Source organism: Streptococcus sp. 2018WUSS126 (assembly GCF_044427425.1).
Taxonomy (GTDB): Bacteria; Bacillota; Bacilli; order Lactobacillales; family Streptococcaceae; genus Streptococcus; species Streptococcus hashimotonensis.
This window is the reverse complement of record NZ_JAOTGB010000001.1, coordinates 1-115343: the sequence shown is the minus strand read 5'-3', so window position 1 is coordinate 115343 and position 115343 is coordinate 1. Positions and strand designations below refer to the sequence as shown.

Annotated in this window: 117 protein-coding genes and 7 pseudogenes (1 of these 124 running past the window's edge); 18 read left to right on the top strand and 106 right to left on the bottom strand. The window is 40.1% G+C overall.

The genetic code is table 11. The features are described 5' to 3' along the window. The 7 genes from ODU34_RS00620 to tmk form a co-directional block, all read right to left on the bottom strand. On the bottom strand, positions 1-878 hold the 5' portion of the coding sequence (locus ODU34_RS00620) for a phosphoglycerate dehydrogenase (protein WP_014638089.1). The gene continues 304 nt to the left of window position 1, outside the view; the window shows 878 of its 1182 coding nt (coding positions 1-878); its start codon is at positions 876-878; the stop codon falls past the left edge of the window. 368 nt (positions 879-1246) lie between these two features. Then, the gene (locus ODU34_RS00615) at positions 1247-1804 is read right to left on the bottom strand and encodes a GNAT family N-acetyltransferase (RefSeq protein WP_105119664.1); all 558 of its coding nucleotides are present in this window, start codon (positions 1802-1804) and stop codon (positions 1247-1249) included. Further along, positions 1804-2895: a 3-phosphoserine/phosphohydroxythreonine transaminase gene (gene serC, locus ODU34_RS00610; protein ID WP_105179545.1), complete on the bottom strand. Its 1092-nt coding sequence runs from the start codon at positions 2893-2895 to the stop codon at positions 1804-1806. Before serC ends, ODU34_RS00615 begins: the two co-directional genes overlap by 1 nt. Before the next feature lie 467 nt (positions 2896-3362). After that, a complete protein-coding gene (gene rsmI / locus ODU34_RS00605) occupies positions 3363-4226 on the bottom strand; it encodes a 16S rRNA (cytidine(1402)-2'-O)-methyltransferase (RefSeq protein WP_105179544.1) in 864 nt (287 codons plus the stop codon). A 1-nt stretch (position 4227) separates the two neighbouring features. Next, positions 4228-4545, bottom strand: a complete 318-nt coding sequence (yabA, locus tag ODU34_RS00600; protein WP_002935361.1) for a DNA replication initiation control protein YabA — start codon at positions 4543-4545, stop codon at positions 4228-4230. Positions 4546-4564: 19 nt separating this feature from the next. Continuing rightward, positions 4565-5449 (bottom strand): DNA polymerase III subunit delta', encoded by an 885-nt coding sequence (locus tag ODU34_RS00595; protein ID WP_105139198.1) that lies wholly within the window; start codon positions 5447-5449, stop codon positions 4565-4567. Beyond that, positions 5446-6084 carry a dTMP kinase gene (gene tmk, locus ODU34_RS00590; protein WP_105119666.1) on the bottom strand — a complete coding sequence of 213 codons (639 nt, stop codon included), beginning with the start codon at positions 6082-6084 and terminating at the stop codon, positions 5446-5448. Before tmk ends, ODU34_RS00595 begins: the two co-directional genes overlap by 4 nt. Before the next feature lie 524 nt (positions 6085-6608). On the opposite strand from tmk, the gene ODU34_RS00585 reads away from it, so the two are divergent. Continuing rightward, positions 6609-7475: a YitT family protein gene (locus ODU34_RS00585; protein ID WP_002935357.1), complete on the top strand. Its 867-nt coding sequence runs from the start codon at positions 6609-6611 to the stop codon at positions 7473-7475. Between the two features lie 37 nt (positions 7476-7512). Here the strand turns inward: ODU34_RS00585 and ODU34_RS00580 are convergent, their stop codons facing one another. The 7 genes and pseudogenes from ODU34_RS00580 to ODU34_RS00550 all read right to left on the bottom strand — a co-directional run bounded on the left by ODU34_RS00580 (position 7513) and on the right by ODU34_RS00550 (position 14366). Further along, positions 7513-8784, bottom strand: a complete 1272-nt coding sequence (locus tag ODU34_RS00580) for a toxic anion resistance protein (protein WP_105179543.1) — start codon at positions 8782-8784, stop codon at positions 7513-7515. Positions 8785-8789: 5 nt separating this feature from the next. Further along, on the bottom strand, positions 8790-9617 hold the full coding sequence (locus ODU34_RS00575) for a hypothetical protein (RefSeq protein ID WP_044671605.1): 828 nt from the start codon (positions 9615-9617) through the stop codon (positions 8790-8792). Between the two features lie 93 nt (positions 9618-9710). Next, positions 9711-10367, bottom strand: coding sequence for a CBS domain-containing protein (locus ODU34_RS00570; protein ID WP_002935353.1), 657 nt, complete (start codon positions 10365-10367; stop codon positions 9711-9713). 132 nt (positions 10368-10499) lie between these two features. Further along, positions 10500-10652: pseudogene (locus ODU34_RS00565) on the bottom strand (transposase); the annotation flags it as partial. Between the two features lie 11 nt (positions 10653-10663). Continuing rightward, a complete protein-coding gene (locus tag ODU34_RS00560) occupies positions 10664-12907 on the bottom strand; it encodes a DNA internalization-related competence protein ComEC/Rec2 (RefSeq protein ID WP_105179542.1) in 2244 nt (747 codons plus the stop codon). After that, a complete protein-coding gene (locus ODU34_RS00555; RefSeq protein ID WP_105179541.1) occupies positions 12891-13553 on the bottom strand; it encodes a helix-hairpin-helix domain-containing protein in 663 nt (220 codons plus the stop codon). Before ODU34_RS00555 ends, ODU34_RS00560 begins: the two co-directional genes overlap by 17 nt. Before the next feature lie 66 nt (positions 13554-13619). Further along, positions 13620-14366, bottom strand: a complete 747-nt coding sequence (locus ODU34_RS00550) for a 1-acyl-sn-glycerol-3-phosphate acyltransferase (RefSeq protein ID WP_105151057.1) — start codon at positions 14364-14366, stop codon at positions 13620-13622. A 144-nt stretch (positions 14367-14510) separates the two neighbouring features. Between ODU34_RS00550 and ODU34_RS00545 the strand changes: the two genes are divergently transcribed. The 5 genes from ODU34_RS00545 to ODU34_RS00525 all read left to right on the top strand — a co-directional run bounded on the left by ODU34_RS00545 (position 14511) and on the right by ODU34_RS00525 (position 19873). Next, the gene (locus tag ODU34_RS00545; protein ID WP_398578273.1) at positions 14511-15956 is read left to right on the top strand and encodes a UDP-N-acetylmuramoyl-L-alanyl-D-glutamate--L-lysine ligase; all 1446 of its coding nucleotides are present in this window, start codon (positions 14511-14513) and stop codon (positions 15954-15956) included. Between the two features lie 152 nt (positions 15957-16108). After that, on the top strand, positions 16109-16894 hold the full coding sequence (locus tag ODU34_RS00540; protein WP_398578272.1) for an ABC transporter ATP-binding protein: 786 nt from the start codon (positions 16109-16111) through the stop codon (positions 16892-16894). Positions 16895-16906: 12 nt separating this feature from the next. Then, the gene (locus tag ODU34_RS00535; RefSeq protein WP_398578271.1) at positions 16907-17836 is read left to right on the top strand and encodes an ABC transporter substrate-binding protein; all 930 of its coding nucleotides are present in this window, start codon (positions 16907-16909) and stop codon (positions 17834-17836) included. 13 nt (positions 17837-17849) lie between these two features. Next, on the top strand, positions 17850-18875 hold the full coding sequence (locus tag ODU34_RS00530; RefSeq protein WP_398578270.1) for a FecCD family ABC transporter permease: 1026 nt from the start codon (positions 17850-17852) through the stop codon (positions 18873-18875). After that, the gene (locus ODU34_RS00525) at positions 18872-19873 is read left to right on the top strand and encodes an iron ABC transporter permease (RefSeq protein ID WP_105243425.1); all 1002 of its coding nucleotides are present in this window, start codon (positions 18872-18874) and stop codon (positions 19871-19873) included. Before ODU34_RS00530 ends, ODU34_RS00525 begins: the two co-directional genes overlap by 4 nt. An 18-nt stretch (positions 19874-19891) precedes the next feature. Here ODU34_RS00525 and ODU34_RS00520 read toward each other — a convergent pair whose 3' ends face one another. Together ODU34_RS00520 and ODU34_RS00515 are read right to left on the bottom strand one after the other, a co-directional pair. Further along, entirely contained in the window at positions 19892-20371 is a 480-nt protein-coding gene (locus ODU34_RS00520) for a glutathione peroxidase (protein ID WP_105095482.1), read from the bottom strand. Positions 20372-20384: 13 nt separating this feature from the next. After that, positions 20385-21101, bottom strand: a complete 717-nt coding sequence (locus tag ODU34_RS00515) for a pseudouridine synthase (protein ID WP_398578269.1) — start codon at positions 21099-21101, stop codon at positions 20385-20387. A 133-nt stretch (positions 21102-21234) separates the two neighbouring features. Between ODU34_RS00515 and ODU34_RS00510 the strand changes: the two genes are divergently transcribed. After that, entirely contained in the window at positions 21235-22197 is a 963-nt protein-coding gene (locus ODU34_RS00510; RefSeq protein WP_398578268.1) for a glutathione S-transferase family protein, read from the top strand. A 443-nt stretch (positions 22198-22640) separates the two neighbouring features. Here ODU34_RS00510 and dltD read toward each other — a convergent pair whose 3' ends face one another. The 10 genes from dltD to ODU34_RS00460 all read right to left on the bottom strand — a co-directional run bounded on the left by dltD (position 22641) and on the right by ODU34_RS00460 (position 31064). Then, positions 22641-23906, bottom strand: a complete 1266-nt coding sequence (gene dltD, locus ODU34_RS00505) for a D-alanyl-lipoteichoic acid biosynthesis protein DltD (RefSeq protein WP_398578267.1) — start codon at positions 23904-23906, stop codon at positions 22641-22643. Next, a complete protein-coding gene (dltC, locus tag ODU34_RS00500; RefSeq protein ID WP_398578292.1) occupies positions 23899-24138 on the bottom strand; it encodes a D-alanine--poly(phosphoribitol) ligase subunit DltC in 240 nt (79 codons plus the stop codon). The genes dltD and dltC overlap by 8 nt, the downstream gene beginning before the upstream one ends. Before the next feature lie 42 nt (positions 24139-24180). Then, positions 24181-25422 (bottom strand): D-alanyl-lipoteichoic acid biosynthesis protein DltB, encoded by a 1242-nt coding sequence (gene dltB / locus ODU34_RS00495; RefSeq protein WP_398578266.1) that lies wholly within the window; start codon positions 25420-25422, stop codon positions 24181-24183. Further along, positions 25419-26954 carry a D-alanine--poly(phosphoribitol) ligase subunit DltA gene (gene dltA, locus ODU34_RS00490; protein ID WP_024382733.1) on the bottom strand — a complete coding sequence of 512 codons (1536 nt, stop codon included), beginning with the start codon at positions 26952-26954 and terminating at the stop codon, positions 25419-25421. The genes dltB and dltA overlap by 4 nt, the downstream gene beginning before the upstream one ends. Before the next feature lie 16 nt (positions 26955-26970). After that, entirely contained in the window at positions 26971-27096 is a 126-nt protein-coding gene (dltX, locus tag ODU34_RS00485) for a teichoic acid D-Ala incorporation-associated protein DltX (protein ID WP_002937209.1), read from the bottom strand. 470 nt (positions 27097-27566) lie between these two features. Next, positions 27567-27914 carry a hypothetical protein gene (locus ODU34_RS00480; RefSeq protein WP_013730312.1) on the bottom strand — a complete coding sequence of 116 codons (348 nt, stop codon included), beginning with the start codon at positions 27912-27914 and terminating at the stop codon, positions 27567-27569. Positions 27915-28023: 109 nt separating this feature from the next. Further along, entirely contained in the window at positions 28024-28398 is a 375-nt protein-coding gene (locus ODU34_RS00475; RefSeq protein ID WP_024400405.1) for an SSU0592/SSU0593 family protein, read from the bottom strand. 430 nt (positions 28399-28828) lie between these two features. Next, positions 28829-29143, bottom strand: coding sequence for an SSU0592/SSU0593 family protein (locus tag ODU34_RS00470; protein ID WP_024400404.1), 315 nt, complete (start codon positions 29141-29143; stop codon positions 28829-28831). Between the two features lie 407 nt (positions 29144-29550). Then, positions 29551-29898, bottom strand: a complete 348-nt coding sequence (locus tag ODU34_RS00465) for an SSU0592/SSU0593 family protein (protein WP_105178749.1) — start codon at positions 29896-29898, stop codon at positions 29551-29553. A 461-nt stretch (positions 29899-30359) separates the two neighbouring features. Next, positions 30360-31064: a glucosamine-6-phosphate deaminase gene (locus ODU34_RS00460; protein ID WP_105178748.1), complete on the bottom strand. Its 705-nt coding sequence runs from the start codon at positions 31062-31064 to the stop codon at positions 30360-30362. A gap of 349 nt (positions 31065-31413) precedes the next feature. Here ODU34_RS00460 and queA point away from each other — a divergent pair, with 349 nt between their 5' ends. Both queA and ODU34_RS00450 read left to right on the top strand, forming a co-directional pair. Further along, on the top strand, positions 31414-32442 hold the full coding sequence (gene queA, locus ODU34_RS00455) for a tRNA preQ1(34) S-adenosylmethionine ribosyltransferase-isomerase QueA (RefSeq protein WP_024400153.1): 1029 nt from the start codon (positions 31414-31416) through the stop codon (positions 32440-32442). 48 nt (positions 32443-32490) lie between these two features. Then, on the top strand, positions 32491-32964 hold the full coding sequence (locus tag ODU34_RS00450) for an arginine repressor (RefSeq protein ID WP_002941715.1): 474 nt from the start codon (positions 32491-32493) through the stop codon (positions 32962-32964). Positions 32965-33255: 291 nt separating this feature from the next. Here the strand turns inward: ODU34_RS00450 and ODU34_RS00445 are convergent, their stop codons facing one another. The 18 genes from ODU34_RS00445 to ODU34_RS00360 form a co-directional block, all read right to left on the bottom strand. After that, positions 33256-37515: a family 16 glycosylhydrolase gene (locus tag ODU34_RS00445; protein WP_398578265.1), complete on the bottom strand. Its 4260-nt coding sequence runs from the start codon at positions 37513-37515 to the stop codon at positions 33256-33258. Positions 37516-37883: 368 nt separating this feature from the next. Continuing rightward, on the bottom strand, positions 37884-39224 hold the full coding sequence (locus ODU34_RS00440) for a dipeptidase (RefSeq protein WP_205014894.1): 1341 nt from the start codon (positions 39222-39224) through the stop codon (positions 37884-37886). 118 nt (positions 39225-39342) lie between these two features. After that, positions 39343-40845: a YfcC family protein gene (locus tag ODU34_RS00435; RefSeq protein WP_205014892.1), complete on the bottom strand. Its 1503-nt coding sequence runs from the start codon at positions 40843-40845 to the stop codon at positions 39343-39345. 342 nt (positions 40846-41187) lie between these two features. Next, on the bottom strand, positions 41188-42135 hold the full coding sequence (arcC, locus tag ODU34_RS00430) for a carbamate kinase (protein WP_024385497.1): 948 nt from the start codon (positions 42133-42135) through the stop codon (positions 41188-41190). Between the two features lie 313 nt (positions 42136-42448). Continuing rightward, positions 42449-43462 carry an ornithine carbamoyltransferase gene (gene argF / locus ODU34_RS00425; protein WP_011922164.1) on the bottom strand — a complete coding sequence of 338 codons (1014 nt, stop codon included), beginning with the start codon at positions 43460-43462 and terminating at the stop codon, positions 42449-42451. 18 nt (positions 43463-43480) lie between these two features. Then, positions 43481-43921 (bottom strand): GNAT family N-acetyltransferase, encoded by a 441-nt coding sequence (locus ODU34_RS00420; protein ID WP_202847482.1) that lies wholly within the window; start codon positions 43919-43921, stop codon positions 43481-43483. After that, positions 43921-45150 (bottom strand): arginine deiminase, encoded by a 1230-nt coding sequence (gene arcA / locus ODU34_RS00415; RefSeq protein WP_029694042.1) that lies wholly within the window; start codon positions 45148-45150, stop codon positions 43921-43923. The genes ODU34_RS00420 and arcA overlap by 1 nt, the downstream gene beginning before the upstream one ends. A gap of 260 nt (positions 45151-45410) precedes the next feature. Continuing rightward, on the bottom strand, positions 45411-46106 hold the full coding sequence (locus tag ODU34_RS00410; protein WP_205014890.1) for a Crp/Fnr family transcriptional regulator: 696 nt from the start codon (positions 46104-46106) through the stop codon (positions 45411-45413). 285 nt (positions 46107-46391) lie between these two features. Beyond that, entirely contained in the window at positions 46392-47309 is a 918-nt protein-coding gene (gene whiA, locus ODU34_RS00405; RefSeq protein WP_044753268.1) for a DNA-binding protein WhiA, read from the bottom strand. Next, positions 47306-48280: a YvcK family protein gene (locus tag ODU34_RS00400; protein WP_024400159.1), complete on the bottom strand. Its 975-nt coding sequence runs from the start codon at positions 48278-48280 to the stop codon at positions 47306-47308. Before ODU34_RS00400 ends, whiA begins: the two co-directional genes overlap by 4 nt. Further along, positions 48277-49164 carry an RNase adapter RapZ gene (gene rapZ / locus ODU34_RS00395; protein WP_024412169.1) on the bottom strand — a complete coding sequence of 296 codons (888 nt, stop codon included), beginning with the start codon at positions 49162-49164 and terminating at the stop codon, positions 48277-48279. Before rapZ ends, ODU34_RS00400 begins: the two co-directional genes overlap by 4 nt. A gap of 21 nt (positions 49165-49185) precedes the next feature. Continuing rightward, positions 49186-49563, bottom strand: coding sequence for a RidA family protein (locus ODU34_RS00390; RefSeq protein WP_029171852.1), 378 nt, complete (start codon positions 49561-49563; stop codon positions 49186-49188). A gap of 183 nt (positions 49564-49746) precedes the next feature. After that, entirely contained in the window at positions 49747-51066 is a 1320-nt protein-coding gene (locus ODU34_RS00385) for an MATE family efflux transporter (protein ID WP_105178741.1), read from the bottom strand. Positions 51067-51419: 353 nt separating this feature from the next. After that, positions 51420-51689, bottom strand: coding sequence for a type II toxin-antitoxin system RelE/ParE family toxin (locus tag ODU34_RS00380; RefSeq protein ID WP_105178740.1), 270 nt, complete (start codon positions 51687-51689; stop codon positions 51420-51422). Then, a complete protein-coding gene (gene relB, locus ODU34_RS00375) occupies positions 51679-51906 on the bottom strand; it encodes a type II toxin-antitoxin system RelB family antitoxin (protein WP_105178739.1) in 228 nt (75 codons plus the stop codon). Before relB ends, ODU34_RS00380 begins: the two co-directional genes overlap by 11 nt. A 113-nt stretch (positions 51907-52019) precedes the next feature. Continuing rightward, positions 52020-53366, bottom strand: coding sequence for an asparagine--tRNA ligase (asnS, locus tag ODU34_RS00370; protein ID WP_024400846.1), 1347 nt, complete (start codon positions 53364-53366; stop codon positions 52020-52022). 14 nt (positions 53367-53380) lie between these two features. Beyond that, positions 53381-54562 (bottom strand): pyridoxal phosphate-dependent aminotransferase, encoded by a 1182-nt coding sequence (locus ODU34_RS00365; RefSeq protein WP_105178738.1) that lies wholly within the window; start codon positions 54560-54562, stop codon positions 53381-53383. Beyond that, entirely contained in the window at positions 54559-55056 is a 498-nt protein-coding gene (locus tag ODU34_RS00360; RefSeq protein WP_105178737.1) for a DUF5590 domain-containing protein, read from the bottom strand. Before ODU34_RS00360 ends, ODU34_RS00365 begins: the two co-directional genes overlap by 4 nt. A 301-nt stretch (positions 55057-55357) precedes the next feature. On the opposite strand from ODU34_RS00360, the gene ODU34_RS00355 reads away from it, so the two are divergent. Continuing rightward, positions 55358-55807 (top strand): MarR family winged helix-turn-helix transcriptional regulator, encoded by a 450-nt coding sequence (locus ODU34_RS00355; RefSeq protein ID WP_009909619.1) that lies wholly within the window; start codon positions 55358-55360, stop codon positions 55805-55807. 62 nt (positions 55808-55869) lie between these two features. Beyond that, complete coding sequence (locus ODU34_RS00350) at positions 55870-56415, top strand: NADPH-dependent FMN reductase (protein ID WP_002941732.1); 546 nt, start codon at positions 55870-55872, stop codon at positions 56413-56415. Between the two features lie 97 nt (positions 56416-56512). On the opposite strand, the gene glf is transcribed toward ODU34_RS00350, so the two are convergent. From glf to ODU34_RS00110, 48 genes and pseudogenes are all read right to left on the bottom strand, one after another. Continuing rightward, on the bottom strand, positions 56513-57625 hold the full coding sequence (gene glf, locus ODU34_RS00345; RefSeq protein ID WP_205014887.1) for a UDP-galactopyranose mutase: 1113 nt from the start codon (positions 57623-57625) through the stop codon (positions 56513-56515). Positions 57626-58407: 782 nt separating this feature from the next. Next, entirely contained in the window at positions 58408-59025 is a 618-nt protein-coding gene (locus ODU34_RS00340) for an SAP domain-containing protein (RefSeq protein WP_105178735.1), read from the bottom strand. A 12-nt stretch (positions 59026-59037) separates the two neighbouring features. Next, positions 59038-59226 (bottom strand): annotated as a pseudogene (locus ODU34_RS00335) (hypothetical protein); the annotation flags it as partial. 190 nt (positions 59227-59416) lie between these two features. After that, a complete protein-coding gene (locus ODU34_RS00330) occupies positions 59417-60019 on the bottom strand; it encodes a hypothetical protein (protein ID WP_024411247.1) in 603 nt (200 codons plus the stop codon). Positions 60020-60244: 225 nt separating this feature from the next. Then, positions 60245-61144 carry an AraC family transcriptional regulator gene (locus tag ODU34_RS00325; RefSeq protein ID WP_024412812.1) on the bottom strand — a complete coding sequence of 300 codons (900 nt, stop codon included), beginning with the start codon at positions 61142-61144 and terminating at the stop codon, positions 60245-60247. Positions 61145-61572: 428 nt separating this feature from the next. Next, on the bottom strand, positions 61573-62067 hold the full coding sequence (gene lnu(C) / locus ODU34_RS00320; protein WP_002837187.1) for a lincosamide nucleotidyltransferase Lnu(C): 495 nt from the start codon (positions 62065-62067) through the stop codon (positions 61573-61575). A 23-nt stretch (positions 62068-62090) separates the two neighbouring features. Then, a complete protein-coding gene (locus ODU34_RS00315) occupies positions 62091-63128 on the bottom strand; it encodes an IS1595-like element ISSag10 family transposase (protein ID WP_002837184.1) in 1038 nt (345 codons plus the stop codon). 224 nt (positions 63129-63352) lie between these two features. After that, complete coding sequence (locus ODU34_RS00310; RefSeq protein WP_002779755.1) at positions 63353-63526, bottom strand: cysteine-rich KTR domain-containing protein; 174 nt, start codon at positions 63524-63526, stop codon at positions 63353-63355. A gap of 51 nt (positions 63527-63577) precedes the next feature. Next, the gene (gene tet(O), locus ODU34_RS00305) at positions 63578-65497 is read right to left on the bottom strand and encodes a tetracycline resistance ribosomal protection protein Tet(O) (protein WP_161513024.1); all 1920 of its coding nucleotides are present in this window, start codon (positions 65495-65497) and stop codon (positions 63578-63580) included. A gap of 389 nt (positions 65498-65886) precedes the next feature. Further along, positions 65887-66261, bottom strand: a complete 375-nt coding sequence (locus ODU34_RS00300) for a TnpV protein (RefSeq protein WP_029172348.1) — start codon at positions 66259-66261, stop codon at positions 65887-65889. Between the two features lie 51 nt (positions 66262-66312). Then, positions 66313-66510 carry a relaxase/mobilization nuclease domain-containing protein gene (locus ODU34_RS00295; protein WP_024407616.1) on the bottom strand — a complete coding sequence of 66 codons (198 nt, stop codon included), beginning with the start codon at positions 66508-66510 and terminating at the stop codon, positions 66313-66315. Positions 66511-66528: 18 nt separating this feature from the next. Further along, entirely contained in the window at positions 66529-67821 is a 1293-nt protein-coding gene (locus ODU34_RS00290; protein WP_024411427.1) for a recombinase family protein, read from the bottom strand. After that, positions 67784-69025 (bottom strand): recombinase family protein, encoded by a 1242-nt coding sequence (locus tag ODU34_RS00285; protein ID WP_024412678.1) that lies wholly within the window; start codon positions 69023-69025, stop codon positions 67784-67786. Before ODU34_RS00285 ends, ODU34_RS00290 begins: the two co-directional genes overlap by 38 nt. A gap of 223 nt (positions 69026-69248) precedes the next feature. Next, the gene (locus ODU34_RS00280; protein WP_024412679.1) at positions 69249-70718 is read right to left on the bottom strand and encodes a LysM peptidoglycan-binding domain-containing protein; all 1470 of its coding nucleotides are present in this window, start codon (positions 70716-70718) and stop codon (positions 69249-69251) included. Positions 70719-70724: 6 nt separating this feature from the next. Continuing rightward, positions 70725-71120 (bottom strand): holin family protein, encoded by a 396-nt coding sequence (locus ODU34_RS00275; protein WP_014636353.1) that lies wholly within the window; start codon positions 71118-71120, stop codon positions 70725-70727. Then, a complete protein-coding gene (locus ODU34_RS00270; RefSeq protein ID WP_024412680.1) occupies positions 71098-71466 on the bottom strand; it encodes a hypothetical protein in 369 nt (122 codons plus the stop codon). Before ODU34_RS00270 ends, ODU34_RS00275 begins: the two co-directional genes overlap by 23 nt. A 5-nt stretch (positions 71467-71471) precedes the next feature. Next, positions 71472-71678 carry a hypothetical protein gene (locus tag ODU34_RS00265; RefSeq protein WP_024412681.1) on the bottom strand — a complete coding sequence of 69 codons (207 nt, stop codon included), beginning with the start codon at positions 71676-71678 and terminating at the stop codon, positions 71472-71474. 12 nt (positions 71679-71690) lie between these two features. Continuing rightward, the gene (locus ODU34_RS00260; RefSeq protein ID WP_029180493.1) at positions 71691-76172 is read right to left on the bottom strand and encodes a phage tail spike protein; all 4482 of its coding nucleotides are present in this window, start codon (positions 76170-76172) and stop codon (positions 71691-71693) included. Continuing rightward, positions 76172-76894: a phage tail protein gene (locus ODU34_RS00255; RefSeq protein ID WP_029180492.1), complete on the bottom strand. Its 723-nt coding sequence runs from the start codon at positions 76892-76894 to the stop codon at positions 76172-76174. Before ODU34_RS00255 ends, ODU34_RS00260 begins: the two co-directional genes overlap by 1 nt. Continuing rightward, positions 76891-79749 carry a phage tail tape measure protein gene (locus ODU34_RS00250; protein ID WP_099809780.1) on the bottom strand — a complete coding sequence of 953 codons (2859 nt, stop codon included), beginning with the start codon at positions 79747-79749 and terminating at the stop codon, positions 76891-76893. The genes ODU34_RS00255 and ODU34_RS00250 overlap by 4 nt, the downstream gene beginning before the upstream one ends. 182 nt (positions 79750-79931) lie before the next feature. Further along, positions 79932-80351: a hypothetical protein gene (locus ODU34_RS00245; RefSeq protein ID WP_024407624.1), complete on the bottom strand. Its 420-nt coding sequence runs from the start codon at positions 80349-80351 to the stop codon at positions 79932-79934. 11 nt (positions 80352-80362) lie between these two features. After that, complete coding sequence (locus ODU34_RS00240) at positions 80363-80932, bottom strand: major tail protein (RefSeq protein WP_398578264.1); 570 nt, start codon at positions 80930-80932, stop codon at positions 80363-80365. Position 80933: 1 nt separating this feature from the next. Then, the gene (locus tag ODU34_RS00235) at positions 80934-81260 is read right to left on the bottom strand and encodes a hypothetical protein (RefSeq protein ID WP_398578263.1); all 327 of its coding nucleotides are present in this window, start codon (positions 81258-81260) and stop codon (positions 80934-80936) included. A 6-nt stretch (positions 81261-81266) separates the two neighbouring features. Further along, the gene (locus ODU34_RS00230) at positions 81267-81635 is read right to left on the bottom strand and encodes an HK97 gp10 family phage protein (protein WP_398578262.1); all 369 of its coding nucleotides are present in this window, start codon (positions 81633-81635) and stop codon (positions 81267-81269) included. After that, positions 81628-81966, bottom strand: a complete 339-nt coding sequence (locus ODU34_RS00225) for a head-tail adaptor protein (RefSeq protein ID WP_024407627.1) — start codon at positions 81964-81966, stop codon at positions 81628-81630. Before ODU34_RS00225 ends, ODU34_RS00230 begins: the two co-directional genes overlap by 8 nt. Next, the gene (locus ODU34_RS00220; RefSeq protein WP_024407628.1) at positions 81966-82223 is read right to left on the bottom strand and encodes a head-tail connector protein; all 258 of its coding nucleotides are present in this window, start codon (positions 82221-82223) and stop codon (positions 81966-81968) included. The genes ODU34_RS00225 and ODU34_RS00220 overlap by 1 nt, the downstream gene beginning before the upstream one ends. Positions 82224-82225: 2 nt before the next feature. Then, complete coding sequence (locus tag ODU34_RS00215) at positions 82226-83431, bottom strand: phage major capsid protein (RefSeq protein WP_170240176.1); 1206 nt, start codon at positions 83429-83431, stop codon at positions 82226-82228. 18 nt (positions 83432-83449) lie between these two features. Next, positions 83450-84145: a head maturation protease, ClpP-related gene (locus ODU34_RS00210; RefSeq protein WP_024407630.1), complete on the bottom strand. Its 696-nt coding sequence runs from the start codon at positions 84143-84145 to the stop codon at positions 83450-83452. Beyond that, complete coding sequence (locus tag ODU34_RS00205) at positions 84138-85421, bottom strand: phage portal protein (RefSeq protein ID WP_024407631.1); 1284 nt, start codon at positions 85419-85421, stop codon at positions 84138-84140. Before ODU34_RS00205 ends, ODU34_RS00210 begins: the two co-directional genes overlap by 8 nt. Positions 85422-85478: 57 nt before the next feature. Then, the gene (locus ODU34_RS00200; protein ID WP_014636338.1) at positions 85479-85823 is read right to left on the bottom strand and encodes a hypothetical protein; all 345 of its coding nucleotides are present in this window, start codon (positions 85821-85823) and stop codon (positions 85479-85481) included. A gap of 136 nt (positions 85824-85959) precedes the next feature. Further along, positions 85960-86298 (bottom strand): type II toxin-antitoxin system RelE/ParE family toxin, encoded by a 339-nt coding sequence (locus ODU34_RS00195; RefSeq protein ID WP_024407632.1) that lies wholly within the window; start codon positions 86296-86298, stop codon positions 85960-85962. After that, positions 86298-86600, bottom strand: a complete 303-nt coding sequence (locus ODU34_RS00190) for a type II toxin-antitoxin system RelB/DinJ family antitoxin (RefSeq protein WP_014636336.1) — start codon at positions 86598-86600, stop codon at positions 86298-86300. Before ODU34_RS00190 ends, ODU34_RS00195 begins: the two co-directional genes overlap by 1 nt. A 59-nt stretch (positions 86601-86659) precedes the next feature. Then, complete coding sequence (locus ODU34_RS00185; protein WP_024407633.1) at positions 86660-88252, bottom strand: terminase large subunit; 1593 nt, start codon at positions 88250-88252, stop codon at positions 86660-86662. Then, a complete protein-coding gene (locus ODU34_RS00180) occupies positions 88249-88722 on the bottom strand; it encodes a phage terminase small subunit P27 family (protein ID WP_398578261.1) in 474 nt (157 codons plus the stop codon). Before ODU34_RS00180 ends, ODU34_RS00185 begins: the two co-directional genes overlap by 4 nt. Positions 88723-89004: 282 nt before the next feature. Further along, entirely contained in the window at positions 89005-89217 is a 213-nt protein-coding gene (locus ODU34_RS00175) for a DUF4314 domain-containing protein (RefSeq protein WP_014638122.1), read from the bottom strand. 1 nt (position 89218) lies between these two features. Next, positions 89219-89467 carry a hypothetical protein gene (locus ODU34_RS00170; protein ID WP_014638123.1) on the bottom strand — a complete coding sequence of 83 codons (249 nt, stop codon included), beginning with the start codon at positions 89465-89467 and terminating at the stop codon, positions 89219-89221. 72 nt (positions 89468-89539) lie between these two features. Next, positions 89540-90820, bottom strand: a complete 1281-nt coding sequence (locus ODU34_RS00165) for a DNA cytosine methyltransferase (protein ID WP_398578260.1) — start codon at positions 90818-90820, stop codon at positions 89540-89542. Continuing rightward, positions 90817-91407: an HNH endonuclease gene (locus ODU34_RS00160; protein ID WP_024407638.1), complete on the bottom strand. Its 591-nt coding sequence runs from the start codon at positions 91405-91407 to the stop codon at positions 90817-90819. The genes ODU34_RS00165 and ODU34_RS00160 overlap by 4 nt, the downstream gene beginning before the upstream one ends. Then, positions 91407-92660, bottom strand: coding sequence for a site-specific DNA-methyltransferase (locus ODU34_RS00155; protein ID WP_024407639.1), 1254 nt, complete (start codon positions 92658-92660; stop codon positions 91407-91409). The genes ODU34_RS00160 and ODU34_RS00155 overlap by 1 nt, the downstream gene beginning before the upstream one ends. Beyond that, positions 92632-93093 (bottom strand): hypothetical protein, encoded by a 462-nt coding sequence (locus ODU34_RS00150; protein WP_024407640.1) that lies wholly within the window; start codon positions 93091-93093, stop codon positions 92632-92634. Before ODU34_RS00150 ends, ODU34_RS00155 begins: the two co-directional genes overlap by 29 nt. 298 nt (positions 93094-93391) lie before the next feature. Beyond that, positions 93392-93757: an HNH endonuclease gene (locus ODU34_RS00145; RefSeq protein ID WP_029180477.1), complete on the bottom strand. Its 366-nt coding sequence runs from the start codon at positions 93755-93757 to the stop codon at positions 93392-93394. A gap of 1 nt (position 93758) precedes the next feature. Then, positions 93759-94796: a methionine adenosyltransferase gene (metK, locus tag ODU34_RS00140; RefSeq protein ID WP_398578259.1), complete on the bottom strand. Its 1038-nt coding sequence runs from the start codon at positions 94794-94796 to the stop codon at positions 93759-93761. Positions 94797-94840: 44 nt separating this feature from the next. Next, positions 94841-95023, bottom strand: a complete 183-nt coding sequence (locus ODU34_RS00135) for a DUF6900 domain-containing protein (RefSeq protein ID WP_014638129.1) — start codon at positions 95021-95023, stop codon at positions 94841-94843. 88 nt (positions 95024-95111) lie between these two features. After that, positions 95112-95339, bottom strand: a complete 228-nt coding sequence (locus ODU34_RS00130; protein WP_029180475.1) for a hypothetical protein — start codon at positions 95337-95339, stop codon at positions 95112-95114. Positions 95340-95531: 192 nt separating this feature from the next. Then, entirely contained in the window at positions 95532-96008 is a 477-nt protein-coding gene (locus ODU34_RS00125) for a hypothetical protein (protein ID WP_398578258.1), read from the bottom strand. Beyond that, positions 96001-97377 (bottom strand): SNF2-related protein, encoded by a 1377-nt coding sequence (locus ODU34_RS00120; protein ID WP_398578257.1) that lies wholly within the window; start codon positions 97375-97377, stop codon positions 96001-96003. The genes ODU34_RS00125 and ODU34_RS00120 overlap by 8 nt, the downstream gene beginning before the upstream one ends. Beyond that, positions 97358-97639 carry a VRR-NUC domain-containing protein gene (locus ODU34_RS00115; RefSeq protein WP_398578256.1) on the bottom strand — a complete coding sequence of 94 codons (282 nt, stop codon included), beginning with the start codon at positions 97637-97639 and terminating at the stop codon, positions 97358-97360. Before ODU34_RS00115 ends, ODU34_RS00120 begins: the two co-directional genes overlap by 20 nt. Before the next feature lie 349 nt (positions 97640-97988). After that, a complete protein-coding gene (locus ODU34_RS00110; protein WP_024411455.1) occupies positions 97989-100271 on the bottom strand; it encodes a phage/plasmid primase, P4 family in 2283 nt (760 codons plus the stop codon). A gap of 288 nt (positions 100272-100559) precedes the next feature. Here ODU34_RS00110 and ODU34_RS00105 point away from each other — a divergent pair, with 288 nt between their 5' ends. The 5 genes from ODU34_RS00105 (at position 100560) to ODU34_RS00085 (ending at position 104849) form a co-directional block, all read left to right on the top strand. Further along, positions 100560-100694 carry a hypothetical protein gene (locus ODU34_RS00105; protein ID WP_256547040.1) on the top strand — a complete coding sequence of 45 codons (135 nt, stop codon included), beginning with the start codon at positions 100560-100562 and terminating at the stop codon, positions 100692-100694. After that, positions 100669-100992 carry a hypothetical protein gene (locus tag ODU34_RS00100; protein ID WP_024411456.1) on the top strand — a complete coding sequence of 108 codons (324 nt, stop codon included), beginning with the start codon at positions 100669-100671 and terminating at the stop codon, positions 100990-100992. Before ODU34_RS00105 ends, ODU34_RS00100 begins: the two co-directional genes overlap by 26 nt. Further along, positions 100985-102106 carry a DUF2800 domain-containing protein gene (locus ODU34_RS00095; RefSeq protein WP_398578255.1) on the top strand — a complete coding sequence of 374 codons (1122 nt, stop codon included), beginning with the start codon at positions 100985-100987 and terminating at the stop codon, positions 102104-102106. The genes ODU34_RS00100 and ODU34_RS00095 overlap by 8 nt, the downstream gene beginning before the upstream one ends. Before the next feature lie 4 nt (positions 102107-102110). Beyond that, a complete protein-coding gene (locus ODU34_RS00090) occupies positions 102111-102659 on the top strand; it encodes a DUF2815 family protein (protein ID WP_024411458.1) in 549 nt (182 codons plus the stop codon). 234 nt (positions 102660-102893) lie between these two features. Beyond that, a complete protein-coding gene (locus tag ODU34_RS00085) occupies positions 102894-104849 on the top strand; it encodes a DNA polymerase (protein WP_398578254.1) in 1956 nt (651 codons plus the stop codon). A gap of 38 nt (positions 104850-104887) precedes the next feature. On the opposite strand, the gene ODU34_RS00080 is transcribed toward ODU34_RS00085, so the two are convergent. Together ODU34_RS00080 and ODU34_RS00075 are read right to left on the bottom strand one after the other, a co-directional pair. Then, entirely contained in the window at positions 104888-105457 is a 570-nt protein-coding gene (locus tag ODU34_RS00080; protein ID WP_024376920.1) for a hypothetical protein, read from the bottom strand. A 396-nt stretch (positions 105458-105853) separates the two neighbouring features. Beyond that, positions 105854-107740, bottom strand: a complete 1887-nt coding sequence (locus ODU34_RS00075) for an XRE family transcriptional regulator (RefSeq protein WP_024376919.1) — start codon at positions 107738-107740, stop codon at positions 105854-105856. Positions 107741-107869: 129 nt separating this feature from the next. Between ODU34_RS00075 and ODU34_RS00070 the strand changes: the two genes are divergently transcribed. Then, on the top strand, positions 107870-108172 hold the full coding sequence (locus ODU34_RS00070) for a helix-turn-helix transcriptional regulator (protein WP_029743928.1): 303 nt from the start codon (positions 107870-107872) through the stop codon (positions 108170-108172). Positions 108173-108205: 33 nt separating this feature from the next. Here ODU34_RS00070 and ODU34_RS00065 read toward each other — a convergent pair whose 3' ends face one another. Beyond that, entirely contained in the window at positions 108206-108886 is a 681-nt protein-coding gene (locus ODU34_RS00065) for an IS6-like element IS1216 family transposase (protein WP_001015311.1), read from the bottom strand. Positions 108887-108960: 74 nt separating this feature from the next. On the opposite strand from ODU34_RS00065, the pseudogene ODU34_RS00060 reads away from it, so the two are divergent. Beyond that, a pseudogene (locus ODU34_RS00060) lies at positions 108961-109425 on the top strand (transposase); the annotation flags it as partial. A 129-nt stretch (positions 109426-109554) separates the two neighbouring features. Here ODU34_RS00060 and aph(2'')-Ia read toward each other — a convergent pair. The 11 genes and pseudogenes from aph(2'')-Ia to ODU34_RS00005 form a co-directional block, all read right to left on the bottom strand. Beyond that, on the bottom strand, positions 109555-110994 hold the full coding sequence (aph(2'')-Ia, locus tag ODU34_RS00055) for an aminoglycoside O-phosphotransferase APH(2'')-Ia (RefSeq protein WP_001028144.1): 1440 nt from the start codon (positions 110992-110994) through the stop codon (positions 109555-109557). Next, positions 110995-111360 carry a GNAT family N-acetyltransferase gene (locus ODU34_RS00050; RefSeq protein ID WP_002303448.1) on the bottom strand — a complete coding sequence of 122 codons (366 nt, stop codon included), beginning with the start codon at positions 111358-111360 and terminating at the stop codon, positions 110995-110997. Between the two features lies 1 nt (position 111361). Continuing rightward, positions 111362-111484, bottom strand: a pseudogene (locus ODU34_RS00045) (adenine phosphoribosyltransferase); the annotation flags it as partial. A gap of 43 nt (positions 111485-111527) precedes the next feature. Continuing rightward, positions 111528-112391, bottom strand: a complete 864-nt coding sequence (locus tag ODU34_RS00040; RefSeq protein ID WP_002294505.1) for an aminoglycoside nucleotidyltransferase ANT(6)-Ia — start codon at positions 112389-112391, stop codon at positions 111528-111530. A gap of 32 nt (positions 112392-112423) precedes the next feature. Next, positions 112424-112831, bottom strand: a pseudogene (locus ODU34_RS00035) (methyltransferase domain-containing protein); the annotation flags it as partial. Beyond that, positions 112831-113298: pseudogene (locus ODU34_RS00030) on the bottom strand (rRNA adenine N-6-methyltransferase family protein); the annotation flags it as partial. The pseudogenes ODU34_RS00030 and ODU34_RS00035, both read right to left, overlap by 1 nt. A gap of 124 nt (positions 113299-113422) precedes the next feature. Next, the gene (locus tag ODU34_RS00025; protein ID WP_001814874.1) at positions 113423-113506 is read right to left on the bottom strand and encodes a 23S rRNA methyltransferase attenuation leader peptide; all 84 of its coding nucleotides are present in this window, start codon (positions 113504-113506) and stop codon (positions 113423-113425) included. A gap of 48 nt (positions 113507-113554) precedes the next feature. Next, positions 113555-113794, bottom strand: coding sequence for a peptide-binding protein (locus ODU34_RS00020; protein ID WP_000635249.1), 240 nt, complete (start codon positions 113792-113794; stop codon positions 113555-113557). 119 nt (positions 113795-113913) lie between these two features. Continuing rightward, positions 113914-114174, bottom strand: a pseudogene (locus tag ODU34_RS00015) (topoisomerase DNA-binding C4 zinc finger domain-containing protein); the annotation flags it as partial. A 169-nt stretch (positions 114175-114343) separates the two neighbouring features. Next, positions 114344-115081 (bottom strand): 23S rRNA (adenine(2058)-N(6))-methyltransferase Erm(B), encoded by a 738-nt coding sequence (gene erm(B), locus ODU34_RS00010; protein ID WP_002321849.1) that lies wholly within the window; start codon positions 115079-115081, stop codon positions 114344-114346. 124 nt (positions 115082-115205) lie between these two features. Beyond that, the gene (locus ODU34_RS00005) at positions 115206-115289 is read right to left on the bottom strand and encodes a 23S rRNA methyltransferase attenuation leader peptide (RefSeq protein WP_001814874.1); all 84 of its coding nucleotides are present in this window, start codon (positions 115287-115289) and stop codon (positions 115206-115208) included. Positions 115290-115343: the final 54 nt, after the last annotated feature.

Below are 115343 nucleotides of genomic sequence, written 5' to 3'. Positions count from 1 at the left end.
CGACGAATGGTCTGACCAGCAGCAATGGCACAGTTGAGCTCTGCTTCCTCTGTTGACCCACCAACGTGCGGGAAGACGATAATGTTGTCCTTGTTGAGCACTTCTTCTGTCCCAAAATCCGTGATATAGTTCTTGATAACTCCTGCCTCAATTGCTTCAAACAAATCAGCATTATTAACCAATTCACCGCGGGCAAAGTTTATCAAGGTTGTTCCTTTTCTCATTTGGCCAAAGCTATCCGCATTGAAGAGTCCTCGTGTCTTATCTGTCAAAGGAACATGAACAGTAATGTAATCGGCGTTGGTGAAAATTTCCTTTAAATCATCCACACGTTTGACATGGCTTGAAATGGTCCATGCAGTTTCTACTGATACATAAGGATCGTAACCGAGAACATTCATTCCCAAACGGCGGGCATCGTTGGCAATACGCGCACCAATGGCACCAAGTCCGATAACACCAAGAGTCTTACCTGAAATTTCTGTCCCAGCAAACTGCTTCTTACCTGCTTCAACCTGCTTAGGTACATCATCTCCTGACAATGTATTTGCCCATGCCGTCGCTCCGATATAATCACGTGCTGACAAGAGGATAGAAGCAATGACTGCCTCTTTTACGGCATTGGCATTGGCACCTGGAGTGTTAAAGACCACAATACCTTTCTCTGTTGCCTCTTCGATTGGAATATTGTTAGTCCCTGCACCCGCACGGGCAATAGCTTTTAGATTTTCAGGAAAATCAAATCCATGCAAATTTTCAGATCGAATAATAAAGGCATCTGGATTTGCTGCATGATCTCCGTCAATCTGGAATTTATTACCTAATTCCTTAAGACCAATTTGATTGATATTGTTAAAAGTACGTACGCTAAATACCATTTATTTTTACCTAAAAAGGGGAGTGGGAAAGAACTCAACCACTCCTAGAAGAGTTCCCCTCATTTCCAAACAGTAGGTTCGGGCTAAAATAGTCCACTGGACTATTTTACTCCCACCCCCACACAGCTCCAACAGTCAGAGTAGTGACTGTTGGAGGTTGGAAATAAAGCGAACTCCGTTCGTATCAGCCGGTAGAGGTCAGATTTGGAGTATACACGAACTGCTGAGATTTGTTTCACAAATCTTATCTCCAACCTCTAACAATCTCCCAGATTGTTAGAGCCAATCAACCACTGCGCTGAGATGTTGACTCGAACCTTGAGAAGTGATATGAAGCTTTTGCCCGGTCCTTTTCTTTCTTTATTTCATTAATTATTTCCGAGTAACCAGCGGTCGTCTTCACTGATTTCCTGGTAAAGACTCCGCTCGCTCTTGTGCTTGATTTTTTGATAAGCTAGACGTTCTCCATCTATTGGGACTTTACCACAATAGACATAGCCTAATTTTTTTAGAATGTGCTGCATTGTCTTATTCTGCTCGTGGGTATCACAGCGGAAATCCGGTCCTTTTTGCCCTTCAATTAAACCTTGCAAAAAAGTTTGTATGATTCCTTGACCACGAAATTCGTCAGCTGCTGCAATTCTATGAAATGTTGTATATACAGGATGATTGTGCTGCCATTTTCCTTCATATATGGCCTCATATTCTGCTTCTTGACCACGATGAACGGCGGCATAAGCTGCCACCTTACCGTCCACTAGACCAACATAACCTTGGCCAGAAAGAATATCATCAAAGATATTCTCTTTATTTGGATACTCTCCCTGCCATTGATTAATACCAGAGGTTGCTAGAAATGCGCGAGCATCTTCAAGAATATTGACAATTGCCTCCATCTCATTTGGATGTGCTAATCTAATTTCCATTAGGCATTCTCCGCTGCAAATTTTTTCATGAATTCAATCAATTCAACCACACCTTGACGTGGGAAAGCATTATAGAGCGACGCCCGCATCCCTCCAACAGAGCGGTGTCCCTTGATGTTCTTAAAGCCTGCCACTGTCGCTTCTTTGACAAACTTGGCATCCAATTCCCCGCTTGGTGAAACAAAAGGAATATTGGCTACCGAACGCTCTTCTTTTTTACGAACAGGGTTTGTATAGAAATTAGACTGATCGATGTAGTCATAAAGCAAACCAGATTTTTCACGGTTGATTTTCTCCATCTCATCAACACCACCAATTTCTTTTACCCATTCAAAGACGAGTTTAGAAATATAGATAGAATAAGCTGGTGGCGTATTATAAAGAGAGTCATTTTCTGCTTGAATACGGTAGTCCAACATGCTTGAAAGCATTGGTTGATCATTGAGGAAGTCCTCACGAACAATCACCACTGTCACACCAGCAGGACCAATATTTTTCTGAGCGCCAGCATAAATCATGGCAAAATCCTCAACATTATAGCGAGCTGCTAAGATGTTTGAAGACATATCAGCAATGACTGGCACACCATTGGTGTCAGGAATATCATAAACTGCTGTTCCTTCAATAGTGTTATTGGTTGTCAAATGCACGTAAGCAGCAGTTGGATCAATATCATTTTTATCGAAGGTTGGCAATTCTGCGTAGGTAATATCTTCAGTTGATCCAAGCAAAATTGGTTCAAAGGCAATTGTTTTAGACAGCTTCACAGCCTCAGTATAGGCTTTTTTACCCCATGAGCCACCTATAAGATAGTAGGCTTTCTTGCCTTGAGCGAAGTTGAGGGGAATCATTGTGAATTCCAAAGAAGCTCCACCTTGCAAGAAAATAACCTTGTAATTATCTGGAATGGCCATCAATTCACGAAGCGTCGCTTCAGCACCTTTTATAATATCATCAAAGTCTTTGGAGCGATGGGACATCTCCAAAACACTCATTCCCGAACCATTGTAGTCCAAGAATTCAGCTTGAGCACGTTCAAGTACTGGTTTTGGCAATACTGCAGGACCTGCAGAGAAGTTGTAGATTGTCATAAAATCCCTCCATTAAGTTAGTCTGTTCATTATATCACAAATATTCAGACAATTCCATAAAATATGATTATTTTGTAAAAATATTCGGATTTCTTATATTTATTCTACTTTCTAAAGCTCTTCTTACTTTTAGCCATAAACGAGCCACTTACCTCACAGGGATTTATCAGTTTTCAATGAAAATTTTATGACCAGATTTGACTGTTTGGGAGTGTCGCCAATTGTTATCTGCATATTAATACTCAATGAAAATCAAAAGTAGCCTAGCTGGGATATAGTTGAAGGCTGGAAGTATAGAGAACTGTGTTCGCGTCATTAAGCCGACGATAGAACTTTGTTACTTTCTCATTTCAAGGTAACAGGCTGAAAAGATCCACTGGAGCTTTTCACTCATCAAGGCTCTTGACAACGGATAATTTTGATTTTCGAAGAGTATGAGCTTGCATAAACATACAAAAAACTAGGTCTTAACCTAGTCCATGATATATATCGTATACTTCTTGTTTTTTGAGTTGGTAGCGTTTGGCCACTTCTTTGATAGCCTGATTAGGTTTTATGCCACTTGCAATTTCCCTTTCTACCTCAGCCTTCAAGTCCACTTCGTCAGCAGAAGGATAGACTTCCTCACCAGCACCCTCGACAATAATCAAGCATTCTCCCTTAAGTGGATTTTCTTCCAAATACTCTAGTAATTTGGAAATGCTTCCTCTCTGGTATTCTTCGTATAACTTGGTCAATTCTCGAACAACCGTTACCTGACGATCACCATAAACTGTCAACATATTTTCTAAGGTATCTGCCACACGATATGGAGATTCATAGAAAATTTGCGTCTCAGGATAGGTCTTTTTTTCTTGGAAAAATTCTTTTTGCTGCCCCGCTTTTCTCGGTAGAAATCCATAAAAAATATGTGGCTGGGGTGCCAAACCAGATGCAATCAAGGCTGTAATTCCTGCCGATGCTCCTGGAAGTGCTACAACAGGAATATCTTCCGCAATCGCTGCCCGTACCAGGTCATGACCAGGATCCGAAATGGAAGGCAGGCCTGCATCAGAAACTTGCGCAATGGACTGACCAGATTTGAGCCAATCAATCAAAACTGGAATTTTTTCATGGGCATTGTGTTCATGAAAGGATATTTGCTTGGTTTCTACTTCAAAATGTTTGAGTAGGAGGCCTGTGTTTCTCGTATCTTCCGCTGCAATTATATCCACCTCTTTCAAGGTCTGAACAGCTCGAAATGTCATATCCTGTAAGTTTCCAATAGGCGTTGGCACCAGGTATAAAGTCCCAAAACTCGTCTGTCCCTTAAATGATTTTTGTACTTTCATCCTAATCTCGATTCAATAATTCTACACAGAACATACAAGGTTCATCATTATCCCTACGTTGACCATAAGAGAAGGTACAAATATGGAAACCATCTTCGTAAATATTCTCCAAATTCTCCTTACCAAAGTTGGAAGATTTATGGCCTGTCTTATCTTCTTTTTCCAAACGTTCGCGCAACTTGGAATTTTCCAAACGGAGGGTCGTATTTTCATCAATAACTCCCTGTAAATGCTTTTTGATAGCATCCACTTCTGCCAACGTGGTTAGAAGATTTTGCGAAAAATCATCTAGGGCATCAAAAATTTCTTTTTTATCCATTATCTCCCTTTCTTTTATTTTACAGAGTTATGTACTCTAGACTATTTTGTAGACTTACGTTTGCCTGCCACATCTTCTTAGCCTTAAGAACAGCATCCATTTTTTCACGTACGTTTGCCGAGTCCATCATTTTCTCAGATAATATCAGACTCAGAAGGTCAAACAAACGTCCCTGCTCAGCTTTTTCCACAGCTAAAGACACTAGGATTCCAACTTGCAAATAAGCACGTGTAGGCTCCACCAAGAGCAAGTCTGTAAATTTCTTTGTCTGTCCCATCAAATCTAAAAAGTTTTTATTTTCTGCTAACTTTTTCGCTTCTTCTTGACTTGAAACCAGTTGAGCTAAGAGATTCGCTTGTGTTTTTAACAAACCCTCCTCTTCTAACATTCGCTCCATGGCCGGAATATTTTTAGGAAAACCTATAATCTGTGTCCGACTCTTGATAGTAGGAAGGACAGCTTCTTCCTGATTGGTCAATAAGAAGATGTGAATGGCTGACTGAGGTTCTTCAATCACTTTTAGCAAAGAGTTGGCTGCGTTAGCATGCATTTTCTCAGCATCACGAATAATGAAAACCTGCTTATTGGATTCAAATCCAGATTGTGAAAAATTCTTAACTAATTCACGTATCGTATCTGTTTTGATAACATTTCCCTGCGGTGCAATAACAGTAAGATCTGAAAACTCATTTGCTTCAATTAGACGACAAGACCGACACTTCTGACAAGGAAGGACGCCTTCTTTCTCCTGACAAAATAACGATTGACTGAGAAAAATTGCCATATCAAAACTAGCAAAGTCACCTGAAAATAGATAGGCATGTGCCAAACGTCTCTGCTCTAAAATTGTCACAAAACGTTGAAATACACTGGGTTGTAAGTTTCTAAGTTCTTCAATCTTCATGTTCTTTCTGCAAATCGTTTCTTAATGACTGCCAGAGCATCTGCAACAACAGCCTCTAGTGGCTGACTGGCATCAATCTTTACCAACCGCTCTGGTTCCTGCTCTAAAATACTAAGATAGCCTTGACGCACCCGTCTATGCATATCTGCTTTTTCCATATCCAAGCGATCCACATCACGGTCAGCATTGCGGGCAATTCGAGCCAGCCCCTCTTCTGTATCAATATCAAAATAGAGAGTTAAATCTGGTTTTAAACCATCTGTTGCAAACTGATTGAGCCAATGAATGTCATCTATAGCCAAACCCCGTCCAAATCCTTGATAGGCAATAGAGGAATCGATAAAACGATCAATCAAGAGCAATTTCCCCTGTGCCAAGGGGGGAAGAATCTTTTCTTTCAAATGCTGACGTCGTGCTGCAATGAACAATAACAGCTCCGTCTTATCATCCATCGCTGTATTTGCAGGATTCAGAATAATATTGCGAATTTCTTCTGCAATAGCCACTCCACCTGGCTCTCTAGTTGTGACTACTTCTGGCCCCAATTCCTGCAAGGCTGGCAATAACTGTTGCAATACAGTTGTTTTTCCAGCTCCATCTGGGCCTTCAAATGTAATAAAAAAACCGTTTCTCATCTTTCCCTCGCTCTTAGAACCTGTATGCACAGTTCAGCACTTCCATCTAAGGCTAGTCTTTCAACTAGTCTTCGTTAGTTTTTTTCAAAATACAGTCAGTATTCCCTCAAAAAAACTGCCTTGATTATCAAAACTATCTCTTATAGTCGTTTAGTTTACTTTTAGTACTTGCTCCAACTATCTGAGAGATAGTTGGAGCTGTGCGGGGGTGGGAGTAAAATAGTCCAGTGGACTATTTTAGCCCGAGCCAACTGCTTGGAAGTGAGGGGAACTCTTTTTAGACCAGTCGAGTTCTTTCCCACTCCCGTTTGAACTTGAAAATAAGGAAACGACGCTTCCTCGCTCGTAGAAGTAATAAAAGAGAAACCAAATGACCATATATACAAGCACTTCACTTGTGAATACTGGTTCTTAGATATTCATTCCATTTTACCAAAATTTAGTCAAAAAATCACTTGAAAATTGACTTGTTTTTAAGGAGAAAATCTTTTAAAATTGATATATACACATATTCGGAGATGCTTATGGTTCGTTTGAAAAATATTTTACTTATTTTGCTTGGTGCAGGGCTATTTGCCTTTGGGCTAAATTATCTAATCATGCCCAACCGTCTATTCGAGGGTGGCGCAACTGGATTGACGCTGATTATTTACTACCTTTTTCATATTCAACCTTGGATAATGAACATTGTGATTAATATTCCATTGTTCATCCTCGGGTGGAAAATACTCGGAAAGAAGACTCTCTATCTCAGTATCTTAGGAACCTTTAGCGTTACCTTTTGGTTGGCCATTTTTGAAAAAATCCATTTTTCAATCAATCTACAACAAGATTTGATACTCGTTAGTATCCTTGGTGGGATTCTTATGGGACTAGGATTAGGAACCATCTTTCGTGCTGGCGGAACGACTGGGGGAAGCGATATTATTGCTCGTATCGGTCATAAATTCCTACCTTATTCCATTGGACAAATCATTCTTGCAGTCGACATCCTCATCCTAACTCTGATTGTTATTGTTTTTAAAGACCTCCGAACAGTTCTATATACTTTAATGATGGTTGCTATTGCTTCCAAGGTTATTGATTTTGTCACGGAGGGCGGATATGGTAGCAAGGGAGTTATGATTGTTTCCCAAAAATCTGACCAATTGGCTCAGGCTATTGATTGTGAAATCGAGCGTGGTGTCACCTTTATCAAAGCACAAGGTTTCTACAGCAAAGCCGATGTCAACATGATTTACTCAGTCATATATAAGAGCCAACTCCAAGAGATGAAGGAGCTTATTCATCGTATTGACCCCCACGCATTTATCACCATTACAGACGCACATGAAGTACTCGGTGAGGGATTTACTTTAGATCGAGATAAAAAACCAATAGAACGCCATTAAATAAAACCTGCAGTTTCGCTGAACTGCAGGTTTTATATTATGGCTTGGTTTCAAGTGGTTGCTCTGCCTCAGACTGTGCTTCTTTTCCTTGCTCCAGCAAAGCAGCAATGATTTTTTGATCGCGTAGCTTAACAGAATCATTGATAGTCTCTGCAGACCGTACAATAGCTGCTTCCAACTCCCGACGTTTCTGACGCCCTTCATCTATAGCTGCAATAATGCCATTATTTTGGGCAACCAAACTTTCTGCCAATTTGGTAACAGATGCTACTGAAAGGGGCGGATTCTGAGCTGTGCGTTCCATCATCGGGATGGCTTCTTTTGATGTATCCGCAAGCATTTGAAGGGCAGCATTATTAGCATTGACAATCGCATCTGCCGTCTGGCTAGACTTGATAGATTGTTGTAAGATGCCCAACTGTGCAATGGACAATTTCATTGTTGGAATAGTATTGCGACGTAACATCCCAAGGCGCTGTTTCATATCCGAAGAAACCTTGACCAGATTACGCATCTGCGGTGTCGTTGTCCACGCAACATACAAGCGACTCATATACTCAGAATGTTGTTGTTCGAGGATATTAGCAACCTCTGTTACACGTGCCAACTTCTCAGAAGCTACTTGATAATCGACTGTAGTCGGTACTAAAGTTGCGAGGTTTTCTTGTGCCAATTTTGCACGCTCTGCAGCTTCCTGACCAGTCGCTTCAATAAAGGCGATGACCCCCACCAAATTCTCGATAGACTTGGTATTATTTTCAATCAAAAGCTCTGCAGAAACAATATTGCGTGCCAACACTTCTTCCTGCTTGACCACACTGGCTGCCATGCTATCCATTTTCTTTTCAATGGTCTGCGAATCAAAATAAAATTCCTGCAAATCATTCTTGGTCTGCTTGAACAGACGTTGGAAGAAACCTGGTTTCTTTTCTAATTCAGCAGTTGTGGAAATGTCCTTATACTTAGCCACAAAGCCATTCAATTCACGGTTGGTATTGGCCAAAAGCTCATCCACCTGTGGAATTTCAATCTTCTTCTGTTCTGACAAAATGTGATTAACCGTGGCATTGACTTCTTCTACCGCTTCCTTACCAAAATCCAAGAGGGCATTTTGATTAGCTAAGAAGTTATCCACCAATTGGGGAGCCTTGGCACGAATACCTGTTTGTTGTTCCGGTGTCAACTGCGCCAAGAAAGAAACTTTTGAATTATCTCCAGTCGGAGTCGCTTGAATAAGCTCTGTTGTCTTATCTTTGGTTGATAAACTATTATTAGCAATCTGATCAATATCGAAATTAAATCCTGACATCTTCCCTATTCCTCTTCTCTTTTCATCATACGCAGACTGACTTCAAAATCTTTCATATCCGCTTCGTTAAATTGTTTGATGGTATCATCCAAATCCTTATCAAAAATTTCCATGGCTGATTTCGCCTGCACCAATCGTTCTTCTGCGTTGAAATAATCTTTCGGTGATTTTTTGATTTTCAAATAGCCCTGTAAAATATCGTTAAACCGATTCATATTGGCCTCATGGATAGCTGTCAATTCTTCCCTCTTATCTGTCGCCTTTTCCAGCTTTTCAAGAATAACAAGATTGTCTCTTTGAATATTACAATAGGTTTCTAGAATTTCAGGAGCTAAATCCGCTATCATGCCTTGTTCATCCATCACTGCATTACCACCAGTAGAAACCTGTGTGTCAGTATTTTCTTCTGTTTTAGCTTCTGGCAGTTTTAAATGATATTTTAGTTGCAAGGTATCTACAACTTCTTTACTTTCATATCCATTCAGATATTTTCCAACTTTTTGATAGAGCTGATCTAATTCAAATAATTGTCCTAACAGTCTGCTTCGCAACTGTAACACAACCTTATCCTCACCCTTTTCCACCAAGAGCTCTTGATGCTTTTCATAGCCCGAACGAATAGATAGCGCTAATACCTGCAAGCGTTTTATAGAATCTCTATTCAAAAAACGCTGGATAGCCTCTCTCTTGTAAAAATAGCCAATTAGGAGCCCAATGGGCAATAAGATATACCAGAAACTCATGACAAAACCGATTGCCAATAAAACAAGGAGGGCCACAAGTCCTGAATTATTTTTACCATATTTCTTATATTTTTTATATTTGTGCCCCATAGAGCCTCCTCATACGTGATATACTTTATTATATCACATTCCCCTAAAATACTAGAATGATAGCTAAAGAAAAAAACCGAGAAATCTCGGTTTTTAAATATTTTTAGCAACAGTCGGAACCAAGCTATCCACTTGGATACCTGCACCCTCGAAAAGAGTTCGAACTTCTTCAACATCAACTTTTCCGTCAATCTGCACTTCGATGACAACTTTTCCAGACTTGGTAGCAAGTTGCACAGTAGACACAATATTATAATCCTTATCTGCCACCAATCGAATAATTTTTTCTAACTCCCCTGCCTTATTTTCAACAAGGAACCGAGCGCGTACTCCTTCCTCTCCATAACCTGAGACATGAAGAAAAGCTGCAAAAATATCACGATCAGTAATGACCCCATACAGTTGACCGTTATCAACAACTGGAAGAATCCCCACTTTGTTTTTATACATGAGATAAGCAGCATCTTCAAGACTAGCGTAACCTGAGACTGTAATAACATTCTTAATCATCACATCCTTGACCTTAGTCTTATTCAAAAGGTAGTTCATCTCGTAAATAGATAGGCTAGTTGCTTTCGATGGACTAGCTTCTGCGATCGTTCCCTCAGTGACCAAACCAACCAACTTATCATTTTCAATAACAGGTAGACGGTGCAAATCCTGTTCACGCATAATATCTGCAGCGTGTGCAATGGTTGTATCTGGTGAAATATAAACAACTTTACGGGTCATAAAATCTTTAACAGACATAGGACTTCCTCCTTTGGTAAATCATACTTTATTATACCACAAATCCGAAAACGATTTCAATATTTAATGAAAAGAAATGAAAATCAATTTTTAAATTCAAAATATAGACTATTTGAAATACAATGGAGTGAGTAAGACTGCTACAATCACAGATTGTTGGCATCTTTCCAATAAGGCAGCAACCTCTTTGAAGTCGTTACCAGAAGCTGGCGTAGTAACATAGTGCAGAATATAGCTAGATAAGGCAGCGAGCACGTGAACTTTGAAACCATAGAACCATAAGTGCATAGGATTTATCATTTTACCTCCTTCACCGTTTCAATCCTCCACTCCTTCCAACCTCGGAAGCGAATAGCTCCTTGCTGGTCGGTGCGATAGACTTGGATATTTCGACTGTCAAAGCGGTCCAAGGTTTCTTGGTGAGGGTGCTTGTAGCGATTGTTTTCTCCTGCAGATACCAAGGCAATCCTGGCTCCGATATGGTCTAGAAATTCAGAATAGGAAGAACCTTTGGAGCCATGGTGACCAGCCTTGAGGACATCGACAGGCAGGTTGGAATAGCTTTCTATCAAGTCCAGCTCCCCTTGCTCCAAGTCCCCTGTAAAGAGAAAATTGGTTTCCAATAAGCGACCGTAAAGGACTATGGAATCGTTATTGCCACCGTCGCCTGTCCCGTCTGGATAGAGGACTTCTAGATAGGAGTCAAAAATCGGCAAGCGGTCGCCCACCGCCACCATATGAACAGGGACATTGATTTCTTTCAAGGTGGCTACAAAGTCAGGCACCGTCAGGCTTCCTGGCGACACGTAAATCCGTTCAATCTGGACCTGCTTCGCCACTTCCAGCACATCGCCCACATGGTCAGCGTCGGTATGGGTCAGGACCAAACTATCAATCCTGTCCACGCCCCGACTATGCAGATAGGGAATCAAAGTCCGCTCTGCATTTGCCTGCGAAGACCTCTCCTGCCACGCTTCCTTGGCCGCAAAATCAACCCGACCGCCCACATCAATCAGGACCGTCCGCCCCCGCATATCCCGCAAAAAGATGCTGTCCCCCTGCCCGATATCCACCACCGTCACCTCATTTTCCAGCGGGTGTTTGGTCATGAAAAATAGCAGAGCGAGGACCAGGCTCAGTCCTAGGAGCCATTTTTTCTTCCTGTGGAAATCGTAGAGCAAGAAGAGGCTGACCAGCAAAAGCAAGAGGACCAGCCCAGACGGCTTGCCCAGTATCCAAGGCCGCAATCCCAAATCTGCCACCCAGACAATGATTTTTTCCATAAAAATGAAAAATCCGTTGACCCAAGTTATCTTGATCAGAGGCGACAGAAGAAAAATGACTGACAAACCTGGCAAAAACAGGACATCAAAGACAAAAGAAAAGACAACGGTCAGGAGAATAGACAAGGGTTGAAAGGCATAGAAATAAGTCATAAGCACAGGTAGTATCCCTAGCGAAATACTGAGACTCTCCACCGCAGCCTTTTTGACCTGCCCCACATCCTCAAAGTCAAAGATAGTCAGCAAGAAAGCGTAGGTAAAAGTCATCACTCCTCCTGCTGTCAGTAAAAATCGGGGCAGCACCAGCAGACAGACAAAGACCGTCACCGCAAAATTATCCAGCTTCCGCAAGCCCATGTTGCCCAAAATTTTCTGGACCAAGGACCGCACCACTGACACTGAAAAGCCTGTCAAACCAGCATAGACAAGGGAAAAGGGAATCTGCAACTTATCTACCGTTTCCTTGGTCAAGCCCAAACGCAACAAAATCCAACGAAACTTGTCGATGAAAAAGCCCACCTGCATACCAGACAGGGCAAAGAGATGAATGATACCCAGACTGGAATAGAGGTCGCTCATCTGGTCAAACTCACTATCCAAGTCCCCAAACAAGAGCCCTGTCATGTAGTGGCTCATGGGTGCTGGAAAATTGGTTTTGATAGAGACCAAGGCCTGCCTCCGCCCGCTTGATAGCCAATCAAAAATGTTCCAAGACTGGATAGGAACAATCTTCTTAATCACTGTCAGTTTGACAGTCCGATAGATACCCTGTGTTTTCAGATAGGCCTGATAGTCAAAGCCGTTGAAATTTCGCTGACCAGCTGGCAGGCTGACCTCTGCTTCCACTTCTAGCTGGACCAAACCTGTCAGCTTTTGAAAATAAGCCTGCTCCTCCTGACTGGCTAATTTGTAGAAAACCTGATAGGTTTGTCCGTCAGCCCGACCCCGAAAGGACAGGCTGTCCCCGTTAATGTCAATGGTATCGGGAACGACCTGCACAGTTGTCACTTGCTCTGGGGCTGATTGGGCTGCCCGCTCCCATTGGACCTTCTGGCATCCGAAAAACAGACCGCACAGGGCTAGAAGCGGCAGCGTTCTGAGGAAAACTACCTTACCTTGCCGAACCCGAAAGACAGCTAGCAACAAACTCAGCAGGCCCATTGTCAAGAGGGAAAAAGAGTGGACTACAAAGTAGGCCGCCACCGCCAAGACTGCCAGGTGGATGGGCTGACAGGGGAGCTTACTCAACCGTGACATAAGGCCGGATGCTTTCCATGGTCTTGTCGCCGATGCCCGATACACTGTTGAGGTCGTCCACCGACTTGAAGCCACCGTTGGCCTCGCGATAGGCGATAATGTCCGCCGCCCGCTTGGCACCGATTCCCGAAATGGTCTGCAGGTCCGCCTCGGTCGCCGTATTCAAATTGACTAGACTGGTGCTTTTTTCTTCTGGGGAAATAGCAGAGCTGGCAGTCGTGCTGGTCACCACCGAGATATTTTCATCCTTGCTGGCCACATAGACCACCGCTTCGTCACTGAGCTTCTGAGCCAGATTGATAGACTTAGGTTCTGCCTGACTGGTCAAGCCGCCAGCTGCCTCAACTGCGTCATTGACCCTGCTACCCTCTTCTAAAGTGTAGAGCCCTGGCTTTGCTACCGCTCCTTTGACATCAACGACCAGCTGGCTGGCCTCCTCACTTACTTCTGTACTGGTTTCCTCGACCAACTCAGAGCTGCTAGAAGTTTGCTCGGTCTGTGGAAAGTCTGTCAGTCCTGTCTGATCAGATTTGGCTGGTTGGCTGAATATTAAGAATGTGGTCAGAAGTAAACCTGCAGCTGCTGGCAGAGCAATCTGCCACTTGTATTCTTTAAGCATTTCTATATAAGTTTTGATCGTATCCATAAATTACCTCCACCTATATAGTTCGCAAAAAATACAAAAAACCCGCAAGCTGCGAGTTTCATTTACTTATTTTTTATCCAACTGAGTACTTGGTTGCCAGAAGAAGCTGGCGATATAGCTAAAGGCATAGGTCAGTCCCAAGATAAGAGCAACCAGCAAAAGAACTGGGATACGATAGATATAAGTCAAGATATTTGGCTTTTTCTTGGTTTGGAAGGATGCCGCATGGTCATCTAAGCGTTTGAACTCAGTCTCAATTCGGCTAGTTACTTCTGCTGTACCTGCATCATCCATACGCTTGATGTCCGAAACATCGATAGGATTTCCAAAAGCCACATCGATTCGCTCACCAGCTAAGAGCCCCTTGATGGTCATGGGACCCACATAGGTAGCTGGCATGAGTTTGACCTTGGCTGACTTGGCAATGACCGCCACACCACCTTTGAGCTCAGATGAATGACGACTTCCAGAAGGAAACATGACCAGCGAACGGTCACTTTTTTTCAACATGTTAACTGGATACTTGATGGCTGCCATACCAGGATTTTCACGGTCAATGGGAAAGGCTCCACATTTTGAAATCCACCAGCCAAAACCACGGTCCTTGAAAAGTTCTTTTTTAGCCATAAAGATGAACTGCTTAGGAGCAGCTGCGTAGCCAAGAAAGACTGGATCCCAAAAGGTTTTGTGCGGAGCGATAAGAATATAATTTTCCTCCTGTGGCAAAATCTTCTCTCTATCATGATAGTGAATATTGCCATTGATGGCCCACAACAAGAATGTTAATAGTGTTCGTAGATAAGAATAAAACATAAACTTCTCCTTTTTCAATCTCTCCTATTATAGCACAAATTGCTTCAGGAAGAAATGTCACATGTAATCATTTTAACAATCAAAAAGCCTTTATTTACAAAGTCCCGACTTGTAAAAACCACTAGATAGGTTTACAATAGAAACATGATAAAAATTGAACGTGTAGTAGACATCTTAGAAGCGGATGACAACTTCCGCCATATCAAACAGAATAACCAGACTGACAGCACTTGGACGGATGTCCAGTTTGATGCCCTCAGCTATGACAGCCGAACTGTTAGCCCAACGACTCTCTTTTTTGCCAAGGGTTTGGCCTTTAAGAAGGAATTTCTGGAAAAGGCTATCGAGGCTGGGCTGGCTTTTTACGTGTCTGAAATCGACTATGAGGTTGGCATTCCTGCTATCATCGTCCACGACATCAAGCAGGCTATGAGCCTGATTGCTATGGAATTTCATGGTCATCCCCAGAAACAGCTCAAGCTTCTGGCTTTCACCGGTACCAAAGGTAAGACAACGGCGGCTTATTTTGCTTTTAACATCCTTAAACAGAGCAAGAAACCTGCCATGCTTTCGACCATGAACACCACGCTGGACGGCAAAACCTTCTTCAAGTCCACCTTAACCACGCCTGAGAGCCTGGACCTCTTTGCCATGATGGCGGAGGCGGTCAAGAACGGCATGACCCACTTGATTATGGAGGTGTCTAGCCAGGCTTACTTGGTAAAGCGGGTTTACGGGCTGACCTTTGATGTCGGCGTCTTCCTCAACATCAGCCCTGACCACATTGGTCCCATTGAGCACCCGACTTTTGAGGACTATTTCTACCACAAGCGACTTTTGATGGACAATAGCAGAGCGGTTATTGTCAATGCTGGAATGGACCATTTTGAGGTGGTGAAAAACCAAGTCAGCTCTAAAGACCATGACTTTTATGGGCCGACTTCTGAAAACCAGATTCGTCAGTCAGCAGGTTTTGATTTCACAGCGACCGGCAAATTAGCTGGCCACTACGATATCCAGCTGATCGGTGGCTTCAACCAAGAAAATGCCATCGCAGCAGGGCTGGCCTGTCTTCGCTTGGGAGCAAGTCTGGAAGATATTCACACAGGGATTGCCCAAACCAATGTCCCTGGTCGCATGGAAGTCCTGACCCAGCAAAACGGTGCCAAGGTATTCGTGGACTACGCCCATAACGGCGATAGTGTCAAGAAGCTGATTGACGTCGTCTTGGAACACCAGACAGGTAAGGTAATTTTGATTTTGGGAGCTCCTGGTAACAAGGGAGAAAGTCGCCGCAAGGACTTCGGTCTTCTGCTCAATGACTATCCTCAAATAGATGTTATCCTGACAGCTGATGACCCCAACCGTGAAGATCCAGCTGCTATTGCTGAACAAATCCGTGCTCACATGACCCGTCCAAGCGACTTTATCTTGGACCGGGAAGAAGCCATTCGTACAGCCATGAGCCTGACAAACTCTCCGAAAGATGCCGTCATCATCGCAGGCAAGGGGGCTGACGCCTACCAGATTGTCAATGGCGAAAAGGCCGCCTACGACGGTGATTTGGAAGTAGCAAAACAATATTTGTAACATACGGTCCTTGTTCACAGACAAGGACTTTTTTTATAACGATTCTCGTTAAATTAAAATTTTCAGAAAACTCTTTGTTTTGGTAAATTTTTTTGATATAATACTGGTCGGAACAAATTATTAATGAATCATATTCTGGAAAGGAGGAGTTTGTGTCTTCTATTCAAGCGGAAAATATCCAAGTCTCTTACGACAATCGGATTATTATTGATGAATTATCAACAAGTATTCCAAAAGGAAATATAACGACGATCATTGGTGCCAATGGCTGTGGAAAATCGACCTTGCTTAAGGCATTGACAAGGATTATCCCAGTTCAAGAAGGGACTATCTATTTAGATGGACAAGCCATTTCACAACTGCCAACCAAGGAAGTCGCAAAAAAATTGGCCCTGCTCCCTCAGGTCTTAGAAGCGACAGAAGGGATTTCCGTCTATGAACTAGTCTCCTATGGTCGCTTTCCGCATCAAAATGGGCTGGGGCATCTCACAGATCAGGATAGAGAGAAAATCAACTGGGCCTTGGAGGTCACTCAGACCGCTCCCTACGCTAGGTTACCAGTTGATGATTTATCAGGTGGTCAGAGGCAACGTGTTTGGATTGCGATGGCACTTGCCCAAGATACGGATACCATTTTCTTAGATGAACCAACAACCTATCTTGATCTCAATCATCAATTGGAAGTCTTAGAACTTTTAAAAGAACTGAATCAAAGCCGACAGAAAACCATTGTGATGGTCCTTCACGATGTCAATTTATCAGCTCGATTTTCAGATTATATGATTGCCATGAAAGAGGGAGATATTCGCTACCATGGGTCTGTGTCCAATATTATGACAACTGAGATACTGAGGGACATTTTTAGCATTGAACCTCAATTGATGCAGGTTACTGGTCAAGATTACCCTATTTTGCTAACTTACGATTTAAAAAAATAATAAGGAGAAAAAATGAAAAAGTTTTTAGCTATTTTTAGTTTATTTGTTGGGCTGGTTTTCTTAACAGCTTGTTCTACCTCTTCCTCTTCAACAGACGTAGAATTGTCTAGCATGCCAAAAATTGAAGGAATTACTTACCACGGTGACATTCCAAAAAATCCTAAAAAAGTTGTCAACTTTGCTTACTCTTACACAGGCTATCTCTTACAATTAGGAATTGATGTATCTAGCTATAGTCTAGATTTAGAAAAAAATAGTCCTGTATTTGGAGACAAACTAAAGGATGTTCCACAATTGACAACGGCAGATACAGAAGCAATTGCCGCACAAAAACCAGATGTCATTCTAGTATTTGCTGGTGATGATAACTTAGAAACACTGAAAGAAATTGCTCCAGTTATTGAAATCACTTATGGAAAGAGTGACTACCTGAAAATGCTGACAGATGTTGGTCAGATTTTTGGAAAAGAAAAGGAAGCACAAGCCTGGTTAGATCAATGGGATAAGAAAGTTGCTACTGCGAAAGAGGAATTGAAAGGATTGATTGATACAAGTTCAACATTTACTGTCATGGACTTCTTCGATAAAAACATCTTCCTTTACGGTAACAACTTTGGTCGTGGTGGAGAATTAGTCTATCGCGCTCTCGGTTTTGCTGCTCCTGCAAAGGTTCAAGAAGACATTATCAGTAAAGAAGGCTGGTTTGGGGTGTCTCAGGAAGCTCTTCCAGAATACGTTGGCGACTATGTGCTTGTTAACGTCAATGATAAAACAAAAGAAGCAGCTGCATCTCTCAAAGAAAGTGATATTTGGAAAAATCTACCTGCTGTAAAGAATGGTCACGTCATCGAGGTAGACTACAACCTCTTCTACTTCTCCGACCCGATGTCTTTAGATTTACAAATTGACGCCTTTGTCTCAGCAATTCAAAAACTTCAGTAAAAGGACTGGATATATGAACAAACTAGTGAGTTATCATTATCCCAAAACAAAGCCAAAGAATATTTGGCTTGTTTTTTTCATCATCTGTCTTTCTTTCATAGCTGGAGGCTATCTTAGTTTACGCTTTGGAGCTATTTCTTATAGCCACCAACAACTGATAGAAACCCTAAGGCATCCACTGACAGATTCTTCCGCTCAGGATGTTATCATCGATTTGCGTTTGCCTAGAATGGTAGCCGCCATCTTGGTGGGAGCTGCTATGGCTCAAGCTGGGGCAATGATGCAAGGAATTACACGCAATCCGATTGCCGATCCTGGCTTATTAGGAATCAATGCTGGCGCAGGACTTGCTCTCATTGTTGCCTATGCTCTATTCGGTGGTTTGCACTACAGTCAAATTTTATTAATATGTTTACTGGGCTCCTGTCTGGCAGCCGGTCTAGTCTTTGGTCTAGCTTATCAGGTACAAAAAGGCTACAATCAACTACGGTTAATTTTATCTGGTGCCATGGTAGCAAGTCTATTTTCTGCTATTGGTCAGGCTATTACTATCTACTTTGATTTATCAACTGCAGTGATTGGCTGGCAAGCAGGGGGATTGGTACAGGTAAACTGGAAGATGCTGGCCATCATCGCTCCTCTTATCATCATTGGCCTCATCCTTGCTCAACTCTTTTCACATCAGCTGACCATCCTGAGTCTCAACGAAACCGTTGCTAAAAATCTAGGGCAACGAACCTTACTGATGACCTTGATTTTGTTGGGAATTGTCCTTCTACTCTCAGCTTCTGCGGTAGCTCTTGTGGGCTCACTTTCTTTTGTCGGGCTCATTATTCCTCACTTTATCCGCATGTTTACAGGGAAAAATTACAAGCTACTCTTGCCATTAACTGCCTTTGCAGGGGCTAGTTTCCTCATCTGGGTAGATTTGGTTTGCCGTTCTATCAATCCACCTGTTGAAACTCCCATTAGCGCAGTCATCAGTATCATTGGTCTCCCTTGCTTCCTATGGTTGATTAGAAAGGAGAAACACTTTTGATAAGACATCACAACTCTCTAAAAATATTCACATTCCTGCTAATCCTTTTATTTGTCATTTTCCTACTTTCCTTATCTATCGGCTATAGCAATTCATCCTTTTCGGATCTCATTGACATCATGAGTGGGCGTGCCAGTTCATCGACTCTACTTATCATTGGGCGAATTCGCTTACCTAGAATAATCGCCTCCATTATCGGAGGGGCTTCTCTGGCTTTGGCGGGTTTGTTGCTACAAACTTTGACCCGCAATCCTCTGGCAGATTCTGGAATATTAGGAATCAACGCAGGAGCTGGTCTTGTTGTGGCACTATTTGTCGGTCTCTCTTCAAAAATCAGCCCTGTCTTATTGAGTCTCATGCCTCTATTTGCTATGATGGGCGGTGGATTAACCATTTTTCTAGTTTACTGGATTGCACGTAAGAAGCTGTACGGCATCCAGCCGGCACGCTTAATTATCACGGGAGTTGGAATTTCGAGCATGCTGTCTGGTATCATGGTCAGCATCATCAGCCAATTAGATGACTTTAAGATGGAATACATTGTCCAGTGGCTCAGTGGTCGAGTAAATGGTGGAGATTGGAAAACTATCGCAATCTATACTCCTCTTCTTCTCTTGGTATGGATGGCAACGTTTAGTCGAAGTCGCTCACTCAATATTATGAATCTAAACGACCAGACAGCCATGGCTTTGGGACTCCACTTACAGCGTGAAAGGCGGATTACCTTGGTATTGGCTACCGCCCTAGCCTCTCTTAGTGTCATTTTAGTTGGTAATATCACCTTCGTTGGTCTCATTGCTGGTCACATTGTGCGCAAATGGTTAGGAAATGACCATCGTGTCATCATTCCAGCTACTATGATAATAGGAAGCTTCATTCTACTTCTAGCGGATACCATAGGACGAGTACTACTTGTCGGAACAGGCATCCCAACCGGCATCATCGTCTCCCTTATCGGCGCTCCCTATTTTCTGTGGTTACTAAAACAAGAAGGCTAGATGACTCCAGCCTTCTTATTATTTTTCTAGGTAAAGTTCAATATCCTCTTTAAGTTTTAATGGACTAGTTGTTGGTAAATATCGTTTGACCACACGCCCTTGTCTATCCACCAAAAACTTGGTAAAATTCCACTCGATTCGACCTCCTAATAAGGTCGATTTTTCTTTTTTGAGATAGCGATATAGCGGACTAGCTCCTGCACCGTTCACTTCAATTTTTGCAAAGCGAGGAAAGGTTGTTCCATAAGTCAAACTACAGGTCTGATTGATTTCTTCAGCAGAACCGGGAGCCTGATTTAAAAATTGATTGCAAGGAAAATCTAGTACGACAAAACCTTTGTCTTTATAAGTATCATAAAGTTCTTGCAATTCCTTGTATTGAGGTGCCAACCCACAACCTGGCGCCGTATTGACAATCAAAAGCACCTGTCCTTGATAATCAGCCATGGCCTGGTCTGTGCCATCTTGTTTTTGTACTGTAAAATTATAAATGCTCATTATATATCCTCCTCTAGTCAAAATAAGTGAATAAATGTTCCATTTCATTTGGAGTGAGTTGTCTGTATGCACCTCGTTCCAAATCCCCCAGCTCAAAACCACCAAAGGAGATTCGCTTGAGATAAGTGACCTTGACACCATAGGCTAAAAACATCTTTTTGACCTGATGAAACTTACCTTCTGCTAGCTTGATGGTCGCTCTGCTATGGTCCAAAGAAGCCTCCAAGACAGTCAAATCTGCGGGTTGGCAACGAGTGCCGCCCAAAAAGGTAACACCTGAAGCAAAAAATGTCGGGGCATCCAGACCCAAGGGGCCGTTGACCTCCACATAGTAGACCTTGTCCACATGGTGGCTGGGATAGAGCATACGATAACCGAGCGGACCATTGTTGGTAATGAGGACTAGGCCTTCGGTATCCCTGTCCAGGCGACCGACGGGGTAGAGACCTTCCCTACTGTCTTGCGAAGAAATCAAGTCAATGACTGTCTGATGCTCTTGGTCTGTCACAGCAGAAACAACCCCTGCAGGTTTGTTGAGTAAATAGTAGACCGAGCCTTTTAGCTCGATTTTTCGCCCTGCCACCTGAATCTCTTGGAGTTCAGGATCGACGATTTGACTGAGACTTTGAGCTGCTTGTCCGTTAATCTTGATTTGCTGGGCTTTGAAAAGTTTTTTAACTTGCTTACGCGAGCCAACCTTGGCTTTCTCTAAACATTTGTCCAATCTCATATCTCTATTCTAGCATAAAACCGAGGTCTTGACTTTGATTGAAAAAAGACTATAATACTAATTAGTGATATATATATGCAGATGAAATCCAGTTTGCTTGGATTTCCTACTTTTTATAATAAAGGAGAACTTTATGGGACTTTTACAAGATGGCAAATGGGTGGATCAATGGTATGACACCAAGTCAACAGGCGGTAAATTTGTCCGTACCGTAACACAATTTCGCAACTGGATTACACCCGATGGACAAGCAGGACCGACAGGTGAGGGTGGTTTTAAGGCTGAATCAGGACGTTACCATCTCTACATTTCTTTGGCCTGTCCTTGGGCCAGTCGGACCTTAATCATGCGAAAATTGAAGGGTCTGGAAGACCATATTTCTCTGTCAATCGTACATCCGCTCATGTTGGAAAATGGTTGGACTTTTGCGGACGGACCTGGTGTTATCAAGGATTCCCTCTTTAACAGCGACTATCTTTATCAAGTTTACTTGAAAGCAGACCCAAATTACACTGGCCGTGTAACCGTTCCTGTCCTTTGGGATAAGGAAACAAATACCATCGTCAGCAATGAATCTGCTGAAATCATGCGCATGTTTAACTCTGCTTTTAATGATATTACTGGAAATTACGATGACTACTATCCAGCAAACCTGCAAGCCGAGATTGATGCCATGAATGACTTTGTCTATCCAAACATCAACAATGGCGTCTACAAGGCAGTTTTTTCAACCAGTCAGGCAGTCTATGAAAAAGAGGTCAAGAACCTTTTTTCCGCCTTGGATAAATTGGAAAAGCATTTGGCAGACAAGGACTATCTGGTGGGCAATCAGCTGACAGAGGCTGATATTCGACTCTTTACCACTTTGGTACGATTCGATCCTGTTTACTTTGGGCATTTTAAATGTAATATAAAGGCCTTGGTTGACTATCCAAATCTGTGGAATTACACTAAGCGACTCTACAATCATGCCGGTATTGCAGAAACGGTGGACTTCGACCATATCAAGCAGCACTACTACGGTAGCCATAAGACCATCAACCCAACGGGCATTGTTCCAGTCGGCCCTGACTTGGACTGGACACTTGAAAACTAAAGGCAAGTAGGTTTTACTAAATTCCTCAAACTTTAGCCTCCGATTCCACTTAATTCCTAGAAGTCTATTTAACTCCTGCAAATCTGGACTCTCTTGTAACCTATAGTAATTATCTTGTAGACGTGTCGCCTTCGTACGTTTTAATACTCAATAAAAATCAAAAATAGCAAGTCTAAGCTACTTATAACATGTGAAACTTTAATTTATAAGTTTAAGTTGAGGATTGTGGATTTCAAGTAGCTGTTTTCTTCTAAAAAAATAACAAAATCGAAACGCTCCATATCCACTTGGAGTGGTAGGTGGCTATTTTTGATTTTAAATGAGTATAAGCCTCTTTCACTTCTCTCTGGACTAAAAACAAGTTTTTCTCGGGATTCGTACAAAAAAAGCAAGGAGACTTCCTAATTCAAAGCCTTCTTGCTTTTTATTATAACTGTATCTAACTATTTCAAAAATAGGTTAAAATCTCCCTTATATGTAGCCCATTCGGAAGTTAGAAATTCTTTTTTTAACTGATAATGAACAGGTGCTTGTTGTTCTGTCAAGAATGGGCGGATATACTTATCAAGCTCCAGCCAGCCTTGCCAACCGATGTGGATCGTATCTTGCATAAAATAATCTATCCCCCCCTGCTCCGACAAATCAGCAATATGATTGAAACCTTGGCTGGTCAACTGGTACTTAATCTTTGCTACTGTTGCCCGATACATATCTTTATTGAGACCAGTGTAGTTCATCCAGCGTTCATTAACCGGGGGAATTACAAATAGCACATCGGTCTGATGTTTAGCAAATTCATTCAAAACCAGCTGAAAATCATTGTACTCCGGTGATTGCAGATAAGATATTTTTGTCTGGGATTGTTTGAGTTTTTTGATTTTTGACTGAAGGCGATTTCTATAAAACCTATCATCAATTTGGAAATCATTTGATTGAGTAGAACGACTCCCGTCCTCATTAGCCACTTTACTCAAGCGGTCATAGGAAAAAGTCTCTGGAAGTTTCATCGCTTCCGTTTCTACCAATCCTAAATTACTACCAGAATCAGCAAAGCGACTAAATAAGGCATCTTGCTTTTCTAATAAATAGGCTTGCCAGATCAACTGTTCTCTATCCCATTTCGACAATTCCTTACCACTAGCTACTTTTTGAAACATTCCTGTCAAACTATAGTCTGATTTAAGCTCTAAGAAACGCTTTGCTGCATATCTATCATAGTCATCCCCAGCACTTGTTTGCAGAAAATGAGTGGCTTGATCACTACTAAAATATTGTTCAAATGCCTTAGATGATGCCCCTTTTGGTGAAAACCATTGAGGAGAAACAACATAGATAGCCTGACTATTTTTTAAATGTTCCCCAATCTGTTGCATGCCAAAATATTGTGTCAGCGAAGCTGCACCACGTTGTCCTAACAAATAGGGAGTATACTCTCTCTGATAGGCATCTGCCAACACTGATGGATGCATACTATCAAAACGTGACCACTCACTTGACCCAAAGAAAGGAACAAAACGATGATTTTTGTCTCCCAGAGCCCTATTTTTCTTATATTTGCTCTTAAAACTAATATAAGACAATGCTACTGCATCTTGTTTTTCTTCTTTGAAATTTGACCGAGAAGAACTCGGGAAAAACAACAACGTGAGAATAACTAAAAACGTTGCACAAATCACAGGTCCAAAAATCTGCCACAATTGCTTACGCATGCATCAACTCCACAACACCAGAAATGATTTTGTTAGCTGTATTCCAATCTTCACGACCAAACTCTGAAACTGGAACTGTAATATTAAAACGACTTTCTAACTCCACAATAAGTTCTACAGTCCCCATACTATCTAAAACACCCGCATCAAATAGGTCTTCATCCATCATTTCAGATACATCTTCCATAAATAATTCTTCGATAATATTCAATATTGTTTCTTTTACATTCATTTTATATTCCTTTCTACGATTCATACAATCGTTACCTATTGTCTACTTGAACCACAATTTATCTAAAAATCCTGAAAATATCAAGAAAGAGAACATGACCGTATGGAAGGTCACAAACATACCAGCGAAACTCGTCCAACGATTATCCGGCAGTGGTTCTTTCCCAGCTTTTTTTCGAGCTAAATTAATTGATTTCTTCTTACGAATCCAAGCATCATTGATGATCAACCCCAAAGCATGAAAGAGACCATATGCAATATAATACCATGTTGCACCATGCCACAAGCCCATCAAGAGCATATTTAGCAGATAGGCAACATTAGATACCGTATTTCGATTTTTGAAAACCTTATGTTTCAACAAAGTCTTAACCAGACGCATGAAGACGAAATCACGGAACCAAAAAGATAAGCTGATATGCCATCGATTCCAAAATTCCTTAAGATCACGCGATTTAAACGGTTGATCAAAGTTAATTGGGCAGCGAATACCCATAAGATTGGAAATACCTATGGCAAACATGGAATAGCCTGCAAAGTCAAAGAATAATTCAAAACCATAAAGATACATAACTCCAATAGTAGGTAAGTTAAACCATCCACCTTGATCCAAGGCTACTGCCTTTAAAGGCTCCAGTAAAGTATGCCCGACAAAATAGGCTAGAATAAACTTATATAAGAAGCCCATCATAATATAATGCACAGACTGATCGAGCATATTTAATAACTCAGTTCGCTCTGGAATTTGTTTGTAATCTTCCGTAAACCGTCTATAACGATCAATAGGACCACTCGAAATAGTTGGCATAAATAGCAAAAATCGCAAAAAACTTCCCAAACTAAATTCCGTTAGTAAACCGTCCCGCATTTCAATCACCATTCCGACCGACCGAAACGTTAAATAAGAAATACCTAAAAAACCGAAAATTGCCCCATGCTGACTAAAAGTCGGTGCCAACTTTACCCAAGTCAACGGAAAAACAGCTAAACACACGATTAGATAGAAGACCCAGCTTTGATTTGCCCGTTGACGATAATGCTTGTAGAAAAAAATCAATATTGTCTGCCAAATAATATAGGCCAATAAAGACAGCAACTGCATTGTCTTTGTACCTGTAAACATCAAGACAATGAAGGCTAAACTAACACCTGTTTCATACAAGGGGAAACGTTTTTTAAAAAAGAGTCCTATAAAAATTGGTACTAGCGCCAAGACTAGATAGAAAAAGTACAATGGATTTCCATAAGGCTCTAACTGAGGTAGCTGTTTGAAAAACTCCATCATTGAGCATTCACCTCAGCGATCAACCCCTTAATATCAATCTTCCCATTTGCAGTCAAAGGAAGACTGTCTCGATAAATAAACTTCGAAGGCATCATATAATCCATCATCCGTTCTTTTAACTCCTGCTTGATAACCTTGGTTAACTCCAACTCTCGATCGAACTGCTCCATAATCCCTGCTTTAGGAACAACATAAGCTAACAGATTTTGCACTTTATGGTCAGCATTATAACGTGGAACAGCCACCGCAGCCTCAATGTAGGTTGATTTATTTAAGTGTTGGGCAACTTCTTCCAACTCGATACGATAACCATTATATTTAATTTGGAAATCCATACGTCCGCCATAGAGTAACAGACCTTCATCTGTCATTACACCCAAATCCCCAGTATGATAGGCCTGTAAGCCGTCAAACTGGAAAAATGCCGCCTCGGTTCTCTCAGGATTATTCAAATAGCCTTTAGAGACAGCAGGACCTGATACAACAATTTCTCCCTGTTGACCATTCGGTACTACTTGACCATCCTCATCCAAAATAAAAGTTGGCGAGTCTGGTTTGGTATAACCAATCGGCAAACGTTTATAATTCACCAGCATCTCATCAGTGATGGCAACTGCTGATAAGGCGACTGTAGCTTCGGTCGGTCCATAAGCGTTAACAATCACAGCTTTTGGAAAACGTTCGCGGAGCTTCTGAGCTGTTTTTACAGTTAACTCCTCTCCGTCAAAATAGAAATGCGTCAAATCTGGTAAATGTTCCCCATCGAACTCACGAGATAGCAAAGCCATATCTACAAATGATGGTGTCGAAGTCCAAATCTTAAATGGCAAAGTTTGAATAGCTGCAAATAAGGTCTTAAAATCCAAAGTCAACTCTTTCGGTAGGGCAAATAAGGTCCCACCAAGGGCAAGCGTCGGAGCCCAATACATAACCGACAAGTCAAACGAATAGGAAGGTTGAGCCAACATTTGCGGTCGCTCTGGTAGCGCAAACTCCTTATCCCTTATCATCCAGTTAGTGAAGCTGAGCAAATTGTCATGCGAAATTTGCACTCCTTTTGGTTTACCCGTTGTCCCAGAAGTGAAGATAATATAGTAGGTATCATCTCCACTTACAGGATGCATCAACTGATAAGTCGACTTCTTCTCAAAAATGGCTTCAACTTCAGACAAACCAAGCACTGGCAAACTTGTCTCTAGCGGAAAGTCTGCTACCGCAAACACCAAACTCGGCTCTGCTATTTCCAGAATAGCTTCAATCCTATCCAAAGCAGAATGACTATCTACAGGGATATACGGATGGCCAGCCTTGGTTAAGGCAACAAAGATTGCCAACATCTGGTACTCCTGTCCGCCAAAAACAAGAACAGGAGAGTTTGCTGGTAAATCCAAACTATCAATATGGGCTGCTAAAGAATCTGAATCTGCCTTTAAATCCCCATAACTATACAACTGTTCTAGATAATGGTAAACAGGGTAGTCAGGATTTTCTGTCGCAAAATGCTCTACCCGCTCTAACATACTGCTAATCATTTTTATACTCTCCTCTTTAAAACTCATTATAGATAAATCCTCCCTGTCCAATGTCTAAATAACTATACAGATACAAAAGTAGTAACAATATAAAAAAATAGAACAGGGTTCTACAGATAAATCGTACAACTGGATGTTGCATGTTCTATCTCCTTCCATCTCTTATTCCTGCGAATTGCTTTAAATACAATGTCTAGTCAATCTTGACTTACTTCGAACTCATTCCATTCATTAGATGATTAATTTTAAATCAACCTATATTTTACCATAATTTTGTCAATTTATTTCTTTTTTCACTAAAAAATACAAGAATATACCTGTTACACAAAGACTGTGTTTTTTATCGATGCAATATAAAAAGTTTAGAACAATTACATCCTAAACTTTTCACTCTTTAATTTATCTAAGAAAAATTACAACCGAGACTCAAGAAATATGGAATTCGTGTCAACATCTCATTCGCAAAAAATGTGAGGCTATTACATAATTTCTTGCACAATCTCTAGTTTAGATACCTAGATCTCTCCAATATTTCATACGCTTTTCATTTGAATAAAAGCTCACATGAACCACTCTTCTCTATCCATATGAAGTCAACGAAAAATAGAAATCTTAGCTAAAAATACCTTTGACAAAAGTTGTAAAACGAGTCCAAAGGTTCCAAAACCATGAAGAGTTTTCAGAAGATTTAGATGGAATTTCAACTTTTCCGGTAATACTTATTCCTTGACTTTTGAGATTGGTATTTTCTGGTAGCTTAGCACGTATTGTATAGTTCTGTGGGTTACTATTTCCAAGTGCTTTTCTCAGTGACTCGTCATCTATTGGTTTAAAACCGCGTGACACTGCTTGGTCAGCTTTTTCTTGAACATCAGCATGCACCGTTGTCCCAATCACAGAGGTAACCGCAAGAGTTGTAATGAGTGTTAAAGCTGCTAGTTTTGAATTAGCTCGTTTCATGAAATGTCTCCTTTTACAAAGTATTAGTTTTTTTAATATGAAGGTTTATAAATTAATTGCGCTAAATATTACAAGATTATGAACATTTGAATAACACTTTAATTATTGACTATTTAAATCCAAATAATCTTTGTATACCGAAACCACGACGTACCCCATTTTCAATAAATGATTGGAAAACTGTTTTGAATTTCTTCCATAAGTTCCAAAACCAAGAATCAGATGAATTAGCTGAATCAGCATTCTGACTATGAATAGGTCTCAACCCACTGACCCCATTATTCTCAATAGGAGTATCCTTAGGAAAAGCTGAGTATTCCATTTTCATAAACGTTCCATTTCCAATTGGCTTAAGAGCACCTGATGATTCGACATGATAGTCTTGTGCACCAGCAGTTACGCCACCTGCAGTGCTCATCAGAAGAGCAAGAGCCATAGCACATAGACCAACTTTATAACTACGTTTTGTTACAATACGTTTCATTTTTGAAATGTCTCCTTTATACAATATTCGCCCTTTTTTAGACAATGTAGTGCCAGTATAGCACAAAAAAATAACGTAAATCCCAACTTTAGAGAAAGATTAGATAAAAAACCATTAAATTCCAAAAAATAAAAATATTAATATAAAAATCCGAAATAGGATACGATCCGTTCAAGAGAAGCTTGTCTCGAATAAGCGAAGCAATAAAAAAAGAATATCTCTAAAAAATTTAAAACCCTCTATTTTCACAGAGGGCATACTATTTTGAGTTATATTATTAAAGTTATGAATGTATAGATGAAAAAGATTTTTAAGAGGGTAATATATAGAAAATTAAAAATTTAAGAAAGATTAATGAAGGTATGAAGGATTTGCAAATTTAATTGACTAAATATTACAAGAATATAACTCTAAATAGTAAACATTCTACTTAACACCATCCAACTCCACGACAGAATGCTTCCCAGAATGTTTTTACACTACTCCAAAAAGAATCAAACCATGATTTGGTTTCAGATGGTTTAGTTGTAGAATTATTCACAGGTTTCAAAAATACGACCCCCTGTGCAAAAGACTCCGTTGGAGCTTCCAACAACCTGTATACTTTAGCATCACCTCGAGTTTCAACACTATAGGTACCCTTACTTGCATGTGCAGTGGCACCACCTGCAGTGGTCATTAGCAAGACCAAAGCCATGGCACTCAAACCAATTTTATAACTACGTTTTGTTACAAGTTGCTTCATTGTTGAAATATCTCCTTTATACGATATTCGTCTCTACAAATGATAGTATAGCACAAACAGACAACTCAAATTCCAACTTTAGAAAAAGGTTAGATAAAAAACTATAAAACTCCAAGATATGGAAATATTAATATAAAGATAAAAAATATACATGCAATGTTTGTGGTTCAAAAAACTTGTCTCGAATAATTGTGATAATAAAGAAAAAATATCTCTAAAATGTTTAAAACCCTCTATTTTCATAGAGGGCATACTAATTCGAGTTATATTATTAAAGTTATGAATGTATAGATGAAAAAGATTTCTAAGAGGGTAATATATAGAAAATTAAATAATTTAAGAAAGTTAGTGAAGTATGAAGGATTTGCAAATTAATTGACTAAATATTACAAGATTATAACTCTATGTTACTTACTAACTTTGAGCCCAGTTAGTCCCACAGAACAACATAATGCATTCCAGAATGTTTTTACACCACCCCAAAATGAACCAAACCATGATGATTTTTGTACAGAAGGGGCTACTTGAGGCATAGGTGAGTTGATAGACTCTAAATTTCCAACCCCTCCTTCATTGAAAGTCTGATTTGATTCTTTCAATTTTAGAAGTACATCACCACGCTGTTCGAAGCCAGCTGATGACTCAAGGCGCTGATCTGCATTTACAACTGCACCACCTGCAGTAGTCATCAGCAATGCAAGTGCCATAGCGCATGCACCAACTTTATAATTACGTTTTGTTACAATATGTTTCATGATGAAACATCTCCTTTGTATAGATATTTGCTTCCTCCTATCGGAAACGTAGTAACAGTATAGCACAAAAAAATAACTCAAAAACCAACTTTAGAAAAAGATTATATAAAAACCAGAAAACTACCTGAAAAAAATGAAAACGTTATACAAAACGTAGAGAAAATGATACTGTTTCGCTCATTTCACTTGTCCTTATCAATTTTCAACATGATAAAGGATAGCAATACCTCTTGTTGAAAGTTTCTCTCACATCCAACTTTATGTTATAATCCATTCAATATATAACAACTGATATGGATTATCAGAATAGCAAAAGGCATGCCCTTAAAAATATAAGTTACATGCCTTTTCACAATTTTTGTCAAATTCATAATGGAAAAAGAACCTAGATTCATTCAGAAATTATACTTATTGTACTGTTGCAACCAACTTTATGTCTAAGAATAATCGTTTACAACATACTACACTAATTTACTCGCTGCTGCTTGGTCGAGGATAAGAACGACATCGTCATGGTTTTGGAGGACACTTGCTGGAACTTCCTCTGTCACTGCCCCTTCCACAGTCGCCTTAATGGCGTCAGCTTTTTCCTGACCATAAGCCATGAGGACAATGGTCTTGGCTGCCATAATGTTGGCGATGCCCATGGAAATAGCCTGCTTGGGCACTTCCTCTGGATCAGCAAAGAAGCGTGCATTGGCTTCGATGGTTGATGGCGCCAATTCAACCAGATGGGTCTGACCATCAAATGGAGCACCTGGTTCGTTGAAACCGATATGGCCGTTGCGACCGATACCCAAAATTTGGAAATCAACTGGATGTTCAGCTAAAATTTTATTGTAACGTTCTGTTTCAGCAACTACATCTGTCGCCAAACCATTCGGTAAAAAAGATTGTTTAAACGGTTTGGCATTGAAAAGATTTTCCTTCATAAAATGAATATAGGATTGGTCACTCTCCTCACCTAAACCGACATACTCATCCAAGTTTACAGATGTCACATCCGAAAAGTCTAAATCCGACTCACGAATCAATCTGTAAAATTCTAACGGACTGGAGCCTGTTGCCAAACCTAATACCTTGGCACCTCCGTTCAACTTTTCTCTCAAAATGTCCAATGCTACAGTTGCTCCTTCAACTTGATTGTTTACTACATGAATTTTCATAACACACCTCTTTGGTCTATACCATTTCTAGTTTTTTTCTTTATTATATGGTATAGACCAATTTTTGTCAAGAATTTATTCCTATAGAGTATTAAATCAACACAAATAATTTTAAATCTCTTCTCATCCATCAAGACTTAAGTGTCTAACTATGATATAATACATTTATGACAGATGTGCTTTTTTACTTATTTTTTATTGGTGTTCTGTTCTGCCTTACTGGCTATTTTATTTCTAAATCAAAGGTCCTAAAGTTTATTTTCTACCTGATCGGTAGTCTATTGGTGGCTTTGCCATTTGCCCTATTGATTTATTTTACCTATATTTTATTTTAGTCTAAGGAGTGAATATGAATACTGCAGATTTTGATTTTGATTTACCCGAAGAGCTTATCGCTCAAGTTCCCCTTGAAAAGCGCGACAGCTCTAAACTATTGATCCTCGACCGCGAAAAACGGAGCATGGTTGACAGTCACTTTGACCATATCATCGACCAGCTGAATCCCGGTGATGCTCTGGTCATGAACAATACGCGTGTTCTACCTGCCCGTCTCTATGGCTACAAGCCTGAAACTATGGGACATGTTGAGCTTTTACTTTTGAAAAATACCCAAGGTGATCAATGGGAAGTTCTTGCCAAACCAGCAAAACGTCTGAAAGTCGGTACCACAGTCGCTTTTGGTGACGGACGATTAACTGCTACTATCGTAGAAGAATTAGAACACGGTGGAAGAATTGTTGAATTCTCCTATGAAGGTATCTTCCTTGAAGTCTTGGAAAGCCTAGGCGAAATGCCACTTCCACCTTACATTCATGAAAAATTAGAAGACCGTGAACGCTATCAAACAGTTTATGCCAAGGAAAACGGTTCTGCCGCAGCCCCAACTGCTGGACTACATTTCACCCAAGAGTTACTTGAAAAAATCGAAGCTAAAGGAGTGAAACTAGTCTATTTGACTCTTCACGTTGGGCTTGGGACCTTCCGACCAGTCTCTGTTGATAACGTTGATGAGCATGAAATGCACTCGGAATTCTATAACCTATCAGCTGAAGCTGCTCAAACCCTCAATCAGGTCAAAGATAGCGGTGGTCGTATCGTCGCAGTCGGCACGACATCCATCCGCACCCTCGAAACCATCGGTAATAAATTTGATGGCCGTTTGGAAGCTGATTCTGGTTGGACAAATATCTTCATCAAACCTGGCTACACCTTCCGAATCGTTGATGCCTTCTCAACCAATTTCCACCTGCCAAAATCTACTTTGGTTATGCTAGTTTCTGCCTTTGCAGGTAGAGAATTTACGTTAGATGCTTATAAACATGCTGTTGAAGAACGCTACCGCTTCTTTAGTTTTGGGGATGCAATGTTCATTCAATAGGCTGTTATCACCAAATTATTCTGAATTCTGATTTTATTGGAGGGCCCTATGAACAAGATTGAAAGCCGCCATCAGCTGATCCTGTCTCTAATCATGGAGAAGAAAATACATACCCAGCAGGAATTGCAAGAATTACTAGAGGTCAACGGAGTCTCCGTCACCCAATCTACCCTCTCTCGTGACATCAAGATGCTCAATCTTGTCAAAGTCAACGAAGATGATTCTTCTCACTATGTCATCAACCCCATTGCTCCTACTCGCTGGGAAAAACGACTGCGACTCTATATGGAAGATGCTTTGGTCATGCTAAAACCTATCCAACATCAAGTGGTTCTCAAGACACTACCTGGATTGGCTAACTCATTCGGTTCTATTTTGGATGCCATGGAGATTCCTCAAATTGTAGCAACCGTCTGCGGTGACGATGTCTGTCTCATCATTTGTGAAGATGTCGAGGGGGCACAAGCTTGCTTCGAGCACTTGAAACAGTTTACTCCACCATTTTTCTTTAGTAAATTATAAAAATTTATGTTCACAAACAACATATTTAATTTTAAAGATAATTTTTCAAATAAATATCAATAACTTCCCTTTATGCTCATAAACGAAAATCTCCCGTAATAAGATTTATTACGGGGGATTTTTAGTAGTTGCCAAAAAATTATACTGTTATTCAATAGCCTTCTAGTTTACTTTTTGTACAAGGCAATGAGCTGCAGGCTGTACTGAAGTACGGCAAAGCAAGTGAAAGAAAAACTAGATGACTATATCATTACAATTAGAAAGCCCTGAACATTCACTCAAATGGCTATATTACTCCTCCTTCCGCCGGCGACTAGCAAATGCCAGACCAAGCATCCCAAGGAGAGAGAATCCAAGACCATCTACTGCGCCTGTATTTGGCAATTCTTTCTTCTGAGAAGCTACTTGATTGGAACTTGACTGCTCTCCGCTAGTTTTTGAAGCAAGTGATAAAGGTGTGACAGATGGTCCATAGTTTGATGTCAGGTATCCCTTAAAGGCAGGGCGTGGTTCTGCTTGGACACTTTTTCCTTTAGCAGTAATCAGAGGTAGCTTGCCTTCTGGTAAGGGCTCCGCTTTGACGCTGTCTCCTTTTGCTGTCACAGGAACTAACGCTTCACGCGCTGCTTTTACTTCTGCCAAGTAACCATCAACAAACGCTTGGTTATTTCTACTTAGTTTCCAATCAATCTTGTTCAAGACCTCTTTTAAAGTCGCCACGCTCTCTGGTGTATAGGAATCTAAATCAGTAGGAATCATCCCAACTTCTTCTCGCAAATCTCGGTACTCTGCCAAAAAATAATCAGAATTGTTTTCCGTAAAACTGTGCAAAAGTTTTTTAATTGAGTCATAGCTGTAAGGCTTGCTTGGGTCATCTGCCCATACCGCAACCATACTACCGATAATAGGTACCTTAGTATTCTCAGATTTCGGTACTTGATCAAACCTTGTAGATTTAGTTCCTCGAAGGCCTTGATCAAGGTTATACCATCCCAAACCTTCTGCTTCACGTCCAATAACATAGTACCAAGCATCATTTGTATTAAGAATTTTATGCCCTTTTTCATGAAGGAATTTTGAGGAAGCAACATCATATCCTCCCCAACCTCCTGTCCAGAAAGAAGCAATAATGTCTTTATCAAAAGTACCTGAACTAGTATCGTGGTTATAATAGATACCATCATTGAAAGCCATTGGCTCTAAACCATGCTTCTTGACGATAGCTGCTAAATCATTGGCATATTGAATAAACTTACCATAATCACCTTGTGTCTGAAGAATGTGCCATCCAGAAGCATTTGTAGCATCGTTAGCATACTCATCTAAGCCAATATTAAAAATTTTAGATTTGCCTGCAAAGTAACTAGCATATTTATCAATTAAGGCTTTAGTAAAAGCAACTGCTTGGTCATTTTTTAAATCAACTGTACGTGCAGATGTTTTGCCATTATAACTAAATTTTGGCGATTTTATCCCCAATTCTTCCATTGCTTCTACAATCGCATCCATATGCCCTGGACTATTGATAGTTGGAATAATGGAAATATTTTTTTCCTTAGCATAAGCAAGGATATCATCCATCTCACTCTGGCTTAAGGTTGTACCGTTTGGATCGTCATAATAATGCTTATTACCATTTATTATTGCTTTTCTAACTGCTTCACTGTCATACACCTTATCTCCAACGGTCAAATTCATATCATCTAATAAAAATCTCAGACCATCATTTCCCAATAAGAGGTTCATATCCGTGTAACCATAAGAAGAAATTAAATCAATAATCTCCTTTATCTGATTTACAGAGAAATACTTGCGACCGGCATCGAGTGAAAAGACTTTAGACAAAGCTAGTTTTTCTTGATCAACAATAGGTTTTTCTGGTTCTGCTTCAGGATGAGTAGCTACAAAAGTTACTTTTGCTAACTGAACATCACTGGCTTGCAGGCCTTTCTCTGTTCCATCTTCCAACTTATAGGAAATACCTTTGACCGTTGGAAAGACGATCTTCACAAATTTAGTACCTTTTCGAATGTTGCGAATATCAAATGTAGTGCGTGCATAAGCTGGGGTTGCTTCTACAAAATTATCCACTACAGTAACATTCTCTTTATTCCAGCTTTTGCCATCAACAGATGAATACACAGTGAAGTCAATTTCACCGTCTTTTGCATTTATCAAATGTTTGCGAACAGATTTTCCTTCATTAGCCCCTGCTTCTTTATTATAGACAGAATAGTCTTCAAGTGTTTTGTAATAAGTCGTTAAGTGCAAAGCCTCTGGATTAGCAATCTTGTAAACTAGTGCATTTTCGCCATCACCATCAGCATAGAGCCTGCTTGTTTCGTAACGTGGTTGACCTCCATAGTAGAAATTATTTTTGTTTTCATGAGCTGCTTTCCCGTTAGAGACTGTTACAAGGTGACCAAGTTTTTGCTGTGGCTTAATGACATAATCATTAGGCTTGGCATCATCTAGATTATCAAAACGTACCTTACTTTGATCTGCTTTTTGATAAATTCGAACCCAATCAACCAAGTACTCACTATCCTGTTTAGTCATGTTGCGTTTGTAATCAACATCACCAACCCAGCCATCACCAACTTGGGTTTCCAGTATCGGGAACATAGGGCGGGTGTGCATACCATCCCGATCCTTACCACGGTCTGTTTGAAAAACAAATTTTCCATCAATATACCATTTGATGACATCTGGGGTCCATTCGACTTCGTAGACATGGAATTCCTGACTCCAAGCTTCGTAATTCTTATAAGCTGAGCCATCAGATTTTTTATTTTTTGCCAAAATACCAAAATGGTTAGTTGTCCATGCATCCCATGGATTTTGACCAAGGTATTCCAAAACGTCAATTTCGTCATGCCCGGTCTCATCCTGTGCCAACATCCAAATAGCAGGCCAGATTCCCTTAGAGTCATTTACCTTAGCTCGAACAGCCATTCGACCAAATTGGAAAGAATACTTATCTTTAGATTCTAGGCGACCAGAAGACCATGTTACTTTATCTGGTAATTCTTTATCATCATACCGATCGTGCCCAACTGCTTCAACCAAAGCTTTTTTATCCTTATGGTTCGTGCTACGGATAGACAAATAGCTCTTGTCGCCATCTTTTTTGATAGAAACTGCTTTACGATTGTATATAGCCGCATGATTCCACATGCCATCAATAATTTGCCATTTACTTTCATCAATCTTATCGCCATTAAATTCATCAGACCAGACTAATGTATCGTATTCAGATTTTGGTGGAACGTATTCTGGAGCAGATTCGTCATAAGATTTTCCTCGTCCCATAATCTGAATTTCTGAATAGCGAAGAGGAGTATCATCTACGCGAGTACCTCTAAAGCGAACATAACGCGCTTTAGAGTTCTTCGGAGTTTTAATCGTTATAATCTGTTCCTTGTCAATGGTGAAATTTTCATTCTTATAGATTGTATTATAATTATTACCATCATTATAATCATCATCCAAATCTATCCGGAAATTACGATACTCTCCAGGAGCTAACTGAACCTTGATTTCCTCAATAGTATAGACATTTCTAAATTCGTATTGAAGATAAGCTTTATCCCCTATTGATTCTTGAGTAGTATAATTCTCGTCGAACTTTCCATCGTTAATGGCTTCTGGATTGGTTGGAGCCTTACCATAGAAATATGGTTTTTTTAATTTAGCGAGGTTGACTAGCTCGGTTTGTGGTTCTTCATTCGTACCAGCATCTGCTTCAACCTGCGCCAAGACTTCTATCTCGTTAAAGAGAACGCCATTACTATATCCCTTCCAGGAACTGTTTGTATTTTGGATATAATGCCCCCGTCCCCAAATACGAATATAACGAGCATTGATTGGTGTTGGCAATTGGATGACTTGAGGCTGTCCTTTATTCGCAACTGTTTCTTCTACATCTGCCTGTTTGAAAATGACTTCTGTGGTTTCAGGAGAAAAATCTGCACTTGTAGACAATTCCACTTTAACATCTTTAAAAGTAGACACTGCATTATCATAAGTATTACGATGAATTTTTACAGTATAGACGGGAACTTCCTTTTCAAAATCATACTGAACGTAAACATGATCCCACTTGGAGTAACCGTTATCTGATTCGCCAGTTTCTTTACCAGCAATGATTTTGGTATTGCTATTGGCATCATCGCTACTACCGTAAGCACTCCCATCTGTAGCTGCATCTGGATTTTTTATAGAAACAGAAGGGACCGTTGATAATTCAGAAACCATCTGATGCTGGCTGTTAGTTACGGGCTTTTTCCCTTCTACCACATTTTTCTCAACTACCTTTGGTTCCTCCTGTTTTTCTTCTGGAGTTGAAGGTTCTGTTTCAGTTGATGGAGTAGCTTCCACAAGTGGTTTTGCTTCAATAGCAGGTGGAGTCTCATTGTTAATTGCTACTGGTTCTCCCTGAGATACCTCCTCTGCTGCAACGGTCTGTCCTGCCCATACCAAAAAACTGGTACAGATGAGAAGCTGACCAAGGATGACTTTTTTCGTAAACTTACCTGTTTCTTTTTTCATTATTTCCTCCTATAAAGTCTGCAAGTTTATCCTACCTATAGCCAAAATAAAGCAGTTTGTAAACCTTTTTAGCCTCGTATAAGACTCAAAATTCAGTTTACTGGTTGATGTGCGATCGCATTTCTGTCACAAATATAACATGTAAGCGTTTTATTGTAGAATAGTCTAACTTGACTTATTCTATATGCAGATGGGGTCTATTTTTAAAACAGCATATAATAAGTCACACTTTCATATATTTTTGTCCACTTCTTGTAAACAGTGACACATTTCTATCTCATCTTTTTAATGTTATTCTTCATAAAAAGCCCTCAGATATTTCACTAAGAGCTTTTAAACTGTATTTTAATATTCAATGCTGATAATGGCTATTCCGCAGCTAGGCGATAGACTGCCTCAGCATAAATATCCATTGTTTTATATAAGTCTTCTAATGGCATCCGTTCATTTTCCTGATGCTCTGTTTGTTCTGTATCTGGGAAACATGCACCAAAGGCCACACAGTTTGGCATAGTACGAGCAAAGGTAGCCCCACCTGACGAGATTGGCTCGCTTGTCAAATCTCCTGTCTTATCTTGATAAACAGACATGAGCGTAGATACCAGCTGGCTGTCTAATGGCACATACAAGGAAGCAAGGTAGTCGTACTCTTCGTAGGTCAAGCCACATGATTGCGCTTTGGCTTGTAAAGTAGAAACTAGCGCTTCCTTATCCGCAGTGACAGGAATACGAATGTCCAAGCGAATTTCTGATTTTTTTGCGCTAATGGTTAGGCCTGCAATATTGAAACTGAGTGTCCCTGATGGTCCATCAGTCACATCACCAAAAAGCTTAAATCCTGTGGCATCTTCACCAACTGCATTGACGATAAAGTCCAAGGCTGGATGGCTTTCGAAATGTTCCAAGGCCTTTGCCAAACGAACGATGGCATTGACCCCCTCGGCAGCATCCTTGGCGTGCCGAGAAATACCAAGAACCGTTACTTGATCATCTTTGGTTTCATAATCAAAGCCTAATTGATCTAATTCCGCAATAACTCCCGCTAATAAATGACCAGAATAGCTTGCCTTAGCAGGTACTACGTTATAGGCAGTTCCCGCTTCGATACTCAGACAAGGGTGACCTGGACCATGCAATTTGGCCTGTAGCAATCCTTTTTCAGCATAAGTCAAAGGGAAGGAAGAATCTGGTGCAAAGCCCATAGTTGCCACTTCTTCCAACTGATTGTAGCGGTTCATACACCGCCATAAGGTCTCTTCATCTGTTCCAAAAATGAAACGAATCCGTTTGTTAAATTGGACTCCCGCATCAAGAAGTGCTTTTACTGCAAATAAGGCTGCCATCGAAGGACCTTTATCATCCTGAACCCCGCGTCCAATAATATAGTCTCCCTCTACCACAGCCTCAAAAGGCGGCGTCTGCCATTGACTAAGATCACCAGCAGGTACCACATCTAAGTGGCAAAGGATTGCTAATAATTCTTCGCCTTGCCCAATTTCAGCATAGCCATAATAGCCAGCAGGGTCTAAATAAGTTTTAAAACCCATCTTTTCCGTCAAAGCCAACGTGTGCTCCAGAACATCCTGAATCGCTTGACCAAATGGCGTATCTGCCTGATGTTCTTGCAAAACAGAAGGAAAAGCAACCAGTTCTTGGATGGCTTGAATACATGCCTCCTGATGCGATGACTGAATAAAACTTGTTCTCATTGTGTCCCCTTTCAACATAATAAGATATGATATATTTTATAGCACTATTCTATCATAAAAGGAAAAACTGAGCCAAATTTTATCTGTATTCGTGATAAAATCTGACCCAGAATTTCGATTAGAAGAATGTCGCAATGACCAAAATAGCTATGGAGGCAATCATGATGCCTACGATTAACTTACCTACAAATTTATACCAAGTACCAATTTCAACACGACCAAGTGCCAAGGCTCCCATTACAATACCTGATGTTGGAGCTACCAAGTTCAAGAGACCTGATGCAGCTTGGAAAGCTGTGATAACCAAGCTCGCTGGTACATTTACAAACTCACCAAGAGGTGCCATGATACCCATAGAAGCTCCTGCAAGACCTGATGAAGATGGAATCAAGAAGGACATTGGTAGGTAGAAGAGATAGGTCAAAATGATGAATACTTGTGAAGACAAACCTTGCAATCCTTCTTCGCCCATGTGGAGAATAGTAGCAGTAATCATACCATCGTTCATGATGACTTGAATACCACGCGCGATAGCACAAATCAAGGCTACACTGAAAATATCAGCCGCACCGAACATGAAGGATTTTACCAAACGTTCTTCACTCATACCATAAACTAAACCAACTACAATCCCTGCGATACCAAAGAGCATTGCTCCTTCTGGGAAGTACCAAGTACCAAGAGCAGCTGTTGAAGAACCAATCACTTGACCGATGAATGGAAGACCAATCAACCAATCTTTAAATTGTGTAAAGATAGTCACACCCAAACCTTCCCATGGAATAAAGCTACAAATCATGAGAACAAATGTCAGTACAAATACCCAGAGAACACGTTTTTGAGCTGGTGATAATTCTGCATTCACTTCTTGAGTTGCTGCGACATTAAAGTATTGCATATCTGCTTCACGCTGTTTGTATACCAAGGACTTAGTCGGATCGTTTTTCACTTTCTCAGCATAGTTAGCTACAAAGAGAACCCCCATCAAGAGAATAACAACGAAGAAGACAAAGCGCCAAATCATACCGTCCGCAACACTTACACCTGCTGCATCAGAGGCTACAACCGTTGCAAATGGGTTTACAGTAGAAGCCAAACAGCCGATTTGAGAACCCAGCAAGATGATGGCTACACCAGTAATACTGTCAAAACCAACCGCCATCATAACAGGAACAAGGAGTGGGAAGAAAGCCATTGTTTCTTCACCCATACCATAGGTTGAGCCGCCCAAGGCAAACAAAGGCATGAGAATGTAAATCAACATTTTTTCACGACCTTTGAAGCGTTTTACAATAGAAGCAATCCCTACATCAAGTGCACCTGTTTCGTTAACTACACCAAGAAAGGCACCAACCATGATGATGAAGAATGCTACGTTAATCGCTGCTTCAGTTGCACCGTGACCAAGCATGGCACGAACTGGAGCCATAAAAACATCGTAAATCCCTTGTGGATTTTGAGCAACCTTCTCATAGGTACCAGCCACCAAACGTCCGGCTTCATCAACCTGATACTGACCAGCTGGAATAATCCATGTCATCACTGCCATAAAGGCAATAATGAGCATCAATATTGTATAAGACGAAGGCAATTTAAAGCCTTTTTTCACTTTTTCGCTCATCGCAAAAACCTCCTATAATATTTTAAAAGTTTATCCCCTATTTAAGGGAAATTGTATCCGTAATAACCGTATCAAATATCCACCTATCTTCAAGAGATGTCTATCTCCTTCAGTCTATTATCTGAAATCATTGCTTATAGATAGATACTTGATAGGAAATGGATGAGAGGGGAGGGAGCTTAGAAGCCCAGACCTTCATGTTTCGATTAAAGGGAACCCTTGTAGGACTATCAACACTTCCACTCCCCTAACTCCATCAATAAATAACCCGTCTAGTTTAAAAACTATATTTTCATGCAGAGTACATCAACAAATAGAAGCCTCAACGATACATACAGCTACTTAGCCTTTGACAATGATAGTGCCACTATCGGATTCAATCAAAGCGCCTAAGTTTTCTAATGAGGTAATGACTGCTTTTGATTGCGGCTTATTGTTTACAAAAGCAATAGCTGCTTCAACTTTCGGTAACATGGAACCTGGTGCGAATTGATTTTGTTTGATATATTCTTCCAATTCAGCTACGGTAACAGTTTCTAATTTTTCTTGGTCTGGTTTATTGTAGTTGACAAAGACATAGTCTACGCCTGTCAAGACGATAAACAAGTCTGCATCAACCAATTCTGCCAAACATTGAGAAGCAAAGTCCTTATCAATAACTGCCTCCACACCGGTAAGAGTACCATCTGCTTCTTGGACAACTGGAATACCTCCACCACCAGCAGCTACGACAACTTCACCTGCATTGAGAAGGGTACGAATGGTACCAATTTCTTTGATTCCTACAGGTTTTGGCGAAGCAACGACTTTGCGCCAACCACGACCGGCATCTTCTTTGAAGGTTGCACCAGTCTTTTCTGCTTCTGCTTTCGCTTCTTCTTCTGTATAGAATGGCCCAATCGGCTTGGTCAAATTTTCGAAGGCTGGATCATTCTTATCCACGATAACCTGGGTCACAACAGATGCTACATCTTTTTCAATGCCTTCCTTGATCAATTCATTTTCCAAGGCATTTTGCAACCAGAAACCAATCGAACCTTCTGTCATGGCTACCAAACTGTCTAGTGGAAAAGCTGGGTTCTTTTCCGAATCAGCAGCAAGGTTTTGAAGAAGTAAGTTTCCAACCTGAGGACCATTACCATGCGTGATAATAAGGTCATCCCCATTTTTTATCAATTTTACAAGGTGCTTGGCTGTTTGTACCAAGGCCTCTTTTTGTGCTTTAGCCGATGGGTCGGACGATAAAATGGCATTGCCACCCAAGGCTACTACAATTTTACGATTTGCCATATCTCTTGCTTTTTCCTCACTTTCGCGAAATAGTAATCGCTTACACATCTATCCTCAAAATAAGGGGCTGGGTGCCAGCCCCCGGAGGTTGCGATGACTAGAGAATATACTCAATGAAAATCAAAATCAGACTTGCTCCAAAGGTTCGGGGAACCTTTGGAGGTTGGAAATAAAGCGAGCGAAGTTCGTTTCGACATATGAAGATAGAACTCCGTTCCTTTTATACTTCAAGGGAACAGGCTGAAAACCTCCACTGGAGCTTTTCAGTCATCAAATCGAGGCAACAACGTATGAGTTTGATTTTCGAAGAGTATTACACACGTGGAACAAATGGATCACCCAAAGTAGCCGCCATCACCGCTTTAATTGTGTGCATACGGTTTTCAGCTTGGTCGAAGTGACGAGCATACTTGCTACGGAATACTTCGTCTGTTACTTCCATTTCTTCTACGCCAAATTTTTCAGCGACATCTTTACCATAAACAGTGTTTGTATCATGGAAGGCAGGCAAGCAGTGCAAGAAGATGAGATTTTCATTTTCTGCTTTTTTCACCAATTCCATATTCACTTGGTATGGTTTCAAGAGGGCAACACGTTCAGCGAATTTATCTTCTTCACCCATTGATACCCAAACGTCTGTATAGAGAACATCTGCGCCTTTGACTGCTTCGTCAGCATTGTCAGTAATGAGAACACGTGCTCCACTTTCTTTGGCAAAACCTTCAGCCAAGGCAACTACTTCTTCTTCTGGGAAGAGTTCTTTTGGAGAGAAGATATGGACATTGACACCAAGGATAGCGCCCGTTACCAAAAGTGAGTTAGCAACGTTGTTACGGCCATCACCACAGTAAACCAAAGTCAAACCTTCCAACTTGCCAAAGTTTTCTTTGACAGTCAAGTAGTCAGCTAACATTTGAGTTGGGTGCCATGCATCTGTCAAACCATTCCATACTGGCACACCAGAGAATTCTGCCAATTCTTCCACCATTTTTTGACTGAAACCACGGAATTCAATACCGTCGAACATGCGTCCCAAAACTTTAGCAGTATCTTCTGTAGATTCTTTCTTACCAAGTTGGATGTCATTTGCACCAAGATATTCTGGATGAGCACCAAGGTCAATAGATGCTACTGTGAAGGCAGCACGAGTACGTGTTGATGTTTTTTCAAACAAGAGGGCAATATTTTTACCTTCCAAATAACGGTGTGGAATATTGCGTTTTTTCAAATCTTTCAAATGAGCTGAGAAATCAATCAACCATTCCAATTCTGCGCGTGTGAAATCTTTCTCTGCAAGGAAATGTCTGCCTTTAAATACGTTTGTCATTGTCTCTTCTCCTAATGTTTAAATAAATTTTGTCAATGTCTGGCACCATTCTCCATCTTCTTGATAAACTTCAGAAGTTGCTTGGTAGCCGACTGACTCATAAAAAGTCTTTGCAGTTAACTCCGAATGTATATCCAACTGATGAAAGCCTGCTTCACGTGCATAAGCTTCCAAAGAGCTGATAATCATTTTTCCATAGCCTTTTCCACGAAAATTCGGTAGAGTGGCTATTCGGGTTAGACGAGCTTGACCAGGACCGACAGGAAGAAAACGTCCCGTTGAAACAGGCTCCTCACCAATAAAGAGATTGGCGTAAACTCTTCCTTCAGTATCATTCTGGTCAAATTCATCTTCCTTTGCAATGCCACGCTCAAGAACAAATACCTTATAGCGGACATAGATAGAGGCTGCGCGTTGCCATTCTTCCGAACCGATTGTTGTTCGTTCTATACTTGGCATTAGATGTCTTCCCGTTCAAACGGCATTGACATGCAACGAGGTCCACCACGACCGCGAACCAATTCGCTTCCGCCAATCTTAATCAAACGAAGCCCTTTGGACTCGAGGATTGCATTGGTAATCGTATTGCGTTTGTAAACAACTACCACACCTGGTGCAATGGTCAATGTATTTGAACCATCATTCCATTGCTCACGACCAGCAGCAACCATATCACCGCCACCACAACGGATCAATTCTACTTTTTCAAGACCAAGGTTCGCAGCCAAAAGTTCTGCCAAGTCACCATGTTCTTCTTCAATATGAAGCGTATCATTTTCATAGGTTACAGAGAAGACGCGAAGGTCACCTTCAATTTCTGGGTGGATAGTAAACTTATCATAGTCAACCATGGTAAATACCGTATCCAAATGCATGAATTTACGGTTGTTAGCAAATTCGAATGCCAATACTTTCTTGAAGCCAACATGCTGTTCAAAGATATTTACCAATAGTTTTTCAATTGATGCAGCATCGGTACGTTGTGAAATACCTACTGCCAAAACATCTTTTGAAAGAACCAATTCGTCCCCACCCTCGATACGAGTAGTTTCTTCACGATTGTAAACCAATGGAACTTTTCCACCATATTCTGGGTGATGAGTGAAGATATATTTACCATACAAGGTTTCACGGTTCCGTGTTTCTGAATACATGTGGTTAAGAGAAACAGCATTACCAATCGTAGCAAATGGATCCCGTGTGAAGTAAAGGTTTGGCATTGGGTCTATTGCAAATGGGTAAGAGGATTCAACCAAATCTGTCAAACCTTTTTCTTCAGCAGGGATTTCTGGCAATTCTGCCTTTTGAACACCGGCCATCGTTTTCTCAACCAGTTCTTGATTATCTTCAATAGACAACAACAACTTGCGAATTGCCTTCTTAGTCGCCCGACCACGAATGTTAGCTTCTTCGAGATATTCATCAATAAATTGTTCACGAATTTCAGGTGTAACAAGTGACTCAGCAGCTAATTTTTCCAAGTAGAGCACTTCTACCCCCTCATCACGAAGAGCTTGAGCAAAAGCATCATGCTCTTTCTGTGCATCTTCTAAGAATGGAATATCATCGAAAAGTAGGCGTTCTAGGTAGTCAGGCATCAGGTTTTCAATTTCCTTACCTGGTCTGTGTAACATAACTTTTTTCAGCTTACCAATTTCTGAAAAAACATGAATTGGATGGTTTGACATAATCTGTCCTCCTTGTAGATTTATACATGATGGGAAACGAGGAGGACCGTACGCTTTCCTGCCTCTCATTTCCTCTTTACATCCATAGTTTAACAGAGTAAAAAAACAAAAACTTGAAAACGCTCACATTTATTTTGAGAAATTCTTCACATTTTTAACCTTATTTATAAATAATTATCGATTATATTGCCTAGATTCTGCATAATTCTTTCCGTTATATCATTATATGAATTTTTATTTTTTTATAAAAAACAGAAACTTCAATGAGTTTCTGTCAAATTTTCTAAGAAATAATCAACATCTAAATAAGTTAACTGTTTATGGCTATAAGCAATTTTACCATCCTGTTTCAGTTGCTTCAAAACATGGCTAACCGTTTCCCGTGTCGTAGCGGCTAAACGCGAAATCTCTTGAATATGAATTTCAAATGGCAAGGTAGCAAACTGATCGCGCTGGCACATATCCCAATAAAGAAGAGCCAAGGCTTGAACGACTCGATCTGATGCCTTGGAACGCATCGCATTTCGCAAGCGCAACTCTTGAAAACGAAGTACCTTGGATAATTTTTGACAGATATAGGCCATTTGACTAGGATTTATCTTCGACAAGGTTTCAAACAAGACCATCGGCACAATAAAATACTCTAGGTCCGTTATGGCAATAGCAGTATAATGATAAGGTTTGTCCTGAAACATATCTCCAAAAGGAAAGGCACCGCCCTGCCGAATATAGTCCAAATACGTAAAACTATCCGTCTCATCATATTGCTCAATCCGAGCATAGCCCTTATACAATACAAATAGATAATCTCTAGGATCCTCTGCGTAAAAAAAGATTTGTCCCTTAGGAATCTTTCGAAAACGAATATGCTTAGCTAATTGATCAAAGCTATCACGTGTCAAACGTTCAAAAGTTGGATGTGCCCTTAGATAATCATATTGTTCGTTGCTTATCATCAAAACTCCTTTCTAGCTAAAGTATCCTTCTATCTATTTTAACATATATTAACGTTCTATGCTAATCATTACTAAAAAATTCATAAAACAGGATCATTCCTGTGAAGAAGAATGCTATTACAGCTAATACAAAAAACTGGTCCTCTCGAACCAGTCTTAGTATCGTCGAATGAATTAACTTTCAGACAAGGAACTGAGGTGCAAGCAATACTAGAGTACGGCAAGCCGAAAGTAACAATGTATCAAAGTTAATTCAAAAGACTATAGCATTCTATGTATACCTATCTATTCAGTCAATTCATCCGCAATCTTATTGATTTTCCGCAAACGATGGTTGACACCACTTTTAGTGATCGGTACCGTTAGACTATCCGCCAATTGCTGAATGGAATAGTCTGGATGTTGAATTCGCAACTGGGCAATCTCCTGCAAGTCACCTGACAACTGATCTAGACCGATAGTATCCATAATTTTGATAATATTATTAATTGTTTTCATACTAGCATTGACCGTCTTTGCAATATTAGCAGCTTCCGCATTGGTAGCTCGATTTAGATCATTTCGAGCCTCACGAAGCAATTTAACATTCTCAAATTCTGTCTTTGCCTCTTCTGCTCCAATCACCAAAAGAAAATCCATAATGTCCTCTGCACGTTGCAGATAGGTAATGGTTCCCTTACTTCGCTCAATGACTTTGGCATCCAAAAGAAATTTCTGCATCAGATTGGCCAGGTCATTGGCATGGTCACTATAGACAGAAGCTATTTCAAGCTGGTATTTTCCTTTTTCAGGATCTTTAACAGAGCCTGCCGCTAAAAATGCTCCACGAAGATAGGCTTGACTCCATGAATCATTTTCCAAAACCAAGGGAGAAATCCCCGTCTCTAATCCAAAGAAGCTATCAGCCAAATGCAAATCGTTCAACATCTCATTCACGCCGTCTTCTATCAAAACTGCATACACACGATTCTTTTTGAGATTAGGTTTTTGATGATGGCGAATCTCAGCCTTAATCTGGTAGAAATGAAATAACAGTTCATAAATGTGACGGGCAATCTTTGCATTTTCCGTACTGATAGAAAGAGTCAAACCTGATGAAGCTAAGCCCAAACTACCTGATAATTTGATAATAGCAGATAGCTCGCTCTTATTTTGGCTAGACTGAAGCAACAATTCTTCCTTTACTTGTACTGTAAAACTCATGACCGCACCTGCAAAATCTTGAGCAACTCTTCTACCACCAAGTCACCATCATGGAAAGCTCCGCCATTTTCCAAACGAAGAAAATTCGAAGAAATCACACGATTAGCCTGTTTTTGCAAACCTGCAAAATCGTGTTTTACCTGTACCAAGTATTCATCAAACTGATTGCTATTCATATACTCTTGTGGAACTGGTTCAATATTGACCAAAACTGTATCAATAAATTGTTCAGCTAGGTGGGCATTGAGAACCGCCACATGGTCCGCATCTGAGAAAAACTCAGTCTCTCCCCGTTGGGTCATAATGTTGCACACATAGGTCACTTCAGCCTTGGTTTCTTTTAGGGCTTTGCCAATGTCAGAAATCATCAGATTCGGCAAGATTGAGGTAAAAAGAGAACCCGGTCCAAGTACAATCATGTCACTTTCCATAATCGTTTCAACTACTTGGCGACTGGCTTTCGGTTCATCATCGTTATAAGAATTTGTCACATAGACATGATCAATCATCCCATTATGCTTGGAAATCTTGCTCTCACCTGCTACCTCGGTCCCATCTGTAAAAATAGCATGAAGGGTCAAAGCCTGTTCGCTAGATGGATAAATCCGCCCTGTCGTATGGAAAAAGCGCGTCAACAACCTCATCGCATTGTAGGTTGAACCCTGCATTTCTGAAATACCAGCAATGATGAGATTGCCTAGCGGATGACCAGCCAAGGGACCATCTGAATCCGCAAAACGATACTGGAAAATTTGTTCATAAAGTTTGGGCATATCCGACATAGCCAAAAGGACATTACGCAAATCACCTGGAGGGGTCACCTGCAAAGCCTGACGAATTTCCCCCGAAGATCCTCCGTCATCAGCTACCGTCACGATAGCGGTAATCTCTACATCCTTATCCCGCAAACTCTTCAAAATGACTGGAATACCAGTCCCGCCCCCGATAACTGTAATCTTTGGTTTTCTCATGAGCGGTTGACCGTCTCCTTCCGTCTGTCCTTATCACGATGACTACGATTGACATTCCAATTTTTCTCTAAATCGTCTGCCAAACGTTTAGCAAAGGCTACGCTTCTATGCTGACCACCCGTACATCCAACGGCAATCGTTAGAACTGATTTTCCTTCCTTCTGATAACCAGGAAGAATCGGTTCTATCAAGCCGAGCAAATGACTATAAAACTCTTCCGATTCTTGATGCTCCATGACATAGTCAAAGACAGGCTGATCTAGTCCTGTAAGATTCCGTAATTCTAACTTGTAGTAGGGATTTGGTAAGAATCGAACGTCAAAAACTAGGTCTGCATCCAGAGGTAATCCATATTTGAAACCAAAGGACATCACTTCTATGCGAAACGACGGTTGATTATCTTGACTAGCAAACTGCTCCGAGATTTCCTTACGCAGATTACGAGGAGTCAGCTCTGTCGTATCAATAACATTTTGACTCATATTTTTCAAGGGAGCCAAAAGTTCACGTTCTAGCTGAATCCCGTCCAAAACACGACCATCAGCCGCCAAAGGATGGGAACGACGAGTTTCTTTATAGCGAGCAACCAATTCACTATCCGTTGCATCCAAGAATAGGACTTTAAAATCTAAATCCTCTGCCCCCTCAATCTCATCCAACACCTCTCGAATCTCCGAGAAGAAGGAGCGACTCCGCATATCTACAACAAGAGCAATCTTATTGTTATCCTGACTATGGCGAATCAACTCTAAAAACTTTGGCAAGAGAGTCGGTGGCATATTATCAATGGTAAAATAACCCAAGTCTTCAAAAGACTGAATGGCTACCGTCTTACCAGCTCCAGACATCCCTGTCACAATCACTAAATGGAGTTTGTCCGACATGACATTCCCTCCTTTTCTCTTCTAATCAATAACTGCAATAACTTCAATCTCAACCTTAACATCACGTGGCAAGCGAGCAACTTCCACCGCTGAACGGGCTGGAAAATCTGCTGAGAAAGCTGTTTTATAAACTTCATTAAAGGCTACAAAATCATTCATATCTTTTAGGAAACAAGTCGTCTTCACCACATGGTCAAAGTCTGTCCCTGCTTCTGTTAAAATTGCCGCGATATTTTTCAAGACTTGCTCAGTCTGCTCCTGAATGGTTTCACCAACCACTTCACCAGTTTCAGGTGACAAAGGAACTTGACCAGAGGCAAAGAGGAAATTTCCAACAACCTTCCCTTGAACGTATGGGCCAATTGCTGCAGGGGCCTTATCTGTGTGAATGGTTTTCATATCTCTATCTCCTTTTAATTTTTTATATCTATTATAGCACAAGTTCTGTATAAAACAGCTCACCTACTACTATCCTACACCTATTTTCTTTTATAAAAAAGGAATTGAGATAGTATCATCAACATGAAATAAGGCAATATATAATCTATTTCTAAAACTACCTGCTTATACCAAAAAACTAGCCTATTCAGCCAGTTTTCTTGTTTTCACTGTAAATCTCCAAGTCAGAAAAATCGCTCGCAGTAGCAGGTCAATCAAAATCGACAGCCAGACGCCGGCAATTCCTAAACCGAACATCTGACCTAAGACGATAGCACCTACGACGCGCAGCCCCCACATCCCTATCATTGTGGAGTAGAGTGGCGACTTGGTATCCCCCAAGCCCTGCAGAGCGCCAGCCATGATCAAAGAAACCGCAAGGCCTGGCTGGTTGAAAGAATCGATCCGTAAGGCTGTGACGACTTGTTTGACGGCTTCTAGGTCTTTGGTAAATAGCAGAGCAAAACTTGGAGCTCCGAAAAATAAGATGGTACCGAGCAGGGACATGATGGTAACACCATAGGCAGAGCTGAGAAATGCGACTCGTCTAACTGTGAGGATGTCCCCCTTTCCCAAGGCTTGACCAATCAAAACCGCTGCCGCTGTCGCAAGACCATAGGCTGGCATATAGGTAAAACTCTCGATATTGCCTGCAATCATGTGGGAAGCATAGACAGTCGTCCCCAGACCCACAATCAAACTGAAATAGACCACCTGGCCCAATCGCATGATCAAGCGTTCCAAGGCGGCAGGAATGGTCAGGTCAATCAGCTCCTTGGGACTTCCCAAGCGGAAGAGTTGTCCTAAGTCAACTGCCAGTTCTGTTCGCTGCACCTTACGATACAGCAAGGCAGTGCCAAACAGGCGGGCCAAGACTGTTCCCAAGGCCGTTCCGACAATCCCCAGACCCGACCAGGAGCCAATCCCAAATATCAAGATGTAGTCTAGGACCACGTTGAAAACGTTGGTCAGAAGGCTGATGTTCATGGGAGTTACCGTGTCGCCAGATGCCCGCAGGATTGTTCCCAAAATGGTCATCAGGGCTTGGAAAATTGTCCAGCCACCTACCCAGTAGAAAAAGGCCTGAGCACCAGCCAAACTCTCCGCATCTGCTCCCATTAAGACCAGCATCTGCCGACCAAAGATAAGCGATAAGAGACCAAAGACCAAGCCGATCCCCAGTGACAAAACCACTGCCTGACACACCTGATAGGCGACCGCTTCCTTGTCACCCGCACCAATGGACCGAGCAATCAGAGCCATTGCCCCAACACCCAGAGCCATATAGACCGCCAAATAGACATTCAAAATCGTATTGGCAAGACCAACTGCCGTCACCGCTACTAGCCCCAGCTGTGCAATCAAGAGGGTATCCACAAAACCAACTAAGGTCTGAAAGATATTTTCCACCGTCGCAGGCAAGGCCAAACGAATAATCTCTTTTCTCAAACTATTCTCTTTCATAACTACTCCGCCTCTTTATTTAGAATAATTATAAATAAAAACAGGCGAAAAAGCAAGAAAACAGGGAGTGGGGAAGAACTCGATAAGTCAAAAAGGAGTTCGTCTCCCCACTCCCCGCACAGCTCCAAAGGTTCGGGGAACCTTTGGAGGTTGGAGATAAGGCGAACTCCGTTCGCTTCAGTCGTATAAGGAAGATTTGGAGTGGAAAACACGAACAACTGAGATTTGCTATGCAAATCTTATCTCCAACCTCTAACAATCTCCCAGATTGTTAGAGCCAATCAACCACTGCGCTGAGATGTTGACACGAGCTCTGAGAAGTGCACCGATACCGAGTCTAATTTCCTAAGGCTTCACTTTTTATAGATTTCTTTCCGGTGCCCGATTTCAAGAGCTAGGATGACCATTTTGTTATCAATAATATCGCAAATCACACGGTAATTCCCCACTCTATACCGCCACAGCCCCTTATAGTCTCCTACCAAGGTCTTGCCAAACTGTCTTGGATTCTCCAAACCGTCCAAACGTTTTTTCAAATCCTTAGCAAGCATCATCCCCACATGCCTGTCCATTTTTTTCAACTGCTTCAAAGCATCATCGCTGAGAACAAGTTTATAAGCCATCTTCTAACTCCGCAAGAACATCATCAATCGAGTGTGTAACAGGATTTTCTTGGAATTTCTTCAAAGCCTTGATACCAATTTCATAGTCCAACTGGTCTTCTATCTGTTCAGCAAGTGCAGTTTTGAATAGCTCAGACAGGCTTTTTCCTGTATGAATGGCATAGCTTCTGAAGATTTCTTCTTCTGCATCGTTTAACCGCAAGGGTACAATTCCCATCATTCCACCTACTTTCTTCTTGTAATACATTGTAAAACAATTCGTTCAAAATGTCAATTGACACCAGAAAAACAGACCACATGTGTAGTCTGTTTGTATATCTATTGATTTGCTTACGGATGCAAGCGGTGCAACATTCTCGGGAACGGAATGGCTTCACGGATGTGTTTTGTACCAGCGACGAAGGTTACCATACGCTCGATACCTATACCGAAGCCACCGTGTGGTACAGAGCCGTATTTACGGAGGTCAAGGTAGAATTCGTATTCTGACTTGTCCATGCCGAGCTCGTCCATCTTGGCTACCAAGGCGTCGTAATTGTCCTCACGCATAGAACCACCAATGATTTCACCGTAGCCTTCTGGCGCCAAAAGGTCCGCACAAAGCACGCGCTCTGGATTGCCAGGAACTGGTTTCATGTAGAAGGCCTTGAAGCTTGCTGGATAGTTGACCACGAAAGTCGGTACACCAAAGTAGTTTGAAATCCAAGTTTCATGTGGTGAGCCAAAGTCATCACCATGCTCGATGTGTTCGTAGTCTGTGTCTTCATCAGCTTCATGTTCTTGCAGAAGGGTAATGGCATCATCATAAGCCACACGTTTAAATGGTTCTGCAATGTAGCGTTTGAGAGCATCCACATCACGCTCAAGAGTTTCCAAGGCTTGTGGAGCACGGTCGATAACACCTTGAATCAAGGCTTTGACATAAGCTTCTTGCAAGTCAAGTGACTCTTCATGGCTGAGGAATGAATACTCGGCATCCATCATCCAAAACTCTGTCAAGTGACGGCGAGTTTTTGATTTTTCCGCACGGAAAACAGGACCGAAGTCGAAAACACGACCAAGGGCCATAGCACCAGCTTCCAGGTAAAGCTGACCTGATTGACTGAGATAAGCTGGTTGACCAAAGTAGTCTGTTTCGAACAATTCTGTTGAATCTTCTGCCGCATTTCCAGACAAGATTGGGCTATCAAACTTGATAAAGCCATTCTTTTCAAAGAATTCATAGGTCGCATAGATAATCGCGTTACGGATTTGCTGGATAGCAACCTGCTTACGCGAACGCAACCAGAGATGGCGGTTGTCCATAAGGAAGTCTGTTCCGTGTTCTTTTGGTGTGATTGGGTAATCTTGTGACTCACCAATGACTTCAAGGTCTGTCACATCCAACTCATAGCCAAACTTAGAACGCTCGTCTTCCTTGACAATACCTGTCACATAAACAGAGGTTTCTTGGCTAAGACGTTTGGCAACTTCAAATTTTTCCGTACCAGCTTCTTCACCGAATTTCTCGATAAAGTTTGGCTTGAAAGCAACTGCTTGGAAGAAAGCTGTTCCGTCACGCAACTGTAGGAAAGCTAACTTGCCCTTGCCTGACTTGTTGGCAACCCAGGCACCAATGGTCACTTCTTGACCAACATAATCTTTCACTTGGTTAATGGTAATCAATTTTCTAGACATTATTTTTCCTCTTTTTATTTTTTCATAAATGTGTGTAGTCGGGCCACTGCTTCTTTGAGCGTGTCCATATCTGTCGCATAGCTGAGGCGGATATTTTCAGGAGCTCCAAAACCAGCACCTGTCACCATTGCAACTCCCGCTTCTTCCAAAATGGCTGTGGTAAATTCAGTCACATCTGTATAGCCCTTCATTTCCATAGCCTTTTTGACATTTGGGAAGAGATAGAAGGCACCTTCTGGCTTGATAACTTCAAAACCAGGCACTTCTGCCAGCAAGGGATAAATGGTATTAAGCCGCTCTTCAAAAGCCTGACGCATGGTTTCTACCGTATCTTGCGGACCAGTAAAGGCCTCAATGGCCGCATACTGAGCAACGGTGGATAGATTAGAAGTCGTTTGACCGACAATCTTACTCATTGCCGCAATAATCTCAGGATTGCCAACCGCAAATCCAACCCGCCAACCTGTCATGGCATAGGCCTTGGCCACCCCATTGACAACAATAGTCTGCTGACGAATGCTTTCTGAAATGCTTGAAATCGGTGTGAAGGTATTTCCATTATAGACCAAACGACCGTAAATATCGTCTGCCAAGATGAGAATATCGTGCTCTACAGCCCAGTTTCCAATAGCTTCCAATTCCTCACGATTGTAAATCATACCCGTCGGATTAGAAGGACTATTGAGTAAGAGAACCTTGGTCTTATCCGTACGAGCCGCTTCCAGCTGTGCAACCGTTACCTTGAAATTGTGCTCTTCTGTCGCAGTGACAAAGACAGGCACCCCATCATTCATCTTGATTTGATCTGCATAAGAAACCCAGTAAGGTGTCGGAATAATCACCTCATCACCAGGATTGATGACCGCCGCAAAGAAGGCATAAAGAACAAACTTAGCACCTGTCGCAAGAACGACTTGATTACGTTCGATAGAGTAGCCGTAGAAATTCTCAAAGTAGGTATTGACTGCATCCTTCAATTCTGGAAGTCCTGAAGCTACCGTATAAAAACTCGCCTTACCATCTTCGATAGACTTAATAGCAGCTTCTTGAATATTTTTCGGTGTGACGAAGTCTGGCTCACCCAAGGTCAGCTCTAAAATATCACGTCCTTCTGCCTTCAAGGCTTTTGCACGCGCACCTGCTGCCAGAGTTACACTTTCTTCCATCTCTAAGACTCGTCTTGATAACTTGCTCATAAGCCCTCCCGTTTGATAAAGTTCCCTGTGTCAAAATCAACTATGTAGTATGCTGTTCCAGACTTAACTTCCCAAATAGGTTTGCCATCCCTTAAACCTAGAATAGTTCGCTCTACTTGGCTTGCACCGTTTTTCTTGGCAATAGCTTGCGCTTCTTCTTGCGAAATTCCCTGAGCTAAAGGATAGACATATACTGTGCTAGAAGCCTCTGGAATCAAAACTGCAACCTCTTCTCCCTGACTGGTTACACCAAATACACAAAAATAGGTTTCAGTACCATTGTAGATAGAAAAATCATTGACAGTTTGCAAATCAGCATATTCTGTAGCTACTGCAACTGCATGACTACGCGCATTGTTGAAAGGGGCAACAGCAATATCCCAAATAGTAAAAATTGAAAAAGTCACAACACTGAGAAGGATAAAAGAGCCCAACACTAACTGACCAGTCTTGGAAGCCATCCACTCCAACAGTTGAAAAATCTTTTTTTCCATAGTAGTCCCATTATACTACAAATTAAAGCATATTTCCATTCTTTCCGTGATTGTAAATAAAATTTCCTTTTCCTTCGCACAAAGAAAAGGATATAAGAACCTACATTCACAGTTTTGCACTTCCATCTAAGACTATTTTTCAAATGCTCATTGCTCGTTTTTTCCAGTACAGTTAGTATTACCTCAAAAAACGAACTTGATTAACGAAAAACTATCTTTTCTATAAAAGCACTTTACCTATGAATATAGGATCTAACTTTTTTTGCTTGATAACCGAACTATTTATTGCTAAAATATTCTCATGAGAACTGTTGAACAATCTTTAAATGAGAACAAGCATGCACTTCACAGTCTAGTCGTCTTTCGCAGAGCAGCTAATACTATCGCAAAATCAGAATTAGAAACAATCAAAAAATACGGACTGACAGTTTGTCAGTTTGGAGTGATGGAGGCACTCTACAACAAAGGAAATCTGCGGATTCAAGACTTAATTGATAAATTATTAAGCACATCTGGCAACATGACTGTCGTTATAAAAAATATGATTCGAGATGGCTATATCTACAAGACTATCGATACAAATGACCGTCGTGCTTCCTTGATTGCTCTCACTCCACTTGGACGCGAAACCATTGAAAAAATCCTTCCAGAGCATTATGATCACGTTGGAGAGATTTTTTCTGTCCTTAGTTCAGAAGAACAAGACCAATTAGCCGAGATACTTAAAAAATTCAAGAATCAGCAGACCTAGAATTGCCAACAAAAGACAAATACGATATACTAAATTTATGTTTTTATGAAAAGGAGGCCATCATGGCAAACGTATTGTTTTTAGTTGGTTCACTACGTGACGGTTCTTTTAACCATCAAATGGCAAAAAAAGCCGAAGCGTTCTTGGCTGATAAGGCTCAAGTATCTTACATTGATCTTGCAAAAATTCCCCTATTCAACCAAGACATCGAGACGCCTATCCTTCCTGAAATTGCAGAGCTACGTGCACAAGTAGACGCTGCGGATGCTATCTGGATTTTCTCACCAGTATATAACTATGCAATCCCAGGCATCGTAAAAAATGCTCTCGATTGGCTCAGTCGTTCGCTCGATTTATCCAATCCAAAAGGACCATCTATCCTACAAGATAAAATCACAACTGTCTCTGCCGTCGCAAACAGTGGTCACGACCACCTATTCAAAGACTTCCAACACCTTCTTCCATTTATCCGCACTCAGATTGCTGGTGAATTTACAGGTTCAACCATCAATCCAGAAGCATGGGGAACAGGTGTATTGGAGTTATCTGACGAAACTCTAACAAAACTCGAACAACAAGCAGCTGACCTGTTGGCAGCAATTCAATAATCAAAAAAACCAGAAATTCTGGTTTTTTTTGATTAACATTTTAAGAGTATTCCGACTTCTGCCAAGAATCAATTACTACTTTGATGACTTCTCAAAATCATTCCCAAACTTCACTTCTCACACACTGCAAGGCAGCTCCGATGACTTGATGCATATCGTAGTAACGATAATGACCAAGACGTCCACCAAAAATAACGTTCTCTTGTTGTTCTGCGAGGCGTTTATAAGCAGTATAGAGTTTGTTGTTACGATCATTGTTCACTGGATAATACGGCTCATCGCCTCGTTTCCAGGTCTTCGAATACTCACGTGTAATAATGGTTTTCGTTTGTGTACCAAATTCAAAATGTTTGTGTTCGATGATGCGAGTAAATGGCGTTTCACTATCTGTGTAGTTGACAACTGCATTCCCTTGATAGTTTTCCATATCCAATACTTCTGTCTCAAATCGAAGGCTACGATATTCCAATTCACCAAGTTGGTAATCAAAGAACTCGTCAATCATTCCTGTAAAGACAATCTTCGGATAGGTAGCTAAATAGTCTTCCTTATTGGCAAAGAAATCAACATTTGTCTCAACATCAATATTCTCATGTTCCAACATTTTTTCAACAATCTGCGTGTAACCGCCGATTGGAATACCTTGGTAGCTATCGTTGAAATAGTTATTATCATAAGTCAAACGCACGGGTAAACGACGGATGATAAAGGCAGGTAACTCCGTACATGGTTTTTCCCATTGTTTCTCGGTATATGACTTGATCAATTTTTCATAGATGTCTGTACCAACTAGTGAGATGGCTTGTTCTTCCAAGTTCTCAGGCGTTTTTCCTCCCAAAACAGCTCGTTGCTCTGCAATCTTCGCTTCTGCTTCAGCAGGGGTCATCACGCCCCACAGTTTATTGAAAGTATTCATGTTGAATGGAAGGTTGTAGATTTCACCTTTGTAGTTGGCGACTGGTGTGTTTGTATAGCGATTGAACTCCGCAAACTGATTCACATAATCCCAAATTTCTTTTTCAGAAGTATGGAAAATATGTGCACCATATTCATGGACTTGAATACCTTCTACTTCTTTGGTATAGATGTTACCTGCAATGTGGTCTCGTTTTTCGATAACCTTTATTTTTTTACCCTTTTTAGCTGCCTCATGAGCAAAGACCGCTCCGAACAGACCCGCACCAACAACTAGATAATCGTATTTTTTCATGTTGTTTTTACATTTAACTTTCTAAGGAAGTCAATTCTCCAAATCTTTTACTAGACTATCGTTTATATCATATCTCATTACCAATAAAGAATGAGTTGTGATAATCTCTTCCCTAAAACCTTTCACTTAAAGCTTGCAATATCCAATATTATAACAGACAATACAACCTTCATCAAGTTTAGCAATGATAAAGAGGACTAAGATAAAATAATACCCGTGGTGCTAGTTCGTTTCAAAATAGCGTAAGTTATGAGCTAGAATAATTTGTTCAATTCGTAGCTGTAGTCCGTATCCCTCTAGCTATGTGCCTTTTGTGCCCCTCAACTTTTAATTTTTTTAGTTTCGGCAAAAATCATCCACTGGATAATTTTTCTTCTCCTCTCGCTTTACAATAGGCTTGAACACCTTTATTGTATCGCGTTTGGAGTTTTTTTGGTATAACCTTCGTCGCGCACCTTGCAGAGCGTGATGGACTGAAAGTCACATAACAAGTCTACAAAGCCTAAAATAAAAAACAATGCAGCAGCATTTTTTCTCCATATATCAGCTTCCTAATTCAAACTAATATCAAAGAATACTATTCTCTAATCTTCTTTTTTCGTCATAATTACAATAGATAAATTTATTGCAATTCCTATAATAATGATTCCTACTAAGACTATTCCTATTAAAATCATTGACATTGAATACTTACCAAAAAATTCCAACATCTATTCACTTTTTGATTTACTATTCATGTGTTAGTTTTTATCGAATTGTTAGGTTAGCAAGCTAAGAATATCCTACTTGCGATACTCTTTTATTTTAGTTGAATATTTAGTCAAAAGATTCTTTGAATAAATTTTTTCATTTTTTGTATTTCGGACTTCTTTCCAAAGAATAGAAGCTACTTTTAATTTGTTTGAGTAGTTGCAACTATTTTCGTCTGCACAGAAATCCTTCAAAAATTGATTCCATTGACAAACCGAATTGTCATACTTAGCATAATTTGATTTTCCATAATAAACTTTTAGCATATCTTGAATTGTAAAACTCAAATCCTTTTCTCTTTTTACTTTCCTCCAAGCTGTTGCCATATCAGCAGTAAATTTAAATGGTGAGATACCTGTTAAAACAGAGAAATATTCTCTGAACTTTGCATTAAAGGAAAAACCACATTCAAGTAATGGCATATCTAAGGTAATAGTTTCTACCTGTTTCTTTTCATTTATTGTTGTTGACTTTTTAATGAAATTACCCTTAAAGTATTGCTCAATAATATAATTGAATTCCTGTTTTGTACCTCTATATTCTAATCCTAATGACTTGCATATCTGTGAAAGTTCTTCACGATACCAATAATATTTATTAAACTCGTCAAACGATGTAATTTTGTCAAACTCAGGTCTACTTTCTATCAATATTTTATCTCCTCAAAACCAATTTACTTTTTCATCTCTAAACAATGGTGTTTCACTCTCTTTGTAAGGATTGTAGTTATTACAATTACAACCAAACTCTTTCAATACTTTTATCTTATTATCGGATGTCCAAACAATCAAAGTGATACCGTCAAATTCTTTAATTTTCCCCTCATTCATTTTATTTTTGAAGTGCCATTCTCTTTGGGAGTTCAAAGGTCCTGGGGACCTTTGAAGCAGCTTGCCGGAAAACAGGTAAGCAAGCTGGACAACCTAAATGCGTTTTTCTAACAAACCGACTACTTCTATATGTGCTGAGAGCTTTCTTCTATACTAATAGACGAAAGGGATTGAAAGTTATTTTAGAATGATACTGTGGAACGGAATTTATTTACTCTTCTTTATAGTAATTACAGCAGCTATCACATAAAAATGGATAGTCATAATCACTAGGTGTACCAAAATCATAGCCGCCACAACGCTCACAGCCTGTCACCTCATTTATTTCTCCACAGTTCAAACACTTTCCTCTGTCAGTAAAAGCTTCGTCAATACATATCCAATACTCTCCACACTCTTGACATGGTAAATCTAAAATTGGATAAGAACCACCGTCTTTAATAATGGAATATTCGGAACTTCCCACCAAATCCTTATAGTCTATAAAATCACTATTTATTATATCAACCATTTTACTACCTAATCTAGACAGTTCGTGCTCTGAAACACCATCCATCTGGACCGGCATATAAGTACCTTGAAACTCATCGAATTCAACCTCTCCATTAGTATAGGACACTCTTCCAATTGATTCTGAACTTGAACTTCCATCTTTTTTATACTTTAAATATAGGAAACTTTCGGATCCTTCATAGGCGTTAATATCTGTATCAGCCTCAAAACTAATTAACTGACCATCTATTTTGTTTTCAATTTCGAATACAACACTATTTGAATTAAAATTCTTTAGTTCAGTATAATCGCTGAAATTCAAATACTCACTGAATCGGAAGGATTCTTCAATCGAATCATAAAGTCGACTAATATCTTATGACCTCCAAATTGTTCTACAATTTGATTCTACCACAAAAACGCAAAAAAGGCTGTAACCACAGTGGGTTCCCACTGTCGTCACAGCCTTTCTTTACTCTATAAATCTACCTCAGTTCCTTGCAGGAAGCGAACCGCGATTTCGCCTTTAAGTCCTATCGAGATATCGTTAAAAGGTATCAGATAGATTAACTGGTATTTTTTTAGCTTTAGTTATCGGAATCCAAAGCTCCATTTTATAATCTTTACTATCCATATCACCTTCATAATAATATTCAAAGTCAGGTTTTCCTGAATGAACATAACCATGCTCAGGGAAGAAAACTTCCAACGCATATTTCCATCCGTTATGAATACAATCCGGAACAGATCCTATTAATTCTACAACAGCATACTCCGCTTCTTCCACTTCCAAAACATCTAAGCCTATGCTTCTTGCTTTATCCACATCATTAACAATATAGCCTGCCATATAGCTAATTGTATTGGATTCTAAAACATCATGATTATCAAGGTTTAATATATCGTGGCAAACCCCAACAGATTCTCCTGTCCCAAATTTTGAGATTTCTTCATGGCTAACCTTAGAAAACAATTTCCCCCATATACCTGAACATAATGATGAATTGATGCTATTTTCATTGATCCCTGCAACTGTAAATGCTTTTTTCTTTTGAATTGTAATATTCATACTTCTTCCTCCTCTTACACTGAGTGATAATTGCACTCGTGATACTAATTTGAATGGTTTCCCGTTTCTTACCTCTGAAGGAGTAAATCCATGAAAATTCTTAAAAGCTGTTCCAAACGAATCCGATGACTCATATCCGAATTTGAAGGCAACATCAATAATCTTTTCGTCCGTATCTCTTAAAATAACGGCTGCTTCCGTCAATCTTCTGCTTCTTAAATATTCTGAGAGCGTTGTTTCGGTCAGAATAGAAAACAAGCGACTAAACATCGAGTACGAATATCCGGATAGCTGTGCTACTTTCTTTTCGTCAATTTCATCATCAAGAACTGTTTCAAGATAATCAATCGTATTGTTAAACGACTTGATAATATTCACTTCGATCCCCCTTTTCATTCGGTTTATTTTAGTATAGAGGAAGATTTCTTTTCCTACCCTACAATATCCGTACAAGTTTTATAGGTTTTATCTCTTAGAAACTTATAGTTTGCTAAGTTCGATAAACTTAGATTTTTCATAGTCCTATTTCAGCGTAAATTTTCTCTATGAATGGTGCTTTATAAGCAATATAGGTGTCTTTGCTCCATGCCACCGTTTCTTCCCGGACTTCTCCAGCAAATGTCTTTCCTTTCTCCGGCACATGCAAGCCCTGTTCCCAGCTCTGCTCGTTGCACCGTTCCTTTAAGTCTTTAAGGTCGTGCTTACTCAGAGGGTAATTTAGGGTAGGCTATGTCACAACAAACAGTTGATAAATAGCCATTTTTATAGGGGAGTATCAGAACTCCCCTACAAACTGTTATTTGCAGTTATCTATACTCATTTGGAATTTCGATATGAAATGTCTCACACAATAACTTCACATCATGTGCATCATTTTCATCAAACTCGTATCCCAGATGGAACATTACTTGACTATATGGTTCAATACAGGAAACCTCTATTTCCTCAATTCTTCCTTTACCCGAAAAAGTTTCTACCGGAAAACAATCCCCATCATAAAGAATTTCACCTTCGTCCGTATATTCAAAACAATGCAAATCAATAATTCTGTTTTTCAAATCTTCCCATACAGTATGGTTCAATGTTGTATATTCCATCTTAATCTCATAAAAGCCATTAGCTTTCATTATTTCTATAAAGTTCTGATAATCGTTCTTTTCTACAAAAATGTCAATATCATTATGGGCTCTTGACTGATATCCAAGAAGAGCATCTACACCCCAGCCACCATCAAGAAAGACTTTAATCTCCGCATCTATTGCAAATTGAAGAATCTGTTTTACATCTGTTATATTGACCATCTTATCATCTCCACAAATTCTAATTAGGCGACCAGAGGAACTGCTGGTCTGTTTGATAAATCTCTGCATTTAGCAGTTTTCAATGTTGCCAAAACAAAAGTTAAGAAGATGTTCCTTTTCTCCATGTCGCTTTCTTTGGCGTAATTTACAAGGTTATTCCACACAAGATAGTTGTTCAGATACTTGGTAGAAACACCGTTAAAGCCACGCATAAACCTCTTTAGCTGGCTATGGTAGCTATTGATATGTTGGATATTATAAATGCCTTTCTTGGCTTTGCCAGTCTTTAACTGCACAAGGTCAATGCCATTGGCATTTGTAAATCTCACATAGGAGTTCATCTTGTCCGTAACAAGAGTGGAATTGGTCTTAATCCTACCATCATAAATATGATGTAAATCTCTTGTAGAAACTCTACCAGTATTCGTAATCTTGGAGATAGACAAGCCATTCCTATTAACCGCACAAGGAACACATACCTTTTCTTGGGACAAGCCTCTGATATGTGTAGAATGACCACGCTTATGAGCCTTGCGTGGCATAGCAAATGTCTTACTCTTGCTATGATTGCCCTTGTACGAGATGGCGAAAAAAGTTTCGTCAGCCTCAATAATGCCGTCAAGGGTAACATCGTCTGCCATATTCTGAAGTGCATCCAAAATCTTGTGTCTCCAAAGGAATGCGGTGTTTCTGTGAATCCCACAAGCAACAGCAGTCTTACGAATGGATAAGCCATTCATCATACAATCAATGTACTGCTCCCACACGGACAAGTCTTTTCTTGTACCAGACACAATGGAGTTCGTAGCAATCACGAAGGACTTGCCACAATCCTTACATACATATCGCTGTGTGCCATCTTTACGATGACCATTGCGAACCACATGGATACAGCCACAAAGAGGGCATACACGACCATTTGCAAAGCGTTCCTTTGCTACGAAATCTTCAATATTCAAAGACTTTACAAAGGCAGGACTTAAAAGCATTGTTTTAAGGCTTTCCTGCTCTGCGACAGTCAACTTACCGATAATATCTAATGCGTCTTTGATAGTAGGCATATCCAATTACCTCCTTCGGTGGTACTGTTTCTTACTATTATTATACGCTATTTCTCGTCATTTCTCGTCAAAAATCAACCATTTGTTGTGACAGAGCCTTAGGGTATAACAAAATAACCCACCCGAATATCGTTTTTTTTATTTGGTGAGTTTGTTCTTTCAAATACGAAACAAAAAGAGCCGATGATTCGTGAATTGTTCCACAATTTCATCGGCTCTGCGTCTTAAGCGTCTGGCTCTTTGATGACAGTTATCTTCAAGTTGTCAACTTTAATCAATCTTTCTTGTCTGCATTTTGGACAATAAAGGGGATAATTCTCCAAAACAGTGTCCTTCCTAATTTTATTACGGGTTTTGCTCCCACAAACAGGACACAATATCCATTCGCATTTCATCATAATTAGTCTCTAATCCTTTCAAATCTCATTTTATATGACTTTTGCAAGCTGTTAAGCTAACTTGTGGAACATATGCCGAACCTTATCTATACGGCTATTCGGGCGGCGGGGTTGGCAAATAAATTTACCAATAGCTGGCTGGTATCCTTTTAACTCTGTCAAGCAGACTCCCTGCCCATTTGTGAAATAAGTTAAATCGTTCCTGTATTCTTGAATACATCTAGCAGGGATTTCTCCTTTCAGAATGACCTCGTCATTCTTTATCTGAGTACTTACAATATCTGCACAATACCTTGGAGCATCATGATACGCCCGTGAGAGATATTCCTGCGGTGCATAAATTTCAAAGTGGAGATATGGCTCTAATAGTTCTGTCCCTGCTTTTTTTAAAGCCTGCTCCAATACGATAGGGGAAAGCAGCCGAAAGTCTGCGGGGGTACTTACAGGACTATAATACAATCCATATTCAAAACAGATTTTACAGTCTGTCACTTTCCATCCATACAGCCCCTGCTCGCAGCCATAAAGAACCCCCTCCATAACCGCATTTTGGAACGATTGATTTAAATATCCAAGTGAAACTCTGCTTTCATACTGCACTCCGCTTCCAATAGGGAGCGGCTCTATGGACAACCCGACAGAAGCCCAGAAAGGATTTGGCGGGACTTCTATGTGGATGGTATATTCTGCTTTTCTAAGCGGCCTTTCCATATATATAACAGTAGGCTCTTTTATTTCTGCCTCCACATGATATTTTTCCTCAAGGATGGCACAAATGACTTCCATCTGCACATTCCCCAAAAAAGAAAGTATAATCTCATGCGTTGTAGTATCCACATAATATTTTAAAAGAGGGTCGCAATCTGAAATTTCTGTAAGTGCCCCAAGCAATATTTCCCGCTGTTCAGATTTCTTTACTGCAATCGTTGTTTGGAGCATAGGGAGAGGATTTTCAATAAATTTTCTCTGCGGCAACAGTATTTCGTTCCCCAAAATACTGTTTAGCTGCAAAACATCATTTGGTAAAATTACAATATCACCAGAGCAGGCTGTATCGGATGAATATAATTCACCGTTTGTCGGAACACACATCTCTGTGATTTTTATTTTCTCTTTTTCAGATATTCTAATAACATCCCTCAAATGCAATGTTCCGCTATATATACGCACATAAACAAAACGCCGCCTTTTCTCTGAATATTCAATCTTAAAAACCTGCCCGCATAGTTCAGATTGACCTTCAGGCGTTGATGAATAAAATTTACTGGCAATCACTTCTATAAGCTGCCGAATCCCCAGATTGTTTTTAGCGCTTCCGTGATAAACGGGAAATAACGTTCCGTTTTGGAATCTCCTGTTTTCTTCCTGTTCCAGTTCTGACATTTTAAACGGTTTCCCTGACATATATTTCTCTAATAGTTCATCGTTTCCCATAATTACCGTATCCCACTGTTCCATATCGTCATTGTCTGTTACATTTATATGGGGATGCTGCCCAACCTTTTGCTTCACTATAATTTCCGAAGAAAGCTTTGCTTTCATTTCTTGATATACCATTGGCAAATCAATCCCCTCTTGGTCAATTTTATTGATGAAAAAAATTGTCGGAATCTTCATTGTCTGTAGTGCATGAAACAGTATACGGGTCTGTGCCTGTATGCCATCCTTTGCAGAAACTAATAATACTGCTCCGTCTAATACGGATAAAGAACGGTATACTTCCGCCAAAAAATCCATATGGCCTGGCGTATCTATAATGTTGACTTTTACATCCTCCCACTGAAAAGATGTCACTGCTGTCTGGATAGTGATTCCCCTTTGACGCTCCAAATTCATTGTATCTGTCCTTGTTGTGCCTTTATCTACGCTCCCTGGTTCTGCAATTGCACCACTGGTATACAATAAACTTTCCGTTAATGTTGTCTTTCCTGCGTCAACGTGAGCCAGAATGCCTAAGTTAATTATTTTCATGTGATTTTCCTCCTATCAACACCCAAAAAAGGGCATAAAAATACCCAGTGATAAATACTCCTATCACTGGGTAAATAACTCCAATAGCCCCAAAACACTTATATGTTTTCGGGCATATAAAATTACATGATAAAAGTATTCTTAAACTGGGTACAAAAAACTAAGCCCCATATTAAAAGTGAAACGGGACTGCTACTTTTTGTTCCCACTATCAAATTGACAGTTTATTTAAGAATACCTTGCCGCATATTTATTAACTCCTTGTATAATACTGAATCTAATTATATTCCTTAACCCTTTATTTGTCAAGTCCTTAACCCTTTATTTGTCAAGCTGACAAACTAAAGCAGAAAAAGCGGCAGGATTTCCCCCTGCCACTAATCATCTGTTTATGCAAAAATAATTTCCTTTTCCACAATCTCCCTCGCACAAGCCCTTATGTTATTGAGGCATCCTGTCCATTCTAAGGCGTTTTCTGCCTTTAGCTGTTCCGTTATGCCCTGTGCCTGTTTCATACCCTCTATGAGCCTTTCAAAGCGTTCCTGTGCCTGTCTGTTGATGTCGGCAAGGTAGGCGTTTAGCCTGCCGCTTGTAAGAAGATTGGTGTATGTAACTTTACGGTACTGTTTTAGATAATCTAAATGCCGTTGCCCCCAGATGCCTATTGCCTGTTCTTCTTCGGCGGGTACAGTTAAGCACGGTATTAAATAATCGCCTTGCCTTTCGTATTTGCCGCCCATTTCCTCAAAAATTGTCTTTGCCATTGTCTGTTACCTCCACATTCTTTTTTATTTTGAATGTCCGCAAAATCCGTCCTACATCCATTGGAGCTTATGACCGTTCTCATAATTTACGGAATTGACAATAAAGTGCGTGTGTATATGCCCCTTGTCTATATGCGTGGCTATCAGAACTTCATGCCCTTTCCATGCCTTTGTATGCTCTGCCAGCTCGACAGCGTTCTTGTGAGCCTGCTCCGGGGTTATTTCCTCGTCCTCATGGTAGGATTGCACATAATGCTTACGTTTGCTTTATAAATCTACCTCAGTTCCTTCCAGTAAACAAACGGTTATTTCACCATCAAGTCCTATCCTGATATGGTCTAGCACTCGGCACATATCTGAGGGGTTGAAGTCTATCTGCTCCTGCCTAAGCAGGTCACTCAATGCCATGCTGTAGTGCTTATCCAGTAGGCGATTCTCTGCTAAGATTTTCTCCCACTTGCCATCAAGCAAATCAATGTTCTCGCTTAGTAGCTCTAATGCCTTTAGAAAAATCTGCTCGAGTGTCGCCTCATCCAAATGGCTACTGTAACACCCTTCAACACCCTTTATGCGATAGCGGTTGTTACATTGCCAAACTTTACGTTTCCCTCGGCTGGTTGCCCAATTCTTCCGTCCAAAGGCTGACCCGCAGGCTCCGCAGAACACCTTGGTGGTAAATGGGTTGTCCTCACTCTGCATGATATAAGATTTGAGCTGATGCTCATCTCGGTAGGTTTTGCGTCTAGCCATTTCCAGTTGAACAGTCTCCCAAGTCTCCTCATCAATAATGGCCTCATGGCTATTTTCTACATAGTATTGGTTAACCTGACCGTCATTTTGAACTCGTTTCTTAGTCAGAAAATCAACGGTAAAAGTCTTTTGCAATAAGGCATCACCCTTGTACTTTTCATTTTGAAGCATTTTCTGTATAGCACTTGGATACCAATTTGCCTTTCCTGTCCAACCAGGTATTTCATTGTCATTCAAATACTTAGCAATGGATTCAGGACTGTACCCCTCTAAGAATTTCTCGTATATGAATTTAACAGTTTCAGCTTGCTGAGGGTTAATGATAAGCCTACCATTCTCATCCTTGTCATAACCCATGAACTTTGTGGTATTCACGCGCACCTCACCACGTTCAAACTTTTTACGAATTCCCCACGTCGCATTCTCTGAGATCGAGCGTGACTCATCCTGTGCTAAGGAAGAAAGGATTGTAAGGAGAACTTCACCTTTGGAATCTAGGCTGTCAATATTCTCCTTCTCAAAAGTCACACCAACACCAAGTTCTTTCAACTCTCGGACGTATTTTATACAATCAAGGGTGTTTCTTGCAAAGCGACTGATCGACTTTACCAAAATCCTATCCACCTTACCAGCCCTACAATCTTGTATCAAGCGGTTAAAAGCATCACGTTTTTTGGTATTAGTTGCTGAGATGCCCTCATCCGCATAGATGTCAACTAACTCATAGTCCTCGTGTTTGGAGATATAATCTCGGTAATAATTAACTTGGTTTTCATAACTTGATAGCTGTTCGTCTTGGTCGGTGGACACTCGGCAATATGCGGCTACATTGACTTTCTTTCTGACCTGATGTTGAACGCTGGTCTGCACTTTCTTGGCCGGAATAACTGTAATACTTTTCCCCATCTCTATCCCTTTCTATCACTTTTACTGGCGAGGTTACTGTCCAATTTGAGATATCTACTTCTGGCACACGCATCCCTTGACAAGCTGCTTTTCCTTCCTTAATGTATTTGGAACAGCACCAAACAATTTTTTTCTTGTAAGAAACTTGTCTCTTTAGAGTCGAACCACAATGCTGACACTTTAATAACCCCGTAAATTTATAGGTTTTGTTTCTACCTTGTTGCCATCTTCTACTGTTTAGTTTTACCTGGACTGCTTGCCAATCTTCCATTGAAATAATAGCTTCATGATTATCCTCTATCAGGTATTGTTCGAGTTCCCCCTGATTCAATTTTTTAGGACCATTCACACCATCGTGAAAATACTTCTGCAATAAGACCGAACCGTTGTATTTTTCATTGCTTAACATTTGACGGATTGTGGTGTCATGCCATTTAGCACCTGTAACCGTCGCAACTCCCTTTTCATTTAACAGTTTGGCAATACGATGAGTACCATACCCTTCAAGGTAAAGTGCAAATATTTTTCTGACTATCAAAGCTTCTTCTGGATTGATAATCAACTCACCATTCTCGTCTATATCATATCCTAAGAATCGCTTGGTGTTAATGACTAGCTCTCCTCGTTGAAACTTCTTTTGAAATGCCCAACGTTGATTGCCACTCATACTCCTCAACTCGTCCTCAGCAATACTAGCTAATACTGAAAGCATCACTTCCCCTTCACTAGAAAGGGTATGAATGTTTTGTTCCTCAAAGAAAATGTCTACTCCTATTGCCTTCAGTTCACGACTAATTTCAAGAACTGTAACCGTGTTTCTAGCAAATCGAGCAATTGACTTGGTATGAATAATATCAATCATACCTTTACGACAATTTTCAATCATGGCTTGAAAATTTGGACGATTATCCTTAGAACCAGATATACCTCTGTCATGATAAACACCTACAAAATCAATATCGTCTCTATTGGAATACAGGTTTTCAAAATAATGTTTCTGATTTTCTAACGATTCTAACTGACTTCCATTAGTCGTCGAAACTCGAATGTAGGCACAGATCCTCTGCTTGTGTTTTTGTTTATTGACTCTAATCTTTTTTACGGACATTTACTCTCCTTCCTATGTAATGGCACACTATATATCACTCTAAAGGGAAAATAAGTCAAGTTATCAGACAAACTAATTCGACCTGATAAATTTATGCCAAAGTTCATGGAATACAAATATTCCTCCTACCTTACTAGGTAGGTTTGGGAGTAATTTTTCCGCACTTATTGAAAAAAAAAGCAAAAAAATAAAGCCTGATGTTCCCACCAGGCTTAAGACTTAATTATGATATTCTAAACCAACCTACAACTTTACCGAGTTTAACTGTTCCAGTAGAATCGTAGAGTGAGCCATCCGCCATCCATTGCCGTTTCACACGACGAGTAATTCCACCGCCACCAATTTCTAATTGGTCATTGATACCGTTCTTATTATAGTCAGAATATCCATCAATATTCTGTTCCACACCATCAATACTTTTTCCGTCAGAATCTGTCACACAGACACCAATATGCCCATAGACCAAACCATCTGTCTCAATGACATAAAAATCACCTGCTTTAGGATTCACACCCCAAGCATCGTAGATTACTTGGAAACCATTTGATTTTGCTTTCTTCAAACAATCAATGGCATTTGTATAGGACATATTCTTGTCCGTAAGCTCTTGAACAATCTTATCCACCAAGGCAACACACTGTCCACCATAAGGGTTAGATGGAACGGTCACCTTTTGACCGACCTTGGATAATGCTGACGCAACCACACGACTGGCAACACTGGTTGGAATAGCGGTTGTTGTCCTTGAAGCTGTGTTAACCTTGAGTGTTTGCCCAACTTTCAGGATATCCGACTTCTTCAAACCATTCACCGCAAGTAGGGCATCTACTGTTAAACCAAACTTCCGAGCGATTCCATAATACGTATCGCCTTTCTGTGCTTGATAGGTCTGCTCACTATGGCCTTTAGTTGTTCCTTCTACATCCTGCTCAAGCACCCATGACTTGATTCCATCAAGTAGATAAGCTCTCTTACTGTTGGACTGGTGAATATTCTTCACTTGAAGGATTTTGTAGGTGCGCCCCTTGACCCAGTTGGCGATTTTCTGACCAGTCTGATAATGAGTCGCATGAGGCAACACCCTAAGACTATCACCAACAAGATAGACTGGTTTTGAAGGAGTTCCTGAACTCCCAACGGTTGAACTGGGTGTCGAGGGAACTATGGTCTTGACCTCAACTCCTGTTATTGCTGACACAAGACCTCTCGCAATATCCTCTTTCTTGTTCTCAAAAATCGCCATATCTTGTTCATTATCGATGAAAGCAATCTCCACCAAACGATAGGTGTATCCACGACTTGCTGCTTGATTGGCATTATATAGCCAATCTACCTTCTTAATGCCACGATTTTGGAAATAGTGTGAAAGGAGAGACAGGATAGCCATATCTTCCTTATCTGCTTCTAAGGAAGATTGAATCAAGACTTCTGTACCTTTAGCACTTCCATTAAAGGCATTGAAGTGCAATTCAGTAATCGAGTCGTATCCCTTACCAATACTAGTAATACTCCGATAATCATAAACATTTTGTTCGGTAATAAAATCAATTCGCTGTCCACTGTACTTAGACATTAACTTGGCTAATTCTCGAACCTTTCCTGCTTCTGTGATACCTAGTTTGGCATTCACTGCTCCAGGATCATAGCTTGTTCGCCCTTGGCCATGACCACAAATGACTAGATGTTTTCCCATATCTTCTCACCTCTCGTTGATTTGTTTTAAGATTGCTTGTAGTTTCTCAGGTATTGGTAAACCAATTCGAACGGTATTTTCTAGAATACTTAACCCCTCATTACTGAGATAAAAGAAAATGACCATGGTTCGAATTGTTCCACCCTGCTTGATGATTGCAGTATCAATCAGATGACCTAGTGAAACTAAAAATAAAATGGCTATCTTTTTAAAGATGCCACGAAAACCGATACTACTTGACAATTGTTTCTCTACAACTGCCGCAAAAATTCCTGTTAGATAGTCAATAATAATGAAGACAAGTAGGGCATATAAGATACCATCCAACTCTCCAAATAGACTACCAATCAAGCCTCCAATCATGGAAAATAAAATCTTATTAAGAGTTAACAGTTCCTTCATCGGTCACCTCACTTTCTACTGGGCCTTCCTGCACAATGGTAGGGTCTGACCAATCCGGTTGACCGTTCTCATCAAACCGCATCAGATAAAAACATTCATGAAATAAATCAGAAAGATTCAGAGTTAATGTGGTACTACCCCACTGATTAAACGCCCAAACTGTTTCTGTTGTAACCAACTGCCGCCTTCCATTTTTAATGGCAGGTCGCCTTACTTCTTCAAGATACATGTAAAAATCCTGCTCTGCTGTCTTACAACGAATGAACTCTCCATTCTTACGCATGTAAGCGAGAGCTGTCTCCAAATCAAATGGTTCTGTTACTTTGTCAATATTGAGAAGTGCCATGATAACTATTCTCCTTTCCTTTCTTCAGGTTTTGTCTGAACTTCTAATAGCTCAGTCAATTCCTGTTTTTCTTTACGCAATAGGCTAAGTTCCTCATCCCTTTCCACCAATTGGATGGCAATGAGGTTCTTAGCGGTAATCTCATCAGATAGCTTGGAGACAAGCTCCTGGATGGTTAATTTTAATGATTGGTTGATTTGTTCTAGATTCATCTGTGAACTCCTTTATTTAATCGTATCCCATGTCAAGATGACGTCACCTCGACCTGTGATGTTTACTAAGTGTTTAAAATTGTGATTGAATTGATGAAGTACGTCTTTCAAGCTGACATAGGTTGTCCCATTTCGATAGATGCGGATATCTCCGATATTCAAAATAGAACTTGGTCGGTCAGATGCTTTAAAAGCATCAATACTCAGTCGGTTAGGCAACGTTACAATCTCCCACCCATCTGGATTGGTATATGGAGCACTAGCTAAACGTACTTTATCACCTACCACATCAATTTGGTCAGTATCAGTACCGTTCCATGCTCTAATCCCTACAAAGCCACCGTCATTGGCATTCCAGTTGTTCCATCGATTGGAACCGATAATGGTTACACCACATGGCTTGCCGTTTGAGGTACCTGTTTCAAATGAAACCCACTGGTGAGGATAACCACTAACCTCACGAGAAATGGATGGAGAGTTTGTAAAGAACTTGATGTTTCCAAGTGACAGATTGATTTTCATGGCTCCGTTGATTGCTGACAAGATACCACCAGAAATGTTGTTGGCAGATAGTGTTACTGACTGCACTTGGGTTATAAAGGCTGATTTGGCAAATAATTGCTTAAGATAGGCTTCTGTTGCCATAAACTTGGTAAAGAAAGCTTGGTCAACCTTTAACTTATCCGCAGTGATTGCTTCTGCTCCAATTCGAGCTGCAGAGATAATACCTGTCGTAATCTTTCCTGCATCAAGACTGGCAATCTTACCGCTCGCAATTACTCCATCTTGGATATAGGTTGTGCCTGTAATTTGGACGAGTTTTCCATCAATCTTGACTGTGCCATCCTTATTGAGATTGAGCTGACTCAGGACTGTTCCTGCACTGGTCAGATTTCGAACCGACCACGCCCCTGCAAGTGTTGAAACCTGAGTTTGAATGGCATTAACTGCCGCCGTTGTCGCTCGACTTGTTTCTAGATTGCCCACTCGTGTCACAATCCCATTAGCCGTTTGGACAACCTGACTGATTTGATTGGTGTGATCTCCAATTGTTCGAGTATGACTACTTACAGTATCCCGCACTTCATGAAAGGCGGTTACCGTCGTAAAGTCGTCTAATGACGGTGTCCAGTAGTCTGGAAAAATATCACCAGTTGATACCATTAAGGCTCTCACATGGAACTTACCAGTTTTAACCCCATCAACTCTGACTTGAAGTTCAAATCCTTTAGAGTGTTGGTACATCTCTTGAGTGACGGTGGCGGTCAGTTTTATCAAGCGATAGTTGTTACCCGTTGTCAGATTGCTACTCCATTTATTATAGAAAGGGTGATACAAATTCCAGTTGGTCCATGTCCAGGCATTTTGACTATCCAAGATTGGACCTTGAAGTTTCATAGTACGAGACGTTACAGCGGGGTCAAAGGTAATCTCATCCGCTGAGACATGAACATATAAATGAACTTTTGATCCAACATAAATTCCACTACTATCCCCAAATTGCACTCTTCCTAAAGAGGCTATCCAGTTACTATTGGTATTTATCGTCTGATAAGCACTCCATCTGTCTGAAGTACCAGCTATTAAGTTGCGATGCGAAACTGAGGTAGGGATTCTGCTTTCCGTTTGACTGATTCGCTGGGTAAAACTATCATAGGTGGTTCTAACCAAATTCTGCACACTAGTTGTCGTCGCATAGGGCTGGAGAGAACTGCTGGTTAGATAGCCACGACCCATAATATTTGAATCGACCTGTGACTTGGTTTGGTAGCCTTTTGAGTTAATTGCAGATTCAACTTGCGTACTCGTCAGTCGTTGTTCGATTTGCCCAGCCTGTGTTCGGATAGTGGTTTCCGCACTTGCTACTCGACCGCTCAAATTATTAAAATCCGTCTTTGCGACTTTCTGTGAGATGGCATCATTGGCAATAGTTAGCTCAGACTTGGTCTGACTAATCATTGTCGCATTGCTAGTTGCTTTTGAAAGGGCTGCTTCTGCCGTAGATTTCACACCGTCCACAAAGGTCTTGTCAGCTTTAAGTAAAATGGACTGGGTCGTTTGATTAATACTTGTCGTATGATTCTCAACTGTACTCTTGAGATTGTCATAGTCCATTTTAGATACTTTACTAGCCACATCACCCAACAATTGCCTGATTTGGGTTTCAGCATTCATCATTTTATTCTCAGTATGAGTAAGCTTTGTAGACAGCTGAGTTTGGCCCTCAGCTGTCTGAGTAATTAGTGTTCTGGTTTGACTGAGATCTGTGATTAAGTCTTCAGGAGCAGGTGACCAGTCAGTAGGCATAGAAGAAAGTTCAAACTTTGGTCTTCCAGCTAAGGCATTTCCTCTGACTTGCACAAAAAGATTGAGCTTTGCTACACTAACAACCGATACACCATCAGGAATACGAACCGTTCGGTATATTCGCTCGCGAGGTTGGGTTGCTGAAACAACTTTATAGCAGTTTAGATAGAGAGGATTGCCATTGGATAAAGTCAAGCGTAGCTCGCATCCTATCCTAGACTGTCCTCTTTCATCAGGCGACAGATTTTCCCCCTTGATATCAACGCTGATCGTCACAAACTTTCCTGCCTGAGCATAGTCGATAAAGTCCGAAGCACTATCTAGAAACTTACTCCCGGATGTAATATAAGTATCACTTTTTAGTATGTAATTTCGACCACCAAAATCAACTGGAATCTTAGCTACGGTCTCTCGAATCTCAGTTGTTATCCGATTCCCCAATTGCGTAATCGTTGACTCTGCAGTTTCGATTCTCTGTTTTGCTTGGTTAAAATCGCTAGTCTTAACACGCTGGGAAATTTGGTCTGCTTGCGTTTGAATCATGGATTCTGCACTAATTACTCGACCAGTCAGACCATCCACCAGTTGCTTACTCGCAAGTAGTTTTATATCCTCCTTGGTTTGTGTGAGATTGGTAGTGACAGTTGCCAACTGTCCACCTATCAGTGATTTTGCTACATCAACCAATCGACTCGCCTCAGAGATAGCTTGTGATTTTGCTGTCGCAATTTTTAACTCTGTTTGACTACGCTCCGTCGAAGTCAAGCGGTTAGCTTCTTGAATCGCATCGAGCTTGGCTTGTTCTGCCCTTCTGAGAGCTTCAGTTGCCCCAGTTTGAGCCTGTACTGCCTTTTGTTTGGCTTCTGTGGCTAGGTTGGTATTTACCCCAGCCTTTGCCAATAAATCACGAGTTGTGCGTTGCTGTTCCTCTTCTTGTTGCAGCATCTGTTGGTGAATAGAAGAAAGCTCACTATCAATGCTAGCCTTTAATCGATCCGCATAGACCTCCCCATGACTTTGAGCCTGAAGGATTGCATTATCAATGGCTACTTGACGTTTCTCAAATTCTGCATCAAAGGCTCTGTTGGCATTCTCAATGGCAATTTCAACGGCAACATCCTCACTCCGCTTATTCCCTTCAAGGAGATTATTTGCTAGGGTAGTCAAGCTTCCGCCAGTTTTACCTGTACCGATACTTGCCTTATCATCAAACGTGATAGAGCGGTAATTCTTAGCTAGAGGATCATAATCATAAGCAAGGGCTTTCTTCCTCACATCAATGCCGTGTAGCTTGCTTTTTAAAGTCACTGTATCGCCTAGATGAACTGTTTGACCATCTAATTCAAATGCCTCAATGATGATGGCATCTTTGGGCTTATCAATACCCTCTAAGCGAAACTTGCTACTAGCCCACTCTATTAACTCTTGACGAGTTCTGACACTATTATTTGTATAGGTCACTTCATTGATGAAAGGATAAGAGTTTATCAACGGACTGTCTACAGTTACTTGAAGGACAGCTTCCCTATCCTGACCCTCTTGTTTAAAGCTTGAAGTGGCATGGATACGAGTGATAATCTGTGAACTTTCTTTCGTTCGCTGATACTTTTTCAAATTGTAGTGAGTAGAGATAACAACTCCACGGTCCTGTCCTCGCTCACTCTTAATTGATAAGGCAAGGTTATCTCGAACCAGTTCTCCCTCCCAAGTTCCAAGGATAGAGTGTTTACCATCCATCAGGCTGGAGTACAGCGTCTGTTCCTTGTCCGTTGTATAGGTTCTATTCTTGACAATGTCACTGGTAAAAGAAAAATCTCCAAGTGGAGACTTGCTTGCCATGACCATGCTTGATAGTGCTGTTGCACAAGGTACCTGTTCACACCTAAATGGAGATACCAACCTAGTCATGACGTCATCTGATATGTGATAGGCCACAACTTCAAGACTGGTGTCTCCTTCAATGACTTTCTTAATCCTAAACAACTGGTGTCCCAATACTGGAACTGGGCTACGAACGAGGTAGTCCTCTTTTAACTCTCGAAATAGTCCGCTGTCTGTGATTGGATAGGTAAAATTTAGGACAAAATCCCCATTCAAGGTTTCTTTAACGCTTGCCTTTATGGTCTCTGGGAGTGGTTTCCCATGCCATTTTGCCGTTCGAACGGTTTTGTCTAATAAAGATAGCACTAAGCCCACCCCCAATTCATTTCTATTGTTAATGATGTAATGCCAGCACCTAAGACAACTCCAACCGAGTCATTTCTGGCCGCATCAATGGAAATAAAATCGCCAGACCATTTTACAGGCTGACCTCTTTGTGTCTTAAAACTTGGCTGACTAGGATTATTATCCATAATGAGTGTTTCTTGTAATCGCTCCAAGCGGATGACATCATCCCCAATCGTAAAGCTAGTTTCACTAGTCGAGTTGCCACTTATGGTAATCTTTGGAAAAGCAATGGCTGAACCTTGACTTCTAAAAGTACCACTAGTCCTAAACACCTGCGAGGTCGTCGTTTTGAACCACTTGGTTGGGTGACAAGAAAATGTAACCTTAAACTCATACACCCCCAGCTTATCCTTTTGAACTGGAGTATGGTGTACCTTGTAACACCAAAAGCGTATGGTCTTGAAACTAGCGTTCTCAAGCCAAAATCCTTCTTTCAAAAATAGCTTCAAAAAGGATAATAACTGTTCTTCACTAGGTTTTACAAGATAGAGGGTGTAGCTCAGTTCCATGACACTTCTGCGAGGATTGGTTTGAAGAACCGCTCCTGACAGGCCTTGGTGTTCTATCAATTGCGTCTTACTTTCACTTACTGTGATTGAAGGACTATCTTCCACGATTACCTTAAAAGGAAAAGAACTCGTGGACACTCCACCAATGGTTAATGCATTATGTTTAATCATGGTTTCACTCCTCTCAATCCTTGTTGACGTTCTAATTCATACACTAGTTTTTCTCCAACCATCTCCGCTAGTCGGTGAAGGTCAGTTTCTTCTCTTATCGTATTTCCAGTAATGGTGATGTGAATGGTTGGTAAATTGCTTGTCATGGTCTTTGCGATTCCTCGACCAATTGCACCCAATGTTTGTTCATTCAAGGGCAAGACTGCTTCTTTTCCAGCCTCACCTCCAACCATTAGGCTATTGCCATTCATTCCAAATGCAGTGGGCTTGGTTAAAATTCCACCTTTGGCATACCAATCAATGGAGATTCTCGGAATACCGCCCTTCAACCAATCGAGTGGATTGGCAGAACCTGATACTCGAAAATGAGGAAGGGGAATATGTGGCCATCTGATTTGGAAGTTAAAAAGATTTTTAATGGCATTGATGGCATTACTCACGGCATCTCTTGCACCATTGATAGCACTTGAAATGGTATTTTTCACACCGTTCCAAACAGATGAAACTGTATTGGATATCCCATTCAGAATATTGGATACGGTACTACTGATACCATTCCATATGGTTGATACTGTTGAACCAATCGCAGACATAACACTGGAAATTGTCGACTGAATAGCTGACCAGATAGATGAAATGACAGAACTAATGGCAGATAGTACATTTGAGATGGTATGCTTGATACCTGTCCAAGCAGTTGAGATGTACTGGGCGATGAAATTGAGGGCTAAGGAAATAAGGGACTTGATGCCCTCCCATGCTATCGACAAGACCTGTTTGATGGTTTCCCAAGCGCCAGTCCAATCACCAGTGATAACCTGCATGACTGCCTTGATGATACCAAGTACCACATTGATAGCAGTCTCGACCACAATCTTTATCATCTCCCAAGCGGCTGTGATGATGAGTTTGATATTCTCCCAACTTGCTTGGATGAGCGGTCCAAGAATAGTCATCACCGTTTGAATAACCGTATTGATGGCATTCCATACCGTGGTTGCAGCATTTAGAATCAATTGCTGGTTTTCAGTCCACCATGTGGTTAGCGTTCCCCAGATGGACATAACAAAACTAGAAATCTGCTGGATGATCATGGACAGAAAGGCATAGATACTATTCCAGATTTCCGTCACAGCCGTTCGAAAGCCTTCGTGATTCGTCCAGAGTTCTTTTAACCCAACAATCAGTAAGGTAATGGCAGCTACAATACCAACAATAATCCCCACAATCGGCAAAAATGCCGTTATCATTCCAACAACGGTTGTCCCCATAGCGGCTGCCGCAACCTGTAAGCCCAAGAAAATAGGAAGTAACATACCTACCACGGCTAAAATACCTGTGAAGATAATGACGACTTCCTTGATGGGACTGGATAAGTTGGTAAACCAAGTCGCTAGTTGACTAATAATGTCTGCCAAACTTTGGAAGACTGGAATAAGGATCTCCAGAATCGGTTGACCGATTGCTGCTAGAGCATTAGTTCCAGACTGTCTTAAGTTACCCAGAACGTTTTCCAGTCCATCTGATTCCCTTGCAGCTTGTCCCAAGGCTCCAGAGAGTTCATTGCCGTCCTCTACCATTTGAAGGAGGGTTAACTGCTTCTGAGCTTCTGATAGTTCATTGAAGGACTTTCCATAGAGCTTGTTCGCCGCTGCATTACGAGTGGTTTCTGTCGCAGAAATACCTAGAGCTGCGTCATTTTCATAGTTTCCTTTGAGGAAGGACTGCAGGTTTTCGGTGACTTCTTCGATGGATTTGTCGTAAAATGCTGCCCCATCAGCCGCTGCTCTGGTGGCACGAGTGGTCAGATCCAAAGCCTGAGCCGTATCCATTCCAGAGGTTTTGGCAAAGGAAGCCATCTGAGTGAAGGAGCCTTGAAGACGCTCTGGAACAATGTCCATCTCTTCCCCAATCTTATTGAGGGCATCCTTAGCAGCATTCTCCATATCCCCAAATACTGTAGAGAATTGGGCATTGCTGGCTTGAAGTTGAGCTGCCGCAGACATGGACTCTGTTCCGACTTCGAAGATTTTCTGAGAGATGTCTGCTAGCTTCTCACTGGTTGCTTGAAGTGCCTCAGCCCGAATGGTGTCAGACATGGCTTTCATACCATCTTGAGCACCATCGGCAGAGGATTTGGTCTCATCCATCTCGTTGTTCAAGTTATTGAGAGCGGTCTTTGCTTGGTTCAACTCAGCCTCCATCTTATTGGCTTCAATGGAATTCTCACCATATTCACTCTTTGTCAGGGCTAGTTGCTTTTCGAGATTGGAAATTTGTTTAGAAACAATTTCTGACTGTGCTCCGATCTTTTGTTGGGCTATGGCATTGCGTTCTGCTTCGGAACTATTGGATGACAAAGCACTTTCTTGTAACTCAAATTGAGACGTGACCTTGTTCATCTCACTTGCTAACTGCCCCTGCTCCACTTGGAGTTTATCTAATTGTTGAGCCGCTGAACTACTTGCTCGACCGTGATTCTCAAGTGTTGATGACACATCAGCTAACTTAGTTTCATAGGACGTTAGCAGCCTTTGAGTAGTTTCCACCTCACGTTGAAAGGCACGGTACTGGTCTGCCCCAATATCCCCAGCCTTAAATTGAGCTTCCACCTGTGATTGGGCTTGACGGAGCGTTGCCAATTTTTCTTTGGTTGTCTCGACTTGTTTTGCCAAGACTTCCTGCTTTTGAGTAAGGAGGGTGACATTGCCTGTATCAAACTTGAGAGCCTTATCAATTTGTCTTAGTTCTTTGGTAGCTTCAGATGCTTGTTTGTTCACACCCTTTAGGGCATCTTGTAAGGGTTGGGTATCGCCACCAATTTCAATTGTAATCCCCTTTATGTTTCCAGCCATAGTCCCTCCTTTCTACCATCAGAAATTATCAAAATCAGCTTGAGTTGCCGGGCGTGTTTGAGAAGTTTCTCGAGTACGCATCTCCACATAGTCCGTTTGATAGTCAAGTGCCATTCCAATAGAGATATGTTTTAAATCGTCAATGGTCAGACCAGTCTCCTTACAACAGGAGAAATAACTCTCTACTGTGAAGATTTCTTCACTCGCTGTTTCTGTTTCATCTGCTTTTTTCTGGTTGACATCCCTTGGTTCAACATATTCATCAAGACAGGGGCTACTTCCTGAACTGGAAATTCCTCCAATTCCATGAAGAAATCCACAAAAGGTTTCACACGAGGATTGGCAGATTTGGCAAAAACCCAAAAAAGACGATGGAAAAAGGTCATATCAAAGTCAGATAAGATAGACACATCAACCTGACTTGCCTTGAGTTCTTCCCCTTCCTCCAGCTGGTCTAGCTTATCCAAGATAGCTTGACTATTGACCATAGAAAAGAGATCTTGGAAATAGTCCTTACCAAACTGCTCTTTATAAGCAATTGGTGTGTAGGCATTGGTTGCTAACTCGTAGGTGGTGCCTGCTATGGTAATACTTTCTCTCATGACCTTCTCCCTTACTTACGAGGTTCAAAAACTGCCTTGAACCAATTTTGACGAATTTCATCGCTCGTTTCCTCCGTTGTTCGTCTACGTACAACCTTATCGAGTGGGCGAGGACTGGCAGTAAAGGTCAACTCTACCTCATTAATATCCGAACCTGACTTGGTTTTTGAACCAACAGTCGGACGAGATGCGTAACAATAATACAAAACGTGTAGTGTTTCTTTTTTATCCCCTTCAAAACGGAACATCAACGCAAAATTTTTCTTTTCGCTATTTGCGATTTCTGAGATTGTATTTGTCGTCGCATCCAACTGTTCTCCGAGGACTCGAGTCAAAAATTCCTGCGTTAGAAGAGCAACTTTTAGCGTTCCTTCATAACCATCGTTTGACTCCGTTGTATAAAAATTGATATTGTCTGCCTTATAAGAACCCTTGTCTCCTGTTGGTTCAAGGGTTAATTCTGCAGCACCACGAAGTCGTTCTACATTGCCGTATGTCAACGTACCATCAGAACCTTCGCTTGTAACTTCTGCCCAATGGACATCTTGTAGTCCAAAGGTGACCTTATTCCTTTCAGCCATATTATCCTCCATGTAATGTGATGTAATAGGTTATTTGGTAGAGTTTATCTGATGAGATATAGGTCTCTACTTTTTCAAAATAAATAAGGTGGCTGTCAAATAATGACTCCACCTTTTGTTCAGTCGCCAAATCTTTCTTGGTGGTATAGAGTTCCACCTGCAGGTTATTCTGCTTATGATAGGTCCAATTGTCTGCACCATGATTTTCTGAATCAGTCACCAAATATACTAGATACGGTGGTCTTGGATGACTCCCTTCTTCAAAATGATGGTAGGCGACTGGGATCTGTAATTCTTTGAGAATGGAGTACATTTCACTCAGTAACATGTCATATCACACTCGCTTTCTCAGCTTTTCTTCTAAGGATTGTATCGCTTGTTTCTCAACGGGAGCGATATGCTTGATTCCCTCAACTCGCCCACCAGAGCTTTTGGCATGACCATTTTCTAATAGATGCGTCAGGCCTGGCGTTCGATTATGAATGGTTTTGGTTAAACCTGTACTGGTATCAATCGTTGCTTTACTCTTCCACCCTTTGGCATAAGATCCACTCTTTCTAAGTGAAACTGCTTTCAAGGTTTCAATAGATTCCTCAGTGACTTCCTCTACAACTTCACGCATCACCTCTGTGGTATCCTCTACAAACTCCGCCAGCTCATTTGCGATGGCAGATTCTAGTGCACCCAATTCAATTCTAGTCATAACTCTCCTCCTTAATGGCGACGATGTAAATCAGTTGCCTTGGCACTGTATCTCCATCAATCGACTCAATCTCATAGGTTTGACCACGAAATTGAATGCGAGTCGTTAAGGAATGAAGTCCAAGAATTGCTTTTTCATACCTGAGGGTGAACTGGACTTTCTCTTGTTCCAGTTTCGTCACCCTCCCATCCCTTTCGGTCAAGGTAAGAGGACGACAAGAGCACCACCGTTCAAATAAAGGTATCCAAGTCGAACTTTCATTGCCAATCTCATCTTGAACAATCTGTCGAACATGAAACGACAAGCGTTCCCTCAAAGGTGCAATCTTCATCAGAACACATCCTTTCGTTCAGCCAGCAACAAGTGATAGAGAGTCTCCTTCAACTCCTTATGATTTGCATCTTCTCTATGTTCATAAAGATAGGCAACCCCGTATAGGATTGCCATCTTTAGAACTTCTGAATAAATTGATTGACGCAAAATATCTTCACAGAGTTGTTGACTGGTTTCAAGCAATTGCTCAATCAGTCCATCCTCATCATCGTGTTCCACTTTGAGATACTGTTTTGCTTCTGCTAAACTAACCATAACTACTTAGCCTTTACAGTTAGAGTCTTAACAGCTTCAGGTAGAACTAACTTACCATCCACACGTTGTGAAGCAAGAAAACCAATCTGACCATTATTGGCATAGAGTTCATTCAGACGTTTGAAGGTACGACCCTGACGATCCGCAATCCAATAATAAGAGAAATCACCAAATGCAATGGCTTTGTTTCCTGCTTCAGGTAGTGGGGCAAAGGTTGATGTGTAGTATGGACGATTTAAAATCAAATCCGGTTGTCCAGCTTGTGTGGATGGCTGCCAAATGTAATTACCGTTATTGTCCTTGAGTTTACGGATAGCTTTGACAGTCGTATCATGCAAAATCCAAACGGCATTCTTACGATAGGGTGCTGGTAGAGAATGATACAGTTCAATCATGTCATCAAAGGAAATATCCTTTGTAGCAGTCGTTGGACCAGTTACATCTGCCTGAGTAAAGATACCAGTTGGTTTCTTAGAACCATCACCAATCAAGAATGCCTTTTCTTCTTCCGTTCCAATACGACGAGCAAATTCAGCTGTCATATAGGACTCAAGGTCGAAGACTGAATCGTTAAGCAACTCTTCTGAAATACGAATGGCAGTCCCAATCTTATGAGAGTCTAGTGTCACCTGACCAAAGGTTTCATCTGTTTCAGGATAAAGACCATTTTCATCCATCCATGATGCTGAACCATGTCCTGTCACAACAGGAATCTTACGCTCACCACTAGATGTTTTGATGACAGTCGCAAGGCTACGGAAGAAATTCTCTTCTTGTAATCCTTGAACCAATTTCTTCTCATACTCATCAGGAACAAGATGACCACCTTCGGTATCTTCTCCTACTCGAAGGACGTCTTTAACATCAAAGAAGTGACGCTTACGGACACTTGTCCAAAATGTCTTGGCATAGCTATCTGAAGCCACACCTTTCTTTTCCTCTTCAGAAGTCTTGTCATTCAAAACTGTAGTGGGCTGCCCAATTAGAGCCTGTGATGCTGGTTGAGAAAGTTCAAGGTCTATCTTTTCTTGTCGCTCCAATCGAGCAATCTCTTGATTGTAGAGGTTGATTTTTGCTTCCATATCATCATAGCGTTTGGAATCTTCCTCTGATACCAGTCCGTCTTCTGAGCGAACAGAGTCAAGGAAGGTTTTTGCTTGCTGCCAAGCTTGGTTACGTTTTTCTTTCAATTCAAGTAATTTAGACATCAGTTCATATTCCTTTCGTTATTTGAGCAAATTCAATCGTTTTTCCAACTGATTGATAGGGATTGTTTTCTTTGGTTGTTGGACTTCAAGTTTCGCCTGCATTTTTACAAGTAAATCTTGTTGTGCAGCATTTCGACTGAAAGAATAACTCTCAGTCTCCATTCCATGTTCCTCTTGTCTATCAAAGAGAATCTTGTCCGCAAAGCCTAGTTCAACAGCCTTTTTGGCATTGAACCAAGACTCTGAGTCCATGAGGTGTGATAGCTTAGTTCTTGAAAGTCCTGTTCTTAGTTCATAGGCATTGATGATGGATTCCTTAATTTCTCCCAACATTTCAATGACTTTCTGCATATCCTTGGCTTCACCTTGTGCTACAGTCCAAGGGTTGTGAATCATCATCATGGCAACTGGACTCATAGAAACCGTTGTACCTGCCATGGCAATGACACTAGCAGCACTTGCGGCCAATCCATCAATCACTACATGGACATCACCTTTGTAATCCATCAACATGTTATAGATTTGAGCAGCCGCAAAAACATCACCCCCTGGACTATTAATCCAGAGGGTGATGTCTCCGTTTCCTGCATGTAAATCATTTTTAAATACCTGTGGCGTGACTTCATCGCCAAACCACGTCTCATCAGCAATCTGTCCTTCGATTCGAAGAGTTCGACCGCTATCATCTTCTGTAAAATTCCAAAACTTATGCATCCATATCCTCCTCGGGTTTAGTTTCTTGTTCTGGCGGTGCTTGTTTCATAAAGCCACCTGCATCCTTCAGTTTCGTCATGTTTCCGTTTATCAAGTAGAGATTGCCTCCTTCCTCATCTGAAAGGAGGTTCAAGTCCTCAAGTTCACGTATATCATTTGTCGATAGCCAGCCATTTTGTCTCCCAATCGCATAGCCATTCATTCGACTCTGATAATCGCCACGAAGAAGACCATCCACATTGAACTTCACAAAGTAGGTTTTCTTTTCTTCAGGTAAAAAAAGAGACCTCTTGAAAGCCTGTTCGAGACGAACTACCCAAGGGTCTAAGGTATATTTAACAAATTCTAGAGATTGTTGCTCAATGTTTGAAAATGAGGATTTCTCCAAGTCGCCAACCATATGAGGTGGAATGCGGTAGAGCCTTGCAATTTCATTGATTTGGAATTTTCTAGTTTGGAGAAACTGGGCTTCTTCAGGTGGAATGCCTACTTGAGTGTATTTCATCCCTTCCTCAAGAACTGCCACTTTATGGGCATTGTTTACCCCATTGTAGACTGCATTCCATGAATCTCTCACTCGTTTAGGATCTTTGAGAATACCTGGGTGTTCCAAAACGCCACCTGGATTTGCACCATTTTTAAAGAATGATGCCCCATAGTTTTCCGTAGCTAAGGTCATACCGATAGCATTTTTTGCAAGGGCAATTGGAGAATAACCTATCAAGCCATCAAACCCTAGACCAGGTACATGGAGAACATCTTCTGCTTTCAATATAGCATCTCCCTTTTCCTTAAAGTTTGGGTTTTCTTCTGACTGACGCTTGTATTTGTAATAGAGCTTACCACTCTCATCCCGATGAACTGACATCTTATCTGGTAAAAGTGGGTAAAGACTGATAACCTGTCCACTCCTATCTCGGATAATCTGGACATAGGCATTGCCCCATATCAGTAAATGGGTCATCAAGGTTTCTCTAAAAACAAAGGATGACATCTCAGGGTTAGGTTCATCATGCAAGAGAAAATATAGGGGATGTTCCACCTTTTTCTCCTTTCCAGTTGCCGTTCTCTCATAAACATGAATGGGTAGTGAAGCTACTGCTTCAGCCAAGATGCGGACACAAGCATAAACAGCAGTCGTCTGCATAGCTTTAAACTCATCCACATTCTCCCCACTGGTCGTTCGTCCAAACAGATATGAAAAGTCCTGACCTTCATAACTATTTCGTGGCTTATCCCTAGCACGCTTACGTCCCAGTAAATCTAGTAGTCCCATACTTCCTCCTTTTGAGTACGAAAAAAGCACCTCGATTGAAGTGCTTATCGTTTGTTCTTAGATATTTTTCATCTCTCCTTCTTCAAGAAGATACCATGTTCTATCACTTTCTTGAAAAAGATAAATGTAATCTGCCAAGGTATCCTCTGCCAATTGACTGATGTCACCGATGAAACGATGTTGCTGGGCATTCCCCTGTAAGTCATCGTGTTCGATCTTATCAAGACTATCTTCAAGCTGAATGATATCACCTTTCTGAAGTAATGCACGAATTTCTTTGCTTGATTTAAAGTGTTTCTTTAGAAGTTCCCCTGTGTATTCTGGATATCCTTCATACGCTACCTCGATTGTTTGTGCTGTATGGTTTTTAGTCAATAATCCAATCCGTGCTTTTGTTGCCATCGTCTTGTTCCCCTCTTCTTTTTGTAGTCACATATTACCGTAGAAGCAAGGACTTATCAAGTCATTTTGGCGATATTATCAACTATTTTTTGAACACTTTGAATAGAAAAAGCACCTCCGCTTGGAGATGCCAATATTAGTTCACATCATTACCTTCTGCGATATCTCTCAATAATGCATCAATGTTAGAAGTACCATGTAATACTCGAAGTACAGTTACAACCTCTCCAACAAAACGATAAAATATAACATAGTTTTTAACAATAAGTTTTCGAATTACAATACCCTCACTCTCAAACCCTTCAAGAATAGGACAACGTTCTGGAAACGTTGATAAGGATTTGATGGATTGTTCAAAGAGATAGATATTTTTATCTGCTGTTAAGGGTGATTGTAGCTCTATCGCAATAAAGCGATAAATGGCAGTCAAATCGTCACTGGCTTGTTTTGTCAATCTCACGGGATATTCAATCATTAATTTACCCCTTTAATACCTTTGAAAAAATCTTCCGCCAATATCGTTTCTTCATGATCCGCTGAGTGATAGCTCTGCACCAACAGGTCTTTCAATTCACCAGCAGACAGTGGTGAGACATCCACAGAAGAAGGTGCTTGTGGTAAGGCAATATCAAACGGAATGCTTCGTGTCATAGAAACCTGCTTTAATAGTAGGGTAATCAATGTAGACATAGGCATTCCAAGCTCTTTCAAGACACTTTCTGCATTCAATTTATCATCCGAATCAACACGTACATTTAAAGTGGCTGTTTTTCCCATACTACTGCTCCTTTGAATTTTGTACTGCAATTGTAACGTATTTTGCTTTATTTTGTCAACTAAAAACTTAATATACCACGTTCATCATACACACTTCCTTCATCGGTTTGGTGACGAATACAACGATCCAGTCCCATAATGAGTGCTACAATACCGTCAATCTTCTCGACTGACTTTTCCTTATCAGGCTTGATATTACCAGCAGGGTCTTGTCTCATGACTACGTTTTGTCCCATCCATTTCAGAACTGGATGCCCGCCATGTTGAATCTTGCCTTCCATCATAAGTTTATAGAGTTCCTTTGATGGTGGACTCATATCCTTGTATCCCTGACCGAAAGGCACCATAGTCAAGCCCATTCCTTCTAGATTCTGAACCATCTGTGTCGCATTCCAACGGTCATAGGCTATCTCCTTGATATGATAGATTTCCGATAAATCTTCTATAATCTTTTCGATAAAACCATAGTGAACGACATTACCCTCTGTAGTTTTGATGTAACCCTGACGCTCCCAAATATCATACATAACATGGTCACGTCGGCATCTCAGTTCCAATGTATCCTCAGGTAGCCAAAAGAAAGGTAGAACGATATAGTTTTCCTCTTCAAATCTAGGAGGGAACACCAAGACAAAAGCTGTTATATCTGACGTACTAGAAAGATCTAAACCTGCATAACAGCTACGACCCTTGAGACTTTCATATTGGATGGGATCATTTCCCTTCGCATAAACATGTTCTGGAATCCAAGCAACACTTGAGCTTGTCCACATATTTAGACGGAGCTGCTTAAATACATTCTCTTCTGCAGGATTGTCTAGTGCCTGTTGGTAGGCTTCTCTAACTCGGTCAATCCCAATAGTATGCCCTAGTGAAGGGTTGGCTTTGAGCCAGTTGGCTTCATCATTCCAATCATCTTCATCTGATAAACCATAAACCACTGGATAGAATGACGTATCCTTCTTTCTACCATTCAGAATATCCAATGCTTTGGTATGTAACTCATAACAGATAGAGTTTCTATCCGTTCCAGCTGTCGTGATAATAAAAAAGAGGGGTTGTTCCCTTGCGTCTCCTGACCCCTTGGTCAATACATCATACAAATGACGATTAGGCTGAGCGTGGATTTCATCAAAGACCAAGCCAGATACGTTTAGTCCATGTTTTGTTCCAGTCTCTGCAGAAAGAACTTGGTAAAACCCAGCGTTAGAATAATTTACAATACGCTTGGTTGCTCCCATTATCTTTGAACGCTTTTCCAAAGGGCGACTCATCTGCACCATTTGCTTGGCTACATCAAACACGATTGACGCTTGGTTTCGGTCACAAGCCGCACCATAAACTTCTGCACTGGCTTCATTATCCGCATATAGTAGATAAAGAGCGATAGCTGCCGCTAGCTCTGACTTGCCATTCTTCTTTGGAATTTCTATGTAGGCTGTCAGGAATTGACGGTTGCCATCTTCCTTGACAATTCCAAATAGGTCACGGACAATCTGTTCCTGCCACGGCAACAAATCAAATCGCTTTCCTGCCCACTTGCCTTTGGTGTGGGAGAGGTTATTGATAAATGTTACTGCCCTATCAGCCTTTGCCTTATCATAGTGTGAGGTTGGGAGCATGAATGGACTTGGTTCATAATGATAGCTCATAAAATTCCTCCTAACAAATCTTCCATTTCATCACCAGTACCAACTTCTGAATCCATCGTTGCTAGACGGTTACGTGCTGAAGGTGTCAAACCAAATTGTTCACAGAATTTAAGCATGATTTTGAGGTTGGTCTGGCTGATAGAGACTTGAGGGACTTGTTGGAGATAGCCATTCGGAGTTTTGATAATGGAGCCATGCTTGGAAAGGAACTCTTCCGCCTCTTTCCAGCGAGCGTAAGCTTGACAATAACCTGCAAATGCAGTCATGTCCATTTCGGTTAAAATTCCCATCTGTTCGAGAATTTTTCCCATCCGTTTCCACTCCTTCTTTGCATCATCTTCAAGCCACTGTGGGCAACGTGGGGCTTTTTGTTTGGGTTTGACTTCATTCGTAGGGAGTGGTCGCTTACTAGGATTTCCCTCAAGTATTTTCATATTCGTAGGCTTTGGTTTTCGCCCCCTGATTGCCACAATCTCACCTCCTTTAGAGTAAGAAAAAAGAACTCATTTCGAGTTCATTCTTAAAGTTCATTAAAGTTATCAAGTACAGCCTGACAAACAGTTCTGTCAATGTCGTCCATGTTATCTATTTCATTCCCATATCTATATTGGTAGATATATTCACCATCACGTTTTATTGTCAGTATTCTAATCCAAGCACCGTCTATATTCCTTGGGTCTGTTGTGTCTTCACGGAGAAACTCACAAATGTAATGTCTGTCTCCAACCGTTCGAGTCATAATTTCCCACATCTCACATTACCTTTTCTACGATATCAATTCCATACAAAACATTTAGGCAACTGCCGTTTTCCCACTTAACTAAGAGTGAACCAATGTCGTCTACTCCAATAACTGTACCAAGTGTTCCTTTAGGAACTGGATGTGGGTCATCCATTCTAACTAATCTAACCTTAGTCCCAACCGGATAGATTGTCTTTAGGTTATTGAAAATTTTTGCGTCCATGTTATTCTCCAATCTTTTCAAATGCCCACTTAACGGCATGTCCAAAGTCTTCGAATGTTCCTGCTTCTTGATAAATGCGGTCAAATCTGCGTTCAAAGTTTTCAAACTCTTCAAGACTATCAGTCGTTTCGTAAATCTCAACTTCTGTTCCTTTATATCCATTCGATGCAACGATGACCCAATCTTTGTAAGGAATGATGCTTGCGGTTGCTGGGTAGATGTCGTAAAGTTTTTCAAGTGTTGTTGTCATGGTTTTGTTCTCCTCTTCCTTTGTTGTGTACATATTAACTCTAAAGGAGACATATATCCAGTCATTTCTCGATTATTTTGAAGATAGTTTCGATAATTCTTCGCTTGCTAGAATGGCACATCCAATGGCATAGACAACTGTTACCGTCACACCATTTCCAGCTTGTTTATATAGTTGGGCATCAGAGTTTACTGCTTGGGCTTTCTCGAACAAATCATCAGAAAAACCTTGTAGGCGAAAACATTCTCTAGGGGTTAAACGTCTGATTTTTACAACTCGATCATTCCAAACCACAGCACCCATTTGACCACCACAGGAGAGGTTATGGGCAATTCCCTTCCCAACTCTTGCTCGTCTCGTTGGAGAGTTTGGATAGGATAAATCCACCGAATCTCCAACCTCTGCAACTTGATAACCTTGCTTCGTACCATTTCTGACCTTGATGCCTTCAAGAACACCATGGCGGTCTTGAGAGGTCAATGTGAACATTGGCTCATCCTGTTCCTTGAGCCTACGTCCATTTTGACGTTTGTTGATTCGATTGGGTGTCAGAATGGGTTGTATTTCGAGTACTCCAGAATTCATCGCAGTCCGTTTTGTAGCTCCAGCAGTATATCGTGCAGTGATACAACGTGCCTCATCTGTCAACTTTGGTTCTGTCAAAGATTGGTCAATTAGATAAAGACCTGTTTTAGCACCTAGTCCTCCACCCTCACCAACAAGAGTTGTGGCAATTCCACTAGGGTCGTAGACACGGTAGCTTTGCATACCACCTACAAGTTGCTTAAGATGGCTACCGCTTTCTCCGCTGATAGGTAGTACTTTTCGTCGACCTCTACTTCTAAGATGTCCGAGAGTGTAGATGCGTTCTCGATTTTGGGGAACTCCGTAGTCTTTTGAATTGAACACTTGCCACTCAAGGTCGTACCCTGCTTCATCCAAGATAGAGAGATAGTCGAGATAATCTCGTCCCCCGCCACTTGATAAAAGTCCCTTAACATTTTCAAGGAGTATCCACTCGGGTTTATCTTCTTCCTCTTGGCTTTGGAGGAGGTCAACAAATGTAAAAAAGAGTCCACTTCGTTCACCGTATAGTCCTGCTCGCTTCCCTGCGATAGACACATTTTGACAAGGGCTTCCCGCAGTCCATAAATCTGCATTTGGAAGTTGTGTTGGGTCAATGCTTGTAATGTCGTCATGAAACCATTCTCCTTTCGTGTCATACATTGCTTCATAAGATTTTCGTGCAAACTTATCCTTCTCACAGTAACCGATACATTTGAAACCCGCTAGTTCCAAACCACGACGAAAACCACCCACTCCTGCAAAGAAATCAAGAAAAGTTAAGGTCATACCGTCTCCTCCCTATAATTTGTTAAAGCGAATGACTTATAATTCCTACATATTTTCTCAACTTTATTACGAATCCAGTTTGGTACTTCAGGAACTTTGTTATAACGACCGTACTCACCAAACAACAATTCAATGCCAACATTCCTAGCTTGGGTTGCCTCTAGGAATGTATCATAATAACCCAGGTGAATATCACGTTGAGAGATTTTGATTCTGGCACGATATTTTTGTCTTGGTTTATAATAACTAACCCCTGTTACTCCAGAAGTATTATTTGATTGTAGACCTTGATTTATTTGGTTTTGTTGATGCGTACAAAAACGAATATTCTCAGAACGATTATCAAAGGTATCTAGATTAATGTGGTCGATTTCATATCCATGGCGATGACCAAATAAGTAACGATGAAGATATTTGCCTTTCGCACAAATAATGTACGACTTTGCATCTTCATCGTTACTTTTATTTCGGTAGAAGTTAATATCTTCTATAAGTGAGAATCTGTCTCTATCAAACCTAAATTGAGTGCCATCTTTCAAAGTTCCTATACCAATTGAACCAATAAATGAATAGTGAACATTAGACATTACATCCCCCCTAACTGTTTCACTGCTTCTTCATAACTGATTGATTGACCTTCACGGACTACCGTCACATCTGTATTGTCCGTTGCTTCCATGTAGCGTTTCACAATGACATCCACAAACTTCTCATCAAGTTCAATCCCATAACAGATACGTCCTGTCTGGTCTGCCGCAATGAGGGTTGACCCAGACCCAAGGAAAGGATCCAATACCAAAGTCCCTCTCATGGATGAATTTTGAATAGGGTAAGCCATGAGCTGAATCGGCTTCATGGTTGGATGGTCTTTGCTGGACTTAGGACGGTCGTATTCCCAAATGGTCGTCTGTTTACGGTCACTGAACCATTGGTGTTTGCCTTTTTGACGCCACCCGTATAAGACTGGCTCATGTCGCCATTGATAAGGACTACGTCCAAGCACTAATGAGTTCTTCTTCCAAATGCAACATCCACTGAGATAAAAACCAGCATCCTTAAATGCCTTACGGAAGTTCAATCCTTCCGTATCCGCATGAAATACGTAGATTGAGGCGTCGACTTCCATGTGGTTCTCAACTTGAGTAAACATAGCTAAAAGAAACTGATAAAATTCAGAATCACCCATATTATCATTTTGAATTTTACCTGCCGTCTTTTCAACATCGCAATTATACGGCGGGTCTGTCACAACAAGATTGACTTTCTTATCACCTAAAAGTTGGTCGTAGGTTTCTGCCTTAGTTGAGTCACCACAAATCACTCGGTGTTTACCAAGTTGCCAGACGTCCCCACGTCTTGCTACTGTCGGTTTCTTCAACTCCTCGTCCACATCAAAGTCATCTTCAGATAACTCCTTGTCATGAATGTTGGAGAGAATGTCATCAATTTCTGGTGGTTCAAAACCAGTCAGGTCGAGATTGAAATCCGACTCCTGTAAATCCAAAAGCAAATCCGCCAAAAGCTGGTCGTCCCATTGACCGGTGATTTTGTTAAGGGCAATGTTTAGGGCCTTTTCATCTTCCTTGGATAAATCGACAATAACACATTTGGCAGTTTCATAGTCTAAGTCCTTCAATACAGTTAATCGTTGATGGCCACCAATAACCGTCAAATCTTTATTGACGATGATGGGGTCAACGTAGCCAAACTTGAGTAGGCTTTGCTTAATCTTTTCATATTCCTTGTCACCCTTTTTGAGTTTTTTTCGAGGATTGTAAGAGGCTGGGTGTAGTTCAGATAATCGAATCTCTCTAATTTCCATTGTTGGTTGACTTGTCATTGATTTCTCCTTTATAAAAGCGTGATTGGATGTAACACGAATGGCTACAATATTTTCTATTTGGATTAGCATAAGATAAAAATGACCTGCCACAATGTTGGCAAGTCAAATCTTCATATGCAGTTTTTGATTTGTCGTGTTCGTCAGAATGAGTTGTCCACCAAACCTTACGACATTTATCCGAACAGAACTTCTTTGGTCTACCTATTTTGTGAGTTTTAAGTACTTGATAACACTGAGGGCAACGAAGTCCATCATTCTGGTCGGCTTTTGCCATCTGCTTTGTCGCAGCACCATGTCCAAGCAATTCTGGATTTCGTTTACAGTATTTCTTAACGGAATCTCTAGATAAACCTGTAACCTTACCGATGAAACCATAGCCAAGACCTTCTGCGCGCATTTTCCAGATTTGTTTACGTTGACTTTCGTCCATTTGTTTTCCTTTCCAGCAAAAAAGGACTAAAAACAACTATTTTCACCATTGTTTCTAGCCTTTTTCACTATTTTATTACCAAAATGACATACTAGGGAACGCTACATCCCCACATTAGAAACGTGATAACGGTGGGAAGGAACGTCAAAATTGAGCAATTTTAATGTACCCGCTTGCGAATTTTGCGAAATTGCACGTTTGAGGGGGCGTCGGTCTTAGTCTCCCAAGGGTTTAGAGATTTCATCCCCCCTCCCCCAATGGGTGAAAAATGAGATACTTTTGTAACGAAACTCCAAGACTAAAATCGATACGTATACTCCACATATCGGTCAGTCGTCTTGGTCTTTCTATCATGACAAGACTTACAAAGTGCTTGCCAGTTAGTTTGATTCCAAAAGAGTTCTTGGTCACCTCGGTGGGGTGTGATATGGTCAACAACAGTTGCCTTGGTCAGTCGACCTTTGGCTTTGCATTGAACACAGAGTGGATGAACTTTTAAGTAACGAAGTCGTGCTTTGGTCCACTGGCCATTGTATCCTTTTGCTTTGGTTGACTTGGCATCCAGTTGGTGGTTTACTTTATGGTTCGCACAATATTTCTGTCCATATGGTACTAAGTTTGGACAACCATTTTGTTTACAAGGTGTGCTTGGTCTTCTTGGCATCTTACTTCTCCCAAGGAAGATAGGCTTTCGTGAAATGCCCGAAGCAAGATGTTTTGGTGTAGTCTACATTCAAGAGATGAAGTTCCTTAATGATCCCTTGTGGTGTTAAATCATACCGTTCACGAATCATTCCTTCCATTTGTTGTGTGGTGTAGCGACTGGTTCCAAAGGTTTCTACATGCACCGACACTGGTTCTACAACTCCAATGGCGTAGGCTAATTGTACTTCACATCGTTTCGCATACCCTTCACGAACAATATCCTTGGCAATCTTTCGTGCCATGTATGCTGCGGAGCGGTCAACCTTGCTTGGGTCTTTTCCAGAGAAGGCACCCCCACCATGATGTGCGAAACCACCATATGTATCTGCAACAATCTTACGTCCAGTAACTCCTGCATCCGCAAATGAACCACCAAGAACAAAACGTCCAGTTGGATTGACTAGAACGTTGAAATCTAGATTCTGATTGTAACGAAGAGCTACTGCCATCATAGCCTCAGTCACAATTCGCTTCACTTTGGCTAGGTCTACTGTATCTGCATGTTGGATGGAAACTAAGAAGGTGTCAATCCGTTTCTTCTCATAGTCGTAGGATACCTGTGCCTTAGCGTCCTTTCCAAGTAAGGGGTGACCAAGTGACATCAGTTTCTCAAGGACTCGAGTGGCTAGAACATAAGGAAGGGGGAGGTACTCAGGTGTTTCATCTGTCGCATAACCAAACATCATTCCTTGGTCACCAGCACCACCATTATCAACACCTTTGGCAATATCAGAACTTTGGAGTCCAAGTAGGTTACTTACCAGAACATTCTTCATACCAAGTGGCTCGACAACCTGACGTACAATGTTCTCGAGATTAAAGTAATGTCTAGTTGAAATTTCACCAGCTACCACAACTTGGTTATCCTTGATTAAGGTTTCAACTGCCACTCGACTTGATTTATCATACTTGAGACACTCCGTCAAAATGGCATCTGAAATCTGGTCACAGATTTTATCTGGGTGTCCAACCGACACTTGTTCACTAGAAATAATCATAATTCCTCCACGCAAAAAGCCCAACCCTTGGGCTAGGCTTTGGTTTATTTTACTGATTGTCGGCCTGCTTCGTAGGCTCTCTCCAATGCTCTTTTGATTCCCCAAACCGAAACATCGTAGAAATCAAGGTTGTCACTCCAACGTTTTTCCAAAGTTTCAACTAGTAGTTCTTCTTTAGCAATCTCTGTTAAAAGGGCATTGAGTTTTTCTTCTTGGCGTTTTGTCATTGTATTGTTCTCCTCTTCTTTTGTTGTGTACATATTAACTCTAAAAAGGAGATATATCCAGTCTTTTCTGCATTAATTTAAAGATATTTTAAACAGTTAAAACCAACAAAACCGCCTCAAGAATGGCTTCACGATTTTCTGTTTCAGGATAGATTTCCCATCCTCTGTCGTAAGAAACGATTGTTTCTTCAGCTACTTCAATATCTAATTTGAAAACACATCCAAGGTCAATTCCAACTTCTGAAGGTTGGGGACTAACCTTGGCAATGTAATCCACTTTTTGTCCTTGATAATCAATCCGTCCGTCAGTCCACATGGTTATTCTCCTTTGGTTTTTCTAGGTGTATATTACCCTATCAGCCAAAGAATATCCAGTCATTTGAGGGAGATTTTTATCTATTTTGACACTTACAATTCTACCACAAATTTTGACAAAGTGAGGTCAATGTTGGGTCACACTTAGTGCAGGGGTAGGTTACTGGTAGGTTAGGGAGAGGTCAGGGAGAGGTTACTTTTCCAAAGAAAATCCCATTTTCAGATAAACTTCCCTAACATGGTCTAAGACCTTACGTCGCCAATTTCTAACAGTACTTCGGCTAATATGAAACTCTCTCATCAAGCTATCCCAATTACTATCTGTCTTAAGCATGGATTGAGCAAAATCATATAAATCTCCCTTTAGAAATTTTAAAGCCATCTCAAAATTATCAAGGTCATTAGCCAATCGGATATACCGTTGCGATAAATCCGCCAATTGTTCCTCATTTTCCTGGATCATCTTCTCACGAAAATTCAGCGCAATCATCTCTGACCGTTGATTGGTAGGTGTACTTTTAACTCTAGGTTCATCAGATTTTTCAAAAACTAGTGATCCTATAACCTCATTTTCTGTCACTGGTTTGAAATGTTTCAAACGATACTTTAACATCTCCAAGTCACTTTTGAGTTCATTGTAATTCGTCAGTATGTGCTCTGCCTTATCCATCTGCCCCTCCTACTTGTGCTTTAACAGCTTCAATCAGCCGTTCTTGTTGTGCATCTTTGTTTTCTAGTGCCTTCAGGATTTCCTCATCAATCGTTCCTACAGTCACAATGTGTTGGATAACAACTGTCTCAGCCTCTTGACCCTGTCGCCAAAGTCGGGCATTTGTTTGTTGGTATAATTCCAACGACCACGTTAATCCAAACCAGACCAAGTGGTGACCGCCTTTTTGAAGGTTCAACCCATGACCAGCTCCAGCTGGATGAAGTAAGCCAACTGGAACATTTCCCTTGTTCCACTCACGAATATCTTCTTCTGTTTTCAGCACCCTACTCTTTACCTTGAGTTTTTCTAAACGTCCAATAATCCGAGCTAAGTCATGTTTGAACCAATAGGCCACTAAGACAGGCTCTCCATTTGCGGATTCAAGGATATCTTCAAGGGCATCTAGTTTCTGTTCATGTAATGCCACAACCGTATGATCATCAGAATATACAGCTCCATTAGATAACTGAACTAACTTGTTCGTTAGGCTTGCAGCATTGGCAGCAGTTACTTCTAATCCATCCAACTCTGACAATACATACTCTTTCTTAAACTGAATGTATTTTTCTTTTTCCTTTTCTGTCATACGCACCAGTTTCTTGGTTGAAATCAATTCAGGCATCTCCAGATAGTCTAATGCCTTCATAGAAATGGTAATATCACTAATCTTGTCTTGAATTTGACACTCCGCATAGTCCATGGGGATGTATTCATAAACAATGTTTCCGTTACGACGACCCTCTTCAAAGTAACGACTACGAAACTCACCGATGAAGTGGCCAAGACGTTCACCTCCGTCAATGACTTTAAACTCTGCAAACAAATCCATTAGCCCATTTGAGCTTGGTGTTCCAGTCAAACCAACGATACGTTTCATGTAAGGACGCATTGCCATAAAGGCTTTGAAACGCTTGGACTGCCAAGACTTGAAAGAACTCAATTCATCAATCACTACCATATCCCACTTGAAATAGGGACTACATTGTTCCACCAACCAAGGGAGATTTTCACGATTGACGATATAGACATCCGCATCTTTCTGAAGAGCTACTTTTCGTTGCTTTGGTGTTCCCACAATTTTCGAATACCGTAAGTGACGCAACTCCGCCCATTGCTCAATCTCATCACTCCATACTGTATTTGCGACTCGAAGTGGGGCAATAACCAAAACTTTTGTGACCTCAAATCGGTCAAACATCAGCTCATTTACTGCAGACAAGGTTGTAGCCGTCTTTCCCATCCCCATGTCTAAGATGACTGCTGCATAAGGGTGACCTATGATGAAGTCCTTGACGACTACCTGATAGTTATGTAATGTCAATTTCATCTAGCACCTCTCCAATCATCTCAATGCGGTCAATCACATAAACCTTAAAGCCTAACCGCTCGAACAGTTTATGTCTTGACAGTTGTAACTTCCTTGGCTTTTGGTCAGGAGCTTTTACTTCCACCAAGCCAAACTTGCCATTGGGTAAAAACACCAAGCGATCTGGCACACCAGAAAAAGATGGTGATACCCATTTAGGACAAATCCCTCCACGCTTTTTCACTTCAATTACTAACTTCTGTTCAACAATTTTTTCTCTCATAACTGATCCTTTCGTCAAAACATCGCCAAGGTAAAAGTGCAGGTCAAGGTAGTCAGTTCCTTAACTTTCCTATATATTTTTTTATTCTTTTTATTTTTTCTTATATACAAGTTATAGAAATGACCTTCTAGACCTGCACTTTGAAAATCCCCTATGGCAACTTTTGTATGTGACCTTCTAGACCTGCACTTTTGACCATTAATGCAGGTCGTGACAATCCATTTCAAAACTCTCTACAGTTTTCAAAAAGAATAAAAATAAGATTTTGAAATGAGTTTACTTTTCGCCTATCACGACCGTCACTACTATTCCTTGGGTGAGTATGACGATCTGCACCGACTGTCACGCCTTAATTAAGAAAATCATCGTCTTCTTTCAGTCGTAAACCTTGAACAATCATTCCTTTACTTGTCTTTTTCTTGGTGAAACCAGCGTTAGCTAGGGCAGTATAAAAATCTGTTGTGCTGCGCGTGTACTCATTTACCTTTAAGCAATAAGTACGGTAAGTGGAGTATAGTTCTCCCGACTTCTCCGTGAAAGTAGCGTCAACATCGCAACAATCTGACAAGAACTGCCCCATCCAATCGTTTGCTTCACGGTAGGCAGCTACCGATTCTTGAACGACCTTTGGCAAAGTAAACTTGAAGTGAGCTTTGACGGATTTTTCTGCCCCTTCAATAATCCAAGTCATGATGGCTGGTGCTGCTTCATCGTAAAGGTAGTCCGCAAAATTCTTGACATCACTACGACCAGTAATCTTGGCATTGAAAGGAATGACAATCAGACGTCGCCAAATCCCATCATCGTTCGCTCCAACTTTAGGAAGGTGGTTAGTGTAAAGCACTAGCGTATGAGATGGGACAAAATGAAACGGTGCTTTGTACTTCTTCTCAGCCAAGATTTCATCAGTAGAACAGAGCTGTTTCACCATGGAGGTATTTAACCTCATGCCCTCACTCATCTCTGATGCAATGATGAGGCGTTTGCCTTTTAGTTCAGCCATTTCTGGACTGACATTACGACGAACACTCATAGTAAGCGCATCGGCAGACAGTTTGCCTGAATAGTTCCCAAGCACTCTTGCGATAGTGTTCCAGAAGGTAGACTTACCGTTCGCACCACTGCCGTAAGCAATAATGAGATGCTCTTGATAAACCTTACCGATGGCTGCCATACCAACCACCATCTGAACGTAGTCAATCAATTCTTGATCCCCACAGAAGAAGGTGGCAAGCGTCTCCAACCACAAACCTTTTCCTTTATCACTTGGAGAGGCTGTCGCCATTTTAGTCAAATAATCTGATGACACATGGTCTTTAACACCAGCTAGTCCTTTTGACAGGTCGATTGTGGCATTAGGTGTGTTCAGCAACATTTCATTATTATCAAATTCAGAGACACTCATCCGAACCATGTGCTTGGCAGTTTTGACAATAGCTGAGAGGTTGCGATAATCTCGGTACTTCATGACAAATTTATGGAAATCAAATGCCCTCTTATACTCCTTGAAAGCAGATGATTGTACTGGAGTGTCTATCGCCTTTTCTAGTACCTTAAGCCCTTTAAAAATCAACTCCTCTGGAATCCCTGTCTGAATCAGTTTTTTGGTTTTATCTTCCAAATCACCATTCGCAACCTCTAGCTGCTCATCTAAGAATGTATGAACTTGACGCATGGCTAATTGCTCATCCTCTACCCAGTATTTTCCGTTATAGGCTAGGTAATCTGTCTCACGTGTGAAGGCAATCCTATCTCCAAACTCACGAGCTAGTAAACCCGCTTCACCAATATCAGTAAAATCATCTGGACGCATCGCTTCATTATTGAAAACATCAGGTGCCACATAGCCTTTGGAGTTCTGAATCGTATTATTGTAGAATCGAACGGCACTACCCCAGATGGTGTCTAACTCCGCCTTATCTAGAGGAGGAACACATTTTTGAGCTTGTTCATCAAAGCCATCTCTTGCTTCTTTCGTTACTCCCAAGCGTTTTAGGATCTTAGCTGCAAATACAGACATCGTTGAATTACGACTCCCTTGCTGGATTGGTCCACTTGTAGGAGTATAGAAGTCTGCATCGAAATCTTCCTCATCATCAATAGACACAGCTTGAAACAAATCTTCATCAATAGTTAGCCATGAATCATGCCATATAACCTGTGCATTGGGATTTCCAAAGAAAAACCTTGCCGCATCCTTGGCATGATCATCAAAAAACTTGTATTGATTACAGAGTTCTTCCTTCATGGCTACATAAATATCTTTATCAGTTACCTCATTGATTTGGAAATAAATATGAAATTTTGGTCTTGGAGCTTTTCCTGCCTTAGCCTGCATATGACTTCGACTAGTTACCAAGGCAAAGTTATAATCCGCAAAGATTTCTTTTAGTCTCTCTACAGCTATCCACTCTTCTGGATTTTCAGAATGGTCATTATCAATATCCATGACCAGTACATCTGACTTGATGAAATTGGCATTTGAGCGTGTATTGTTTAAAAACAGCCCCGCCACATGGTCGAATTGCACAACAGTTTGTAGCGATATTTCATCAGTAATAGCTACTTGATTGGGGTAGACAGTGGTTGTCTGAACCCCAGTCTGTCCTGAATGAGATAAGGTAAATTGCATTATGCACCCTCCATATTTTTGCAGTATTTTTAGAAATATATCTTCTTAACTTACTAAGTAAGAATCTGACAAATCTTTCCGCTCTCTCAGAAAAAATTATTCAAAAAAATAGAAGTTTCCTATTAAATTGCACAGGAAACTTTTTTGATACTCAAAATTTTTTCAAATCTAACGGAAAAACATCACTTGGTTCTACTTAGTAATGTGTAAGGGATATGGCTAAAAAAAATCTCTTACAAAGTGGAAAAATTAATCAAAACCTTACTTAGTAAGATAGGAGGACCAAATATGGTAAACGAACCATACATCAAACCTGATGAAAACGTAGCTGATACTCTCATCGCTATCAGCGTCATCTCAAAACTACTCGCTCGGAAAATTATGGAGGAAGAAAACAATGAGCAAAATGAAAGAACTGAATAGACTAATTCATGATATGGAAGAAACTGCAAAGTACTACCTTCGATTGGTGGATGAGTTCAAAAAACTCCTATCTACTGATGATGAAACAGTACCTAAATCAAATCCACCAAAAAATGAACTACAAAAGGAAATTCAATTGGAGGATGTCCGTGCAGTCCTTGCAACAAAGGCAAAAGATGGCTTTAAGAATGAGGTTCGTGCTCTTCTAAATGCATACGGTGCTTCTTCTCTATCAGCTCTTGACCCTAAACACTTTGCGGCAGTCCTTGAAGAAGCTGGAGGGATTGGTAATGACTAACCACGCCATTCTATCTGCTTCTGCATCACATCGTTGGTTGAACTGCCCACCTTCCATTCGGTTAACAGAAGATATGCCAGATGTAAACTCTGAGTTTGCCCTTGAAGGTACGGATGCTCACGAGTTATGTGCTTATCTAGTCGAGAAAGCTTTAGGTAGGAATGCGCGTGATCCAACTGAGAATTTAGCATTTTATAACGATGAAATGCAGGATTGTGCAGAAGAATACTGCAACTATGTCATGGAACAAATCGAGAAAGCTAGAGGTTACTCTCGTGACCCTACAGTTCTTGTCGAACAACGACTTGACTTTTCCAAGTGGGTTCCTGAAGGTTTTGGGACTGGGGATTGCATCATCGTGGCGGATGGACTTCTTCAGGTAATTGACTACAAGCACGGGCTTGGTGTTCTAGTTGATGCAAACTACAACCCGCAAATGATGTGTTATGCCTTAGGTAGCATTGAAATGTTTGATGGACTTTATGATTTTGATAAAGTCACCATGACCATCTTTCAACCACGAAAACATAACATTTCTACTTTTGAGATAGAAAAGACTGAGTTGCTTAAATGGGCGGAAAACGTACTCGCTCCAAAAGCTGAACTTGCATTCAAGGGTGAGGGAGAGATGCAGTCTGGTAAACACTGCCAATTCTGTAAACTCAAGAATGTCTGTCGCAAACGTGCTGAGGATAATTTGGCACTAGCCAAGATGGAGTTTGCGAATCCAGCTTCCCTTGATAACGAGAACATTGCAGAGATTTTGCCTAAACTAGATTTGTTTATTTCATGGGCAAACGACATCAAAGCTTATGCTTTAAATCAAGCCACAGACGGACATCCTATCCCAGGATACAAACTGGTTGAAGGGCGCTCTGTTCGTAAATTCTCAGATGAGTCAGCTGTGAGCCAAGCAGTGATTGAGGCAGGCTATGACCCTTATGAGAAGAAACTCCTCACTATCACTGCCATGACTAAGTTACTTGGCAAGAAAACTTTTAATGACCTGCTTGGTGGTCTTATCATAAAACCAAGTGGAAAACCAACACTTGTTCCTATTGGCGATAGCCGTCAAGAGATGAACCTAGCAAAAAATGAATTTAATGAGGAATGACTATATGACAACCAAAGTAATAACAGGACCAAACACTCGCTTCAGCTACTTAAATGCCAACGAGCCCAAGTCAATTAACGGTAGTATTCCCAAGTACAGTGCCTCACTCATCATCCCAAAAGAGGATACTGTCACCATTAACAAAATCAATGCCGCTATTGAGCAAGCATACAAAGAAGGTGAGTCAAAACTCAAGGGCAACGGTAAATCTGTACCTGCATTATCTACTCTAAAAACTCCACTTCGTGATGGTGACCTTGAACGCCCGGATGATGAAGCATACAAAAATGCTTACTTTGTGAATGCCAACTCTCCACACAAACCTGGGGTGGTTGACGGAAATCGTCAAGAAATCATTGATACATCAGAATTGTATTCAGGCATCTACGGACGTGCTTCTATTACCTTCTACGCATTTAATTCCAATGGCAATAAAGGGATTGCTTGCGGTTTGAATAACTTGCAAAAATTGCGTGATGGCGAGCCCCTCGGTGGTCGCACTCGTGCTGAAGATGATTTTGCGACAGAAGACGATGATGACTTTTTGAACTAGAAAGAGAGAATTAGATTAATGATGTATACTATTTTAACTTGTACTATTATGAGCCTCTGGGTGCTTATCGGACTATACTTCGGATATATGACCATTAGAGATGACATTCGAAATGAAATGGAACGAAAGGCAAAGCAAAATAAAGAAAAACTTAGTCAAACACCACTCAGTCGAAAAAACAAATAGAACTCAAGGTGGCAGTACTTCTGTCACCTTTTTCAGAAAGGACAAACTATGCCAATTAAAGAGATCAGTATAGACATCGAAACTTATTGTGAAATTGACTTACGAAAATCTGGTGTCTATCGCTATGCGGAAGATGACAGTTTTGAAATCCTTTTGTTTGCGGTATCTGTCGATAATGGACCAGTTACTGTATATGACTTAACTAAAGAGAAATTTCCACAAGATATCCTTGAGGCCTTGGTGAATGATAGTGTCATAAAATGGGCATTCAACGCTTCATTTGAGCGAATTTGCATATCCAACTGGCTCAAGAAATATCATCCTGAATTCTTATCAGATGGATTTCTCTCGCCTAATTCATGGCGGTGTAGCATGATTTGGTCCGCATATTTAGGACTCCCACTTTCCTTAGAAGGGGTTGGAACAGTTCTCAAACTCAAAGACAAAAAGATGAGAGAGGGGGCTGACCTCATTCGCTACTTCTGCGTACCTTGTAAGCCTACCAAAGTCAATGAGGGACGAATTCGCAACTTTCCACATCACGCGCCTGACAAGTGGGCTACCTTTATCGATTACAACAGACGTGATGTTGAGGTCGAATTGGCCATCAAGGAACGACTGAAAAACTTCCCAGTACCTGATTTTGTTTGGGATGAGTACCTCCAGGATCAGATTATCAACGACCGAGGTATTGGCATAGATGTTGATTTTGTTAAAGCAGCAATCAAAATTGATACAGAGAGCAAAGCTCAAATCCAAGAGGAACTGAAAGCTTTAACAAGTCTAGAAAATCCCAACTCTGTTCTACAGATGATTGGCTGGCTACGTGAACATGGAGTAACTACAGATTCACTCGACAAAAAAGCGGTGAAAGAACTTCTCAAAATGGTTGATCATACGACTGCTCAAGTTCTTAAACTTCGTCAGCAAGCCGCCAAATCAAGTGTATCCAAATATCAAGCCATGATGAACTGTGTTTGTAAGGACGGTCGAGCAAGGGGGATGTTTCAATTTTACGGAGCTAACCGTACAGGTCGATGGGCTGGCCGTTTGGTACAGCTTCAGAATTTACCACAGAACCATCTTCCTGACCTAGAGGAAGCTAGAGAACTTTTCAGAACAGGTGACTTAGAAGCTACTGAGCTACTCTACGACACACAAGATACCTTATCTCAACTTATCCGAACGACCTTTGTCCCTAGTAAAGGAAAGAAATTCATTGTTTGCGACTTTTCAGCTATCGAAGCTCGAATCCTGTCCCACTTGGCAGGGGAGAGATGGCGTAGTAAGGTATTTGAACTGGGAAAAGACATCTACTGTATGTCCGCTTCTCAGATGTTTGGAGTACCAGTTGAAAAACACGGACAAAATTCTGAATTGAGACAAAAAGGGAAAATTGCGGAACTTGCTTGCGGATATGGTGGTTCAGTCGGTGCACTCAAAGGCATGGGAGCAATTGATATGGGACTATCGGAGGAAGAACTCCAACCACTAGTGAACTCTTGGCGACAAGCAAATCCCAATATCGTTCTCTTATGGTGGGATGTCGATAATGCTGTAAAGACTGCTGTAAAGGAACAAATTCCAACATCTACTCACGGTATTCAATTTGAAGTAAGAAGTGGCATTCTATTCATTACACTCCCATCTGGTCGTAAATTAGCATATATTAAACCAAGAATTGGAGAGAACCAGTTCGGTGGAGAGTCCGTCACTTATGAGGGAACTGGAACTGCTAAACGTTGGGAGAGGTTAGAAAGTTATGGTCCAAAATTTGTGGAGAACATTGTACAAGCTATCAGCCGTGACATTCTTGCATACTCTTTGAAACAACTGAAAGAGTTTAAAATTGTAGGACATGTACATGATGAAGTAATAATCGAATGCCCAATGGAACAAAAACTTGATGAGATTGCATTATTAATGGGGATTGCACCAGACTGGATGTCTGATATTAACCTTCGTGCCGATGGATACGAATGCATATTCTATCAGAAAGATTAGCAAAAAATCGCCACCTCACAATTGAGATGGCGATTCTGTTATTTATTTAATTCTTTGTAAAGCTCAAACCCTTCTTTCTTAGTATTATTGACTTTTTTATAGCCTGCAGATTTCTGAACTCCTAGTTTTTCAAAGATTTCCTTATTCTCATAACCATCAAATAGCATTTCCAAAATTTCTGGTGCTTGAAAGTTTGATTCTGCAAGTTTTGATTTCAAAAACTCAAATTGATCCATGAATAGATAAAGCTCAATCCCATCATCAATAACTGGTAAATCTTGTTTCTCTGTGAATGCTTCCCAGGATGAAACTTTAGGGGCATTTTTACTCGGCTTACGAAAATCTTTGAGATAATCATTAACTGAGTTGTTATACCACCAGACCATCTGTTCATAGTCCTCTTCTGCGACTGGAACAAAGGCAGTTAGTATTGAAATACCCATGATACGACATTGACGAAACGTGCCACGTAGCAAACCTGAATGATGTGAAGTCATGTAGTAATCCTGTACAAACATAGGTGCTAGTACTTCACTTTCAGTTGGATGTACTCCAGTTGATGAAGATTGAGCTTGGCAGTAGTTGAAAAAGTTGACATTGATTGTCATGATTGATTGGCTTTCCAGTTAATACCGAAAGCACACATGACAAATCAAGGCATGCAAAAAATATTCTTGACCGCATAGTTACTTTCCTCTATGTTATCGGTCAGCCAATTTCACAAGCTGAAATAGTTTCCCACCATCTCTACATCTGAAATTATGGTCATCGTCATGACTCCGTATTGACAGAAGGTGTTCTTGATAAGTCTAGTATAGTACCATTGAACGAAATGGTACACAGCAAAAAATGAGGGGTAGAACAGCTTCCCTCATTCAATAAAATCGTTAAAATCAGTGTTTTTGAAACTTCCTTTCACATACTTAACTTGATGACCTCCACTCTCAAATACACGCATAACAAACAAAAAAACACCCCTCAAAATTTGAAGGGTGTCGTTAAAATTATTTTTCCCAAAATTCAGGAATCTTCATCTCTATCAACTTCTGGTTGCATTCATAAGCTCCCAAATGATAGTAATATCTCAGCAACATCTTATAAGCACAATGAGTCGGCATCTCATCTCTAAATGTTGTACCACTCTTTTCAATCAACTTAAAGCTAAAGTCAGGATATAGCTTCATTCCAAGAGTAATCCCCATCATCTTTTCCAGTTTCCTACTCGCATCTCTTTGAGTTTCAAAACGCTGAATAGTAGATAAACTAACACCTGATGCCTCAGCAAGATCTTCTTGAGTGATGTTTTTGCGTGTACGATGGTAGATAAGCATGGCACAAAAGCCACTCGGCATCTCATCATTGATTCTGACTACCTCTTCAAATATTCGTCCACTATCTAGAATTATTGAACCATTAACAATATTGGTGAACTCAGAGAAATCCACCTCTATTTCAACCGTCGATTTTCCACGATACATCACATACTCATTAAAGATAGTGATCGATATAGACTTATTTTTATCTGTCTTATAGAAAATATCAAACAATAGGCAACACTCATCCATATGTTTGTATGCATAGTCTGTCATTTCGTAAATACCGTACTCCACCATGTTCACATATTGAGGATCATTCAAGCAAAAATGGTTATCCACATAAACATATCGACCTGAATCCATCAACTTCCTAAACTGTTCATTCTTCCAACTCAACAGACAAGCGTTGGGAAAGGCAATAGTGAAGCTTTTGTTTTCAGTCATAGCTTTAAGTTCACAACCATAGCTTCGTAGATATTCATCTCCAACGAAATTATAAATGCCTTCAAATTCATGATAGCCCAATTGTTGTAACCGAATTTTAGCCGCTAGGCGAGAGACCTGAAAGAATTCTGCGAGGTCATCTATGATTCTTTCAAACATGGTTAATTTCTCATCACTAGCATATTTTAAGGAGTAGTCTGTAAAGAGTTGATTGACCTTTTGCCTTGTCATGGACTTAGGCATCAGAATTCTAGCAGCAATTCCATTTGCCTGCCACTCCATCCAGTCATAGTCTCTCCACTCTGATGAACTAGAGATAGTGTTATCTCTTAGACTACTACTTCGTTTATGATTCTGATCAAATAGCATTTTATACTCATTATGATGACGATGGAGCAACCAGTGAACTGATTCATGGACTATTGTATTATTATAACTCCCTTGATTACGCAAGCAGATAACTTCGGGATCTACTAAAATAGTCTTTTTCTTCACGAGTCTTGATTCTGGAGTATCCTCATCATAAAATAGAACTTCTGTATCTTTGAAGACCATCTCTCCAAAAATGGAACTATCCTCTGTTAACTTACCCTCCATCTTAGTCAATCCGATATTGGCAAGATAGCCATCAATCGGCAAAGCCATGGGAGCTTCTAGTGCTTGAGGGTAATATTGCTTCAAAATTCCTTCCGCAATCTCATCCATATCCTTAGCTTTAATGTATGGAACAAATTCTGGACTAAGACCTAATTCACTATTATCATAATCTTTTGGATCAAAGGGATTAACCTGAAGAACTGTAAAATTATGTATTCCTTCATTCAACTCATACTCAACCGTCATTCTTAACCACAGATTGGCACTATCTATTTCATAGCCATACTTCGTCTGCCCCTTAATTTCAAGAGAAGCAATGACCTGAAGTTCAGAAACAATTATTCCGTCTCTAACTTTACGAGACAAGACTTTCTTTATCGCAAAATCATCCAACTTCTTAAAGTTTGGGTCTTCAACAGTATGTGACTTGACCGATATATAGGAACGGTGGTGGTAAATATAATTATCTACTGCTTTGAAAATATCGTTATAATAGTTTGATTGAAGCAATTTTTCGAATGAATTAAACGCCATATCCTGTTCTCCTAAAACATAGTGCTATCGAGATTTGAATTACAAACATACCTACTCTTTACTCTTGCTTTATATTATACACTATGATATAATTTTGTCAATCTATAAAATGACAAAAGGGGTGAGAAAATGTTTTCTGCCAGTAAGTTAAAAGAATATCGATTAACCAATCATCTATCCCAAACAGCTATCGCAAACGAACTAGGGGTCACAAGAGCCACACTGTCTGCTTGGGAGACAGGCAAAACTGTCCCTAATAAGAAACACCTCAAAGAACTGGCTCAAGTCCTCCATATAGAAGCAAGTAACCTTCAAGAAGAACATCCCCACCTCACCCTCTACAAACAACTCAACAAGACAAACAAAAAGAAGGTCGATGAGCTAACTCACAACCTTCTCATGGAACAAAAGGGTTCTGTTGCAAAGTTTTAAATAAAGAATAAAATCCCTTACGGTATCTATGATTTAAGCTGGGATTCCCAATAATACCTTGATTTCAGTACAGACCGAAAACCCGAAGAGAGTGCCTTCTTTTCGGGTTTTCTTATATAATCCTCGGATGGCTTCCATGCCTTTAATCGTTGTAGAGGCAGTGCGTAAACTTCGATAGAATTTATTGCGTCTCTTTACTGGACGATGGTCTTGTTCAATCAAATTATTCAGGTATTTAATGGTACGATGTTCTGTCCCTTGATAAAAGCCGTATTCTTTTAGTTTCTTAAAGGCACTTGTAATAGAGGGGGCTTTATCTGTGACTACAACCTTCGGTTCATCAAACTGCTTCACTAACCGCTTAAGAAAAGCATAGGCTGCTTGTGTGTCCCGTTTTTTACGTAACCAAATATCCAAGGTTAAACCATCTGCATCGATGGCTCGATACAAATAATGCCATTTTCCTTTAATTTTGATGTACGTTTCATCCATTTTCCATGAATAAAAGGATTTTTTATTTTTCTTTTTCCAAATTTGATAGAGTAGTTTGCCATATTCTTGCACCCAACGATAAATCGTCGTATGAGAAACGTTAATGCCACGATCATATAAGATTTCTTGAACTTCACGATAGCTAAGGTTATAACGAAGATAGTAGCCCACGGCTACAATAATCACATCCTGCTGAAATTGCTTTCCTTTAAAATGATTCATCGTCATTCCTCCTGCTATCTTTTTCTATTATTCTACCTTATTTGATAGTAGATTTAAAACTTTGCAACAGAACCGGATTAGTCTCTGCCATTAGAAAATCCTTCACCAACGTAAGTTGGCAAAGATGCCAAGTTCACTTCCTAAGAAATATCTTTACCACCATTCCTAAAAAAAATTCAAAATCTTTCAGAGAAGCTGTTAAAGGAATTTTTAAGTTCACAGATATTAACTTAGCGCGTGAGGCTAAAAATCGATTGATTCATGATTATATCGATCAACCAAAATATTCAAAAGCTTGCGCATCATTGGATGATGGATTCGAAGACGCCTTTCAATATACCGTACAAGGAAATTCCCACAATCGACTAAAGAGTACCAATCTAATTGAACGACTGAATCAAGAAGTACGCAGAAGAGAAAAGATTATTCGCATCTTCCCCAATCAAACATCAGCCAATCGCTTAATTGGAGCCGTTCTTATGGACCTACATGATGAATGGATTTATTCTTCAAGAAAATACATCAATTTTGATAAGTAGAAATGGTAAAAACATTGTATAGCATTTTACACAGGAGTCTGGACTTGACTCACTTCCTTTATTATTTTTCATTTTTTTAAACTATTTAATACTAATGTCTTTTATAATAGCTTTTCATATATTATATAATCAATCTTTATAAGTCCTTTTATAAATTTCTTTTCTACCATTTTCGATAAATTCCTGTTTAATATTTTTAATTCCATAAACAATAGTTTCAATAGGATAATATTCTTCAACTATATCTTGATATTCTTTTGCTTTCTCAATATCTATATTTCCATACATTCTTAATATATCTTCTCCAAAATTTGTTCCTATTTCTTCTTCACTATCTTCAAGTAAGTATATAAAATCACAATATTCATCTATAATTCCAGAATCTCCAAAATCAATTATTCCAGTTAATCTATTATTGCCATCTAACAATAGATGATTACAACTAAAATCATTATGGCATAAACACTTTTTACCCTCAAAAACTGTTGTTGCATTTAGTCTTTCCATAAAACTTTCTATATAATCTTTTTCTATATCAGTTAAATCATTATAAATAGTTTCACGCAACAATATATACTCTTCTAATACATTTTGTTTATTATCAATAGTACATTCACTAATATCTGTATAATCTAAACCGTGCATTTGTCTTAAAAAACTGGCAATATCTCGTTTTAACAAATTTTGTTCTTCTTCTGACATAGTAGAATAAATTTCTGGTGTTAAAAAAGTTCCTTTAATTTCTTTATAACCTAGTATAGATAATTCATCACTAATATACGAATATTCAATATTAGGAATTTTTACATTAGTTTCTAAATTTGTATTTAAAAAATTATATATTGCTTTTTCTTTTGCATAACCTTTTTTCTTATTAGTACTAAATTTTGTTTTAAAAATGTATTCATTATTAACTAAATATGCCACACTATCATAACCACTACCGATTATTTCAATACTATCTACTTTGAAATTATCAAAGTAATGCTCAATTAAATATTTCATTGCCTTAACATTTGTGGCATTATCATCATATCTATATTCCATTAAATAACAATCTTCTTTTTTGCCCTCGTGTAATTCATGTTCTGGCAAATCTTCAATAATTCTAAAACCAGATTTTTGGTATGCCCTTATTGCTCTTGGATTATTTTTATGAGGGTCTAAAATAACTGCATTAGCATTTCTTTCTTTTTTCAAAAATTCAAAAATCAATTTAATATATCTTGTACCAATTCCTTTACTCCAATAATTTGGCTCTCCTATAAATTGATCCATACCATAGACTATCTCATCAGTTTTTGGATAATGATAATCAGTATATAACTCATCATACATTTTATATATTTGTCCATATCCAATAGGAACATTGTTATATTCAATAATTACTCTAAAAACTTCATCTTCCCAAGGCTCTGTATAATGTTTTTTTAATGATTCTAATGTATATTTTTTATCTCTACCACCATAAAATTCTAATACTCTTTCATCAGTTAACCATTTTAACATCAAAGGAAAATCATCATCTATTAAAGTTCTTATACATATTTCATTTTCAACTATATTCATTTATTTATCACCTTTTTCATAATCATATACATATACTATTTCATCTTTATAATCATTTTTACCACCTAATTTTTCATATACATGGCAAGCTCTAGGATTACCTTTATCAGTTATTAAAAACATTTCAGAACAACCAATCTCTTTAGAATATTCCTTAATAAAAGATAATAATTTTGAACCATAACCTTTGTCTTGATAGTTAGGTAACATTCCTATTGAGTGTAAATAAAACATTGTTTTTCCATCAGGTCTTAAAAGTGTATAGCAATATGCAAATCCTATAATTTTATTATTTTCTTTAGCTATAAACCCAAATGAACTGGTATCATTAAGAAATCCTTTTAAATTATCAATATCAAAAACCATATAGTACTTTTACAATTTTATCAAAAACGGTTTTATGTGTAAAAATAGTTAGTAAATCATATTTTCCAATTGAGTTACGAGGTAATATACCTCTAATTTCATTTATAACATCAGTACTTTCCATACATTTACACCCCTTGCTTATGGTTAATAATCTTTGCTAATCTTTAAAAATAGTCATTTTCAACATATTTTTTATACATGTCCTCGGTATATCTTGTTATGTTCTTACCATACTCTGGATAATCAAACCCCAGTAGTTCTGCTACCTCTTTGGACACTTCCCTGAACAATTGGTGGCATATAAATAATGACTTCCAAATATTTTCATAGGAATCCATGCGATATGTAGATAATAATCTATTCCATAGATCTTCATCAATGTATTTGTTAATATACTTATAATTTTTCCCAACACTTAATGAAAATTCTGTCTTTATCCCAACCTTCCACGACATCATCCTAAGTAGTTCAAACCGTAGAATCTGGTTCAGATGATCGATTGCAAACAGTATCTCTTTGCGGCACAATCCTTTAATAACATAAGGTGTTACATTCCAAAATTCATTGCAGCAATCATCATACTCCCTTGCGCTTGGCTTTCTTACATGATAATCTATATCAGTCGGAACTATGTCCCTTTTAATTCTACAATCTTTATCAATTAGAACCTTTATTAATTTATCGCCCTTTAGGTAATTATCTAACTCTTCCAAGGGCAATAAGGTAAGATCAATTTTATTGTAATCATCAAATAGCATAAGATAGGAAAATCCCTTTTCTTCAGGTGGGAATAATTCCATATCCTCCGGCTTTTGCATCATTATTATATTCCCAAATTGATTAAGCCAGTCATCATTAGATATAAACGGTTCTATATCACTTACAAAATATGTAATATCATAATCCTGAAATTCATCTTTAGGTATATTAATATTTGCGCGTGACCCCTCAAGGGTCACAATTCGAATACGTTCATCCTGTTCTGCTAAAGAAAGTACTAAATCCATCATTTCTTTTTCTGATCTCATTTACATACTCCTCGTTTATTTTTTCTATATTATTACATCTTCTTTTTTGCCGATACAATCAGCATCATTGGGCGTCGCATTTCATCCGCCATCCCCGGAATATCCATCATGTTCTCTGGCGGCTGTGGCTCCACAATCTGATTTATTATAAAACTATTTGAAAGCAGTGTATTTAGATATGTGGTCAGTGTTCTATGATATTTTGTAACCTTTTCTTCCAAAAACATAGCTGTCCGTTTGCCCTCATAATAATAATTGTCCACCGGGAAATGCAGTATTTCTCCTTTTTCGTTATAATACCAGTCTTGTGTTCCATGAGCAGTAAAAACAGGATGTTCAACTGTAAAAACTAAATTGCCACCAGCCTTCAGCATCCTATATATCTTTTTTATTAAATTCTCATAGTCTGCTACATAATGAAACGCAAGCGAACTTAGTATTTAAGCAATTGCTTAATCGAGACTTGAGTGTGCAAGAGCAACCCTAGTGTTCGGTGAATATCCAAGGTACGCTTGTAGAATCCTTCTTCAACAATCAGATAGATGTCAGACGCACGGCTTTCAAAAACCACTTTTTTAATAATTTGTGTGCTTAAATGGTAAGGAATATTCCCAACAATTTTATACCTCTGTTTGTTAGGGAATTGAAACTGTAGAATATCTTGGTGAATTAAAGTGACACGAGTATTCAGTTTTAATTTTTCTGACGATAAGTTGAATAGATGACTGTCTAATTCAATAGACGTTACCTGTTTACTTATTTTAGCCAGTTTCGTCGTTAAATGCCCTTTACCTGTTCCAATTTCGTAAACGGTATCGGTTTCTTTTAAATTCAATTGTTTTATTATTTGGTTGAGTACTTTTTCACTCGTTAAAAAGTTTTGAGAATATTTTATATTTTTGTTCATGTAATCTCTCCTGAAGTGATTACATCTATAAACAAATACAGAAGTTAAACGATTTGTTTGTAATTTTAGTTATCTGTTTAAAAAGTCATAAGATTAGTCACTGGTAGGAATTAATCTAACGTATTTATTTATCTGCGTAATCACTGTTTTTAGTCTGTTTCAAAACAGTAGATGTTTTATCTACATTACGCATTTGGAATACCAACATGACGAATCCCTCCTTCTTAATTACAAATTTTTAGCATCTAATTTAACTTCAATTCCTATTATACAAAATTTTAAGATAATGCACTATCAACACACTCTTAAGTTTGCTTCTAAGTCTTATTTCCATAACTTCTTTTACGTTTCCGCCATTCTTTGCTGTTTCGATTTTTATGATATGGTGCAAGTCAGCACGAACACGAACCGTCTTATCTCCCATTATATCTTTTTTTGCACTGATTGGTGTATCATTTCGTTTTTCTTTTTGTGCGCCTAAATTTCCCACAATCACTCACTTCTTTCTATTTCTTCTTATTCTTATTTTATCATCAACAATCACAAATCACTTGTGATTTGTGATAAGTGATTTGTGATTAATATATAAAAGCCCTCTTTAAAGGGCTTTTATGTTTATTTTGAGAAAGATATAAAATCAATATATCCCTTTTCTCCGATTTTTACAACGGCATTGTAGGACTTTCTATCTTTCGTTTTGATTCCTTTTACCAGGGTTTCTTTTCCCTCTAGTAATTCTTTTACATTTGTTTTGGTGAGTTTTTTCTTTCTAAAATGTTCAGCTAAAGTGAAGGTACATTCAGGATAATTTGAACAACCATAAAACGATTTTTTTAATACAATATTGTTGCCACACTTAGGACATTTTCCTACAAGGGGTCCCGAGCGCTTAGTGGGAATTTGTACCCCTTATCGATACAAATTCCCCGTAGGCGCTAGGGACCTCTTTAGCTCCTTGGAAGCTGTCAGTAGTATACCTAATAATTTATCTACATTCCCTTTAGTAACGTGTAACTTTCCAAATTTACAAAAGCGACTCATAGAATTATTTCCTCCCGTTAAATAATAGATAACTATTAAAAATAGACAATACTTGCTCATAAGTAACGGTACTTAAATTGTTTACTTTGGCGTGTTTCATTGCTTGATGAAACTGATTTTTAGTAAACAGTTGACGATATTCTCGATTGACCCATTTTGAAACAAAGTACGTATATAGCTTCCAATATTTATCTGGAACATCTGTGGTATGGCGGGTAAGTTTTATTAAGACACTGTTTACTTTTGGTTTAGGATGAAAGCATTCCGCTGGCAGCTTAAGCAATTGCTGAATCGAGACTTGAGTGTGCAAGAGCAACCCTAGTGTTCGGTGAATATCCAAGGTACGCTTGTAGAATCCTTCTTCAACAATCAGATAGATGTCAGACGCATGGCTTTCAAAAACCACTTTTTTAATAATTTGTGTGCTTAAATGGTAAGGAATATTCCCAACAATTTTATACCTCTGTTTGTTAGGGAATTGAAACTGTAGAATATCTTGGTGAATTAAAGTGACACGAGTATTCAGTTTTAATTTTTCTGACGATAAGTTGAATAGATGACTGTCTAATTCAATAGACGTTACCTGTTTACTTATTTTAGCCAGTTTCGTCGTTAAATGCCCTTTACCTGTTCCAATTTCGTAAACGGTATCGGTTTCTTTTAAATTCAATTGTTTTATTATTTGGTTGAGTACTTTTTCACTCGTTAAAAAGTTTTGAGAATATTTTATATTTTTGTTCATGTAATCTCTCCTGAAGTGATTACATCTATAAACAAATACAGAAGTTAAACGATTTGTTTGTAATTTTAGTTATCTGTTTAAAAAGTCATAAGATTAGTCACTGGTAGGAATTAATCTAACGTATTTATTTATCTGCGTAATCACTGTTTTTAGTCTGTTTCAAAACAGTAGATGTTTTATCTACATTACGCATTTGGAATACCAACATGACGAATCCCTCCTTCTTAATTACAAATTTTTAGCATCTAATTTAACTTCAATT

Excerpts from the sequence above, each read along its gene's own strand:
- ODU34_RS00615 (WP_105119664.1), bottom strand. The coding sequence starts at position 1,804 with ATGGAAATTAGATTAGCACATCCAAATGAGATGGAGGCAATTGTCAAT.
- serC (WP_105179545.1), bottom strand. The coding sequence starts at position 2,895 with ATGACAATCTACAACTTCTCTGCAGGTCCTGCAGTATTGCCAAAACCA.
- rsmI (WP_105179544.1), bottom strand. The coding sequence starts at position 4,226 with ATGAAAGTACAAAAATCATTTAAGGGACAGACGAGTTTTGGGACTTTA.
- yabA (WP_002935361.1), bottom strand. The coding sequence starts at position 4,545 with ATGGATAAAAAAGAAATTTTTGATGCCCTAGATGATTTTTCGCAAAAT.
- ODU34_RS00595 (WP_105139198.1), bottom strand. The coding sequence starts at position 5,449 with ATGAAGATTGAAGAACTTAGAAACTTACAACCCAGTGTATTTCAACGT.
- tmk (WP_105119666.1), bottom strand. The coding sequence starts at position 6,084 with ATGAGAAACGGTTTTTTTATTACATTTGAAGGCCCAGATGGAGCTGGA.
- ODU34_RS00585 (WP_002935357.1), top strand. The coding sequence starts at position 6,609 with ATGGTTCGTTTGAAAAATATTTTACTTATTTTGCTTGGTGCAGGGCTA.
- ODU34_RS00580 (WP_105179543.1), bottom strand. The coding sequence starts at position 8,784 with ATGTCAGGATTTAATTTCGATATTGATCAGATTGCTAATAATAGTTTA.
- ODU34_RS00575 (WP_044671605.1), bottom strand. The coding sequence starts at position 9,617 with ATGGGGCACAAATATAAAAAATATAAGAAATATGGTAAAAATAATTCA.
- ODU34_RS00570 (WP_002935353.1), bottom strand. The coding sequence starts at position 10,367 with ATGTCTGTTAAAGATTTTATGACCCGTAAAGTTGTTTATATTTCACCA.
- ODU34_RS00560 (WP_105179542.1), bottom strand. The coding sequence starts at position 12,907 with ATGTCACGGTTGAGTAAGCTCCCCTGTCAGCCCATCCACCTGGCAGTC.
- ODU34_RS00555 (WP_105179541.1), bottom strand. The coding sequence starts at position 13,553 with ATGGATACGATCAAAACTTATATAGAAATGCTTAAAGAATACAAGTGG.
- ODU34_RS00550 (WP_105151057.1), bottom strand. The coding sequence starts at position 14,366 with ATGTTTTATTCTTATCTACGAACACTATTAACATTCTTGTTGTGGGCC.
- ODU34_RS00545 (WP_398578273.1), top strand. The coding sequence starts at position 14,511 with ATGATAAAAATTGAACGTGTAGTAGACATCTTAGAAGCGGATGACAAC.
- ODU34_RS00535 (WP_398578271.1), top strand. The coding sequence starts at position 16,907 with ATGAAAAAGTTTTTAGCTATTTTTAGTTTATTTGTTGGGCTGGTTTTC.
- ODU34_RS00530 (WP_398578270.1), top strand. The coding sequence starts at position 17,850 with ATGAACAAACTAGTGAGTTATCATTATCCCAAAACAAAGCCAAAGAAT.
- ODU34_RS00520 (WP_105095482.1), bottom strand. The coding sequence starts at position 20,371 with ATGAGCATTTATAATTTTACAGTACAAAAACAAGATGGCACAGACCAG.
- ODU34_RS00515 (WP_398578269.1), bottom strand. The coding sequence starts at position 21,101 with ATGAGATTGGACAAATGTTTAGAGAAAGCCAAGGTTGGCTCGCGTAAG.
- ODU34_RS00510 (WP_398578268.1), top strand. The coding sequence starts at position 21,235 with ATGGGACTTTTACAAGATGGCAAATGGGTGGATCAATGGTATGACACC.
- dltD (WP_398578267.1), bottom strand. The coding sequence starts at position 23,906 with ATGCGTAAGCAATTGTGGCAGATTTTTGGACCTGTGATTTGTGCAACG.
- dltC (WP_398578292.1), bottom strand. The coding sequence starts at position 24,138 with ATGAATGTAAAAGAAACAATATTGAATATTATCGAAGAATTATTTATG.
- dltB (WP_398578266.1), bottom strand. The coding sequence starts at position 25,422 with ATGATGGAGTTTTTCAAACAGCTACCTCAGTTAGAGCCTTATGGAAAT.
- dltA (WP_024382733.1), bottom strand. The coding sequence starts at position 26,954 with ATGATTAGCAGTATGTTAGAGCGGGTAGAGCATTTTGCGACAGAAAAT.
- dltX (WP_002937209.1), bottom strand. The coding sequence starts at position 27,096 with ATGCAACATCCAGTTGTACGATTTATCTGTAGAACCCTGTTCTATTTT.
- ODU34_RS00480 (WP_013730312.1), bottom strand. The coding sequence starts at position 27,914 with ATGAAACGAGCTAATTCAAAACTAGCAGCTTTAACACTCATTACAACT.
- ODU34_RS00475 (WP_024400405.1), bottom strand. The coding sequence starts at position 28,398 with ATGAAACGTATTGTAACAAAACGTAGTTATAAAGTTGGTCTATGTGCT.
- ODU34_RS00470 (WP_024400404.1), bottom strand. The coding sequence starts at position 29,143 with ATGAAGCAACTTGTAACAAAACGTAGTTATAAAATTGGTTTGAGTGCC.
- ODU34_RS00465 (WP_105178749.1), bottom strand. The coding sequence starts at position 29,898 with ATGAAACATATTGTAACAAAACGTAATTATAAAGTTGGTGCATGCGCT.
- ODU34_RS00460 (WP_105178748.1), bottom strand. The coding sequence starts at position 31,064 with ATGAAAATTCATGTAGTAAACAATCAAGTTGAAGGAGCAACTGTAGCA.
- queA (WP_024400153.1), top strand. The coding sequence starts at position 31,414 with ATGAATACTGCAGATTTTGATTTTGATTTACCCGAAGAGCTTATCGCT.
- ODU34_RS00450 (WP_002941715.1), top strand. The coding sequence starts at position 32,491 with ATGAACAAGATTGAAAGCCGCCATCAGCTGATCCTGTCTCTAATCATG.
- ODU34_RS00445 (WP_398578265.1), bottom strand. The coding sequence starts at position 37,515 with ATGAAAAAAGAAACAGGTAAGTTTACGAAAAAAGTCATCCTTGGTCAG.
- ODU34_RS00440 (WP_205014894.1), bottom strand. The coding sequence starts at position 39,224 with ATGAGAACAAGTTTTATTCAGTCATCGCATCAGGAGGCATGTATTCAA.
- ODU34_RS00435 (WP_205014892.1), bottom strand. The coding sequence starts at position 40,845 with ATGAGCGAAAAAGTGAAAAAAGGCTTTAAATTGCCTTCGTCTTATACA.
- arcC (WP_024385497.1), bottom strand. The coding sequence starts at position 42,135 with ATGGCAAATCGTAAAATTGTAGTAGCCTTGGGTGGCAATGCCATTTTA.
- argF (WP_011922164.1), bottom strand. The coding sequence starts at position 43,462 with ATGACAAACGTATTTAAAGGCAGACATTTCCTTGCAGAGAAAGATTTC.
- ODU34_RS00420 (WP_202847482.1), bottom strand. The coding sequence starts at position 43,921 with ATGCCAAGTATAGAACGAACAACAATCGGTTCGGAAGAATGGCAACGC.
- arcA (WP_029694042.1), bottom strand. The coding sequence starts at position 45,150 with ATGTCAAACCATCCAATTCATGTTTTTTCAGAAATTGGTAAGCTGAAA.
- ODU34_RS00410 (WP_205014890.1), bottom strand. The coding sequence starts at position 46,106 with ATGATAAGCAACGAACAATATGATTATCTAAGGGCACATCCAACTTTT.
- whiA (WP_044753268.1), bottom strand. The coding sequence starts at position 47,309 with ATGAGTTTTACAGTACAAGTAAAGGAAGAATTGTTGCTTCAGTCTAGC.
- ODU34_RS00400 (WP_024400159.1), bottom strand. The coding sequence starts at position 48,280 with ATGAGAAAACCAAAGATTACAGTTATCGGGGGCGGGACTGGTATTCCA.
- rapZ (WP_024412169.1), bottom strand. The coding sequence starts at position 49,164 with ATGTCGGACAAACTCCATTTAGTGATTGTGACAGGGATGTCTGGAGCT.
- ODU34_RS00390 (WP_029171852.1), bottom strand. The coding sequence starts at position 49,563 with ATGAAAACCATTCACACAGATAAGGCCCCTGCAGCAATTGGCCCATAC.
- ODU34_RS00385 (WP_105178741.1), bottom strand. The coding sequence starts at position 51,066 with ATGAAAGAGAATAGTTTGAGAAAAGAGATTATTCGTTTGGCCTTGCCT.
- ODU34_RS00380 (WP_105178740.1), bottom strand. The coding sequence starts at position 51,689 with ATGGCTTATAAACTTGTTCTCAGCGATGATGCTTTGAAGCAGTTGAAA.
- relB (WP_105178739.1), bottom strand. The coding sequence starts at position 51,906 with ATGGGAATTGTACCCTTGCGGTTAAACGATGCAGAAGAAGAAATCTTC.
- asnS (WP_024400846.1), bottom strand. The coding sequence starts at position 53,366 with ATGTCTAGAAAATTGATTACCATTAACCAAGTGAAAGATTATGTTGGT.
- ODU34_RS00365 (WP_105178738.1), bottom strand. The coding sequence starts at position 54,562 with ATGAGCAAGTTATCAAGACGAGTCTTAGAGATGGAAGAAAGTGTAACT.
- ODU34_RS00360 (WP_105178737.1), bottom strand. The coding sequence starts at position 55,056 with ATGGAAAAAAAGATTTTTCAACTGTTGGAGTGGATGGCTTCCAAGACT.
- ODU34_RS00355 (WP_009909619.1), top strand. The coding sequence starts at position 55,358 with ATGAGAACTGTTGAACAATCTTTAAATGAGAACAAGCATGCACTTCAC.
- ODU34_RS00350 (WP_002941732.1), top strand. The coding sequence starts at position 55,870 with ATGGCAAACGTATTGTTTTTAGTTGGTTCACTACGTGACGGTTCTTTT.
- glf (WP_205014887.1), bottom strand. The coding sequence starts at position 57,625 with ATGAAAAAATACGATTATCTAGTTGTTGGTGCGGGTCTGTTCGGAGCG.
- ODU34_RS00315 (WP_002837184.1), bottom strand. The coding sequence starts at position 63,128 with ATGCCTACTATCAAAGACGCATTAGATATTATCGGTAAGTTGACTGTC.
- ODU34_RS00310 (WP_002779755.1), bottom strand. The coding sequence starts at position 63,526 with ATGATGAAATGCGAATGGATATTGTGTCCTGTTTGTGGGAGCAAAACC.
- ODU34_RS00300 (WP_029172348.1), bottom strand. The coding sequence starts at position 66,261 with ATGGCAAAGACAATTTTTGAGGAAATGGGCGGCAAATACGAAAGGCAA.
- ODU34_RS00285 (WP_024412678.1), bottom strand. The coding sequence starts at position 69,025 with ATGTCCGTAAAAAAGATTAGAGTCAATAAACAAAAACACAAGCAGAGG.
- ODU34_RS00280 (WP_024412679.1), bottom strand. The coding sequence starts at position 70,718 with ATGGGAAAACATCTAGTCATTTGTGGTCATGGCCAAGGGCGAACAAGC.
- ODU34_RS00275 (WP_014636353.1), bottom strand. The coding sequence starts at position 71,120 with ATGAAGGAACTGTTAACTCTTAATAAGATTTTATTTTCCATGATTGGA.
- ODU34_RS00270 (WP_024412680.1), bottom strand. The coding sequence starts at position 71,466 with ATGGCACTTCTCAATATTGACAAAGTAACAGAACCATTTGATTTGGAG.
- ODU34_RS00265 (WP_024412681.1), bottom strand. The coding sequence starts at position 71,678 with ATGAATCTAGAACAAATCAACCAATCATTAAAATTAACCATCCAGGAG.
- ODU34_RS00255 (WP_029180492.1), bottom strand. The coding sequence starts at position 76,894 with ATGATTAAACATAATGCATTAACCATTGGTGGAGTGTCCACGAGTTCT.
- ODU34_RS00250 (WP_099809780.1), bottom strand. The coding sequence starts at position 79,749 with ATGGCTGGAAACATAAAGGGGATTACAATTGAAATTGGTGGCGATACC.
- ODU34_RS00245 (WP_024407624.1), bottom strand. The coding sequence starts at position 80,351 with ATGAGAGAAAGTATTACCATAGCAGGCACCACCTACGAGTTAGCAACC.
- ODU34_RS00240 (WP_398578264.1), bottom strand. The coding sequence starts at position 80,932 with ATGGCTGAAAGGAATAAGGTCACCTTTGGACTACAAGATGTCCATTGG.
- ODU34_RS00235 (WP_398578263.1), bottom strand. The coding sequence starts at position 81,260 with ATGTTACTGAGTGAAATGTACTCCATTCTCAAAGAATTACAGATCCCA.
- ODU34_RS00230 (WP_398578262.1), bottom strand. The coding sequence starts at position 81,635 with ATGACTAGAATTGAATTGGGTGCACTAGAATCTGCCATCGCAAATGAG.
- ODU34_RS00225 (WP_024407627.1), bottom strand. The coding sequence starts at position 81,966 with ATGAAGATTGCACCTTTGAGGGAACGCTTGTCGTTTCATGTTCGACAG.
- ODU34_RS00220 (WP_024407628.1), bottom strand. The coding sequence starts at position 82,223 with ATGGTTAGTTTAGCAGAAGCAAAACAGTATCTCAAAGTGGAACACGAT.
- ODU34_RS00215 (WP_170240176.1), bottom strand. The coding sequence starts at position 83,431 with ATGTCTAAATTACTTGAATTGAAAGAAAAACGTAACCAAGCTTGGCAG.
- ODU34_RS00210 (WP_024407630.1), bottom strand. The coding sequence starts at position 84,145 with ATGCATAAGTTTTGGAATTTTACAGAAGATGATAGCGGTCGAACTCTT.
- ODU34_RS00205 (WP_024407631.1), bottom strand. The coding sequence starts at position 85,421 with ATGGGACTACTAGATTTACTGGGACGTAAGCGTGCTAGGGATAAGCCA.
- ODU34_RS00200 (WP_014636338.1), bottom strand. The coding sequence starts at position 85,823 with ATGGCAACAAAAGCACGGATTGGATTATTGACTAAAAACCATACAGCA.
- ODU34_RS00195 (WP_024407632.1), bottom strand. The coding sequence starts at position 86,298 with ATGATTGAATATCCCGTGAGATTGACAAAACAAGCCAGTGACGATTTG.
- ODU34_RS00190 (WP_014636336.1), bottom strand. The coding sequence starts at position 86,600 with ATGGGAAAAACAGCCACTTTAAATGTACGTGTTGATTCGGATGATAAA.
- ODU34_RS00185 (WP_024407633.1), bottom strand. The coding sequence starts at position 88,252 with ATGAGCTATCATTATGAACCAAGTCCATTCATGCTCCCAACCTCACAC.
- ODU34_RS00175 (WP_014638122.1), bottom strand. The coding sequence starts at position 89,217 with ATGGACGCAAAAATTTTCAATAACCTAAAGACAATCTATCCGGTTGGG.
- ODU34_RS00170 (WP_014638123.1), bottom strand. The coding sequence starts at position 89,467 with ATGACAACAACACTTGAAAAACTTTACGACATCTACCCAGCAACCGCA.
- ODU34_RS00165 (WP_398578260.1), bottom strand. The coding sequence starts at position 90,820 with ATGACCTTAACTTTTCTTGATTTCTTTGCAGGAGTGGGTGGTTTTCGT.
- ODU34_RS00160 (WP_024407638.1), bottom strand. The coding sequence starts at position 91,407 with ATGTCTAATGTTCACTATTCATTTATTGGTTCAATTGGTATAGGAACT.
- ODU34_RS00155 (WP_024407639.1), bottom strand. The coding sequence starts at position 92,660 with ATGACAAGTCAACCAACAATGGAAATTAGAGAGATTCGATTATCTGAA.
- ODU34_RS00150 (WP_024407640.1), bottom strand. The coding sequence starts at position 93,093 with ATGGACGAAAGTCAACGTAAACAAATCTGGAAAATGCGCGCAGAAGGT.
- ODU34_RS00145 (WP_029180477.1), bottom strand. The coding sequence starts at position 93,757 with ATGCCAAGAAGACCAAGCACACCTTGTAAACAAAATGGTTGTCCAAAC.
- metK (WP_398578259.1), bottom strand. The coding sequence starts at position 94,796 with ATGATTATTTCTAGTGAACAAGTGTCGGTTGGACACCCAGATAAAATC.
- ODU34_RS00135 (WP_014638129.1), bottom strand. The coding sequence starts at position 95,023 with ATGACAAAACGCCAAGAAGAAAAACTCAATGCCCTTTTAACAGAGATT.
- ODU34_RS00130 (WP_029180475.1), bottom strand. The coding sequence starts at position 95,339 with ATGTGGACTGACGGACGGATTGATTATCAAGGACAAAAAGTGGATTAC.
- ODU34_RS00125 (WP_398578258.1), bottom strand. The coding sequence starts at position 96,008 with ATGGATAAGGCAGAGCACATACTGACGAATTACAATGAACTCAAAAGT.
- ODU34_RS00120 (WP_398578257.1), bottom strand. The coding sequence starts at position 97,377 with ATGAAATTGACATTACATAACTATCAGGTAGTCGTCAAGGACTTCATC.
- ODU34_RS00115 (WP_398578256.1), bottom strand. The coding sequence starts at position 97,639 with ATGAGAGAAAAAATTGTTGAACAGAAGTTAGTAATTGAAGTGAAAAAG.
- ODU34_RS00110 (WP_024411455.1), bottom strand. The coding sequence starts at position 100,271 with ATGCAATTTACCTTATCTCATTCAGGACAGACTGGGGTTCAGACAACC.
- ODU34_RS00105 (WP_256547040.1), top strand. The coding sequence starts at position 100,560 with ATGGTAAACGAACCATACATCAAACCTGATGAAAACGTAGCTGATACT.
- ODU34_RS00100 (WP_024411456.1), top strand. The coding sequence starts at position 100,669 with ATGAGCAAAATGAAAGAACTGAATAGACTAATTCATGATATGGAAGAA.
- ODU34_RS00095 (WP_398578255.1), top strand. The coding sequence starts at position 100,985 with ATGACTAACCACGCCATTCTATCTGCTTCTGCATCACATCGTTGGTTG.
- ODU34_RS00090 (WP_024411458.1), top strand. The coding sequence starts at position 102,111 with ATGACAACCAAAGTAATAACAGGACCAAACACTCGCTTCAGCTACTTA.
- ODU34_RS00085 (WP_398578254.1), top strand. The coding sequence starts at position 102,894 with ATGCCAATTAAAGAGATCAGTATAGACATCGAAACTTATTGTGAAATT.
- ODU34_RS00080 (WP_024376920.1), bottom strand. The coding sequence starts at position 105,457 with ATGACAATCAATGTCAACTTTTTCAACTACTGCCAAGCTCAATCTTCA.
- ODU34_RS00075 (WP_024376919.1), bottom strand. The coding sequence starts at position 107,740 with ATGGCGTTTAATTCATTCGAAAAATTGCTTCAATCAAACTATTATAAC.
- ODU34_RS00070 (WP_029743928.1), top strand. The coding sequence starts at position 107,870 with ATGTTTTCTGCCAGTAAGTTAAAAGAATATCGATTAACCAATCATCTA.
- ODU34_RS00065 (WP_001015311.1), bottom strand. The coding sequence starts at position 108,886 with ATGAATCATTTTAAAGGAAAGCAATTTCAGCAGGATGTGATTATTGTA.
- ODU34_RS00050 (WP_002303448.1), bottom strand. The coding sequence starts at position 111,360 with ATGGTTTTTGATATTGATAATTTAAAAGGATTTCTTAATGATACCAGT.
- ODU34_RS00040 (WP_002294505.1), bottom strand. The coding sequence starts at position 112,391 with ATGAGATCAGAAAAAGAAATGATGGATTTAGTACTTTCTTTAGCAGAA.
- ODU34_RS00025 (WP_001814874.1), bottom strand. The coding sequence starts at position 113,506 with ATGTTGGTATTCCAAATGCGTAATGTAGATAAAACATCTACTGTTTTG.
- ODU34_RS00005 (WP_001814874.1), bottom strand. The coding sequence starts at position 115,289 with ATGTTGGTATTCCAAATGCGTAATGTAGATAAAACATCTACTGTTTTG.